The 106,695-nt window shown below is 59.0% G+C and carries 91 protein-coding genes and 5 pseudogenes (1 of these 96 only partly in view); 43 read left to right on the plus strand and 53 right to left on the minus strand.

From position 1 onward, the window contains the following. The 6 genes in view from traN to ACGHP5_RS15875 are tightly spaced (at most 13 nt apart) and all read right to left on the minus strand, a layout consistent with a single transcriptional unit that may run on beyond the window. Nucleotides 1-98: the beginning of a conjugative transposon protein TraN gene (gene traN / locus ACGHP5_RS15850; RefSeq protein ID WP_390567664.1), read on the minus strand. It extends 808 nt beyond the left edge of the window; only the first 98 of its 906 coding nucleotides appear in the window; it begins with the start codon at nt 96-98; its stop codon lies off the left edge, out of view. Between the two features lies 1 nt (nt 99). Then, a complete protein-coding gene (gene traM, locus ACGHP5_RS15855; RefSeq protein WP_390567666.1) occupies nt 100-1,329 on the minus strand; it encodes a conjugative transposon protein TraM in 1,230 nt (409 codons plus the stop codon). Beyond that, on the minus strand, nt 1,310-1,567 hold the full coding sequence (locus ACGHP5_RS15860) for a hypothetical protein (protein ID WP_117506983.1): 258 nt from the start codon (nt 1,565-1,567) through the stop codon (nt 1,310-1,312). The genes traM and ACGHP5_RS15860 overlap by 20 nt, the downstream gene beginning before the upstream one ends. Continuing rightward, complete coding sequence (gene traK, locus ACGHP5_RS15865; RefSeq protein WP_018696888.1) at nt 1,557-2,180, minus strand: conjugative transposon protein TraK; 624 nt, start codon at nt 2,178-2,180, stop codon at nt 1,557-1,559. Before traK ends, ACGHP5_RS15860 begins: the two co-directional genes overlap by 11 nt. Before the next feature lie 13 nt (nt 2,181-2,193). Further along, entirely contained in the window at nt 2,194-3,213 is a 1,020-nt protein-coding gene (gene traJ, locus ACGHP5_RS15870) for a conjugative transposon protein TraJ (protein ID WP_390568455.1), read from the minus strand. A 9-nt stretch (nt 3,214-3,222) separates the two neighbouring features. Beyond that, nucleotides 3,223-3,855 carry a DUF4141 domain-containing protein gene (locus ACGHP5_RS15875; protein ID WP_055203594.1) on the minus strand — a complete coding sequence of 211 codons (633 nt, stop codon included), beginning with the start codon at nt 3,853-3,855 and terminating at the stop codon, nt 3,223-3,225. Nucleotides 3,856-3,935: 80 nt separating this feature from the next. On the opposite strand from ACGHP5_RS15875, the gene ACGHP5_RS15880 reads away from it, so the two are divergent. Beyond that, nucleotides 3,936-4,280: a hypothetical protein gene (locus ACGHP5_RS15880; protein WP_390567669.1), complete on the plus strand. Its 345-nt coding sequence runs from the start codon at nt 3,936-3,938 to the stop codon at nt 4,278-4,280. Here the strand turns inward: ACGHP5_RS15880 and ACGHP5_RS15885 are convergent. The 6 genes and pseudogenes from ACGHP5_RS15885 to ACGHP5_RS15910 all read right to left on the minus strand — a co-directional run bounded on the left by ACGHP5_RS15885 (nt 4,277) and on the right by ACGHP5_RS15910 (nt 9,451). After that, nucleotides 4,277-6,781, minus strand: a pseudogene (locus ACGHP5_RS15885) (TraG family conjugative transposon ATPase). The gene ACGHP5_RS15880 and the pseudogene ACGHP5_RS15885 overlap by 4 nt on opposite strands. A gap of 4 nt (nt 6,782-6,785) precedes the next feature. Further along, nucleotides 6,786-7,100, minus strand: coding sequence for a DUF4133 domain-containing protein (locus ACGHP5_RS15890; protein WP_018697353.1), 315 nt, complete (start codon nt 7,098-7,100; stop codon nt 6,786-6,788). A gap of 3 nt (nt 7,101-7,103) precedes the next feature. Beyond that, nucleotides 7,104-7,361: a DUF4134 domain-containing protein gene (locus tag ACGHP5_RS15895; RefSeq protein WP_019150812.1), complete on the minus strand. Its 258-nt coding sequence runs from the start codon at nt 7,359-7,361 to the stop codon at nt 7,104-7,106. Between the two features lie 200 nt (nt 7,362-7,561). Beyond that, a complete protein-coding gene (locus ACGHP5_RS15900; RefSeq protein ID WP_253092724.1) occupies nt 7,562-8,287 on the minus strand; it encodes a hypothetical protein in 726 nt (241 codons plus the stop codon). Between the two features lie 14 nt (nt 8,288-8,301). Continuing rightward, nucleotides 8,302-8,685 carry a DUF3408 domain-containing protein gene (locus tag ACGHP5_RS15905; RefSeq protein ID WP_015546610.1) on the minus strand — a complete coding sequence of 128 codons (384 nt, stop codon included), beginning with the start codon at nt 8,683-8,685 and terminating at the stop codon, nt 8,302-8,304. Continuing rightward, a complete protein-coding gene (locus ACGHP5_RS15910) occupies nt 8,678-9,451 on the minus strand; it encodes an AAA family ATPase (protein ID WP_117506980.1) in 774 nt (257 codons plus the stop codon). Before ACGHP5_RS15910 ends, ACGHP5_RS15905 begins: the two co-directional genes overlap by 8 nt. A gap of 581 nt (nt 9,452-10,032) precedes the next feature. On the opposite strand from ACGHP5_RS15910, the pseudogene mobA reads away from it, so the two are divergent. From mobA to ACGHP5_RS15970, 12 genes and pseudogenes are all read left to right on the plus strand, one after another. Then, nucleotides 10,033-10,458, plus strand: a pseudogene (gene mobA / locus ACGHP5_RS15915) (conjugal transfer protein MobA). After that, on the plus strand, nt 10,443-11,735 hold the full coding sequence (mobB, locus tag ACGHP5_RS15920; protein WP_390567671.1) for a conjugal transfer protein MobB: 1,293 nt from the start codon (nt 10,443-10,445) through the stop codon (nt 11,733-11,735). The pseudogene mobA and the gene mobB overlap by 16 nt, the downstream one beginning before the upstream one ends. Before the next feature lie 21 nt (nt 11,736-11,756). After that, nucleotides 11,757-13,772: pseudogene (gene mobC / locus ACGHP5_RS15925) on the plus strand (conjugal transfer protein MobC). 179 nt (nt 13,773-13,951) lie between these two features. Further along, nucleotides 13,952-15,091 (plus strand): ATP-binding protein, encoded by a 1,140-nt coding sequence (locus ACGHP5_RS15930; RefSeq protein WP_288540499.1) that lies wholly within the window; start codon nt 13,952-13,954, stop codon nt 15,089-15,091. Nucleotides 15,092-15,109: 18 nt separating this feature from the next. Next, nucleotides 15,110-16,009, plus strand: coding sequence for a DUF1837 domain-containing protein (locus tag ACGHP5_RS15935; protein WP_015546603.1), 900 nt, complete (start codon nt 15,110-15,112; stop codon nt 16,007-16,009). 7 nt (nt 16,010-16,016) lie between these two features. After that, a complete protein-coding gene (locus ACGHP5_RS15940; RefSeq protein ID WP_044054139.1) occupies nt 16,017-18,557 on the plus strand; it encodes a DEAD/DEAH box helicase in 2,541 nt (846 codons plus the stop codon). Between the two features lie 214 nt (nt 18,558-18,771). Beyond that, nucleotides 18,772-19,002 (plus strand): hypothetical protein, encoded by a 231-nt coding sequence (locus ACGHP5_RS15945; RefSeq protein WP_147326490.1) that lies wholly within the window; start codon nt 18,772-18,774, stop codon nt 19,000-19,002. Between the two features lie 132 nt (nt 19,003-19,134). Continuing rightward, entirely contained in the window at nt 19,135-20,037 is a 903-nt protein-coding gene (locus ACGHP5_RS15950) for a DUF3945 domain-containing protein (RefSeq protein WP_259295431.1), read from the plus strand. Between the two features lie 5 nt (nt 20,038-20,042). Continuing rightward, nucleotides 20,043-20,483: a DUF1896 domain-containing protein gene (locus ACGHP5_RS15955; RefSeq protein WP_117506975.1), complete on the plus strand. Its 441-nt coding sequence runs from the start codon at nt 20,043-20,045 to the stop codon at nt 20,481-20,483. Further along, nucleotides 20,470-20,646: a hypothetical protein gene (locus tag ACGHP5_RS15960; protein WP_018697339.1), complete on the plus strand. Its 177-nt coding sequence runs from the start codon at nt 20,470-20,472 to the stop codon at nt 20,644-20,646. The genes ACGHP5_RS15955 and ACGHP5_RS15960 overlap by 14 nt, the downstream gene beginning before the upstream one ends. Before the next feature lie 27 nt (nt 20,647-20,673). Next, on the plus strand, nt 20,674-22,590 hold the full coding sequence (locus ACGHP5_RS15965) for an N-6 DNA methylase (RefSeq protein ID WP_259295428.1): 1,917 nt from the start codon (nt 20,674-20,676) through the stop codon (nt 22,588-22,590). Nucleotides 22,591-22,761: 171 nt separating this feature from the next. Then, nucleotides 22,762-25,929: a helicase-related protein gene (locus ACGHP5_RS15970; RefSeq protein WP_390567676.1), complete on the plus strand. Its 3,168-nt coding sequence runs from the start codon at nt 22,762-22,764 to the stop codon at nt 25,927-25,929. A 51-nt stretch (nt 25,930-25,980) separates the two neighbouring features. Here ACGHP5_RS15970 and ACGHP5_RS15975 read toward each other — a convergent pair whose 3' ends face one another. The 12 genes and pseudogenes from ACGHP5_RS15975 to ACGHP5_RS16030 all read right to left on the minus strand — a co-directional run bounded on the left by ACGHP5_RS15975 (nt 25,981) and on the right by ACGHP5_RS16030 (nt 37,012). Further along, nucleotides 25,981-26,328: a hypothetical protein gene (locus ACGHP5_RS15975; RefSeq protein WP_015546599.1), complete on the minus strand. Its 348-nt coding sequence runs from the start codon at nt 26,326-26,328 to the stop codon at nt 25,981-25,983. Continuing rightward, complete coding sequence (locus ACGHP5_RS15980) at nt 26,325-26,624, minus strand: helix-turn-helix domain-containing protein (protein WP_138265195.1); 300 nt, start codon at nt 26,622-26,624, stop codon at nt 26,325-26,327. Before ACGHP5_RS15980 ends, ACGHP5_RS15975 begins: the two co-directional genes overlap by 4 nt. A gap of 351 nt (nt 26,625-26,975) precedes the next feature. Next, the gene (locus ACGHP5_RS15985) at nt 26,976-28,358 is read right to left on the minus strand and encodes an aldo/keto reductase (RefSeq protein WP_390567678.1); all 1,383 of its coding nucleotides are present in this window, start codon (nt 28,356-28,358) and stop codon (nt 26,976-26,978) included. 13 nt (nt 28,359-28,371) lie between these two features. Beyond that, a pseudogene (locus ACGHP5_RS15990) lies at nt 28,372-28,959 on the minus strand (4Fe-4S dicluster domain-containing protein); the annotation flags it as partial. A gap of 107 nt (nt 28,960-29,066) precedes the next feature. Further along, nucleotides 29,067-29,874: pseudogene (locus ACGHP5_RS15995) on the minus strand (4Fe-4S binding protein); the annotation flags it as partial. Nucleotides 29,875-29,958: 84 nt separating this feature from the next. Next, a complete protein-coding gene (locus ACGHP5_RS16000) occupies nt 29,959-30,498 on the minus strand; it encodes a flavodoxin family protein (RefSeq protein ID WP_337657919.1) in 540 nt (179 codons plus the stop codon). Nucleotides 30,499-30,641: 143 nt separating this feature from the next. Beyond that, the gene (locus ACGHP5_RS16005) at nt 30,642-31,484 is read right to left on the minus strand and encodes an aldo/keto reductase (protein WP_295900724.1); all 843 of its coding nucleotides are present in this window, start codon (nt 31,482-31,484) and stop codon (nt 30,642-30,644) included. A gap of 15 nt (nt 31,485-31,499) precedes the next feature. Further along, nucleotides 31,500-32,768 (minus strand): carboxymuconolactone decarboxylase family protein, encoded by a 1,269-nt coding sequence (locus ACGHP5_RS16010; protein WP_337772193.1) that lies wholly within the window; start codon nt 32,766-32,768, stop codon nt 31,500-31,502. Nucleotides 32,769-32,994: 226 nt separating this feature from the next. Continuing rightward, nucleotides 32,995-33,741 (minus strand): 2,3-diphosphoglycerate-dependent phosphoglycerate mutase, encoded by a 747-nt coding sequence (gene gpmA, locus ACGHP5_RS16015; protein ID WP_295900730.1) that lies wholly within the window; start codon nt 33,739-33,741, stop codon nt 32,995-32,997. Then, the gene (locus ACGHP5_RS16020) at nt 33,738-34,760 is read right to left on the minus strand and encodes a 2-hydroxyacid dehydrogenase (protein ID WP_390567681.1); all 1,023 of its coding nucleotides are present in this window, start codon (nt 34,758-34,760) and stop codon (nt 33,738-33,740) included. Before ACGHP5_RS16020 ends, gpmA begins: the two co-directional genes overlap by 4 nt. A 47-nt stretch (nt 34,761-34,807) precedes the next feature. After that, nucleotides 34,808-35,860, minus strand: a complete 1,053-nt coding sequence (locus ACGHP5_RS16025; RefSeq protein WP_337657916.1) for a class I fructose-bisphosphate aldolase — start codon at nt 35,858-35,860, stop codon at nt 34,808-34,810. 303 nt (nt 35,861-36,163) lie between these two features. Further along, entirely contained in the window at nt 36,164-37,012 is an 849-nt protein-coding gene (locus tag ACGHP5_RS16030; protein WP_337756271.1) for a helix-turn-helix domain-containing protein, read from the minus strand. Between the two features lie 163 nt (nt 37,013-37,175). Here ACGHP5_RS16030 and ACGHP5_RS16035 point away from each other — a divergent pair, with 163 nt between their 5' ends. The 4 genes from ACGHP5_RS16035 to ACGHP5_RS16050 are packed head-to-tail and all read left to right on the plus strand — an operon-like array spanning nt 37,176 to nt 43,501. Then, a complete protein-coding gene (locus ACGHP5_RS16035; protein ID WP_290531949.1) occupies nt 37,176-38,351 on the plus strand; it encodes an efflux RND transporter periplasmic adaptor subunit in 1,176 nt (391 codons plus the stop codon). A 3-nt stretch (nt 38,352-38,354) separates the two neighbouring features. Further along, nucleotides 38,355-41,540 (plus strand): efflux RND transporter permease subunit, encoded by a 3,186-nt coding sequence (locus ACGHP5_RS16040; protein WP_390567684.1) that lies wholly within the window; start codon nt 38,355-38,357, stop codon nt 41,538-41,540. Between the two features lie 3 nt (nt 41,541-41,543). Further along, complete coding sequence (locus ACGHP5_RS16045; RefSeq protein WP_295900750.1) at nt 41,544-42,920, plus strand: TolC family protein; 1,377 nt, start codon at nt 41,544-41,546, stop codon at nt 42,918-42,920. Further along, on the plus strand, nt 42,920-43,501 hold the full coding sequence (locus tag ACGHP5_RS16050; protein ID WP_290531952.1) for a TetR/AcrR family transcriptional regulator: 582 nt from the start codon (nt 42,920-42,922) through the stop codon (nt 43,499-43,501). The genes ACGHP5_RS16045 and ACGHP5_RS16050 overlap by 1 nt, the downstream gene beginning before the upstream one ends. Before the next feature lie 164 nt (nt 43,502-43,665). Here ACGHP5_RS16050 and ACGHP5_RS16055 read toward each other — a convergent pair whose 3' ends face one another. Then, nucleotides 43,666-46,038, minus strand: coding sequence for an LruC domain-containing protein (locus ACGHP5_RS16055; protein ID WP_337772201.1), 2,373 nt, complete (start codon nt 46,036-46,038; stop codon nt 43,666-43,668). 375 nt (nt 46,039-46,413) lie between these two features. Between ACGHP5_RS16055 and ACGHP5_RS16060 the strand changes: the two genes are divergently transcribed. From ACGHP5_RS16060 to ACGHP5_RS16070, 3 genes are read left to right on the plus strand one after another with little or no spacing between them, the layout of a single operon-like run. Next, nucleotides 46,414-47,700: an O-acetylhomoserine aminocarboxypropyltransferase/cysteine synthase family protein gene (locus tag ACGHP5_RS16060; protein WP_295900756.1), complete on the plus strand. Its 1,287-nt coding sequence runs from the start codon at nt 46,414-46,416 to the stop codon at nt 47,698-47,700. Then, nucleotides 47,700-48,713, plus strand: coding sequence for a homoserine O-acetyltransferase (metX, locus tag ACGHP5_RS16065; protein WP_290531956.1), 1,014 nt, complete (start codon nt 47,700-47,702; stop codon nt 48,711-48,713). Before ACGHP5_RS16060 ends, metX begins: the two co-directional genes overlap by 1 nt. A 14-nt stretch (nt 48,714-48,727) precedes the next feature. Further along, nucleotides 48,728-49,936, plus strand: a complete 1,209-nt coding sequence (locus tag ACGHP5_RS16070) for a homoserine dehydrogenase (protein ID WP_290531957.1) — start codon at nt 48,728-48,730, stop codon at nt 49,934-49,936. 38 nt (nt 49,937-49,974) lie between these two features. On the opposite strand, the gene ACGHP5_RS16075 is transcribed toward ACGHP5_RS16070, so the two are convergent. The 4 genes from ACGHP5_RS16075 to ACGHP5_RS16090 form a co-directional block, all read right to left on the minus strand. Then, nucleotides 49,975-51,312, minus strand: a complete 1,338-nt coding sequence (locus ACGHP5_RS16075) for a fimbrillin family protein (protein WP_390567688.1) — start codon at nt 51,310-51,312, stop codon at nt 49,975-49,977. A 67-nt stretch (nt 51,313-51,379) separates the two neighbouring features. After that, the gene (locus ACGHP5_RS16080; RefSeq protein WP_290531959.1) at nt 51,380-52,582 is read right to left on the minus strand and encodes an MFS transporter; all 1,203 of its coding nucleotides are present in this window, start codon (nt 52,580-52,582) and stop codon (nt 51,380-51,382) included. Between the two features lie 272 nt (nt 52,583-52,854). Further along, nucleotides 52,855-53,901 (minus strand): endonuclease/exonuclease/phosphatase family protein, encoded by a 1,047-nt coding sequence (locus ACGHP5_RS16085; RefSeq protein WP_390567690.1) that lies wholly within the window; start codon nt 53,899-53,901, stop codon nt 52,855-52,857. Nucleotides 53,902-54,005: 104 nt separating this feature from the next. Then, the gene (locus ACGHP5_RS16090) at nt 54,006-55,436 is read right to left on the minus strand and encodes a hypothetical protein (RefSeq protein WP_390567692.1); all 1,431 of its coding nucleotides are present in this window, start codon (nt 55,434-55,436) and stop codon (nt 54,006-54,008) included. Nucleotides 55,437-55,668: 232 nt separating this feature from the next. On the opposite strand from ACGHP5_RS16090, the gene ACGHP5_RS16095 reads away from it, so the two are divergent. After that, entirely contained in the window at nt 55,669-56,436 is a 768-nt protein-coding gene (locus ACGHP5_RS16095) for a CDGSH iron-sulfur domain-containing protein (protein ID WP_290531962.1), read from the plus strand. Nucleotides 56,437-56,483: 47 nt separating this feature from the next. Here the strand turns inward: ACGHP5_RS16095 and ACGHP5_RS16100 are convergent, their stop codons facing one another. The 7 genes from ACGHP5_RS16100 to mtaB form a co-directional block, all read right to left on the minus strand. Further along, nucleotides 56,484-58,034 (minus strand): alpha/beta hydrolase-fold protein, encoded by a 1,551-nt coding sequence (locus ACGHP5_RS16100; RefSeq protein WP_390567694.1) that lies wholly within the window; start codon nt 58,032-58,034, stop codon nt 56,484-56,486. A 68-nt stretch (nt 58,035-58,102) separates the two neighbouring features. Then, nucleotides 58,103-59,074, minus strand: a complete 972-nt coding sequence (gene floA / locus ACGHP5_RS16105; protein ID WP_168949954.1) for a flotillin-like protein FloA — start codon at nt 59,072-59,074, stop codon at nt 58,103-58,105. Between the two features lie 8 nt (nt 59,075-59,082). Continuing rightward, nucleotides 59,083-59,553 carry an NfeD family protein gene (locus ACGHP5_RS16110; protein WP_290531964.1) on the minus strand — a complete coding sequence of 157 codons (471 nt, stop codon included), beginning with the start codon at nt 59,551-59,553 and terminating at the stop codon, nt 59,083-59,085. Between the two features lie 86 nt (nt 59,554-59,639). Continuing rightward, entirely contained in the window at nt 59,640-61,187 is a 1,548-nt protein-coding gene (locus tag ACGHP5_RS16115; protein ID WP_295900776.1) for an SPOR domain-containing protein, read from the minus strand. Nucleotides 61,188-61,195: 8 nt separating this feature from the next. Beyond that, nucleotides 61,196-62,641, minus strand: a complete 1,446-nt coding sequence (locus ACGHP5_RS16120; RefSeq protein WP_290531966.1) for a TrkH family potassium uptake protein — start codon at nt 62,639-62,641, stop codon at nt 61,196-61,198. A gap of 7 nt (nt 62,642-62,648) precedes the next feature. Beyond that, entirely contained in the window at nt 62,649-63,446 is a 798-nt protein-coding gene (locus ACGHP5_RS16125) for a hypothetical protein (RefSeq protein WP_290531967.1), read from the minus strand. A gap of 35 nt (nt 63,447-63,481) precedes the next feature. Then, on the minus strand, nt 63,482-64,780 hold the full coding sequence (gene mtaB, locus ACGHP5_RS16130) for a tRNA (N(6)-L-threonylcarbamoyladenosine(37)-C(2))-methylthiotransferase MtaB (protein ID WP_337772213.1): 1,299 nt from the start codon (nt 64,778-64,780) through the stop codon (nt 63,482-63,484). A 169-nt stretch (nt 64,781-64,949) separates the two neighbouring features. Here mtaB and ACGHP5_RS16135 point away from each other — a divergent pair, with 169 nt between their 5' ends. From ACGHP5_RS16135 to fmt, 5 genes are read left to right on the plus strand one after another with little or no spacing between them, the layout of a single operon-like run. Beyond that, nucleotides 64,950-65,783: a metal ABC transporter permease gene (locus tag ACGHP5_RS16135; RefSeq protein WP_290531969.1), complete on the plus strand. Its 834-nt coding sequence runs from the start codon at nt 64,950-64,952 to the stop codon at nt 65,781-65,783. Beyond that, nucleotides 65,780-67,282 (plus strand): LptF/LptG family permease, encoded by a 1,503-nt coding sequence (locus ACGHP5_RS16140; protein ID WP_290531970.1) that lies wholly within the window; start codon nt 65,780-65,782, stop codon nt 67,280-67,282. The genes ACGHP5_RS16135 and ACGHP5_RS16140 overlap by 4 nt, the downstream gene beginning before the upstream one ends. Then, nucleotides 67,257-68,480 carry a bifunctional 3,4-dihydroxy-2-butanone-4-phosphate synthase/GTP cyclohydrolase II gene (locus ACGHP5_RS16145; RefSeq protein WP_337658020.1) on the plus strand — a complete coding sequence of 408 codons (1,224 nt, stop codon included), beginning with the start codon at nt 67,257-67,259 and terminating at the stop codon, nt 68,478-68,480. Before ACGHP5_RS16140 ends, ACGHP5_RS16145 begins: the two co-directional genes overlap by 26 nt. Before the next feature lie 4 nt (nt 68,481-68,484). After that, complete coding sequence (locus ACGHP5_RS16150) at nt 68,485-68,877, plus strand: VOC family protein (RefSeq protein ID WP_295900789.1); 393 nt, start codon at nt 68,485-68,487, stop codon at nt 68,875-68,877. Continuing rightward, nucleotides 68,874-69,845 (plus strand): methionyl-tRNA formyltransferase, encoded by a 972-nt coding sequence (fmt, locus tag ACGHP5_RS16155; protein WP_337772219.1) that lies wholly within the window; start codon nt 68,874-68,876, stop codon nt 69,843-69,845. Before ACGHP5_RS16150 ends, fmt begins: the two co-directional genes overlap by 4 nt. A 115-nt stretch (nt 69,846-69,960) precedes the next feature. Here the strand turns inward: fmt and ACGHP5_RS16160 are convergent, their stop codons facing one another. Further along, on the minus strand, nt 69,961-70,653 hold the full coding sequence (locus ACGHP5_RS16160; RefSeq protein WP_290531974.1) for a peroxiredoxin: 693 nt from the start codon (nt 70,651-70,653) through the stop codon (nt 69,961-69,963). A 527-nt stretch (nt 70,654-71,180) separates the two neighbouring features. Here ACGHP5_RS16160 and ACGHP5_RS16165 point away from each other — a divergent pair. Continuing rightward, complete coding sequence (locus tag ACGHP5_RS16165) at nt 71,181-72,104, plus strand: hypothetical protein (RefSeq protein WP_290531975.1); 924 nt, start codon at nt 71,181-71,183, stop codon at nt 72,102-72,104. Between the two features lie 67 nt (nt 72,105-72,171). Here the strand turns inward: ACGHP5_RS16165 and ACGHP5_RS16170 are convergent, their stop codons facing one another. From ACGHP5_RS16170 to serC, 7 genes are all read right to left on the minus strand, one after another. Beyond that, nucleotides 72,172-72,714 (minus strand): 2-oxoacid:acceptor oxidoreductase family protein, encoded by a 543-nt coding sequence (locus tag ACGHP5_RS16170; protein ID WP_015546220.1) that lies wholly within the window; start codon nt 72,712-72,714, stop codon nt 72,172-72,174. Between the two features lie 4 nt (nt 72,715-72,718). Beyond that, on the minus strand, nt 72,719-73,486 hold the full coding sequence (locus ACGHP5_RS16175) for a thiamine pyrophosphate-dependent enzyme (protein WP_290531976.1): 768 nt from the start codon (nt 73,484-73,486) through the stop codon (nt 72,719-72,721). A gap of 6 nt (nt 73,487-73,492) precedes the next feature. After that, a complete protein-coding gene (locus ACGHP5_RS16180) occupies nt 73,493-74,587 on the minus strand; it encodes a 3-methyl-2-oxobutanoate dehydrogenase subunit VorB (protein WP_290531977.1) in 1,095 nt (364 codons plus the stop codon). A gap of 3 nt (nt 74,588-74,590) precedes the next feature. Beyond that, nucleotides 74,591-74,818, minus strand: coding sequence for a 4Fe-4S binding protein (locus ACGHP5_RS16185; protein WP_290531978.1), 228 nt, complete (start codon nt 74,816-74,818; stop codon nt 74,591-74,593). Between the two features lie 302 nt (nt 74,819-75,120). Next, nucleotides 75,121-76,368, minus strand: coding sequence for a DUF1015 domain-containing protein (locus ACGHP5_RS16190; RefSeq protein ID WP_390567700.1), 1,248 nt, complete (start codon nt 76,366-76,368; stop codon nt 75,121-75,123). Between the two features lie 79 nt (nt 76,369-76,447). Next, nucleotides 76,448-77,371, minus strand: a complete 924-nt coding sequence (locus ACGHP5_RS16195; protein WP_295900818.1) for a 3-phosphoglycerate dehydrogenase — start codon at nt 77,369-77,371, stop codon at nt 76,448-76,450. 83 nt (nt 77,372-77,454) lie between these two features. Continuing rightward, the gene (gene serC / locus ACGHP5_RS16200; RefSeq protein ID WP_290531981.1) at nt 77,455-78,528 is read right to left on the minus strand and encodes a 3-phosphoserine/phosphohydroxythreonine transaminase; all 1,074 of its coding nucleotides are present in this window, start codon (nt 78,526-78,528) and stop codon (nt 77,455-77,457) included. A gap of 272 nt (nt 78,529-78,800) precedes the next feature. Between serC and ACGHP5_RS16205 the strand changes: the two genes are divergently transcribed. The 6 genes from ACGHP5_RS16205 (at nt 78,801) to ACGHP5_RS16230 (ending at nt 83,960) form a co-directional block, all read left to right on the plus strand. After that, nucleotides 78,801-79,661 (plus strand): YicC/YloC family endoribonuclease, encoded by an 861-nt coding sequence (locus ACGHP5_RS16205; RefSeq protein WP_290532070.1) that lies wholly within the window; start codon nt 78,801-78,803, stop codon nt 79,659-79,661. Nucleotides 79,662-79,822: 161 nt separating this feature from the next. Beyond that, nucleotides 79,823-80,386, plus strand: a complete 564-nt coding sequence (gene gmk, locus ACGHP5_RS16210) for a guanylate kinase (RefSeq protein ID WP_290531982.1) — start codon at nt 79,823-79,825, stop codon at nt 80,384-80,386. Between the two features lies 1 nt (nt 80,387). Continuing rightward, nucleotides 80,388-81,197, plus strand: coding sequence for an adenylyltransferase/cytidyltransferase family protein (locus ACGHP5_RS16215; RefSeq protein WP_390567703.1), 810 nt, complete (start codon nt 80,388-80,390; stop codon nt 81,195-81,197). Between the two features lies 1 nt (nt 81,198). Continuing rightward, nucleotides 81,199-82,182 (plus strand): D-alanine--D-alanine ligase family protein, encoded by a 984-nt coding sequence (locus ACGHP5_RS16220; protein WP_290531984.1) that lies wholly within the window; start codon nt 81,199-81,201, stop codon nt 82,180-82,182. Then, nucleotides 82,179-82,751, plus strand: a complete 573-nt coding sequence (locus ACGHP5_RS16225; protein WP_390567705.1) for a DUF3109 family protein — start codon at nt 82,179-82,181, stop codon at nt 82,749-82,751. Before ACGHP5_RS16220 ends, ACGHP5_RS16225 begins: the two co-directional genes overlap by 4 nt. A 15-nt stretch (nt 82,752-82,766) precedes the next feature. Next, a complete protein-coding gene (locus ACGHP5_RS16230; protein ID WP_390567707.1) occupies nt 82,767-83,960 on the plus strand; it encodes a peptidoglycan DD-metalloendopeptidase family protein in 1,194 nt (397 codons plus the stop codon). Nucleotides 83,961-84,197: 237 nt separating this feature from the next. Here the strand turns inward: ACGHP5_RS16230 and proC are convergent, their stop codons facing one another. The 3 genes from proC to ACGHP5_RS16245 form a co-directional block, all read right to left on the minus strand. Further along, complete coding sequence (proC, locus tag ACGHP5_RS16235; protein ID WP_390567709.1) at nt 84,198-84,986, minus strand: pyrroline-5-carboxylate reductase; 789 nt, start codon at nt 84,984-84,986, stop codon at nt 84,198-84,200. Between the two features lie 38 nt (nt 84,987-85,024). Then, nucleotides 85,025-85,702 (minus strand): YggS family pyridoxal phosphate-dependent enzyme, encoded by a 678-nt coding sequence (locus tag ACGHP5_RS16240; protein WP_390567711.1) that lies wholly within the window; start codon nt 85,700-85,702, stop codon nt 85,025-85,027. A 102-nt stretch (nt 85,703-85,804) separates the two neighbouring features. Continuing rightward, entirely contained in the window at nt 85,805-87,031 is a 1,227-nt protein-coding gene (locus ACGHP5_RS16245; protein ID WP_390567713.1) for a WD40-like domain containing protein, read from the minus strand. 286 nt (nt 87,032-87,317) lie between these two features. Between ACGHP5_RS16245 and ACGHP5_RS16250 the strand changes: the two genes are divergently transcribed. Together ACGHP5_RS16250 and lpdA are read left to right on the plus strand one after the other, a co-directional pair. Next, entirely contained in the window at nt 87,318-89,012 is a 1,695-nt protein-coding gene (locus ACGHP5_RS16250) for a C69 family dipeptidase (RefSeq protein WP_337757509.1), read from the plus strand. Further along, entirely contained in the window at nt 89,012-90,388 is a 1,377-nt protein-coding gene (gene lpdA / locus ACGHP5_RS16255; RefSeq protein ID WP_390567716.1) for a dihydrolipoyl dehydrogenase, read from the plus strand. The genes ACGHP5_RS16250 and lpdA overlap by 1 nt, the downstream gene beginning before the upstream one ends. 91 nt (nt 90,389-90,479) lie before the next feature. On the opposite strand, the gene ACGHP5_RS16260 is transcribed toward lpdA, so the two are convergent. From ACGHP5_RS16260 to truA, 3 genes are all read right to left on the minus strand, one after another. Further along, the gene (locus ACGHP5_RS16260) at nt 90,480-92,510 is read right to left on the minus strand and encodes a sensor histidine kinase (protein WP_390567718.1); all 2,031 of its coding nucleotides are present in this window, start codon (nt 92,508-92,510) and stop codon (nt 90,480-90,482) included. Nucleotides 92,511-92,670: 160 nt separating this feature from the next. After that, nucleotides 92,671-92,859, minus strand: coding sequence for a PLDc N-terminal domain-containing protein (locus tag ACGHP5_RS16265; protein ID WP_290531993.1), 189 nt, complete (start codon nt 92,857-92,859; stop codon nt 92,671-92,673). Beyond that, entirely contained in the window at nt 92,856-93,635 is a 780-nt protein-coding gene (gene truA, locus ACGHP5_RS16270) for a tRNA pseudouridine(38-40) synthase TruA (protein WP_290531994.1), read from the minus strand. The genes ACGHP5_RS16265 and truA overlap by 4 nt, the downstream gene beginning before the upstream one ends. A 114-nt stretch (nt 93,636-93,749) precedes the next feature. On the opposite strand from truA, the gene dapB reads away from it, so the two are divergent. The 8 genes from dapB (at nt 93,750) to ACGHP5_RS16310 (ending at nt 102,330) form a co-directional block, all read left to right on the plus strand. Beyond that, complete coding sequence (gene dapB / locus ACGHP5_RS16275) at nt 93,750-94,505, plus strand: 4-hydroxy-tetrahydrodipicolinate reductase (RefSeq protein ID WP_290531995.1); 756 nt, start codon at nt 93,750-93,752, stop codon at nt 94,503-94,505. A gap of 19 nt (nt 94,506-94,524) precedes the next feature. Next, nucleotides 94,525-95,877 (plus strand): signal peptidase I, encoded by a 1,353-nt coding sequence (lepB, locus tag ACGHP5_RS16280; RefSeq protein WP_390567721.1) that lies wholly within the window; start codon nt 94,525-94,527, stop codon nt 95,875-95,877. A 2-nt stretch (nt 95,878-95,879) separates the two neighbouring features. Then, nucleotides 95,880-96,491 carry an IMPACT family protein gene (locus ACGHP5_RS16285; RefSeq protein WP_390568457.1) on the plus strand — a complete coding sequence of 204 codons (612 nt, stop codon included), beginning with the start codon at nt 95,880-95,882 and terminating at the stop codon, nt 96,489-96,491. 168 nt (nt 96,492-96,659) lie between these two features. Beyond that, the gene (gene uvrA / locus ACGHP5_RS16290) at nt 96,660-99,464 is read left to right on the plus strand and encodes an excinuclease ABC subunit UvrA (RefSeq protein ID WP_390567722.1); all 2,805 of its coding nucleotides are present in this window, start codon (nt 96,660-96,662) and stop codon (nt 99,462-99,464) included. A gap of 81 nt (nt 99,465-99,545) precedes the next feature. Then, entirely contained in the window at nt 99,546-100,760 is a 1,215-nt protein-coding gene (locus tag ACGHP5_RS16295; RefSeq protein WP_390567724.1) for a M16 family metallopeptidase, read from the plus strand. 1 nt (nt 100,761) lies between these two features. Next, on the plus strand, nt 100,762-101,361 hold the full coding sequence (locus ACGHP5_RS16300) for a type 1 glutamine amidotransferase family protein (RefSeq protein ID WP_337658045.1): 600 nt from the start codon (nt 100,762-100,764) through the stop codon (nt 101,359-101,361). Then, nucleotides 101,361-102,008 (plus strand): O-methyltransferase, encoded by a 648-nt coding sequence (locus ACGHP5_RS16305; protein ID WP_390567726.1) that lies wholly within the window; start codon nt 101,361-101,363, stop codon nt 102,006-102,008. Before ACGHP5_RS16300 ends, ACGHP5_RS16305 begins: the two co-directional genes overlap by 1 nt. Before the next feature lies 1 nt (nt 102,009). Continuing rightward, nucleotides 102,010-102,330: a nucleotide pyrophosphohydrolase gene (locus tag ACGHP5_RS16310; RefSeq protein ID WP_290532001.1), complete on the plus strand. Its 321-nt coding sequence runs from the start codon at nt 102,010-102,012 to the stop codon at nt 102,328-102,330. A gap of 101 nt (nt 102,331-102,431) precedes the next feature. On the opposite strand, the gene ACGHP5_RS16315 is transcribed toward ACGHP5_RS16310, so the two are convergent. The 3 genes from ACGHP5_RS16315 to ACGHP5_RS16325 form a co-directional block, all read right to left on the minus strand. Then, nucleotides 102,432-104,135 carry a M56 family metallopeptidase gene (locus ACGHP5_RS16315; protein ID WP_390567729.1) on the minus strand — a complete coding sequence of 568 codons (1,704 nt, stop codon included), beginning with the start codon at nt 104,133-104,135 and terminating at the stop codon, nt 102,432-102,434. Nucleotides 104,136-104,143: 8 nt separating this feature from the next. Then, the gene (locus ACGHP5_RS16320; RefSeq protein ID WP_290532003.1) at nt 104,144-104,527 is read right to left on the minus strand and encodes a BlaI/MecI/CopY family transcriptional regulator; all 384 of its coding nucleotides are present in this window, start codon (nt 104,525-104,527) and stop codon (nt 104,144-104,146) included. Nucleotides 104,528-104,825: 298 nt separating this feature from the next. Then, nucleotides 104,826-106,568, minus strand: coding sequence for a phospho-sugar mutase (locus ACGHP5_RS16325; protein WP_290532004.1), 1,743 nt, complete (start codon nt 106,566-106,568; stop codon nt 104,826-104,828). Between the last annotated feature and the right edge of the window lie 127 nt (nt 106,569-106,695).

Below are 106,695 nucleotides of genomic sequence, written 5' to 3' on the forward strand. Positions count from 1 at the left end.
TCGATCTGTTGCGGCCCGTCCTGCATGGCCTTCGCCGTAGCGTGTGCTGCCCAGATTGCGGAGACGATCAGGGGCAGATAAATAAGGTCTCTTTTCATTTTACTGCTGTTTTGAAATCAATAATAGCTGATGGTTGGCTTTGAGGGTTATCTTCACCTCGCGGAGCTTCCCGGCGACATACTGCGACGAAGCCTGCAATCCTCCGCGGGCCAGCTCGGACAACACCTGCTGCCCGGCCGAACGGGTGACGTTTACACTCGTCCCGGCAGTCTGTCCTACGGACGCCAGCGCCTCTTTGAGGGCCGTCCGTTCGCGGGAGTTCGGGACGTTCAGCCCCGGCTGGCCGTCGAGGTCGTAAGCCACGGCTTCGATGGCGAAGATCCGTCCGCCGTATTCGACGGACGACACCGTGACTTGCAGCCGCATCCCGGAGATCGTCGCAAGACCGTATAGCGGCGTATTACGGGGAATGGTCACTCCGTCGATACGCACGGCTTCCAGCAACCGCAGTTGCACGGTGCTTCCGGCACGTATGACCTGCGTCGAGGCGACGCAGGCTCTGACGGTCGGAGTATCGGCATGCGCGACGCCACCTGCCGCCGTGAGAAATCCCAAGTTGCGTTCGACGGCGAAATCCGCCCGCGGATCGAGCGTCGAGGCTTCGACCTCACCTTCCCGAACGGGCCGCATGACCGACAGGCGCGAATCCTTCCGCTGCTTCGTCGGCTCAACAGCTTCTTCATCTACGGCCACTCCGCCGCCGAGATACTTCCGTGCGAGCTTGTACTGCTCCTCGGCCAGCTCCAGCGGGTCGGGCTGCTGCCGCTCGGCGTCGAGTTGGGATTGCAGGGCCGCGACCTGCTCTTTCAGTGCTTCGACCTCGGTATTGCCGCAAGAAGGGGCCGGGGTGTAGAAAGCCGCCATTTCACCCGATATCCTCCGGTAGGCAGCATCCGATTCGTCGATCGCCGTCGGTGCTGCCGGAACTGTAGCATCCGCCATTTCCCCGGTCACAGGCAAGCGGTCGTCCATAACATCACCCAACGATTGTAGCTTTTCGCGCCGCTGCTGCTCGTACTGCTCCTGTTCGTAGACCTTGCGTTTGTCCGTTTCCGTCGGCTTTACCGTCGCTTCCGGAATCGTAACATTGTATCCGCCCGTTCCCGCCTGCTGCGGAGCCGGTTTCGGGGCGAACAGGTACCATAGGAAAATGCCGCACAGCAGTGTCATCACCGTCACGACGCCGGCGAACTTAAGTTGCCGGAGGTGCTGCGGTGTGAGAAATTGCGACAGTTTTTCAACTGCTCCGTTATCGCTCCTGCGTGTCATCTTCACTCGTGTTTAGAGGTAACAGGCTCCTTTCCGGCAGTAGTGGCTGCCGGAGGTGTTCGACGGCGGGAATCGACGTCTCCCGACTCCGCATTCCACCGAACAGAATCATCAGGGAGACCGCCGCATAGACGAGCAGCAGCACAGTAACCAGCCCGAGCCGCTGGCGCGGCGTAAGACGTTTCATGCGGGCCTTCAGCCACGCTTCGGCCCGCGTCTGTAAATCCTTAGCGCTCATAACTTCCGAGGTCTTTGTTTTCGAGAATGCGCAGATCTTCGATCAGGAATCCCTGCGGGTTGTTGTCCGAGCGTACGGCATTTCGCAGGCGGCATGTCGTGACGAGCGTCCGCTCCGTGACGTTGCTTTCACGGACGATCTTCTGCCGTGCGAAGGTCTCCACGGCATAGGGATAGCAGTCGAAATCGCAGCGGATACTGTCCACGACGACATTCTGCGATACGTTCGAGGCGATGATGCGGTTGAAATATCCCTTCTCTGCGAGGCTCTGGTAATAGGCGATGGCGCTTCCGTCCGCAAGGTACAGCGCCCTGCGGACATTGCCTTCGATGGCCTCGCGGTCGGGAGAGAGGGTGAAGAAGAGCTCGTGGAAGCGCCGCACGTGTTCGCGGGCTTCGACGGGACGGTTCTGGGCCATATCCTGCGAGAGGGCCAATATCAGCGACTTGCCCTGATCGAGTACGTAGATCTTCTGCCGCTGGGCTTCCGCGAAGCGGTAGGATGTCCACACTGCCGCCACCGAGATCAGCGTGCAGGCTCCCAGAAAGAGCATGCTGAAGAGCCGCAGGTGGCGAAAGGACGATTCTATATTCTTCAATGTTTTGAATTCCATATTTTATTACGTTTTATCGTTTCTTCAAAGCCCCTTTTATACGGCCTCCGACATTTCCGACCGCCGCTCCGGCGACTCCGGCAGCGCCCATCGCCACGGCACGTCCTGCGCCTGCGACTTTATCGCCGTAACTTCCGGCACCTCCGGCCTGAATGACCCACGACGCAACGGTCGGCACGCAGAAATATCCGACGATTCCGATAATCATAAAAATGCAATAGACCGTATTGCTTCCGTCGGGTATGAACGTCGGGTCTTGCAGTCGTTCGATGTCCTGCTGGAGCATCAGAATCTGGATGCGCGAAAGGATCGCACCGAACAGGTCGCTGACGGGCAGCCACAAATAGATGCAGATATAGCGTGCCAACCAAGACGCCAGCGTATTGTGAAAGCCGTCGTACACGGAGAAGGCGAAGGCCACGGGCCCCAGCAACGCCAGGACAATCAAGAAAAACGTCCGCACGGTGTCGATGGTCAGCGATGCCGCCTGGAAGAGCGTTTCCAGAAACGTCCGGAATGCCTCACGGACTTTCTGACCGAATTGATACCCGGCTCGCTCGGCATACATCCCGGCAATCGCCATGAGGTCTTTAGGCTTCCAGCCCAATTCGTCAAGCCGTTTGTCGAACTCTTCATTACTGATAAGATAGGCTTTTTCCGGATCGCGGAGCATCGCCTGACGCTGCAATTCATCCTTCTGTGTCTGGTATTTTTCCAGATCGAACGCCTGTCGATCGACCAAATGCGATGTGGCCTTGCTGATGGGCGACAATAGGCCGTTCAAAGGCCCCAGCACGAGGGTCGGGAAAGCCATGATGCACAGCCCCAGCACAAAAGGCCGCAGCAGCGGGAATACCTCGATCGGCTCCGCGGCGGCGAGGGATTTCCAGACCCGGTATGCGATGAAAAACAAGGCGCCCAATCCGGCGAGTCCTTTGGCAATGCCCATCATATCGCTGCACAACGGCAACATATCGGCGTACAACGAGCGGAGAATCTGATGCAGGTTCGTCCACTCTACGGCTAACGGCATCGTCATAGGTTACCAATATCTGTCGTTATGGCCGCCGTACAAGGCCCGCACACGCTCCGAATCCCCGCGCTGGCGGCTGCGCAGGAACGACACGGAGATATTCTTGCGCGTATAGTATTCCGTAAGATTGCGGTATTCGAGCATCTCGTAATAGATCCTGTCGATAATATCCAGCCGCTCCTTGTCGGTCATCGAAAGCCCCGACGGAGTGATGATCTGCTTCAGGTCGTTCAGCAGGTCGGCACTCGCCGACAGCAGCTTCGTATAGCCTGCGGCCATTGCCGTGAGTTCCTCGGCCGAGTAGTTCGTATCGTCGAGCATCGACCGGAAGTTCGAGATGTATATATCGGAGATGTCGCCCACGAGCAGCATCGTCTGCTGCACACGACGGGCGCTTTTGACGAGGTTATGCACCGACCGCAGCGCGTCGTAATATTTTTTCGACTGCTCGTAAATCTTTACCGTCTGCTGAAAACTCTGAAGCAGCGTACTTCCGTTCCGGGACGCTTCGACGACCTGCTTGGTGGAATTCACGATACCCTGCGCCAGATTCGAGGGGTCGCTCACGACCCACTGCGCCCGAAGCGGATGGCCTGCCAGCAGCATCGCTGCCAGCAGGCCGAAGCCTATTCGCCGTCCCATCGCACCGGAGCCTGAAGGATTACTTCCGTCCCTATACGCTGCGGCCGGTCGTCGCGGACGAAAAGTCCGAAACATCCGATATGCAGAATATCGTTGGTCGTGTGATGAACGACGCATCCGCCGGTTTGCCCGTACAAGACATGGAGTCACAGACTGTCATCGCGTTTGAGAATGACCATGTCCCGCACGGGACGCTCGCCGCAGAAAAGCGTCGCGGCATATCCCGGAGCCGTTTTGCGGATCGTGATCCGCTCTCCGTATTCGTTCTTTCAGCAGCCGCAGATACGGTCGTCGGCAACCTCGGATTGCAACTCCCGGATGGTCTGTTTCAGCGACTCGATCTCTTCCTGCGCCCGGCGCAGCCGTTCGTCTCGCGCGGCGAGTTCTTTTTTGGATACGAACATGATTTTCGGTTTTTAGGTTAATGATCTTCATTGCGTTTTTGCTCGGCCAACTGGCGTATGGCCAGCTCGATATTGCCGCCGAGCTTCTCCGTGAGACGTTGCAACTCCAGTTTTTCAGTCTCTTCGGTGGTATAGCAGAGGTATTCCTCAAGACTCGTTTCGGTAGCATAGACAGCAGAGTGTACGCCTCCGAGTCCGATCCACACCTCTTTGTAGCGGCGCTTGGGGTCATTGGCCCGATTGATCGACAACACCTGATTGCGTTCCTTATCACTCAATCCCAACAACTCCTGAATCTCGTCGAACTTGTTAGCATACTTACGCATGTCCAAAAGGATGCGGCAGTCGCAGTTGGCGATGACGCTCTCCTTGAGGACGGGCGACGACAGCAGGTCGTCCAACTCCTGCGTTACGCACATACACTCGCCGAAATACTTGCGGCAGGTTTTATACAAATACTTGATAAATCCCGCCATGCCCGCCTTGGCGATAGCTTTCCATGCTTCTTCGAGCAGTAAAACTTTGCGAATACCCTTCAGCCGCCGCATCTTTGTAAGGAAGGTCTCCATGATAATCAGTGTAATGACAGGATAAAGGACTTTGTTTTCGCTGATATTATCCAGTTCGAAGACGATGAATCGCTTATCCAACAAGTCCAACTGCTTGTCAGAGTTCAAGAGGTAGTCGTACTCCCCGCCACGATAGTAGGGTTCGAGAACGTTCAGAAAATTTTCAATATCGAAATCCTTTTCCCGGACGCGCTTTTTTTCCAACAGACGGCGGTAATCCGTTGCGACGAACTCGTAGAAGGTGTTGAACGAAGGTGTGACCGCAGTGCCGGTCTTGAGTTGCGAGAGGTATAGGTTCACGGCATTCGACAAGGCCACCTCTTCCGCACGTGTCGGTTCCTCGGATTCGCGCTTCCACAAAGTCAGCAACAGCGCCTTGAGCGATTCGCGCTTCTCGACGTCGTACACTCCGTCTTCGACAAAGAAGGGGTTGAAGGCAACGGGGGCATCCTCCTGATAGGTGAAATATATCCCATCCCGACCTTTGGTTTTCTGCCGGATAAGCGAGCACAATCCTTGATAGGAGTTTCCCGTATCGACAATCACGATATGTGCGCCCTGTTCATAATATTGCCTGCATATATGATTGAGGATAAAACTTTTGCCTCCCCCTGAAGGCCCGATGACCACACGGTTCCGGTTGCTTATCCATCCTTTTTTCATCGGGTAGTCGGAGATATCGAGGTGAATGGGGATACCGCTCACCCGATCCGCCATCTTAATGCCGAAAGGCGACAAAGATGAGCGATAGTTCGTCTCTTCGTTAAACAGACACAAGCCCTGTTCGAGAAACGTATAGAAACTTTCTTCGGTGGGAAAATCCCCTTCGTTGCCGGGGATCGCCGCCCAGAAAAGCGTCGGAACATCCACAGTATTATGACGCGGCGTGCACCCCATAAGCGCCAGCTGCGCCCCGACATCGTTACGGATCTGCTTCAGCTCCTCGCTCCCTTCGCCCCATGCCATGACATTGAAATGGGCGCGTATCGAGGTCAGAGAGAAGGAGTGCGCCTCATTGAGGTAATCGTCGATCCATTCCTTGTTGATCTGGTTCGAACGGCTGTACTGCGCGAGCGACTGCATGTTACGGGCCGTACGTTCGAACTGCCTGAGGTTTTCGTCGCTGTTATCCAAAAACAGATATTGATTGTAGATGTGATTGCATGAGAGCAGCAATCCTACGGGAGCGGCGAATGAAAGCCGACAATCGGAACGCTCCGTCGAGAGGCGTTCGTAGCGGTCATCCGTACGAACGCTGCCGGGGAGGTCGTCCAGATCGGAAAGCGTATGCAGGCACAACGCCTTGTCGCCGATCCACATCCGGTCGGGATCGAGACGCATGTCCTGTAACGGAGTCTTCCCGGACGGTGACAGCGTGAGATAACGTTCGAGGATTCCCGAAGATTCGGGAGTCCCGGCAATCTCGTCCGCTCCGAGACGCCGCAGCCGGATATGGCCGCTCTCGCGGACGATGCTGGAGAACTGCTCCACAGCTTCCAGAAAGCGCGTCGTCGCATCTTTGTCCTGCAACTCCTTCGGGACGAGCGTACCCCGGCACAGCACACTGCAATCGCTCTGACGGCGGCTTTGCGCACGGGTTGTCTTCGTAATGAACAGGTAGCAGGTATGATGCAGAAAAGGTCGTTCGTTGAAATGCCGCTCGAACGACCGGCTCAAGAAACTCAAATCATCTTTCCCGATGTCGGAACGATATTGCTCCTGAACGAAAATATCCTGCTTGTGCACCACGGTATAGTCCGGAAGCACCTTCACCGCTTTGAGCCATACGCCGTGCAGCGCTTCATATTCCTGCGAAGAGACGGTAAACAACTCCGGAAGCGTAACCTCGAACGCCACCGTGATGTTGGCGTCTTTGGAGAGGATACAATCGTGTTCGACCTTTCAGATCGGAAATTTCCGTTCGAGGGTTTCGGTTTTCAGGGTGTTATTCATGTTTCTAATGTCGGTTTAGAATTCTTGCCACACTTTTTCGGGAGACGATACGTCGCGGATGCCGCCGTGCGGCGAGGAGCTTCATCAGTCCGTAAGCCCCGTACTTGCGGTTCAGACGGAAGGTCAGCGCCACAAGCGCACCGCCCAGCCCCACGCCCGCGACAAGGCATGCCACCTGATCGACTCCGCCCATATAAAGTACGACTACGAGAATGAAAACGGCGAGCAGGCCGCCGGCGAAGAGGAAGAGGTACTGCGCCCGCAGCCCCTTGAACTCCACCTGGCGGCCCACGCCTTTATTGATCGGATATTCGGCCATCGTCTAAAGGAAAAACGAACGCAGAATCGTGGCGGCGACGATCAGGAAGATACAGGCTCCGAACCAGCTCGCAGCGGTTTTAGACGTATCCGGATCGCCCGAACTGAACTTCTGATAGACCCGCACTCCGCCGATCAGGCCGATGACGGCGCCGATGGCGTAGATCAGCTTGGTCGCCGGGTCGAAATACGACGTGACCATCTGCGTAGCCTCCTGAATGCCGGCCATGCCGTTGCCTTGCTGCGCTGCGGCGTGCTGCACCGTGGCGAGCAGTCATACGGCGATTCATGCCGAACTGAAAATGAGTTTTCTTTTCATGGATGATTGTGTTTTTTAATTCGACTTCAGATTTTCTCTCCGGGCGCTGGGCCCGTGATTCATGCGTGCTGCTCATCCTGCCGTCAGCCTGAATCGTAGTATCCGGGAGCTTTCATAGCTTCGCATTTTTTAAGTTGAACAATCTATTTCGGAGCGGCAGCCATACGCTGCGCCGCTTCCTTCTCGGCATCGTCCAGATAACGGGCGATGATCGGGCTGGCGCCGGAGATGGCGTCCATGAGTGTACGCTGCACTTCCGTATGGCGGATGTCACGCAGCACTCCGGCCAGGGTTTGCCGCTGCTCTTCAGGCACGGCCTGCCCCTTGCACAAGGCGAGGATGCAATCCAACTGTTGCGGAGAGAAACTCTGCGTCCCGGCAGGCGGGGCCGTCGTTTCGCATCCTATGTCCATCACCTCTTCGGTCGCAGCTTCGCGCATCAGGGTGTTCTCTTCCTCCGCGGTGAGCGCCGTAGGTTCCTTATGTATCCACCCCTGAACGGTCGCTTGCACAGCGCGATGTTCCTTATCGCTGTCGCTTGCCGGTACAAATGTATGGTCGCTCTTGTCTGAATTGTTCCCCTTGCGCCGGGAGTGGCGTGACGCGGCGCGTGCTGGCGTCCGCTGACCGGCGCCGTAGTCCCGGGTGACGACCAGCGCATCGTCTTTAGGGGTAACGGCTGCCGTCCGACGCCTGCGGCGGCGTGGCGGGTCGAGACGGTCGGCTTGCCGTCGATGCCAACGCGCCAGCGCCCGGCACGTCGGCCCGAAGCAAATCTCGCCCAACTCGCCCCGGAAGAGGAACTTATCCAGAAACAGGTAGCAGAACAGCACGAGGAACAGCACGACGAGGGCTTCCGTGATTTTCATAACGGGTGTCATCCTTATAGAATTTTATTGAGTCCTTTGGAGCAGAGCGACCGTATTTCCGTCCGGTGCCGCTCGAAGTGCTGTTCCAATACGTTGTCGATGAAGTTCCCGACCGTAAAACGCCGGTTGCCCGCAACGCCCACGAGGGTCGTGATCTTGCGGTGCAGCCGCCGGTCGATATAGACGCATTGCCGCGCTTCGGAAGGAGTATTCTTCAGAAACCGCGACGCATAGTCTTCCGCATCCGAACGCCTGACGCGCGGCTCCGAAGCCGGGGTTTCCGCCTGTTCCGACACTTCGGTATCCGACGAAGAAGCCGCCGGCTCCGGGGCCGCCATCAGGCTGCGCAGGTACTCTTCGTCGATCTCCTGTTGGGCGGGAGCCTTCCTGCTACTCATGGCTCGGAAGTTTCAGAACGGCGCAGATCTCCGTCATCAGGCGGTCGAAACCGCACTCGGCGACGAAAGCCCGGTCGGGCGGCAGCAGCGTACACCGGTACACCGGGCCGCCCGCTTCCTGAATATCCTTGTTGAAGTTGCTCCGCACGGGAATATGCGTGCGCAGATGCCGCAGCCCCAACTGATCGAGGACTTTCTCGTACTGTTCATAGAGCGGCGTCCGCTCGCGGCGATCCACCAAGTTCCAGAACAGGAACAGCTCCCGAAGATGCGCCCGTCCCGTCTTGATCAGGCGGTCGTTGAGAACAGAGGCGAAATTGAGCGTGCTTTCCAGTACAATGCGGTCGGCCTTCATCGGAATAAAGAGGTAGTCCAACTCGACGATCGTGGAGAGGACGCCTTCATTGCCCACCGTTCCCGGAAGGTCGAACAGCACGACATCGTATCGTTCTTCGGCGACGGCGGCCCATTTCCGCCATTCGAGCATCGCTTCGGAAGGTTTGCAGCAGAGAATACGATAAGGCTTCACCCCTTTGTTCTCGGCGAGCGAAACGAGGAGTCTACCGTAGATCGCCGAAGATTGCACGACGGCCTTGTCGCGGTTCGAAAGTTTGAGGATGGAGTGTTGCGGGTAGTCGCAGTCCACCACCGCGACGCGGATGCCGTGCAGGTAGTGCAGCCACGAGGCGGCCAGCACCGTGAGGGTCGATTTGCCGACGCCACCTTTCTGGGAGGCGAAAGCGATGCATAACGGGTTCTGTTCCATACGAGAATAATTAAGCGATTAATATTTAACTTGTTCCGATACGCGGATACGTACTTGCGTATTCACGTATCTTCGGCGATTCATACGCCTTTGCGGATTCACATACTTTTGTCGGCAGATACGGATGTAAGCTGTTACATACAAACCACGGCATCTATGCAGACATCTACATCCGTATCCGCATAGCCGCGCAATGACGGATGTACGGGAGTAAGAGACTACGCGGGCAGGTAGATTCGTAAGTACTGATCCGCACACAAAGAAAATGAGAAAACGCCCCCGTTCGACGGCTCCGAAAACGGGTGGCGCCCAAAGGCGCGTATCGGCGTCCGTTGGCAGGTATATATCTGATACAACATAAAATAAAACGCTCTACCTTTGCCTCCGAAAGGAGTAATCCCGCTGCGACGCCGAAGGCGCGCACCTTCATCCGGCCCCTGGCCGGATTTCTATATGCGCCCGCATATAGCAAGGGGTACTTTCAGCCGCTCGGAATATTCCGAGCCGCCGAAAGTGCCGCCGCGACCTGCGGCGCGGCGGACGGTTACTCCCGAGTCGTAACCTCAAAACACCGATGCCCTATGGATGCTGCCGATAAACCGACCTCCGCTGCGGGCCGCAAAGCCCTCGACGATCCGCGCATACACCGCTATTACGTTCGCCTGACAAGCGAGCAGAACGAGCGTTTCCTGCGCATGTACGAACACTCCGGAATGAAAAATAAAGCCGATTTCATCTGCCACCGCATCTTCGGATGACCTTTTACGGTCGTCGTTCGAGACAAGAACACCTACGATTTCTATGTCCGGCTGACGGGATTTTACGCCCAGTTCCGGGCTATCGGGGTGAACTACAACCAGTGCGTCAAAGCCATACACACGACCTTCGGCGATAAGAAAGCGTTGGCCTATCTCTACCGTCTGACGCTCGAAACGCAACGGCTGGAACAACTCGTGAAGACGGTCGTCGAACTTACGAAGGAGCTGCTGCAATGGTGCCGAAAGTAAACTCCGGGGCCAACGTCTACGGCGTACTTCAGTACAATCGCATCAAGGTCGAAGCCGGCGAAGGCCGGATATTATACATGCAGGGAATACCCGAACGCAGCGACGGCAGATTCAGCATCGAGGAGTGTGCGGAAGCCTTCGGGTACTACACGGCGCTCAATCCCCGTGTCCGAAAACCGGTCGTGCATTTCTCGCTCAACCCCTCGCCCGAAGACCGGCTTTCGGAAGCACAGCTCACGCAACTTGCCGCCGAGTTCATGGAACGTATGGGATATGGCCGCCAGCCCTACGTCGTCTTTCTGCACGAAGACATCGCACGGCGACACATGCACGTCGTCTCGGTGAGGGTGGACGAGCAGGGCCGGAAGATCGACCACAACAACGAACTGCGGCGCGCCATGGCGGTTTGCAGGGCGTTGGAACACGAGTACGACCTGCATGTGCCCAAAGACGGCAGCGTGCAAACAGAACCGGAAGAATTGCGCCGGGTCGATTACCATCGGAGCGATCTGAAGCATCAGTTGCGCAACGTCGTGATGACGCTCAAACAGCAGTACGGATTCCAGTCCCTCGCGGAGTTCAATACGCTACTCGAATGCTATGGCGTCGCAGCCGAAGAGATCCGAGGCAACGTGCGAGGCAGACCATATCGGGGGCTCGTTTACCACGTGCTTGATGACGACGGGCAGCGCACGGGAGCGGCGGTCAAAGCGTCCCGGCTGAGCGATTTTTTCGGATGGAAGGCGCTGGAAGAAAAATTCGACGCCTCGAAACAACGGCTTCGGCAACATCCCGAAACGCTCGACCGCACACGCCGCGAGATCGACCGCGCCCGGAGCGGAGGCCGCAACCGCAAGGAGTTCACGGCCGAACTTCGGGAGAACGGTATCGACGCTGTTTTCCGGGAGAACGACGCCGGGCGGATTTACGGCGTCACCTTCATCGACCGCACGACACATCAGGTGTTCAACGGCTCCCGGCTCGGAAAGGAGTATGCGGCCAACGCTTTCGAGGCGTGGTTCAACGCTCGGGAGCAAGAGTCGTCCACACCCATGCCGGAAGAGTTACGGCCGTTGCCGCCCCTCGAACCGCCCCAGCCGGGACCATCTTCGGTCGAAGAGTTCGAGGAGTACATCGAGACCCATTACGTTTCGATGCCCGACGTAATAGGCGAACTCATGGAATATACGCCCGAAAAGGAGTGGGAAACAGCTCCCGAATACCGGCTCTTCCCCCGCAGGAAGAAGCGGCGGCGGAAAATCCGGAAAAGAATTTAACCACCTCAATACGTTACGATCATGCAAGAAGAAGACGATCTGCGCGGCTTGGCCAAAGTCGCGGATTTCATGCGGGCGATCAGCTTTCTGTTTCTCGCCATTCACATCTACTGGTTCTGTTACGAATGGTTTGCGCAGACAGGATGAACGATTTCCGTCGCAGACCGCATCCTGCAAAATTTCCAGCGGACGGCTGCCTTGTTCTCATCGCCGCTCTGCACCAAACTCTTCTGCACGGTATTTCTCGCATTGTCGTGCATGGGAAACCGTGGTGTGAAGGACGAGAAAATATCGTGGAAACATATCACCGCGGCAGGCGGCATCGGCATACTGCTATTCTATGGCAACGGCTGGCTACTCTGAATGAATGTCACTACGACCCTGCGGGCGGCACTTTATACGGCGACGCTGCTGGCGGGATTCCTCGGCATGCTGGCGGCCGGACTATGGAGCAGCCGTCTGCTGAAAAACCGTATGACGGATGATCCGTTCAATGCCGAAAACGAGAGTTTCATGCAGGAAACACGCCTGCTGAAAAACGACGATTCGTTCAACTTCCCGACCGAGTTCGTCTTCCGGAGACGCAGGCACAGCGGATGGATCAACGTCGTGAATCCCTTTCGGGCGAGTATCGTTTTAGGAACGCCCGGCTCGGGAAAATCCTATGCCCTCATCAACAACTACATCAAGCAGGCCATCGAAAAGGGATATGCGCTCTACGTCTACGACTTCAAGTTCGACGACCTGTCGGTTATCGCTTACAACCATTTGCGCAAGAACCTCAAGGCTTACGGAGCGACGCCGCCGAGATTCTATGTCATAAATTTCGACGACCCGCGCCGTTCGCACCGATGCAATCCGCTCGCGCCGAATCTCATGTCCGACATCACCGACGCATACGAGGCCAGCTATGTCATCATGCTCAATCTCAACCGTTCGTGGATACAGAAGCAGGGAGATTTCTTCGTCGAATCGCCGATCGTGCTGCTCGCGGCGATCATCTGGTTCCTGAAGATTTACGACGGCGGAAAATACTGTACCTTTCCCCATGCCATCGAGCTGCTGAACAAACCCTACGAAGATCTGTTCACCGTATTGATGGCTCACGAGGAGTTGGAGAACTATCTTTCGCCCTTCGTGGATGCATGGAAAGGTGGAGCCGCAGAGCAGCTGATGGGGCAGATCGCCTCTGCAAAGATTCCCCTCTCGCGCATGATCTCACCGCAGCTCTATTGGGTCATGTCGGGAGATGACTTTACACTCGACATCAACAACCCCGAGGAACCGAAGATTCTTTGCGTGGGAAACAATCCCGACAGGCAGAACATATACGGCGCGGCGCTCGGATTGTATAATTCGCGCATCGTCAAGCTGATAAACCGCAAGAAGCAGCTCAAAAGCTGCGTGGTGATCGACGAGTTGCCGACGATCTATTTCCGGGGGCTGGATAACCTGATCGCCACGGCGCGTTCCAACAAGGTCGCCGTGTGCCTGGGTTTTCAGGATTTCAGCCAGCTAAAGCGCGACTACGGAGACAAGGAAGCCGCCGTGATTCAGAATACCGTAGGCAATATCTTCAGCGGGCAGGTCGTAGGAGAAACAGCCCGGACACTCTCCGAACGATTCGGAAAGATCGTGCAGAAACGACAGTCCGTGAGCATCAACCGCAGCGATACCTCGACGTCGATAAACACCCAGCTCGACAGTCTTATTCCTGCGTCGAAAATCTCGACGCTCTCGCAGGGCGTGTTCGTCGGAGCCGTGAGCGACAACTTCGGAGAGGAGATCGAGCAGAAGATTTTCCATGCCCGGATCGTCGTGGACAACGAGGCCGTGAAAAAAGAAATGGCGGAGTACAAACCCATACCCGAAATATCGTCGTTCCTCGACACCGACGGACGGGACATCATGCAGGAGAAGATCAAGGAGAATTACCGCCGCATCAAGCAGGATGCGCTCGACATCATTGAAGCCGAGATGAAACGCATAGAGAAGGATAAAAAACTGGCGGAAAAGTTATTAGAGAAATCCGAATAGATGGTGGTTTGGTAAAATCTCCATTTCGCATAGCGATTTTTTTTGAAAAAATCGCTATGCTCTATTTTACAAATTTAGATACGCTCATACTTATACAACCCTGTACAAGATCTATTTCCGCCCACAGTATATTTGCAAATTTATTTTTTAATCGTAAATTTGCAAAAAAAGGATTGAGTATGATTGAACGAACACTGCATAAAAAGCTCTCAAAACTTACGCAAAAATATCCAATAGTGACCTTGACCGGCCCCAGGCAGTCAGGTAAATCGACTTTGCTGCGTCATTCTTTTCCCAATTATAAATATGTTTCGCTTGAAGACCCCGATATACGTTTGTTCGCAACGGATGATCCGAGAGGTTTTCTCGCGACTTATCCGGACAAAACGATTATCGACGAAGCCCAACGGGTTCCGGCTCTGTTCTCCTATATCCAGACGCATACGGATAAAGAGGGACGCGAGGGAATGTATTTGCTGGCCGGTTCGCACAATTTCCTGTTGATGGAAAATATCAACCAGTCGTTGGCTGGAAGAACCGCCATACTGAAACTTCTACCGTTTTCTCATGCGGAAATGAAAGAGAGCGAAATACTTCCACGGACAGTCGATCACGAGATTTTCAACGGAGGTTATCCTCGTCTTTATGATAAGGATATAGCACCGTCGGATTACTACCCGTTTTATATTCAAACCTATGTAGAACGGGATGTGCGTTTGATGAAAAATATCGGCGATCTGAGCAAGTTCATTCGCTTCATTAAACTGTGTGCAGGGCGTATCGGACAGCTGCTCAACCTTTCGTCGCTGGCCAATGAGTGCGGCGTTGCCGTTTCGACTATCTCGACTTGGATTTCCGTATTGGAGGCAAGCTACATTTGTTACCTGTTGAAACCCGATCATAACAATTACGCCAAACGATTGGTCAAGACCCCAAAGCTCTACTTTTACGATACGGGCTTGGCGTGTTCGCTGCTGGACATACGGACAGCCGAGCAGGTATCGACACACTTTTTACGAGGCGGTTTGTTCGAGAATCTTGTAATTAACGAGTTCGTGAAACAAGCCTATAACAAGGGGGAAGAACCCAATCTAACATTCTGGCGCGACAGCACCGGCAACGAAGTGGATTTGCTGCAATATATCGACGGCAAGTCGTACGCTTACGAAATCAAATCGGGAGCAACCTATTCGCCGGATTTCTTCAAGGGCATCGCCAAATGGGCTAAGCTATCGGGAGCAAACCCAGAACAATGCTTTGCGATCTATAATGGAGAGAAGAATATGAAAACTTCGGCCGGAGAAATCATAAAGTGGTAAAATATAAATAGATGCGTTATGCCGTTAAGAATTGATGTTCCTGAAAAATTCTTGAACCTCTTCCATAAAATCTTTGAAAACGAACCAATCGAGAATGGGAATAAATTGAACTTGTTCTCATTGAAAATATCGAATAATGCGTTTTCATATGCTACTTTGGTAGAGGAGCTTGGAGATATTCTAACGGCATATGCTCTTTCCCGAAGCGCATATGATGAATTGTGCAGCCAAAAGAAATACACTACTCTTGTATCCAAAGCGAAAGAACGTTTAAGAAAGGCAGAGAGCAATGATGGAGAATTGGGTGAGATTTTGTTATATACCATGTTAGAGGCTCACTTGAAAGCACCTAAACTGTTAACAAAACTTGAATTGAAGACCGATCCAAACCATTATGTAAATGGGGCGGACGGTGTTCATCTATTAAAAATAGATGACAATACATTCCAATTCATATTCGGTGAATCCAAACTATATTCCGACTTAAAAAAAGGCGTAAAGAAGGCTTTTGAATCTTTGAAAAATCTTTTGAAAGAGGATTTGAATAAGTTGCGCTATGAAATTCAACTCGTCAATTCAAATTTCTTAAAAGAGGCGCATGATGAACATTCTGTAGACCTGCTGAAAAAATTGCTGATCCCAAGAGAAAATGATGAGGATCTAAATATCGACCACTCATTTGGGATATTTCTGGGATTCGATGTCGAGATTACGGATGATGAACGGAAGTTAAATAATGCAGATTTCAGAGAAACTATCTATGAGAAAGTTGAGAACGCAGTGCGGGCCATTCTTCCGACGATAAATGATCATATTAAACAAGACGATTTCAGAGGATATAGTTTCTACATATACATCGTTCCATTCTCCGAGCTTAAGAAACAGAGAAAAAAGATGATTGCTGAATTAAAAAAATAGATGGAAGATGACAGCTGCAAATCAGATAGCCCAAACGATTATTTCGGATTCATATTTTCTAAAATTATACAGAGTGTGCGTTGAACGTTCTGTTTTGCGCACATTGAATATTGACACCGAAGAAAAATATACCGAAAAAGAAATTCGCGACTTATTGCGATTTGCAGACTTATTATCGACCTCTTCTATCTCGGATGCGCGTAATTACGCATATAAAATCATTACCTATCTAAATCCTTACTACAAGGATAATGTGTACTATCACACCGTTGCAAAAGCTGTTTATAGTAACTTGGGCAATTTCCCCGCTATATCTTATTTAGAAGCCGACAATAATAACACCTCTAATTTGCCGTTCGATCGCTCGGTTCAGAATGAAGCAAAAAAACTTATACAGGAAGTTCCCGATGGCGTAGGGCACGTTTTTACGGATATTCAATACGATTTGTTTTCGAAATTGATTTCATCACGCGAATTCAGTTTTTCCGGGCCGACTTCTATGGGAAAGTCTTTTGTCATCAAAGCGTTCCTGCGATGTGCAATTCAAAATACACCGCAGGAAAACTTTATCATATTGGTTCCAAGTCGTGCATTGATAAATCAATACGCCATTGAACTGAAATCTGAAATGGGAGCATTGTTGGAAACCAATAATTATAAAATAGTCACCAACTCAAATATCGCGGAGCTGCCAATAAATGAACAATGCAATTATGTTCTGATTCTTACGCCCGAGCGTTTGATCAGTTACATATCGCAGGAAAAGAATCCTTCGATAGGTTTCCTTTTCGTGGATGAAGCGCACAAATTAGCACAAACGGAAGACGCCCGCAGTATAACTACCTATACGTCTATTGAAAAAACGCTGAAAAAATATCCGGATATAAAACTTTATTTTGCCTCGCCCAATGTCTCCAATCCTGAGATCTTATTATCCATGTTTCGGAATGGAAAGGCAGAAAATACTTTTAAGACGCAAGAAACTCCAGTTGCACAAAACTTATATTTCATAGATTTATTAGAGAAGGAATTATCCTATTGTTTGAATGATGAATTCATACCGATAAATCATCCGGTATTGGCAGATATTTCGTCCATCAATGATGTATTGCTTCGCTTCGGACAACGTAGCAATTTGATATATTGTAATGCGAAATCAAAAGCAATTAGTTATGCGAAAGAACTTGCGGCGACCATAGAATGCTCCGACAATAAAGCGTTGAAGCGAGCGGCGTCTATTATCAGAGCTTATATACACCCCGATTACTACCTTGCAGACTTGGTTCAAAAAGAAATCGCATACCATTTCGGAAATATGCCGCAATTGATCCGTAATTTGATAGAAGATTTATATCGAGACGGTCATCTGAAATATATTTTCTGCACTTCAACTTTGCTGGAAGGTGTAAATATGCCCACGCAAAATCTATTTATTTTAGATGATAAAAAAGCGAAGAAGATTTTAAGACCTATTGACTTTTGGAACTTGGCAGGTAGAGCAGGACGTCTTGCGAAAGAGCTTCAAGGAAATGTGTTTTGTGTTAAACATGGAGATGTAAGTTGGGATAAGCCATCATTTTTCAAGGAAAAAGATATACAACTCGTACCAACAATATACGAAAGAATCGACCATAATCTGAAAAAGATTGAGAAGATTATTCAAGAACAAGAGATTTCTGGAACAGATATAGAACAGAACATATTGAGATATATAGCCAATATCATTTGTATAGATACACTTGAACCTAAGAATGGGTATAAAAGCCCTATAATAACAGCTTTAATAGAACGAAACAAAACGAAGATTATTGAATTGGCCAAATCTAAATCGGCTCAAAATGAAACGCCATATTTGATATTGTCTGCGAATGAATCAATAGAACTGAAGACCCAAAATAGTGCATATAAACAGTTGAAATATTTACATGCTCAAAAGCGTAATATATTATTGCCGGCACAAATCAACTATCCCAATATTTTAGAAACATTAACAAAACTATATAAACTATATAGTTGGAATGACAAATATCTCGGGAAAGAAAATTCGCTGAAATACTTTGCCATGTTAATGAATAAATGGATCAACAATAGTAGTTTGAACCAAATTATCTCGGAATCTATTGACTATTTCCATGACCACAATCGGAAACTTCGAATAAATAATGGTGATTTGGTTGATTTTGATAAAAATGACAAAACACATATAAATGCTTTAATTGGGAATATTATAGATGAAATAGAGATTGTTCTTCGATTTCAGCTTGAAAAATATTTCAATCATTATCATATGATGGTTAAAAATATTTTGGGAGAAGATAATGCCGGAGAAAATTGGGCGATGCTTTTAGAGTATGGAACTCAGAACAGAGAAATAATCGCTTTGCAAAATATGGGATTGTCGAGATATTCTGCGCAAAAAATTTTCAAGGAGTGCAGAGGTGCATTTATTTCAGAAAATGGACAACTTAAAAAAGTAGATAAACACAAAGTATTATCCAAGCTCCAAAAGGATTCAATAGAATATATCGAAGCACAAAAGTTGTTGTGACTAATATTGATGAAAAATTTATCAAGGAGTAAATTTCAAGAGATTAGTATCTCTATTCGATAAAGATATTTTTACATTAAAGTATGCCATTTTCTGCCACCTCGCGCCTCTTCTCGCCAGAAGGGACGCCTTTGGTGTTATGAACTGAAAAAGGCTTTATCTTGCCGGCGGATTTTCACCATTCATTCGATTTATTCATTTAATTATCTGCATTATGGCAAGAGAACAGGAAAAGCTATCGAAGGACGTGCTGGCCGTCCTCGACAAAAAGACGAACGATCTGCGTCTGGTCAGCGAGATGGACGAGCAGACGGGAGAGTTCAACACCGTGAGCACGGCTCCGGGCGATCGGCGCAGAGCCCTTTCGTTCGACAGCCGAACGGTTTTAGGAACCTTTTTCGAAAATCTTCGCAACCAATACGGACGCCCGTCCGACCTGGGCTGAAGTTTCTTCCGGATCGGAATCGAAAAACTCGACCGTATCCTCGATTCCATCATCCAAGTCCGCGAAGGCAAGGATCAGGACGGCTCCCTGGCCAAAGAGGTCTCCGACTACGAACTCAACAACGAGGGGCGTATCGCCAAGTTCGCCGACCGCTATAAGTTCGAGGAACGGGAACTTCCGTGGGATCAGATTCAGGCGTTGGGCCTGAACAAAGAAATCCTGCTGGAGAATCAAAGCATGGGTGACATCCTCAAGGGACGTATCCCCAACAAACTGGTACCGCTCAAACACAAGGTGGACGGCCGCTGGGTCGATCTGGGCCTCGGCACGATTTCGCCGATCCGCGACGATGCGGGCAATGTCCAACTCCGTATCTTCACACGTCTGGACGAGCCGCAGTACAAAATATCGCCGTATAAGGAGCTCTTCACGGACAAGGAAATCGAGCGCCTCGAAACCGACGGACATCTGGGTTCCACCAAGAAAATGAAAGATTTTACCTCGGGCCGCGAGTGCGAGTGTTATGTCAGCGTCCATGAGGCGACGAACCGCCTGACGACGCTTCCGGTCGATGCGCTGACGCTCCCCACCCGAATCTACGGCAAAGAGATCGGCGACGACATCAAGGCGCTGCGCTCCGGCAAGGAGATCTTCGTCGAAGACATCCACCTCAAGGACGGTCGGGTCATCTCGGGCCATGCACGCGTGGACGCCAACCGCGGAGACGTGGTGTTCCGCAACGACAATAATCCGCATCTGCGCATCCACGATACGGTTTTCGGAGTCAAGGTAAGTGCGGACATTCAGGCGAAACTGGCCAACCACGAGGTCGTCTTCATCCCCGGCATGAAAGTCGGCGGCAAGACGATCAGCACCGACCTTCGTTACAGCGACACGGGCCGGCCCCTGTTCGGCAACAACGCCCGCAATTACCGTTCGCGTCTGGGCGAGGAGAACCCGCGTCCGCGCCAGCGCGTCCGCCGGCGTCTTCCGTCGCTTCCCGGCGCACAACCCAAAGGCATGAAAATCGGTTAGCCATTATGAAACGACATGTAGAAGAGAAAGAGTTGCCGTACTTCGCGGCAACTCTTACCGCTTATTTGCGCGAAAGCCATCCCGAACTGCTCTCCGACAAACACTTCATCGCCGAACGGAGCGACCATGCGGCCCAAACCTATGAACGTGCCGTTCGCAACGGCAACAGCGTCTACGAAGCCCTGGAACTCTCGAACGCCGTTCTGTACCAAGACCTGCGTTTTTCGAAATACGATGCGATCTTCGAGGTCGTATCGGAATGGTTCCCGGAGGTCGCAGCCCGGCAGCGCACCGCTTTCTGTCTGAAACTGCTTCCCGTCTGCGAAGAGGTGTTCGAGATGTACGACCTGACCGACGACTTCGAGAGCAGCCCGTCCTATAAAAATCTTCTATTGGAACTCACCGGACTCATCCAAACCCACATCGAACTGCATGGCATACAATAAAAGAAAACATCTGGAGGCGAATATCGCCGCCCTGCGCATCGCTTTCGCTCCATCGACGGTACTTACCCCGCAGCAGCGAGATGCCCTGGCTGCGTACAGCGGCTTCGGAGCGTTGAAATGCGTCTTGCAGCCGGCCGCTGCGGACGACGACCTCGCGCAATGAAAGACAGACCGGGAACTCTTTCCGCAGGTGAGGGAGCTGCACGAACTGCTGCGCCATTATGCCGGCAGCGAACAGCGGTATAAAGACTTCGTGCAGAGCATGCGCAATTCTACGCTGACGGCATTCTACACACCGCCGGCCATCGTGCGTGCGCTCGCCGAGACGCTCCGGAATGCAGGAGTCGTTCCCCGCAGGCTGCTCGACCCCAGCGCCGGGGCCGGGATTTTCCCTTCGTCGTTCCGGGAAGCCGCCGACGGCGAAGTCGAAATCCTCTCTTTCGAGAAAGACCTGCTGACCGGACAAGTGCTCTCTGCACTGGCCCGGGAACGAGAGCAGGTCGTCATCGACGGTTTCCCAACCATCGAATCGGCCTATGACAGTTATTTCGACGTGGTAACGTCCAATATTCCCTTCGGTGATACCCGGATTTTCGACGCATCCTTTCGGAAGAGCGACGACCCGGTTCGAGGACAAGCGCTCAAGGCCGTTCACAACTATTTCTTCATCAAGGGACTGGATACGCTCCGCGAGGGCGGCATTCTGGCGTTCGTCACCTCGGCGGGCGTCATGGACGCTCCCGGCAACGAACCCGTCCGCCGCTATCTGATGGAGCATGCGCGGCTGGTTTCGGCCGTGCGGCTACCGAACAATCTCTTTACGGAGTATGCCGGCACGGAAGTGGCCAGCGATCTTGTCGTCCTACAGAAACAGAGCGAAAAGCGGAAACTTACCCCCGACGAGCAACGCTTCGTCAATTCGTCCGAGATCGGCAACGGAATTTACCTGAACGACTACCATCGGGATTTCAAGCACGCGATCCATACGACGTTTTCGCATGAAAAAGGTCTCTATGGACAATCCGCTCTCGTCCTGCACTACGACGGAGGCCCGGAACGGATCGCCGAGCGGCTGCGCGGAATCCTCGCAAATGATTTCGCAGCCCGCCTCGACACCGAACGATATACGCAATATCTTCGTCCGCTCCATATTCCGCAGGCGCAAACCGTGCCGCCGATCGCCCGGAGACAAAATCGGGTCGCGGCTCCGCAATCCGTACCGCCACCGGAGCCGGCATCCGTTGCACCGACTCCGGAAATATCGGCTCCGGCCGCATCGCTTTTCGGCAGCGCTGCCGCCGTTCCGATCGCCCGCCGTCCGCTGGGACAGCGGCGGCGAGCGGGGCGCAATACGGATACGACCGGCATGTCCGATCTCTTCACACAGGGAAATCTGTTCGCACAACCGGCGGAGGCCGCGGATGCAGCGGATGCCCCGGCAGCAGTCGCTACGCCGGCTTCGGAGAATAAAGATCCGCGGCCCTTTACCGGCACGATGCTTCCGCACTACAAAGAGCGGTCGTTGGTTCTGTTCGAAGGGCAAGTCGGGCGTCTGGGCGGCCTGACACGACAGGGCTGCACGTTCCATCCCGAAGAGCTGGGAACCTTGTCCCGATACCGGGCCGAACGCTATATCCCGTTGCGGGATACCTACCAGCTGCTCTACCGGCTCGAAATGCAGAACGAGATCGAATACAAGGGCCTGCGGCGCAAACTCAACGGATGTTACGAGAACTTCACGGCTCTGTTGGGCGATCTGAACAAGAAAGAGAATGCCGCTTTCATCCTGAATGATCCCGGCGGGCGGGAGGTGCTGGGGCTCGAACGCTTCGTAGAAGGCCGAAAACAGCTCTCCGACATCCTCCGACGCCCCGTATCGTTCGACCCTTACGAGCTCAAGCACGTCGATACGGCGGCCGAAGCGCTGGCCGCCTCGCTCAACAAGTTCGGACGGGTGGAGTTTTCCTATATGGAGTCGCTCGCATCGCGCTCCCGGCAAGAGCTGATCGACGAGCTGGGCGATCTCATTTTCTATAATCCGATGGTCAAGGGGTATGAAATCCGCGAACGGCTCGCGGCAGGGAATGTCGTCGCCAAAGCCGAATGAATCGAAAATTACCTCAAGGAGAATCCCGACGACGATGCCAGCTGCCGCTCGCTCGCGCTGCTTCGTGAGGCCGCACCCAAACGCATCGAGTTCGAGGAGCTGGATTTCAACCTCGGCGAGCGATGGATACCGACCGATATTTACGAAGGCTTCTGCGAGCATTTCTTTCAGGTGCCCGTATCGGTAAGCTATTCGGCGAAGATGGATGCCTTCGGCATCGAGAACCACGGGTACAGCCCTCTGATCTCCCAAAAATACGTCGTCAAAGGAGACTTCGAGGTCTACGACGGTATGGATCTGCTGCATCATGCCATGCTCAACACGCTGCCCAACATCAACAAGGACGGCGGCAAGGACGAACACGGCAAGACCATCCGGATTCCCGACTTCGAGGCCCGGCAGAAGGCCGACACGCTCATCACCGAAATCCGGCAGGTGTTCGTCGAATGGCTGCATGCGCAGCCCGACGATTTCAAGGAGCGGCTGACCGATCTCTACAACCGCAAATTCAACTGCTATGTCCGTCCACGCTACGACGGCAGCCACCAGCAGTTTCCGGGGCTCGACCTGCGGGGGCTGGGCATCGACGACCTGTATCCCAGCCAGAAGGATGCGATCTGGATGATCAAGCAGAACGGCGGCGGCATCTGCGACCACGAGGTCGGTACGGGCAAGACGCTCATCATGTGCGTCGCAGCGTATGAGATGCACCGTCTGGGACTGGCCCGCAAGCCGATGATCATCGGTATCAAAGCCAACATCCACGAGATCGCCCGAACCTTCCGCACGGCCTATCCCAATGCCCGTCTGCTCTATCCCGGCAAGGAGGACTTCACGCCGGAGAACCGCCTGCGGATCTTCAGCGACATCAAGAACAACAACTGGGACTGCATCATCCTTACGCACGAACAGTTCGGCAAGATACCCCAGTCGGCCGAGGTGCAGCAGCAGATTCTTCGGCAGGAGATGGACGACATAGATGAAAATCTGGCGTCCTACGAAAAGCAGGGCGGACATGTGGACGGCTGGATTCTGCGCGGTCTGGAGAAGCGCAAGGAGAATCTGGATGCCAAGCTCCACGAGTTGCAGGAGACAATCGACGCGCAAAAGGACGATACGGTAGATTTTCAGCAGATGGGAATAGATCATCTGTTCGTCGATGAGTCGCACAACTTCAAGAATCTGATGTTCAACACCCGCCACAGCCGCGTGTCGGGACTGGGAAATACCGACGGCAGTAAGAAAGCCATGAATTTGCTGTACGCCATCCGCACCATTCAGCAGCGCACGGGGCGCGATCTCGGCGCGACGTTCCTTTCGGGAACGACCATCGCCAACTCCCTGACGGAGCTGTATCTGCTGTTCAAGTATCTGCGTCCCAAAGAACTGGAGCGACAGGACATTCCCTGCTTCGATGCGTGGGCCGCGGTATTCGCGCAGAAAACATCGGAGTTCGAGTTTTCGGTGACCAACGAAGTGATCTCCAAAGAGCGTTTCCGCTATTTCATCAAGGTTCCGGAGCTGGCCATGTTCTACAACGAGATTACCGACTACCGCACGGCCGCAGACGTGGGAATAGACCGTCCCGAGCTGGACGAGGAGCTATGCCAGATACCTATGACCGACGATCAGCAGGCGTTTTTGGACAAGCTGGTGCTCTTCGCCAAGACGGGCGATCCCGAACATATCGGACGCACCGACCTGAGCGACGGAGAGGTCAAAGCCCTGATGCTGTTGGTGACGATGTACTCTAACAAACTCTCGCTCGACATGCGGCTGGTAAGTCCCGCGTATGCGGATTCGCCGGGCAACAAGGCCAGCCGCAGTGCCGCCAACATCGCAGAATACTACCGGCGATACGAAGATCAGAAAGGTACGCAGATGGTCTTTTGCGATCTCTCGACCTATAAGCCCGGCATCTGGAACGTCTATTCGGAGATCAAACGCAAACTGGTCGAAGACCACGGTATTCCGGCGCAGGAGATCCGCTTCGTACAGGAAGCCGCGAGCGACAAGGTGCGGCAGGCGATGTTCGATGCCATGAACGAAGGGAAAATCCGGGTACTCTTCGGCTCGACGCAGAAACTCGGAACGGGAGTCAATGCCCAGAAACGAATCGTCTGCATGCACCACCTCGACATTCCGTGGCGGCCGATGGATCTGGAACAGCGCAATGGCCGCGGCGCACGGAAAGGCAACATAGTCGCCAAGGAGTATGCCGGCAATAAGGTCAAAGCCTATGTCTATGCCGTTCTGCGCACGCTCGATGCCTACAAATTGAATCTGCTGCACAACAAACAGCAGTTCATCGATCAGCTCAAGCGCAACCGGTTAGGTGCGCGGCGGCTGGACGAGGGGGCCATCAGCGAGGATTCGGGGATGAACTTCGCGGAGTGGATGGCCGTGGTGTCGGGAAATACCGACCTGCTGCAAAAAGCCAAGCTCGAAGGCCGGATCGCAGCGCTGGAAAGCGAGCAGACAATCTTCATGCGCACCCGGCATGAGGCGCAGAGCCAACTGCAACGCTACACGGCGGAGATCGGACGACGGGATGCGATGCTCGAACGTCTGAAATGCGATTGGGACTATATCAACGAGGTGGCGCCGCCGGACGCCAAAGGCAAGCGGGCCAATCCCCTGCGGATCGACGGCGTGGAATCCACGGATATTGTCGCCCATGGCAAGCGCCTCGTGGAGATCGACCGCACGGTAAATACCGGTGACGATTACCAGAAAATCGGCACGCTGTTCGATTTCCGCATTCTTGTCCGCACCGAGCGAATGCAGAAAGACGGGCTGGCACTTACGGTCAATAAATTCATGGTCGAAGGGTTGGACGGCATCAAGTACACGTTCAACAACGGGCATCTGGCTGCGGAGCCGAAAACCGCGGCGACGAACTTCATCCGGGCGCTCGACACGATACCGTCACTGATGGCGACCTACGAGAAAGAGAAAAAGCAATTTACCCGCGACATTCCGACCTTCGAACAACAGATCGCAGCCGTATGGCCCAAAGAGGAGGAGCTGAAGCGGCTCAAGGCCGAGGCAGAGTCACTGACTCGGAAGATTCAACTCGACATCGCACAGAAGCAGCAGGAGATGCAGGCGAAAATAACTGATAACGGCAGTGAGTCGAAGATCGAAAACGCGGAGATTGTGGACGAGACAGCCAGACCGTCGAAGGCAGAGCTGCTTTCTGCGGCATCCGGGAGCCAAGAAGAACCGCCGGAAGAACGGGAACACGTCGTGTCTCCGCCCGAATCGGACTTTATTCGCAATCATATTCTTCTCGTGCGACCCGCGACAAACGTGAAGGCCAAAGGGCCGAAGTTATAAAAAAACGAGGCTGTCTAAAATTTGTTAGGCAGCCTCGTTGAATTTGATTGGTTATTCCCGATCAATCGTAATCGCCGTATCCGGCACTGCTTGTTCCATCGTCTGATAGAAAATACGCTTACTCTCCTGCATGTCTTTCAGATTGATGAAATCCAGTACATTATAGTATTGTTTGCCATCCTGATCCTCGACGGGACAGAGTTTCCCGCGACGTTTGTATTTCTCGACGAAATCCGGATCGAGTCGGATGAGCTGGCAGACTTCCTCCTGCGTCATCGAAAGAGAAATACGACGCTCCCGGCAGACATGCTGCAATACGAGGAGCATGTTCGAGGCTTTCATGTGGCTACGAACGAGCAGAGCGAATTTGCTTCGCTCGATAAGAATCATCTTTTTCATGACTTCTTTACTTTATTGGTTGATGTGGTGTTGGGTTCATTCCGGAGGGCTTCGAGAACGCGCGATCTGCTGTAATAGATTTTGCCGCCGTGCTTGACATAAGGGATCGTGCCGTCGCTCCGACGACGGGAGAGGGTACGATCGGACATCCGGGTAAGCATGCGGACTGCCGGAGTGTCGATCAGGTCATCGGGTAAAGGTCGAGAATTGTTTTGGATGAGTAGTTCGAGACGATTGAATCGTCGCAATACCAGACGTAATAAACGCAGAGTCGGATTACCTTTCAATGGCTTCATTGCAATGATCGTTGGTTAGACGATGCAATGATAGGAAACATTCCGATAGTAATAATTTAGTTAAAACAGGCAACTAAATAATCAACCCGCTCGTAGCACAAAAAAGCATATCCGAGTTGGATATGCTTAAATAGTATTTAATGCTTTTCTATTCGTTAATTTGCTTATGTATAATATTTTAACTATATTTGTCGTGAGTTCTTGGATATATTGTATAAGGGTGCAACAAAATGTAAGACTTCCGTCACCAATTCGTAACCCTTGCTCTTTTCAATAAAAATACCGTTCTGATTTACAGAACGGTATCTCAAAAACAGTCAGCCCCGACGGGAGGGGCCTTGCATGTCGGAATCAGAGCGTTCCCTGCTTGAGCTGCTCGACGAAACGGTCGATGCGCCGAAGCTGCTGGGGAATCTTGATCGACTGCGGGCAGTGCGACACGCACTGGTTGCAGCCGATGCAATGGCTCGCCTGCCGGAGTTTGGGAACCGAGCGGTCGTAACCGACGAGGAACGCCCGGCGAGCCTCCCGGTAGCCGGGATCCTGCCGGTCCTTGGGCACGTTGCCTTCGTTCACGCAGCGGTTGTAATGGGCGAAGATCGCCGGGATGTCCAGCCCGTAGGGGCAGGGCATGCAGTACTGGCACTCGGTGCAGGGCACGGTGGGGTATTTGAGCATCAGCTGCGCGGTATCTTCGAGCAGTGCCAGTTCCCCGTCAGTGCAGGGTTCGAGCAGCGAGTAGGTGCGGATGTTGTCCTGCAGGTGCTCCATGTAGGTCATGCCGCTCAGCACGGTCAGCACCCCGGGCCAGGAACCCGCGTAGCGGAAGGCCCACGAAGCGGTGCTCTGCGCCGGGCGGCGCTCCTTGAGCCGTTCGACCAGATGGTCGTTGAGCCGCGAAAGACGCCCGCCGAGCAGCGGTTCCATGATCACGGCCGGGATGCCGCGCTTCTCCAGCTCGCCGTAAAGGTATTCGGCGTTGACGTTGCGGCCCGAAGCGTGCTTCCAGTCGACGTAGTTCATCTGGATCTGGACGAAATCCCACCGCGCCTCACCGTTGTCGTGCATCGCCAGCAGGTGGTCGAAGACCTTCTGGTCGCCGTGGAACGACCACCCGAGGTTGCGGATGCGCCCCGCCTCGCGCTCGCGCAGCAGGAAGTCGAGAACGCCGTTGTCGACGAAGCGCTCGTTGAAGGTCTCGACGCCTTTGCCGCCGCCCACCGAGTGAAGCAGGTAGTAGTCGAGGTAATCGACTTGCAGGTCGGCCAGCGACTGGCGGTACATGGCCAGCGAATTCTCGCGCGTGGGGTTCGAGAAGTTGGACATCTTCGTGGCGATGAAGAACCGGTCGCGCGGATGGCGTTTGAGGGCAATGCCCGTCGACTTCTCGGAAAAGCCCTGTATGTAGACGGGCGACGTGTCGAAATAATTGACCCCGTGGGCGATAGCATAGTCGACCAGTTCGTTGACAGCCTCCTGGTCGATCGGATTGCCGTCGGCCGCGGGGCTTTCCAGCAGGGGCCAGCGCATGCAGCCGTAGCCCAGCAGCGACACCCGGTCGCCCGTCGCGGGGCACTCCCGGAAGGTCATCGCACCGGTCGGGACCTCCCCGACGGCGGCGGTCTTCTCCGACGCACCCTTCGTCCTGCAACCGTAAAGCCCGGCGGTCGCAGCAGCTGCGCCGACACCGAACGTTTTGAGGAATTTCCGGCGGTCTATCTTTTTCTTCTCCATGTTTTTCTTGCGTTTAGACGGTTCTGTGGCGCGAATGGCCTTCGACATAAATGGCGCTGAACGGACGCGCCGGGCAGAGATTCTCGCAGGCCCCGCAGCCGATGCAGCGTTCTTCGTTCACGGCGGGGATGCGCGGCGACTTGGGGTCGTCGGGGTCCCGGTGCACCATGCTGATCGCCCCGGCGGGACAATGGCGCGCGCAGTTGTTGCAGGTGACGCCGTCGGTGTTGACCACGCAATTCTCCGCAATCCACACGGCATGACCGATCTGAATCGACGATTTCTCGGCGAGGCCGGTCAGGCGGATGGCGTCCGTGGGGCACACCTCGGCGCACTTCGCACACTCCGGGCGGCAGTATCCGCGCTCGAACGACATTTCGGGCTGCATGAGGGTCATCAGCTTGCCCGACGGCCGCAGCACCTGGTTGGGGCACACCGAGACGCAGAGCTGGCATCCCGTGCAATGGGCATTGAAGTGACGCAGGCTCCGCGCTCCGGGCGGTACGACGGGCGTGGTGCGGTTCGGAACCTTCTTGTCGGCGATCACCGCCAGGCCGCCGTCGACCTTTTTCTCCTGCGCCCGGAGCGCGGAGTAGGCCGCGACGCCCGCCAGGCCGAGAAACCGGCGGCGCGAAGCGTCGGAAGGCGCCTTTGCGGCGTCGGCGGCCGGTTTCCGCGACGCGGAAGCCGGGACCGGATTACGCCGCCGCAGCGTATAGGTGATAGCCCCCTGGCGGCAGTTTTCGAGGCAGTCCATGCAGGCCACGCAGCGGCTGTAATCGATCTTATGGGCCACAGGGTCGATGCACGAGGCCTTGCAGTTACGGGCGCAGAGCTTGCAGCCGTTGCACTTCGAGACGTCGAAGCGCGGCTTGAACAGCGAGTAGCGGGCGAGTAATCCCAGCACCGTACCCACCGGACAGACCGTATTGCAGTACGTGCGCCCGTTGCGCCACGCGAGGATAAAGAGTACGACGAACGTTACGACGGCGACGAGGAACGTGGAGAGGCCCTTCATCCAGACATCGACCGAATAGAAGGCGTAGCTGTCCATGCGCTCGGCGATGTATGCCAGCAGGTTGTTGCCCCACGCATAAACCGGAGCCAGCAGGTTCGAGGCGATGCGGCCGTAGGCGCTGTAAGGCGCGAGCAGCGAACCGATGCCCGCCAGCATCGCGGCGACGAACACGACGAGCATTCCCCGGCGCAGCCAGGTGAGGGCGGGGGAGTACGCGAAGCGGTTCCGGTGTTTCCTGCGCTTGCCGGAAGCCCACGAAATGACGTCCTGCATCACGCCCAGCGGACAGATGACCGAACAGTACACGCGGCCGAAAAGAAGCGTCAGGATCACCAGGAACGCCACGACGCCGACATTCAGGGCCAGCAGGGCGGGCAGGAACTGGATTTTCGCCATCCAGCCCAGCCACGCGTGGAGCGTTCCGGTAAAATCGAGGAACAGCAGCGTCGTCAGCACGAAGAAAAAGGCCGCGGCCGCAATTCGGATTTTTCGTAACATAGATTTAAGTCTGAATCAAGTAAGTTTATATCGGAACTCATGCTATACCGGACCGTCGCCATCCGGCCGCCGGGTTATGCCTCATCAAGCCCGCAAGCCTAATTCATACGCCTCCTGCATCGCGGGCGAGGACTTGATCTCCCCGGCGTGCCAGGCCCCGACGCCATAGACGACGCCCTTCTCCGTCGGCCCTTCGAGGCAGTCGAGGAAGCCCCGAAAACACTCCACCGTGCGCTGCATCATCCCGATGCTCTGCTCGGCGGCCGTCAGGATGAAGTAGAATTCCTTGTCGTTCATCTCGGTATAGCGGGCGCAGGCGCGGTCGATCAGGGTCTTCATCTGGCCGCACACCGTGTAGAAATAGACCGGCGAGGCCATCACGATCACGTCCGCGTCGACCATCTTCCCGACCACTTCGGCCGCATCGTCCTGCTGCGGGCAGGGGTGCTCGCCGTTGTAACAACGGTTGCAGCCCATGCAGTAGTTGATTTTTTTGTCTTTGAGAAATATCTTCTCAACCTCAAGGCCCGCCTTGCGGGCGCCCTCCAGAAAACGGTCGCACAGCAGGTCGGAATTTCCGCCGCGGCGCGGGCTGGAGGAGAGGATCAAAACTTTCTTTGCCATATTTTTAGTTTACTGTTTCTGCCACGGTCATCGGCCCTGATTCGTGCCGCTTCAGCGGCACGAATTCCCTGCCCGGGGCGGGTTTGGGGCGGGTCGGATTGGTAAACGACGCCATCGGCGGCGAATGCGACCAGCGGATTGATTCAATGCAAATTACTCAACCATTCAACCGTTTCGGGATCGCGGTGATCCAGAAAACTGCTCTCCGGGCGGTCCAGCGAGGCGATCACGGCCATGTCCTCGGCGTCGAGCGCGAAGCCGAACACGTCGAAATTCTCCGCGATGCGCTCCGCGTGCACCGACTTGGGAATGCAGACCACACCGCGCTGGATCAGCCAGCGCAACACCACCTGCGCCACCGTCTTTTTGTACCTGGCGGCAATCGCCAGCAGGATTTCGTTCGAGAACAGCCCGTTTTTGCCCTCGGCGAAGGGTGCCCACGACTCGATCTGCACGCCTTTCGTGCGCATGAACTCCGCGGCGGCGGTCTGCTGGTGGAACGGATGGGTCTCGACCTGGTTGACCGCCGGCACGATCTCGTTGTGCAGGATCAGGTCCTGAAGGCGGTCGGGGTAGAAGTTCGACACGCCGATGGCGCGGATGCGGCCCTCGCGGTAAAGCTCCTCCATGGCGCGCCACGAACCGTAGACATCGCCGTAAGGCTGGTGGATCAGGTAGAGGTCGAGATACTCCAGTCCCAACTTCCGCATCGACTCCTCAAACGCCTTTCTGGCAGGCTCATAACCCGCGTCGCTGATCCACAGTTTCGTGGTGATGAACAGCTCCTCGCGGGGAATGCCGCTGCGGCGGACGGCGCGTCCCACGGCCTCCTCGTTGTCGTAGGCCGCGGCGGTGTCGATCGAGCGGTAACCGGTCTTCAGGGCGTCGCCGACCGCCTGCTCGCAGACCTCCGGGTCCGCAATCTGATAAACGCCGAAGCCGAGGAGCGGCATTTCGACGCCGTTGTTCAATTTTACGTATTCCATATTTTCACTCTTTTTCTATTTTTCCGGCAAAACTTCGTTCAGGCACGCGATGCCGTTCAGCGTGCGGGGATAACCGATATAGGGCAGCAGCTGCGTCACGACGGCCAGCAAGGTGGCCTTGTCGTTGCCGACGTTCGCATTCCCGGCGATGTGGCCCTTCACCTGCGATTCGCAGCCCCCGAGCGAGACGAGCATCGAGAAGGTCAGCAGCTCGCGCATCTTCACGTCCAGTCCCCCGCGGGTCAGGAAATCGCCGAAGCAGTTGTCCGACAGATAACGCTGGATGTGCTTCTGGTTCGCGGGGGCCGCCTCGCGCATCCCGTCGATGCGCTCCGCGCCGAAAATCGACCGCTGCACCGCCAGTCCCTTTTCGAAACGGTCCGCGGGCGAGGTCGTCGACTGGCCCGCGAGCGGCAGCGTCACGCCGCGCGCCTCCAGCACCTCGTTGGTAATCCCCACGAAGTCGGCGACCTTCGCCATGCCGACGTAAGGTACGGCCTGATAAAGCGCCTCTTTCACCTCGACGGGCGTCACCCCGGCGTTCAGCGCGCCTTCGAGCGTCGTCCGGTAGGCGGTCCGGCCCTGCGAGGCGATGTTCGAAGCCAGGATGCACAGCATGCGCGTCCGCGTGTCGAGCTGGCCGTAGGCGGTCACTTCGCCGAGCGCAAAGTTACCAAAAATTTCAAATAATTCGGGATCCGCATCCCCGACTTCAGGGATTCCGTCCGGAAACAGCTCCGAAAGGCTGCGCCGGGCATCCCCGCCCAAACGGGATTCAGGACCGGCGGAAGCCGTGGCGGCGGCGTACTGCGCATCGTCGACGGGGTCCAGCCACCGATTCACGTTGGTCGCGGGGTTGCACTCGACGGCCAGGTGCGAGAACCAGCTGTCGGGAGCCGCGCCGTGCCAGTGCACCGCGTCGGGCGCGATCTCCACGATGTCGCCCGGAAGCAGCACCCGGGCCGGACGGCCCTTCTCCTGATAATAACCCCGGCCCCCGACGGCGATCAGGAGCTGGCCGCCCGTATGGCTGTGCCAGTTGTTGCGGCATCCGGGCGAAAAAGTGACGTTCGACACGGGCACGTTCATCCGCTTGTCGGCCGTCAGCGGGGCCAGCCAGGCCTGCCCGATAAAGTACTTCGAAAATTGTTCCGGCAGTTTGTCGCCCACGGGAAACGGGCTGACTTTTTTCGGTATTTCCATATTTTGTGCATTTAAGGATTGCAGGATTCCGCCCGAAAAGAGGGCTGCGGCGGCCAGGGCCGCGAAGAGGATTCGTTTCATCGGTTCAAAGGAATGGTTTCACGATACAAAAATAGGGTGTTTCGCGCAACGATTCCGTACCCCGATTACGGTTCGGCATACCATTATTACGGAGCGGCGCCATTTTCAGGCGGGCGAAGACGGTCTGCATGTAAAACCGGTTCTGCGCGCCCAGGCACAGAACCGGATCAAAAACGGATCGGCAGGCGACTGCCCCTAAAACCGGCGTCTTACGCCGGCAAAGGTTTTAGCTCCGCCGCCCCTGATTGGCAACCGCCTCCATCAGTTTGGCGATTTCGGCGGGGTCGCCCAGAAAATAGTCCTTCACACAGCCCAGCCCCTCGTCGAATTCGAAGACGTAGGGCACGGCCGTCGGGAGGTTGAACTCCGAGATGGCCTCGTCCGAAATCCCTTTCAGGTTCTTGATGATGCCCCGCAGGCTGTTGCCGTGGGCCACCACCAGCAGTTCGTCGTGGCGGGCCAGCGCCGGGAGGATTTCGCACTCCCAGTAGGGCATCGTGCGGGCCACGGTGTCTTTCAACGACTCGGTGCGGGGCAGCGAGGCGTCGGGAATCCCGGCGTAGCGGGGATCGAGGCGCGGATTGCGTGGGTCGTCCTCGGCCAGGGGCGCGGGGGCCACATCGTAGCTGCGGCGCCAGACGTGCACCTGCTCGTCGCCGTATTTCTCGGCCGTCTCGCGCTTGTTCAGCCCCTGGAGCATGCCGTAGTGCTTCTCGTTGAGCCGCCATGTCTTCGTCACCGGAATCCAGTCCCGGTCCATCCTGTCGAGCACGGCGTCGAGGGTCTTCACGGCCCGTTTCAGATAGGAGGTATAGGCGCGGCCGAAATGAAACCCCTCCCTGCGGAGCGTTTCGCCGGCTTTGACGGCCTCGGCGACGCCCTTCTCGCTCAAGTCCACGTCGGTCCATCCCGTGAACCGGTTTTCCCTGTTCCAAACGCTCTCGCCGTGGCGGAGCAATACGATCTTTTTCATAACTGTCCGACTGCGTTTTCGGGTTCGGCACGCACTTCGTTCTCCAAATGGCGATGCTCGTCGAAATCACTGATATTCTGCATGGTAGTGTGCGCTATATTATCCACTGCTTCACGTGTGAAGAAGCCCTGGTGCGAGGTGACGATCACGTTGTTGAACGACAGCAGGCGCGCCAGCACGTCGTCGTCCATGATGCGGTCCGAGGTGTCCTCGTAGAAGTACCCGGCCTCCTCCTCGTAAACGTCCAGTCCGGCAGCTCCGATCTTCTTCTCCTTCAGTCCGTCGATCAGCGCCTCGGTGTGGATCAGCTGGCCGCGGCCCGTGTTGATGAGGATCACGCCCGGTTTCATGTGCGAAATGGCCACGTCGCCGATCATGTAGCGCGTCTGGTCGGTCAGCGGGCAGTGGAGCGAAATGATGTCCGCACGACTGTACAGTTCGTCGAGCGGCACATAGGCGATGCCCGCTTCCGCGGCATACTGCGGGTCGGGGAAAAGATCGTTGGCCACGACCTCCATGCCGAATCCCTTGAGAATGCGGATCAGCTCGCGGGCGATCTTGCCCGTGCCGACGATGCCCGCGGTCTTGCCGTACATGTCGAAGCCCATCAGCCCGTGAAGCGAGAAGTTGCCGTCGCGCGTGCGCCAGTAGGCGCGGTGTATCTTGCGGTTGAGCGCCAGCATCAGCGCCACGGCGTGTTCCGCCACGGCGTGCGGCGAATAGGCCGGAACCCGCACCACGGGAATCCCGTAACGGGCGGCGGCGTTCAGATCGACGTTGTTGAAGCCCGCGCAGCGCAGCGCGATCAGCTTCACACCCATCCCGGCCAGCTGGCGGATGGTCTCGGCGTCGGCCGTGTCGTTGACGAAGATGCAGACCGCATCGGAACCCTGCGCAAGGGCTACATTATTGGCGTTCAGGTGGCTGCGGTGGTAGCAGATGTCAAACCCGTAGGCGTCGCGGATGCGGTCGAACGACTCCCGGTCGTAGGGCTGCGTGCCGAATAGCGTTATTTTCATAGTTGCACTTTTTACTCCATATATAAAACGTTTTCGGGACGCGGATATTATGCGATGGTCACTTCATCGTCGAGGTAAACGTCCTGAATGGCGTGCAGCAGGGCGATGCCGTCCTTCATCGGACGCTGGAAGGCCTTGCGGCCGCTGATGAGTCCCATGCCCCCGGCGCGCTTGTTGATCACGGCCGTCGTGACGGCCTCCTTCAGATCGGACTCCCCGCGCGACTCGCCGCCCGAGTTGATCAGCCCCACGCGGCCCATGTAGCCGTTGGCCACCTGATAGCGGCAGAGGTCGATGGGGTGGTCCGAAGTCAGCTCCGTGTAGACCTTGTCGCTGGTCTTGCCGAAGCCGACAGCCCGGAAGCCGCCGTTGTTCGACGGAAGTTTCTGCTTCACGATGTCGGCCTTGATCGTCACGCCCAGGTGGTCGGCCTGCCCCGTGAGGTCGGCCGAAGCGTGGTAGTCGACGCCGTCCTTCCTGAAACCCTCGTTGCGCAGGTAGCACCACAGGATCGTCGCCATGCCCAGTTCGTGCGCCAGGTCGAACGCCTGCGCGATCTCGACCAGTTGGCGGCGGCTCTCCGGCGAACCGAAATAGATCGTGGCCCCGACGGCCTGGGCGCCCATGTTCCAGGCGTCGCGCACCGTGCCGAACAGCACCTGGTCGTAGGTGTTGGGGTAAGACAACAGCTCGTTGTGGTTGATCTTGACGATGAAGGGGATTTTGTGCGCGTATCTGCGCGCCACGGCGCCCAGCACGCCGAAGGTCGAGGCGACGGCGTTGCAGCCGCCTTCGAGGGCGAGTTTCAGAATGTTTTCCGGATCGAAATAGGCGGGGTTCGGGGCGAACGAAGCGCCCGCGGCGTGCTCGATGCCCTGGTCCACGGGCAGAATCGAGACATAGCCCGTGCGGCCCAGCCGTCCGTTCGAGAGAATCCATTGCAGGCTGCCCAGCGTACGGACGTTACGGTCGGATTCGGTCCAGATGCGGTCCACGGTGTCGGGTCCCGGCAGGTACAACGACTTCTTGTCGATGGTGCGGCATACGTGGGAGAGGTAGTAGCCGGCCTGCTCCCCTAAAATTTCAACTGTCTTGCTCATAATCGCTGTGTTTTGGTCATTTTACGAATCCTTTGCAATTCCGGGTCCAATCGGGTCCCGTTCTCGGTCTAAAAGTTACCAAAAATCCGGGACGTTATTCCCGGCGCGGAAGGCGGAGAACGAATTCGGGCCGAATGGGGTAGAGGTAGGACAAAAATGGTAAACGGGTGCGCCCGTTCGGGGTATGCGGCACAGCCTGTTCAAAACGTTCCGGTTGCCGCAGAGCGGACACCGCCGGAACACAATCCGGTCCGGACGGAGAGTTTCCCGCCCGGACCGGATAAAGGACCTGAAATCGGATGTCTATTTTTTGGTGTTGCGATATTCGGTGGGCGATTCTCCCGTGTGTTTTTTAAAAAAGCGCCCGAGATAGGACTGGTCGGGGAACCGGAGGCGGTAGGCGATCTCCTGCACCGAGAGGTCGGTCGACTGAAGCATCATCTTGATCTCCAGCATCACCGAGCGGTCGATGAACTCCTTGGCCGAACTGTGCGCCACGCTGCGCACGATGGTCGACAGATAGCGGGTCGAAATGCAGAGTTTGTCGGCGTAAAACGACACCTCGCGCTCCTGGGCGCAATGCTCGTGCACGAGGGCGACGAAACGATGGAACAGTTCCGACTGCCGCGTGGTCGTCTCCGGCACGCGGTGCTGCCGGGCGGCGAAGCGCTGCATCTTGTCGTAACTCTCCAGCAGCACGTTCTGCAGGCGGTTCTTGATGATCGTATTGCGGAACACGTTGCTGCGGTCACGGTAGGTGTAGGCCGCCATCTGAAACCAGATCGAAGCCCCCTCGACGATCCGCTGGGGCGGGTGGGAGATCGGCCGCTCGCGCAGAGCGTGGAAAAACGAAGGGTCCATCCGGAAGGCCGCCTCGGAAAAGAGGTCCCGCGAAAAAGCGCAGTAGGTCGCCCGAAAATCCTCCGTGCGGTCGGTGAGCATGAAGATAGATCCGGGCAGCAGCAACACCATCGTATTGCGACGCACCTGCCCCTGGTACTGGTTGACGGTGGCGTCGGCGCTGCCGCTGCGGCAGAAGAGAATCGCACCTCCTTCCACACGGCAGGCGTAATTGCCGAAAAAGGCGAAATCGGATTCGCCCACAACAAATTGCTCCTCGGGAGTGGTGATTAGCGGATTGACCTGTGGCATACAATTCTTTTTTCGAACAAAAATAATGAAATTTTCGATAAATGTTCCATTTTTATTCCGAAAAGTACCAATTCTGTTCGCAATAAAGGGTACATTGATACCGTTTTTAAAATACTTTTGCACCTGAAAAAGTTTTTTAGTCCAATTAGTTAAAGGAATTGTTATGAAGCAAACATTTGTGAAAGCTGCCGTTTTGGCATGCTGCATGGCGGCCGTCGGATGCAAACAGGCTCCGATGACAATGGGCCCCGGCGAATACGCCGTAATGACCATCGCCACCACCGACCGGGAAATCCCGAGCAACTACTCGGCGACGATCCGCGGCCGTCAGGACATCGCAATCTATCCGCAGGTTTCGGGAACGATCTCACAGCTCTGCGTCAACGAAGGTCAGAAAGTCGCCAAGGGACAGACCCTTTTCATCATCGACCAGGTTCCCTACAAAGCCGCCTTGCAGACCGCCGAAGCCAACGTCGAGGCCGCCAAAGCCGGCGTGGCCACCGCACAGCTCACCTACGACAGCAAGAAGGAGCTTTTCGCCCGCAACGTCGTTTCGCAGTTCGACCTCTCGACGGCCAACAACAACCTGCTCACGGCCAAGGCGCAGCTCGCGCAGGCCGAAGCGCAGCGCGTGAACGCCGCCAACAACCTCTCCTATACGGTCGTGAAGGCTCCGACCGACGGCGTGGTGGGAACGCTGCCGTACCGCGTCGGCGCGCTGGTGAGCGCTTCGATCCCGCAGCCGCTGACCACCGTGTCGGACAACTCGGAGATGTACGTCTACTTCTCGATGACCGAGAACCAGCTCCTGGCCCTGACGCGCCAGTACGGCTCGATCGCCGAGACGCTCAAGAGCATGCCGGGCGTGCAGTTGCAGCTCAGCGACGGTTCGACCTACGACCAGACGGGCCGCGTGGAATCGATCAGCGGCGTCATCGACACCTCGACGGGCAGCGTGTCGCTGCGCGCGGCATTCCCCAACCCGAACGGACTGCTGCACAGCGGCGGCGCGGGCAACGTCATCCTGCCGAGCATCTACAAGGATTGCATCGCCGTTCCGCAGGCCGCGACGTTCGAACTCCAGGACAAAGTATACGTATATAAAGTAGTGGACGGCAAGGCCACTTCGGCGATGATCGACGTCGAGAAAATCTCGAACGGCCGCGAGTACATCGCCCGCACGGGACTCGTACCGGGCGACGTGATCGTAGCCGAAGGCGTGGGTCTGCTGCGCGAAGGCACGCCCATCGTTCCGAAGGGCCAGGCCGCAGCAGCCGCTGCCGCAGCTCCCGCAACCGACGAGGCCGCCGCTCAAACCCAAACCGAGAAGGAGGAATAACCTATGACACTCAAGCATTTCATAGAACGACCCGTATTGGCGTCGGTCATATCGATCGTAATCGTAATCGCCGGTCTGATCGGTCTGGCGACGCTGCCCATCGAGCAGTATCCCGACATCGCGCCCCCGACGGTCATGGTGCGCGCCTCCTACCCGGGAGCCAGCGCCGAGACGATTCAGAAGTCGGTCATCGTACCGCTCGAACAGGCCATCAACGGTGTGGAGGACATGACCTACATGACCTCCAGCGCAGCCGTCGGCAGCGCCTCCGTGACGATCTATTTCCGCCAGGGAACCAACGCCGACATGGCGGCCGTCAACGTACAGAACAAAGTGTCGCGCGCCACCGGCCAGCTGCCCTCCGAGGTCACGCAGATCGGTGTGACGACCATGAAACGCCAGACCTCGATGGTCAAGATCTTCTCGCTTTACAGCCCCGACGACTCCTACGACGAGTTCTTCCTGGCGAACTACTCGAAGATCAACATCGAACCGCGCATCCAGCGTATCCACGGTGTCGGCGAGGTGTTCACCCTCGGCGCCGACTACTCGATGCGCATCTGGATGAAGCCCGACATAATGGCCCAGTACAAACTCATCCCGTCGGACGTGACGGCGGCGCTGGCCGAGCAGAACATCGAGTCGGCGACCGGTACGCTGGGCGAGAACTCCCAGAACACGTTCCAGTACACGATGAAATACCGCGGACGCCACCAGACGCCCGAGGAGTTCGGTGAGATCGTGATCCGGGCCAACTCCGACGGCACGCTCCTGCGCCTGAAGGACATCGCCGACATCGAACTGGGCAGCGAATCCTACGCTTACAAGGGCTACACCAACGGCCACCCGGGCGTCAGCACCATGATCTTCCAGACCGCCGGCTCGAACGCCACGCAGGTCGTGAACGACGTCAACGCCCTGCTCGACGAAGTGCAGGCCGAACTGCCGAAAGGCATTGCCGTCGCACACCTCCAGAGCGTGAACGACTTCCTCTACGCCTCGATGAAAGAGGTGGTCAAGACCCTGTTCGAGGCTATCCTTCTCGTGATCCTTGTGGTGTACGTCTTCCTGCAGGACATCCGTTCGACGCTCATCCCCACGGTATCGATCCTCGTGGCGCTGATCGGAACCTTCGGCTTCCTCGCATTCGCCGGATTCTCGATCAACCTGCTGACCCTCTTCGCGCTGGTTCTTGCGATCGGTACGGTCGTCGACGACGCCATCATCGTCGTCGAAGCCGTGCAGGCGCGCTTCGACGCGGGCTACAAATCCTCGTACATGGCGACCATCGACGCCATGTCGGGTATCACGTCGGCTATCGTAACGTCGACGCTGGTCTTCATGGCCGTGTTCATCCCCGTAGCCATGATGGGCGGAACGTCGGGCGTCTTCTACACGCAGTTCGGTATCACGATGGCCGTGGCCGTGGGTCTTTCGGCCGTCAACGCCCTTACGCTGTCGCCGGCGCTCTGCGCCATGATCCTGAAGCCGTACCTCGACGAGAACGGCGAGATGCGCGACAACTTCGCGGCACGTTTCCGCAAGGCCTTCAACACGGCATTCGGAGCCATGGTCAACAAATACAAGCACGGCGTGATGCTCTTCATCAAGCACAAGTGGCTGATGTGGTCGACGCTCGGCCTGACCATTGCGGCGCTGGTCCTGCTGATGAACACCACCAAGACGGGTCTGGTTCCCGACGAGGACCAGGGTACGATCATGGTCAACGTCACCACAGCCCCGGGTTCCTCGCTCGCCGAGACCCACAAGGTCATGGAGCAGGTTTCGCAGCGCATCAACGGCATTCCGCAGATCCGCGACTACATGCAGGTGGCCGGTTACGGCATGATCGCCGGACAGGGTTCGTCGTACGGTATGGCCATCATCAAGCTCAAGGACTGGGACGAGCGTCCGAACAAGGAGGATGACGTGAACGCCGTCATCGGCCAGATCTACGGCCGCACCGCCGACATCAAGGACGCACAGATCTTCGCCGTGGCTCCGCCGATGATCTCGGGTTACGGAACCTCGACGGGTTTCTCCATGAACCTGCAGGACAAGACCGGCGGCGACCTGACCGAATTCTACAATATTTATCTGCAATTCATCGGCGCGCTGAACCAGCGTCCGGAGATCGCCCGCGCATACTCGACCTTCAACATCAACTTCCCGCAGTACATGGTGGACATCGACGCGGCGAAGGCCAAGCGTGCCGGCGTGTCGCCGAACGCGATCCTCTCGACCCTGGCGGGCTACTACGGCGGCCAGTACGTTTCGAACATCAACCGATTCTCGAAAATGTACTACGTGACGCTGCAGGCCGACCCGAAATACCGTCTCGACACCGAGTCGCTCAACAACGTCTACGTGCGTTCGAACAGCGGCGAGATGGCTCCCCTGGGCCAGTTCGTGAACCTGACGAGGGTTTACAGTTCCGAGGTGCTGAACCGCTTCAACATGTACAGCTCGATCGCCGTGAACGGTACGGCCGCCGACGGCTATTCGTCGGGCGACGCCATCCGGGCCATCGAGGAGGTCGCCGCACAGGTCCTGCCGAAGGGCTACGGTTACGAATTCGACGGCATCACGCGCGAGGAGGCCCAGACGGGCAGCAACACGGTCGTCATCTTCGGCATCTGCATCCTGCTGATCTACCTCATCCTGAGCGCTCTGTACGAAAGTTTCCTCGTTCCGTTCGCCGTCATTCTGTCGGTTCCGTGCGGTCTGATGGGTTCGTTCCTGCTGGCCAAGATGATGGGACTGGAGAACAACATCTACCTCCAGACGGGTATCATCATGCTGATCGGTCTGTTGTCGAAGACGGCCATCCTGATCACGGAGTACGCCGCCGACCGCCGCGCCGCGGGCATGAGCCTCTCGCAGGCCGCCGTGTCGGCCGCCAAAGCCCGTCTGCGTCCTATTCTGATGACCGTCCTCACCTGCGTGTTCGGTATGATCCCGCTGGTGCTCTCGCACGGCGTAGGCGCAAACGGCAACTCGACCCTCGGTGCGGGTGTCATCGGCGGTATGATCGTAGGTACGCTGGCGCTGCTGTTCCTCGTGCCGACGCTGTTCATCGTCTTCCAGACGTTGCAGGAGAAGGTCAAGCCCCTGGAATTCGATCCCGATCCGCAGTGGGCCGTACGCGCCGAACTGGAAGAGTGTAAAAACGAGAAAGAGGAGGAGTAACACATGAAAAAGATCCTGATTATATGCGCCGCGGCGGCGCTGACCGGCTGCGGCATCTACAAACCCTATACCCGTCCCGAAGTGACGACCGCAGGACTGTACGGATCGGCGGAGACCGCCGACACGACGACCCTGGGCGACATCCGCTGGCAGGAAATGTTCACCGATCCCCAGCTGCAGGCGCTTATCGCGCTTGCGCTGGAGAACAACACCGACCTGCAGTCGGCAGGCTGGCGCGTCAAGGAGGCCGAGGCTACGCTCCAGTCGGCACGCCTGGCTTACCTGCCGTCGTTCAACTTCGCACCGCAGGGCAGTTTGAGCAGCTTCGACGGAGCTACGCCGTCGAAAATCTACTCGATTCCCGTGACAGCCAGCTGGCAGATCGACATCTTCAACGGCCTGACCAACGCCAAACGCAAGTCCAAGGCACTCTATCTCCAGAGCAGGGAGTACGAGCAGGCCGTGAAGACACAGCTGATTTCGGGCGTGGCCAATCTCTATTACACGCTGCTGATGCTCGACAGCCAGTACGAGGTGACGGAAGAGACGGCCGCCAAGTGGCGCCAGAGCGTCGAGGCGATGCGCGCCCTGAAAGAGGCGGGCTACGCCAACGAGGCCGGAGTGGCCCAGTACGAGGCCAACACGCTGGCCATCGAGGCATCGCTGCACGACCTGGGCTACCAGCGTACGCAGGCCGAGAACTCGCTCTGCTCGCTGCTGGGAGAGGTCCCGCACACCATCGCGCGCGGACGTCTCGAAAACCAGCAGCTGCCCGACGACCTGACGGTCGGCGTGCCCCTGCTGATGCTTTCGAACCGTCCCGATGTACGTTCGGCCGAGTATTCGCTCATGCAGTCGTACTACGCCACGGCAAGCGCCCGTTCGTCGCTCTATCCCTCGATCACGCTGAGCGGCACGCTGGGCTGGACCAATAACAGCGGCGGTGCGCAGGGTATCGTCAATCCGGGCAAACTGATCTGGAATGCTGCTGGATCGCTGCTGCAACCGATCTTCAACGCCAACGCCAACCGCGCCCGCGTGAAGATCGCCAAGGCACAACAGGAGGAGTCGAAGCTGGCCTTCCAGCAGACGCTGCTCAACGCAGGCGCCGAGGTCAACAACGCCCTCACGCAGTGCCAGTCGGCCCGTGCCAAGGCAGACCTCCGCGTGCGGCAGATCGAAGCGCTGGAGCGCGCCGTGGAGTCGACCGAACTGCTGATGCAGCACGGTTCGACCACCTACCTCGAAGTGCTGACCGCACAGCAGTCGCTGCTTTCGGCGCAGCTGTCGCAGATCGCAGACCGTTTCGACGAAATCCAGGGAACCGTGAATCTCTATCAGGCTCTCGGAGGCGGACGTGACATTACGGAGGAAAAATAATGAAACGGGGAGTGACCAAAGAAGAGATCATCCACGCTACGCAGGAGCTTATCGCCCGGAACGGCATCCGTGCCGTCCGGGTCGATGAGATCGCGCAGACGCTGGGAATCTCGAAACGCACCCTGTACGAAATGTTCACCGACAAGAACGACCTCGTAGGCGCATGCCTCGACGCCATGAGCCATCAGCAGCAGGAACGCATCGTCGCCTGCCGCAAACGGCGCGGCGGCAATCCGCTGCAAAAAGTGCTCCGGCTGGCGAACGAGTACATCGACAACCTCTATACGGTAGAACACAGTTTTCTGTCGGACATCCGCCGCAAGATCATCTTCGCGGAGCACTACGACGAGCACCGGGAATTCTGGCGCAGGGAACTGACCGACTATCTCGAAACCTGCCGTGAAGAGCAGCTCCTGCTGCCCGAAATCGACGCCCCGGCGTTTGCCGAGCAGCTGATGAGCACGATCCTCGACCTGCGCCTGAACGGCACGGTCCGCGAAGAACTCCGGCTCTTCTGCCGGACGATACTCCGCGGCGCGGCAACCCGGAAGGGCATCGAACTGATCGACCGCAAACCGTGAGGTTTACAACCCGCATGAAAAGCCCTGCAGATTTACTGCGGGGCTTTTTTACGCCCGGAAACGGCATTGCCACCGGACACCGCAAGGCGTCTCCGCCCGGTATCTTCCGGATACGGAAAAGGCTGCGAATGATTCGCAGCCTTTTTCCATGACAGATCGTCTTCTCAATAGATCTTGTCGGCATCGGCGCTTTCCTGATACCACTCCGTGTGCTCCGCTCCGTTGGACGAGGCCCATGTCATGAAGTATTCGTAGACGCCGCGGATGTCGTTCGTCTCGGCAGGGTAGCGGAACTCTCCCGGAATCACCAGTGCCCACATCATGTAGTTGTTCTTGAGCTGGTCACCCTCCGTCACGAAGAACTTGTAAGGGTCCGAAGGCAGGAACGAACCCTTGCCGATGATCCCCGAAGCGGTCGGCGCATAGCCCGGCATGTGAATCTCGCTGGTGCGCTGCTTCGGCGTGATGAAGAAGTTCATCTCCGAATCCAGCACCGAAGCGATGTCCACCGGCTGCGAGAAAGTCACCGTCGTGATGTGTTTCCGGGTTGCGGCGGCCGGGTGTCCCTTCCAGGTGTTCGAGGCACTCAACAGCTCCTCCGTCTTGTTGAAGAACGGAATCACGGCATACGGGCTGTCGGCGTCGAGTCCCTGCGAAGCGAACATGCCGCTGCCGAAACCCTTGTGCGACGACTCGACGTTGGCCACGTCCGACGTCTGCACCTTGTCCATCTGCACGGCTCCGGCGATGTCGTAGGTGGTTCCCGCAGCACACAGCTCCCAGTTGATCGTAAGGGCCGAGACCTTGCTGCCGTCTTTCGACGTCATGCGGTCGATACGGCTCACGATGACCACGTCGTTCATGTCGTAATCGCCCAAATACGGCCAGTTGTCCTCGAAGCAATAGGTATAGGTACGTCCGGGAACGTTCTCATACTCGTCGGGTTCCGGCTCCGGATCGGGATTTACAGGGTCCTTTCCTCCGTTGCAGCCATTTTCGGTGATGACCGTCGTCTGCGATGCCGACATCACGGCGCCGTCGAGAAGATAATTCTTCCGGATCGTGTAATCCTCATCCCGATCATTGTCGTAAACGACTTCGATCGCTCCCGAGAAATAGGTTTCATGCCCTTTGCGGGTATACGCCTTCTCCGAAATCAGGACCACGGCCCTGGGGTCGGCGTCGCCGGTGAACGTAAAATTGTTCTTGCCGCCCTTCTCGTCGATGTTGTATTCCTCCATCGTGAAGATCGCACCGCTGGCCATCGACACGTTCGTATTGTTGAATTCGACCCTTCCGGCGTCGAGTCCGGCATTCGCGCTGAAATTGAACTCCGCCCCCTGGGCTTCCAGTTCGTTCACCGAGGTATGGCAGTTCACCCAGATCGTACCGCGGGCGGTCATCTCTTCGATCGAAGCCCGGCCGCGCTGGTAAATGGTCGTATTGCGCTCGAACTCGCACTCGTCATTCACGACGAGCAGGGCGTTCTCGCAGTTGTGGAACTCGCCGTCGGAATTGATCTTCAGATCGTCGACCGTAACGGCTCCGTCGTTGTAGATCCGCGCGGAGTTCGAAACCTTCATCTCGTCGGTCACGGTCAGCACGGCTGTCGCCGTGTTGTAGATGATCAGCCCGTTATTCATGTCGAGTTTGCCATCGACCGTCAATACACCGTTGTTCACGATACACTTGCCGCTGACATTGGGTTTTTCGACGGACAGCTTACCATCGCTAAAGACATAGACCGCGGCCTCGTCGGCGGCGGAAGGCTGGATATTCATGGTTCCGATCTTCACCTCGCCGCCCGGCAGCACAGCCAGTTTCGCCCGTCCGATATTGAGCGACGAAAGCGTCAGTTTGCCGGCCACATAAAGAACCGGGGTCTGATAGGGGCTGAACCCGCCGTTGAGATCGATCTCGCCCGCAACTTCCGCTCCGGCGGGGATCAGGTATTCGGGAGCGGCGTAAAATGCCCAACTGGCTCCCAGCTGGTAGTTCTTGCCGCTCTCGATCGCGGTAATCACGGCTTTGGGATCGAACGACGCCACATCGGGTGCGTCCATCGTCGGATAAGCGGGCATCGAACTTTCGACCCGGGTATTGGCCGCCAGACGGATCTTCGGCGCAGCGGCAGCCTTCATCGAAGCGCCCGTCACGGCGACCGTGCCGTGCACTCCGGCCATCTTCACCGACTTCGTGCCGTCGGGCAGGGTGGTCTGGACATAGAGGTTTTCAGTCCCGGCGGGCAGCGTAAACGCCGACCGGAAAGGCGCCGCGGATTTCGCCACGCCCCGGGCCACCAGATTCTCCTCCGAAAGGATCGGCGAGGAGTAAATGCGGATCACGGCATACGAAGGCGTCGTTCCTTCCACGACGGGAGCCGAGACCGAAACGTTCACGTCCCGGGTCGTTTTCCAGTTGAAACCGGCGGGAATAGCCCCCGGTGCATCCGGAGTGTCGGGGCTTCCGCCAGGATCTTTCTGACAGGAGGAAGCGACAATAGCCACCGCCATCAAAGCCGTGTAAAGTCTTTTCATATCGTTAAATTTTCAAAATGTGATACATAGTCTTCGCAACAAATATAGGTATTATTTTCTCAACTGCAAAATTTCGCCCATTTATATAACAAAAAAGTTCAATTTTGCTGAAAAACAAAATTCCGGCCGGAAAAGAGGATTTCCGAAAAATTTTCCTATATTTGCACCGAAAGAGCAACAGAAGCGAATGACCAGCCCTGCAACATACGACTGCCGGCGCCGCGGAGAACACCGCGGCACGATGATGATGTCCATGTGCATGTGCAACCGTTTTCGCCGGGTGTAGCTTCTTCATGCACTGAAAATGACACAATCCGGCTTCGTAGAGGTCGGATTTTTTTATCGGATTTTCAACGACAGTATAAACAGCATACCATGGATTCAAAAAAGTACCGTTTCGAAACCCTTCAGATTCACGCGGGCCTGCAACCCGACGAACCCACCGGCGCCCGGGGCGTGGCGATCTATCCCACGGCGGCCTACCGGTTCAAAAACTGCGACCACGCCGCCCGGCTCTTCGAGTTGAGCGAGGGCGGCAACATCTATACGCGCCTGCAAAACCCCACCACGACGGCCTACGAACAGCGCATCGCCGCCCTGTACGGGGCCGTGGGGGCGCTCGCCGTCTCCTCGGGCATGTCGGCCATCCTGATCGCCGTGCTTTCGCTGGCGGCCGAGGGCGACAACATCGTCGCCTCGCCCTTCCTCTACGGCGGCACGTACAACCAGTTCCGCACGTCGCTGCGAAGGCTCGGCATCGACTGCCGCATCGCTCCGAGCGAGCGTCCCGAGGATTTCGAGGCGCTGATCGACAGCCGCACCAAGGCCCTCTACGCCGAGAGCATGGGCAATCCCACCTGCGCGGTCCCCGACCTGGAGGCGCTGGGCAGCCTGGCCCGACGGCGCGACGTTCCGCTGATCGTCGACAACACGTTCGGCGCGGCGGGCTACCTCTGCAACCCGTTCGAGTGGGGCGCCAGCATCGTCGTGGACTCCGCGACGAAGTGGATCAACGGCCACGGTACGGCCATGGGCGGCGTGATCGTCGACGGCGGCAGCTACAACTGGGCGAACGGCAAATTCCCGCAGATCGACGGGCCTTCGGAAGGGTATCACGGGCTGAATTTCCACGAGGCGTTCGGCCCCGCGGCCTTCATCGTCAAATGCCGCGTCGACGGGCTGCGCGACCTGGGGTGCTGCCCCTCGCCGTTCGACTCCTACCTGATGATGATCGGGCTGGAAACCCTCTCGCTGCGCGTGAAGCACCAGGTGGAATCGACCTGGAAACTGGCCGAGTACTGCCGCAGCCACCCGAAGGTCGAGCGGGTCAGCTTCGTGGGATTCGACACGCACCCGAGCCATGAAAACGCCCGCAAATACTACCGCTACGGCTCGTCGGCGGTCTTCACCGTCGAACTCAAGGGCACGCTCGAAAGCACCGTGCGCTTCGTCGAATCGCTCCGCCTGGCGGCCAACATGACCATGATCGGCGACTCGATCACCGTGGTCACCCACCCGGCGTCGACGACCCACAAACAGTTGAGCGACGCCGACCTGGCGGCGGCAGGCGTCACGCCCACGCTGCTGCGCATCTCGCTGGGACTGGAGAACGCCGACGACCTTATCGAGGATTTCGAACAGGCTTTTTCACAAATAGGCTGATGGAACCCCGAATCTACACAGCCCCCGGACCGTTCGAACTCGAAACGGGCCACACGCTGCCCGAACTGCGGATCGCCTACCACACCTACGGCACGCTGAACGCCGCCAAGGACAACGTGGCATGGGTGTGCCACGCACTGACGGCCAATTCGGACGTCGCCGACTGGTGGCCCCACACGGTCGAGGCGGGGCGGTTCCTCGACCCTGCGCGCCATTTCGTCGTCTGCGCCAACATCATCGGGTCGCACTACGGCACGACGGGCCCCCTGCACGTGAATCCCGCCACGGGACGGCCCTGGTACAAGGATTTTCCACCCTTCACGATCCGCGACATCGTGCGGGCGCACCGGCTGCTGGCCGACGCGCTCGGCATCGGGCGCATCGGAACGCTGGTGGGCAGTTCGGTGGGCGGATTCCAGGCCGTGGAGTGGGCCGTCGCGGAACCGGAGCGGATCGAACGGCTCGTGCTGATCGCCACCGCGGCCAAGGCTTCGCCCTGGGCCATCGCCATCGACGAGACGCAGCGCATGGCCATCGAGGCCGATACGACCTTCGGCCAGCCGCGCGACGACGCCGGGATGAAAGGGCTGGCCGCGGCACGGGCCATCGGCCTGCTGAGCTACCGCGGTCCCGAGGGCTACAACCTCACCCAGCAGGACCGCGAGGAGCGTCCCGCGGTGCACCGGGCGTGCACCTACCAGCAGTATCAGGGCGAAAAACTTTGCCGCCGCTACAATGCCTACTCCTATTACGCGATCCTCGACGCCTTCGACACGCACGACGCGGGACGCGGGCGGGGCGGGCTGGAGCAGGCGCTCCGCAGCATCACGGCCCGGACGCTGGTGGTCGGCATCACCACCGACATCATCTTCACCCCGGGGGAGATGCGCACCCTGCACGCGATGATCCCCGGCAGCACATACCACGAAATCGACTCGCCGTTCGGCCACGACGGATTCCTCGTCGAATACGAACAGCTGAACGACATACTGCTACCTTTTATGAACAATTAAAAACCGGATACCCCATGACCAAAATCAAAATCGGACTGTTCGGATTCGGCGTCGTCGGACAGGGCATCTACGAAGTGGTGCGCAAATCGAAGAACGCCCACGCCGAAATCGTGAAAATCTGCGTCCGCGACCCCAAAAAGCCGCGCAAGGTCGAAGTCGACCCTTCGCTGTTCACCACCTCGGTCGACGACATCCTCGACAACCAGAACATCAACCTCGTGGTGGAGGTCATCGACGACGCCGATGCCGCCTACAACATCGTCAAACGGGCCATGCTGCGCGGCATCCCGGTCGTGTCGGGCAGCAAGACGATGCTCGCCAAGCACCTTCCCGAGCTGATCGAGATTCAGAAAACCCGCAACGTGGCGCTGCTCTACGACGCTTCGTCGTGCGGCTCGATCCCCGTGATCCGCAACCTCGAAGAGTACTACGACAATGACCTGCTGCTGGAGGTCAAGGGCATCCTGAACGGTTCGTCGAACTACATCCTCTCGCGCGTCTTCGACCACGAGGACACCTATGCCAACGCCCTCGCCCAGGCGCAGGCGCTGGGTTTCGCCGAAAGCGACCCCTCGTTCGACATCGAAGGCTACGACTCGCTGTTCAAACTGGTGATCATCACCGTGCATGCGCTGGGAACCTACGTCGCCCCGGAGCGCATCTTCACCTACGGCATCTCGACGATCCACGATTCGGACATCCGGTATGCCCGTGAGAAAAACGTGAAAATCAAGCTGGTGGCGCAGGTGGTCAAGGTGAGCGACGAGCACTTCACGATGTTCGTCATGCCGGAGTTCGTGACGCCCGCCAAGTACATTTACAGCGTCGACGACGAATACAACGGCGTGGTGATCCGCGGCGAGTGCTACGACCGGCAGTTCATGTTCGGCAAGGGTGCGGGCAGCCTGCCCACGGCGTCGTCGATCCTGAGCGACATCATGGCGCGGCTGAACAACTACCGCTACGAATACAAGAAGATGAACTACATCGAGAAACCCGACTACACGACCGACATCACGCTGAAAATCTACGCCCGCTACAAGGAGACCGACGTGCAGGGCATTCTGAACTTCTCGAAGATCCACGAACAGTTCATCAGCGAGGAGAGCAACTACGTGATCGGCGAAATTCCGCTGCGCGAACTGCTCGAAAAAAGGGCGCAGCTTTCGGGCAGGGACGTCTTCCTGGCGAACATCCCGATCTTCTTCCTGAACCGCGATTAAACAGAAAAAGGTCCCTTGCCAGGGACCTTTTCCATTTCCTACCGCGCGGCGGCGTCTTTCACGCAGCGGACCGACAGGCCGTATCCGAGGGGAACCTCATCGGTCACCGGATCGGTCGTGGTGCTGTAAGCCAGGCAACCGCTCCGTTCGGCCGTGGCCTCGCTGCTTATCAGATAGCCTTTGTCGGCGTCTCCGTACCGGGTTGTCGTGCCGTTCACGATCCAGTACCCGGCACACCTGAAAAATCCGGCCGCAGGCCCGACGGCAAGGAGCGCTTCGAGTTCGGCCAGCGCCGGAATGTGCCAGCCCTCGGGGCAGATGCCCCGCAGCGGCGTTCCGGACCGGACAGACACGCCGCCCGTCGCCGTCGCATAATCGTACAGCAGTCCCTTTTCCGCCACCGCGGAAAGCCCCTCCTCGGGATACCATACGCCCTCGCCGATCTCCGTACCCGCAGGCCGGTAACGCAGGTTCTCGGCCATCCATACCTGCCCGCCGATCTTCGCCGTGCGGTAGGTCTCGCCGCCGTATTCCAGTTCGGAAGACTCTCCGCCGTTGCCCTCGTCGAGCGAACCTCCGTCGTCCCAGTCGCTGACCTCGCCGCTCAGCTTCAGTTCGATGTCGATGTTGGTGACGAGCACCGACATGTCGTACCTTCGGCCGCTTTCGAGCGTCGCCGAAGAGAGAGTCTTGCTGCGGCTTTTGCCGTCGCGCGTGGAGACCGTGACGGTCAGCGCCCCCTGCTGCGGCACGAGAATCACACGGTAGGAGGCGTCGGGCGTCGCCTCGAAGGTTTTGATTTCAGCGACCGCCGCGCCGGCTTTCGCCGCAACCGTCGGCACGGAAAGATCGACCGAGGCCGTCGGGACGAATCCGCCCACGGTGACGCCCGAAACCGCGGCATCGGAATTATTGGTAATGACGATGGTCAGCTGTGACATCAGGTGATAGAACAGCATCCCGACGGGCGCACCTGTGGGTGTCACGTTCTTCGCCACGGCTCCCAGCAGGTCCGAGGAGGCGCAGCCCGCGGTCTGGTCCTGCGCCACGGAGAACTCGTCGGGAACGCCCGACGCCGAATAGGGGAAATAGGCCGTGAGCGTCGAGGTTTCGTTCAGGTCGTTGTACCACAGCAGGCCGGAAGCCGTGAACGCCGAGCCGTCGTAGGTCATCGGATGGTTCCGGACGTAATCCGAGCCGTTCTTCGTGACGGTCAGGCCGATGCAGTCGCCCGTATCGAAATGGAGTCCCGTGACGCGGGTTTTGATCGAAGGCGTGATCCGGATACCGGGAACCGCATCCCGTTTATCGGCACAGCCGGACGCAGCGGCGAGGCCCGCCGCCAGGAGGGCAAAAAGGAGTTGTCTTTTCATCATTCAAGTTTATTTTCGTGACTTTTAAGCACAAAAATAAAACTTTTTATGTTATTCACAAGACCTTCGGTCAGTTTTTGTAGTACGATTCGTCGAGTCCGAGCGTGAAATTCCCGCGCCGGAACCAGGTGACGACGGCCAGCGCGAACACCAGCGCGGCATTGAAGAAGAAGGGGAAACGGTCACTGTGGGTGTGGAACAGATGGCGGAACATGTCCATGATGAAGGGGCAGATCATCACCGCAAGGTAGTTCATCGCCATGACGAACGACAGCGCGAGCGTCGCGGCACGGGGCGGGGCGATGGTCGCCGCCTTGTCGTAGATGACAGGCTGGATCACCCCGTAGCCGAAGCCCGTGAGCAGCGCCCCGACGACGAGCATCGTCTTGTCGCGGAAGATGCCCACGCACAGCAGCCCCGCGCAGATCAGCCCCAGCGACACGAGGTTGACGTTCTGCTTCAGCGCACGGATGATCCGGTCGATAAACAGCCCGGGAAGCATGATCGCCAGGAAGAACAGCGAGATCAGCACGCCCGAGAACGAACTGCGGATCTTGTAGTCGTCGACCAGGAACGAAGCGTAGAAGGCGATGGCCAGCACGGCGTAAGTGGCGAAGAAGTAAAAGAGCATCAGCCCGACGAGTTTGCCCCGGTCGATCCGCTTGTGGCGCATCTGGATGCTCTGCTCCGGCTCGGGCGTGGAGCGGCTGCGCCGGAGGAAGAACGACAGCGCGAGCGAGATGCCCGGCAGGGTATAGACCAGGAAGGGCAGATGCCAGTTGACATCGGCCAGGTAGCCCGTCACGGCGGTCGCCACGACGAGCGTGAGGTTGTTGATCGCCGAACTGTAGCCCAGCTGCCGGACGCGGCGGTCGCCCGTGAAATAGTCGACGATCAGACCCGTCGAGAGGGGGATGACCATGCCGGCGCCGACGCCGAGGATGCAGCTGATGACGATGAGCCATGCCATGCTGCGGGCGAACAGGCAGGCCACGCCGCTCAAAAAGAAAATCGAAAGCCCGACGATCAGGATTTTGAGTTTGTCCCTCCCCTCGGAGAGTTTTCCGGAGAGCAGCACGAAGGGGATGATCAGCAGCGACGGCAGCGAGGTGAGCATCTGGATTTCGAGGTCCGTGACCTTGGGAAACACCTTGTTCAGATCGCCCAGAATAGGGGAGACTGCCAGTCCGGGCAGCGACGCAATGGCCGACACGGACCAGATCGCCAGCAGCACGACGAGCGTAATGGAGCCTTTTCCTGTTTTGATTTTCATGTCCGGAATTTTAGTACCGCTATCCCCGCAACTGTTATACCAAACGAAAACGGGCCGGCATCGAGGCCGGCCCGCCGTTCGGTTTCTTCCGCAGTATCCTTTGCCAGCACGAAAGGGAACGGTATCATTCGATCAAGTCCGCTGTGCGACTCGATCAAGAATTGAAAGGACCGCGCCGTTGTCAGAATGCGCATTGTTTTATATTTATATTTAGAGGTGTTCGAAATAAAAAGCCCGCACTTTCGATGCGGGCTTTTAGCATATGAAAAATCTTAATTTTTCCGAACCGGTTTGAATGTCACCAAAACGCCCTTGTGATCCGAGGGCCATACGCCGAGCGGTTCGATGAACGTATCTTCGCCCGTCTCGCGGACCCGCTCGCTGCGCACGACCGACGACGACGGCCCCACGACCTCGACCCGCTGCGGCTCGAAAGCTCCGCCCGGCAGGTAATAGATGAAGTCGATGCGGTCCCGTTCGTCGGCCTCGGGGGCCCACGTCAGTTCCCGGACCGCCTTGGCCGGATTGTCGGACGGATAGGTGAAGCCCGGATGCGTTGCCGGATCGGGATGAATCACCCGGTATACGTCGCGGAGTCCGGCTCCGTAGAGCATCACGGAGCAGTCCCAGGGAACGACGCAACCGTCATGATCCCACATTGCGCGCGTCGCATCGGTCCAGTCCAGGTGCGAAGGCTCGTTGAAATCCCCGGCCAGCAGAATCAGGTCGGCCCGTTCTCGGGAGACCTCTTCGAGGAACGCCGCAATGGCCTCGTCGCGCGTCGACGCACGGTTCATGCGCAGGACGGCCTGCGGATCGCTGTCCGGGGCCGGCAGTTTCCGCCACGTCACGCCGTCGTATCCTCGCGGCAGGTAGCAGGCGTAATGCGTATAATCCAGATGGGCCGGATAGAGCAGGACATCGTACCCGTTGACGTCGAGGCGCACTTTCATATCGACACCGCCCGGAACGGTTGAAAGTCCCGTCACGGCCTCTTCGATCGGATATTTCGACAGCACGCAGACATCGGTTCCCTGCACGCCGGTGCAGCGTCCCGAAGCTCCGTACCACGTCTGTCCGCGCTGCTTCAGCGCCTCGACCAGCCGTTCGGAGGTCACGCCGTCGTGGTTGTTGACTTCGCACAGGGCGACGACATGCGCATCGAGACGGGCGATCTCGTCGGCCAGAGCGTCGAAAGCCCCCGGCACTACCGTGGCGTCGCCCCAGATATTGAGTTGCAGAACACGCAGTTCTCCGGTGTTCCCGACACTGCATCCGGCGCAGCAAAGCAACAGAAAGGCAAAAAGATTCCGTAGCATGGAGCGATTTTATTTCGTGATTCCGGGCCAGTCGTCGGTGCTGAAAGGCGATGCCAACAGGCCCGGGGCGTCCGTCAGATCGTCGTCCTGCGGGTGTCGGCTCATCATTTCACCCTCACGCAACGCACCGACATACCGTTGGCACGGGCGTAGGGGACGTTGTTTTCGAGTCCTCCGGTAGTGGTCTTCTTCTCGAACCAGAAGTGGAAGGCCGGGGATTTCGTGCCCGACAGCGTCCCTGCGGTCCAATAAAGTCCCTCCCAGGGCTGCGCCTCCTCGGCCACGCTGCGCACGGGCGGAACCGGGTTATAGACGTTCAGGATCGTGCTGTTGTCGTAGCGGCGGCGTCCTGCGCCGATAAACAGCGACGAGGTTCCCTGCTCCGGATCGATCAGCCCCCAGCCGTATTTGTCGGCATCGGCCGCCGTAGGGGTCCCGACAAGCTCCAGATTCTTGAAAACGTCCGACGGAGCCACCTGCCAGCCGTAGGGGCAGGGATCGTAGGCGCTCTTCTCCGATGCGGACCACAAATCGCCGGAATGCGCGCTCCACAGCCAGTCGTTCTCCGAACCGGAGACGCCCGTGATGAAGGTCAGCGGGTGCTGCACGGCGTAAGCCACCGTACCCGTCTCGGCGCTCGAAGCGGCCGTCTGCAGGTAGACGCGGCTGCCGGCGCCGTTGTACATGCTGGCCGACGCCCCGTTGCTGGCGTTGTAGGAGGCCGGGCCGATGAAGGGGTCCTTACGGCCCCACTGGTAATAAAGTCCGTACGAGGCGAGGATGTCCTCCACCGTCGAATTGTCGTCGGCCAGCGCCCCGAGGTTGCGGGTCATCATCGTATAGCCGTTGAAATCGACCGCACCGCCCTCGGCATCGGGATCGTAGTCCGCAGCCCATACGTGCCAGCTCCAGATCAGCGTGCCGCCGGCGTCGTAGGCCCCGATCACGGCGTTGCCCTCCTTGATCCTGTCCCCGTTGTCGCTGTCGGCGGCCACGTAGAACGACGCCTTGCCGCCCTTCAACTCCAGGTACTGGATCAGATTCGACTGGCTCTGCCAGATGACATCGACCGAAGAGGTCGCCAGCTCGGTCAGATCACCCTTGTACATGGCGTCGATCAGGTAATTGGTCTCCTTCTTGTTGACCAGGTAGCTGTTGGCCGACTTACCGCTCATATCCTCGGTGTCGACCACGCCCACGAAAAGCGTCGCCGAGGCCGTCGATCCGCCGTGCACCTTGCCCGTCAGGGTCACCGAACCCGACTTGACCGCGTCGTCGTCGAACGTCACGGGAGAGACGACCGTAATGGTGCGGTTCGCCTCGTCGATAATGGGATCGTTCCAGCCCGTGGGTTTGCCGGTTATCGAGAAACTCTCGATGTTGGCGGCCGAAAAGCCCACCGTCGCTTCGTCGCCCGCCTTGAGGAAAACGGCCGGAGAATCGAACGCGATCGTTCCCGATTCCTTGTCCTTGCTGCACGAAGCGAAAAAAACTACGGCCGCAACCGCGCAAACCAACCCTGCAAATCTTTTCATATAGTTCATTTTATTCTATTTCTGTTTCAAAATCAACGGCAAAGATAATAAAAAGTCGGACGGGTGCAAAACCGAATTGCGCACGGTTCGACAAAACTTCCCCTCCGGAAAGTGCCGTAACGGCACCAAAGATACCAAAAAGCGGAATAATTTACACATGCCCGTCCCAAATAATTGCATTTGGGAACAATTATTGCCGCCTATTCCCTAACGAATCAGAAACGCATATAGTATGTCGAAATTGAAAATCGAAACGGGAAGTTCTCCCGCCGAGGAGCGCTTCAGCATCACCGTGACCGAAAAAGGCCCCTTCCTGGTCTACGGACGCCCGCCGCTGGCCGAGCAGTTCATCATGCCCAACGAGCGGAACGAAAGCTGGTATTTCCAGGAAGGACGGCACTTCTCGACCGAGGCGGAACCTACGGCGCTCTGCCGCTGCGGAGCCTCGAAACGCAAGCCCTACTGCGACGGAAGCCACGAAACGGCTGCCTGGGACCCGACGCTCACCGCACCCGACGAGTCGCTGCTCGACAAGGCCGAGACCGTCGAGGGCGGGACCCTCACGATGACCGACAATCCGAAATACTGCGTCTTCGCGCGCTTCTGCCACCCCGGGGGCGACGCGTGGACGCTCACCGAACAGTCGGAGGACCCCGAGGCACGGCGGCTGGCCATCCGCGAAGCGTCGATGTGCCCCAGCGGACGTCTGACGGCATGGGACCGGGAGACGGCCAAACCCTACGAATTCAGGTTCCGACCGAGCCTCGGGCTGATCGAGGACGTCACCATCGGCAGCAGCGGCGGCCTGTGGATCCGCGGAGGCATTCCCCTGCGGCGCGAGAACGGGCACACCTACGAAATCCGCAACCGCGTGGTCGCATGCCGCTGCGGCCAGTCGGCCAACAAGCCCTATTGCGACGGCACACACGCGGCGATCAAGTGGCGCGACAACCTCGAAGGCGAACCGGTCGGCGAGACGCTGCCCGAAGAGGTCTACTGACCCTGCACCGGCCAAAGAAAACGGAGCCTCAATAAGGCTCCGTTTTCCTATTCCATCGCGCCGCTGCGGGCCACGGTCCCGATCCAGCAGTCGGCCATCCGGCGCTGGCCGGCAGGCGTGGGGTGGATGCCGTCCCACACCCAGTAGGTAGCATCGCCGTTCGGCAGCCGGGACTCCAGTCCGGCGATGAGCCGGTGAAACGGAACGAGCGTCGCGCCGTAGTCGGCGGCGATCCGCTCCACGACCTCACAGCACTGCGCCAGCATCCGCTGCCGCAGGGGGTAATAGGCGCCCAGCGCCCCTTCGACGATCTTTCCGCAGGGTGCGGCGAAGGGTGTGCAGAGCACGATTTCCAGCGCCGGATTCGCCTCCCGGGCCTTGTCGAGCAGGCCGCGGTAGGTCTTCTCCCAGGCGGCGAAGTCGAAATCGGGGACAGCCTGCGGATCGTCGGCGCGCAGCAGCTTCCGGAGGTGGCGTTCCACGTCGTTCGTCCCGATGAACACCGACAGCACGTCGGGCCGCAGGTCGAGGACATCCTCCTGCCAGCGGGCCGCAAGGTCACTCAACGCATGACCGCCCACGCCGCGGTTGAAGAAACGGTAGTCGCGGTCGGGGAAACTGCTCTGGTAATAGGTGGCGCACAGGTACATGTACCCGCTGCCGTAGAGGTGGTTGCGGTCCCAGAGGTTACGCTCCGACGAGGGCTTCCCGTCGGCCTTGCCCCAGTTGCCGTCGGTGATCGAATCGCCCATGAAAACCACGCGCAGCCCTTTGGCCGGGGCTGCGGCCTGCGGCGCATTCCGGGCGAACCAGCGCTGGAAGAAAAGCATCTGGTAGGGGAGCGACACGGACCAGTAGGCCGCGTTGTGCGCACCGGGACGCACCAGAAAATCGTGCCCCACGCCCTGCCGCATCAGCTGTTCGTGGAGATTCAGGTTCACCCGGTAGAAGAAATCCTGATAACCGCAGTCGAAAATGAGCGCCAGCTCGCCGTCCCGGAGCGAAGCGGCCTGGCGGATCACCGTATGCGCGTCCCAGCGTTCCGGATTGTCTTTCAGCTCGCCCAGCTGTCTCTTCATCTCCCACGAGTCGGGGAAAGGACGGATGTCCACGCCTCCCGAGGTCGACCCCGCGGCCCCGAAGCGGTCTTTGTGGCGCAGCGCCACCCACAGCGCGCCGTGACCGCCCATGCTCAATCCCGTGACGGCGCGTCCCTCGCGCGAAGGAATCGTCAGGTAGCGGGCATCGATCCAGTCGGGCAGTTCCTGCGCCACGAAGGTCTCGAACTGCGACGCCGGATCGAGGGGACTGTCCCAATACCAGCTGTTGGCACCGTCGGGGCAGACGACGATCATCCCGCAGGCATCGGCCAGCGGGCGCAGGTCGGTGATGTTCTGCCACGTCGTGTACGAACCGCCGAAACCATGCAGCAGGTAGAGCACGGGCATGCGCCGCCCGACGCCCCCGTCGGGAACCACGACCAGCGCCGGGATGTCGCGCCGCATCTTCGCACTGAAGACCGCCACCGTGTCGATCCGTGCGGCGGAGACTTCCGCTGCGGCAAAAACGAAAAGCAGAATAAAAAGGTACTTTCTCATAGCTTTCGGAATCTTTTACAAAAAAGGGCACGCACAAAGCGCACCCCCTGATAACAAACCCCGCAGGGTTATTTTTTCTCCGGCTTGGCAATGGTCTCGCGCATCTGCGTATCGGCCATGATGTTCTTCATCTTGTAGTAGTCCATGATGCCCAGATTGCCGTTGCGGAACGCCTCGGCCATGGCCAGCGGCACTTCGGCCTCGGCGAGGATCACCTTGGCGCGGGCGTCCTGCGCCTTGGCCTTGTTCTCCTGTTCGAGCGCCACGGCCATCGCACGCCGCTCCTCGGCTTTCGCCTGGGCGATGTTCTTGTCGGCCTGCGCCTGATCCATTTGCAGCTGAGCGCCGATGTTCTTGCCCACGTCGATGTCGGCGATGTCGATCGAGAGGATTTCGAAAGCCGTTCCGGCGTCGAGACCCTTTTCGAGCACTACGCGCGAAATGGAATCGGGATTTTCGAGCACGATCTTATGCGACGCTGCCGAACCGATCGACGAGACGATACCCTCGCCGACACGTGCCAGCACGGTCTCCTCGCCGGCACCGCCGACCAGCTGCTTGATGTTGGCGCGCACCGTGACGCGGGCCTTTGCGATCAGCTGGATGCCGTCCTTGGCCACGGCGGCCACGGGAGGCGTGTTGATCACCTTGGGGTTCACCGACATCTGCACGGCCTCGAACACGTCGCGGCCCGCCAGGTCGATGGCCGTCGCCATCTTGAAATCCAGCATGATGTTGGCCTTCTGGGCCGAAACCAGCGCGTGCACCACGTTCGTGACGTTGCCGCCCGCAAGGTAGTGGGCCTCCAGCTCGTTGGGATTGAGGGTCAGTCCGGCTTTCGTGCTCTCGATCATCGACGAAACGATGGTCGAGGGCGGGACCTTGCGCCAGCGCATCAGCACCAGTTGCAGCAGGCTGATACGCACGCCCGACACCAAGGCCGAGAACCACAGTCCCACCGGAATAAAATAGAAGAGGAGCCAGATCGCAAAAAGGCTCACGAAGACGATCAATACGATCATTCCACCCTGAAAATCCATAATTTAGCTTATTTGATTGTTTTTACGATAACGCTGAAATTCTCGAATCCCACGACCTCGACATCGCGCTGCGGGTCGACATAGGCCCCCTGCGACTTGGCTTCGTAGGTGCGGCCTCCGATCTCGACCTTACCCATCGGAGAGAGGCGCGAGAGGGTCACGCCCCGGTCGCCGACCTGCAACTCCTCGGCCGGGGTGACGGGCATCGACGACGAGCGGATCTCCTGCTTGAGCGAGAATCGCTGCCAGGTCTTGGCCCGCAGGGACACGACGGTGGCGATCAGCGACAGAATGAGGATGACGACGATGACGACAGAACCCGTTACGGGGCCGAAATCACGGAAGGCGAGGTAAACCGAACTGCCGTAGCAGACCAGCGCCAGCACGGCCCCGATCGACACCCCGGGCAGCAGGACCAATTCGGCCACCAGGAACAGCAGGCCAAAAAAAACGAGCAGTACAATATAGAACATCTCCATAGGGCTTGTAGAATATTGCAATAAAGATAGGTAAAAAAATTCAGAACCCGGACGAATTCTGCGATAAATTTCATCCGGGTTCCGATTTATTCTGCGATTTCGGCGACTTTCACCTCCAGCGCGGCATCCGTCTGCCGTATCGACTCGGCCAGACGGTCGGCGACGGCCTTGTCGTCGAAAGCCCCCACGACGAAAAGCTGGCTGCCCACGCGCGAAAGTTCGTAACCTTCGCCCGTCGCGGCGATCACCCCCTTCACTTCGTCCGACAGGGCGTCGGTCCCGGTGATCTCGACACGGTAGGTGACTTTCGCCGCCTCGGGGTCGAGCGAGAGGTTGCGGGCCGTGCCGTCGGTCCACACCACGATTTCGGGCCGCACGAACCCGCGCTTTTTCAACAGCGCCTGCGCCGCCTCGGCCTCGGCCAGCGTGGCGAAGCCGCCCGCATAGTAGCACCACTTGCCCTCGTCGTTGATCAGGTAGAAAAGCGGATAGGCGCCCCGGAAAGTAGCGGCGGCGCGCTTGGTGTTGAACGTTCCGAGCAGGATGCGGTAGATCGTGCCGTTGGCGTAGACCCGGCACTCGGGAATGGGGTTCTGGTAGGTGTACACCGGCTTCGACGAAAAGGCCACGCTGTCGTAGTCGAGGAAATAACGCTCGGCGACCTCGATCCTCGGCAGGCGGTAGTCGATGGATTCGAGCTGCGCCGCAACGCCGCGCAGCGAATCGCGTGCGGCGTCCAGCGCCAACACCCCGGCCACGGCGGCCTCGTAGTCGACGACGACCCGCTTGCGCAGGAAATAGTCCGCCACAGCGTCCGAAGCCGTCTCGCCCTGCAACGCCGACAGCTGGCGCGAAGCCTCCGAAAGCGCCTCCTCCTCACGAGCGAGCACCTTCTCCTCGCCCATCTTGTCGAGCAGGTAACCGTAGGCGTAGCTCTTGTTGTCGAAAATGGAATTCCACGTCGCGGCGAGCGAGTCGGCCAGCGCACGGTTCACGCCCTGCAAGGCGTTGTAACGCTCGAAAATCGCCATCGCCTCGGCCTCGGTCTGCACGGCGGCGTAGGTTTCGGCCAGCTCGGTCAGCGTGCCGTGGTTGGCGAAATAGCGGTTGACATAGTCCACGGCCCGCATCTCCTGCCGCTGCGCCTTGCGCAGGGCCGCATAGTCCTCCGCCGGGAGGTGTTCGCGGAAATAGAGGTTGTCCACCAGGTTGCGGACCTTCAGCGAGTCGGGAACCGCCTCGGCAGGGCTTTTTTCAGCGGGTTCCGCAGGCTGCGGCGCCGCGCCGTTCAGACTGGCCAGCACCCACTCCTGCTCGATGGTGTTGATGCGGTCGATCAGGCGGCCCTTGGCATTGCGGATTTCGAAAATTTTGCTTTCGAGCAGCAGAATCTCCTGCGAATACTGCTGCCGCTTGCCCGGGTCCTCGCGCAGCTGCCGGCGCATACGCTCCACGGCATTGACGATCGAATCCTCGCGTATCTGCAGCTGCGCATCCTCGCGGAGCAGCGACATGTATTCGGCATTTCCTTCCAGCCCCGCGATGCGGGCCTCGACCTCGGGCTGCTGCGCCCGCACTCCGCCGGCGGTCAGGAAAACCGCACCCAGCGCGTATATGAGAATCCTGCGAAACATAGTTTGGGTTACCTCCACCATTTAATGAAAAAAATCTGTATGAGTCCGAAAATCTCCAGACGCCCCAGCAGCATCAGCAGCGAATTGGACACCTTGAACGCCGCGGGCATCGCCGAGAAGTTATCCATCGAGCCGACCTCCCCGAACCCGGGGCCGACGTTGCCCATCGAGGCCACCGCCCCGGTGAAACTGGTCGTCAGGTCGATGCCGAGCATCGTGCCGAAGACCGTGCCGGCGAGTATGAACATCAGGTAGGTGACGATGAAGATCATCACCGCGTGCAGCGCCTCGTTCTCCTGGATGACGCCGTCGAGGCGGATGCGGATGATGGCGTTGGGGTGCTGCTGCTGGCGCAGGCGCGTGCGCATCATCTTCCCGGCCAGCACCAGGCGGTTGACCTTGATGCCGCCGGCCGTGGACCCGGCGCAGGCGCAGACGATCGAGCCGAAAATCAGCAGGATGGCGGCGAACGAAGTCCACGTGTTGGAGTCGGCCGTGGCGAAACCCGTCGTGGTCACCACCGACACGAACTGGAACATCGCATAGCGGAACGACGCGGTCAGCGTGGGGTAGATGTCCGCGGCGAAGAGGCTGACGGCGATCAGCACGCCGCCCGCGAGCAGCATGCCGAAATACCAGCGCGTCACCTCCGAGCGGAAGATGTTGTTGCGCTTGCCGGTCACCGTGGCGTAGATCAGCCCGAAGTGGACACCCGCCGTGGCCATCACAAAGATCAGGATCGTATCGATCGCCGGGCTGTTGAAATAGGCGATGCTGGCGTTCTTGGTCGAGAATCCGCTCGTGGCGCAGGCCGACATGGCGTGGCACAGGGCGTCGAACCAGTTCATGCCCGCCATCTTGAGCAGCACGGTCGACAGCACGGTAAGCCCCACGTAGACCACCAGCAGGATCTGCACGATGATCTGCGAACGGTAGCGGTAGTTGTCCTTGGCCATCGTCGAAAGCTCCACGTTGGAGAGCATCATCTTGCTGCGCCCCATCGACGGCAGGACCACCAGCGCGAACATCACCACGCCCATTCCGCCGATCCACGTCGACGACATGCGCCAGAACTGCAATCCGCGGGGCAGGGCTTCGACGTCGTTCAGAATGGTCGATCCGGTGGTCGTGAGGCCCGAGACGCTCTCGAACCAGGCGTTGACCAGCGAGAACTCCCCGCCCCAGATCAGATAGGGGAACATCGACACGACGCAGGCCACGAGCCACGCCCCGACGACGATGCAGAAACCCTCCTTGTTGGTGATCTGCTCGCGTTTGCCCACGAAGATCAGCGGGAAGGCCCCCAGCAGGGCCGTGAGCAGCGAGGAGAGCAGCAGGGGATAGAACGCCGAATCCATGCCGCTCAGGTAGGAGATTCCCGCCGACAGCAGCATGAACATCGCGATGAAGAGCATCACGACCCCGATATACCGTAAAACCACGTCTACCCGCATCGCCGCATCAGGATTTGGTCTGTTTGGAAATGTTGATCAGCGCCTCGATTTTCTCCTTGAGTTCGAGCACCTCGTCCTTGAGGTCGCCCTTCACGGCGAAGGGCACGCGGAACGAAAGCCAGTCGCCCAGCCCCTTGTTCATCCGCTCGATGGGCGTCACGCAGTAGATCGACATGAAGTAGAAGAGCATCAGCACGATGGCGATCATCACGGCCAGCGAGATCAGCACGGGCGTCACGGCGCGGTAGGCGTTTTTCTTCATCTGCTCGGCACGCGGGACCAGCGAACTCTGCGTCGAGGTCATATAACTCTTGATGGCGGCCGTAAGGCGGCCGTAGAGGGCCTGGTATTCGTCGCTGTACCACCTGCCGCCCAGCGAATCGGGCCGCAGGGCCGCCAGCGAGTCGGCACGTGAGGCACGGGCGGCGCCCCCGAAGGCGAGGTAGTTGTCCGTCACGAGGCGCAGTTCGGTCGTGGCGAAGGCCAGCGAGTCGAGAAACGACTTTTCGAGCGCCTCGCTCTGGGCCACGAGCAACGTGTTTTCGAGCCGCTCCATGCTCTTGCGGCAAAGGCTGTCGCACGACCTGTCGCCGAAAACCGAAAGGCGGATCAGCGCGATGTTCTGCTCATGCGCAGCATCGAGCATCTCCTTGGCCAGCTCGATATTCCGTTTGTTGGCCTTGAGAATCTCGCCCGTATCCCGGCTCAAATGGCTCAATTCGAGAAACGAGACCATACCCGAAAAAAACAGCAGGCACACGATGCTCAAGAAACCGACCGTCACCCGTTTGCGCAAACCCGTCATAGCGTTTTAAATTTCCATTCCTGCAAATATAGTGATTAATCCAGAATTTCCCCCAACAAATCGTGAGTTTCGTCCATTGCGCCGAGTTTCACGCGGCAGAGGGCATTGACCTTCGAACGGTCGTAGGGGACTTTCACCCGGCGGTAGTTGCCCGTGAAGCCGAACATCATGCCGTCGCGGCGCGTGCTTTCGAAGAGCACCGTATCCTCCGTGCCTTCGGCGCGGGCGCAGAACGCGCCGTGCAGGCGTTCGCAGAGGGCCTCCAGTTCGGCGGCGCGCTGGGTGGCGACCGACGGCCGCACCTTGCCGGGCAGGTCGACGGCCGGGGTCCCGGGACGCTCCGAGAAGGGAAAGATATGCAGGAAAGCGGGTTCGAGACCCGCCAGAAAATCGTACGTCGTGCGGAAATCCGCATCGGTCTCGCCCGGGAAACCGACGATGACGTCGATGCCGATGAAGGCGTCGGGCATCAGCCGCCTCACGGCCGCGATCCGCCCGGCGAAGCGCGCCGTGGTGTAACGGCGGCGCATCAGGCCCAGAATCCGGTCCGAACCGCTCTGGAGCGGAATGTGGAAGTGGTGCATGAATTTAGGCGACGCGGCGCAAAAGGCGATGATCTCGTCGGTCAGAAGGTTCGGCTCGATCGACGAAATGCGGTAGCGTTCGATCCCTTCGACCTCGTCGAGCGCCCGCAGCAGGTCGATGAACCGCTCGCCCGTCGTGCGGCCGAAATCCCCCGTGTTGACGCCCGTCAGGACGATCTCCTTCTGCCCCCCGGCTGCGATCTGCCGCGCCTCGGCCGCCAGATCGGCAACGGGCATGTTGCGGCTTGAACCGCGGGCGTAGTGGATCGTGCAGTACGAGCAGCAGTAGTCGCACCCGTCCTGCACCTTGAGGAAGGCGCGCGTGCGGTCGCCGCTCGAAAAGGCCGCGAAGAACGACGTGAGCGACGCGGTGTCGCAGCTGTACACCTGCGCCCGGCCCTTGCCCGACAGTTCAACCACCCGTTTAAATAATTCCCCTTTATCGTTGTTGCTCAACACAATGTCGACACCATCTATCGCGGCGATCTCCTGCGGTTTGAGCTGCGCGTAGCACCCCGTCACGGCGATGATCGCCGCAGGGTTGCGGCGGTGGAGTTTGCGGATCAGGTTGCGGCATTTCTTGTCGGCATGCTCCGTGACGGAACAGCTGTTGACGACGCAAATATCGGCTTCGGCCGTGGGCGCGACGCGCACGAAACCGCCGCGTTCGAACTCACGGGCGAGGGTCGAGGACTCCGAAAAATTGAGCTTGCAGCCCAAGGTATGAAAATTGACTCTGCGAGGTTGCATGGATTCGTGTTTTTCCGGCACGAAAATACGAAAACTGCGCGAAAGGAGGAGGCTTTTCCGATAAAAAAGCGTAAATTTGCGCGCAATTAAACGACTCAAAAGAACCACGGCGACATTTGTCCACGGTATATCGTTGATATACAACCGACAACTTTGCCCTTGAAAACACATGGGATTTTTCAGCGACCTGATCCACTACGGCTACCTTTCGAACGCACTCGCGGCGTGTGTGCTGTCGGGCATAACGTGCGGGGTGATCGGAACCTATGTCGTCTGCCGCCGCATGGTGTTCCTCGCGGGAGGCATCACGCACGCCTCGTTCGGCGGACTGGGAATCGCATTTTACCTGGGAGCCAACCCGATCGCCGGAGCGATGCTTTTCGCCGTGCTCTCGGCACTGGGCATCGAATGGGCCGGCAGCCGGGGACGCATCCGCGAGGATTCGGCCATCGGCATCATCTGGTCCGTGGGCATGGCCGTCGGCGCGCTCTTCATGAGCCTCCGCCCGGGCTACACCTCGGGCGACCTGTCGGCCTACCTCTTCGGCAGCATCGTGACCGTGACCGACGGCGACGTCGCGGCCCTCGCCGCGCTGACGGCGGCGGTCATCGCCGGGGCGCTGCTGTGGCTCCGCCCGGTGATGTACGTGGCCTTCGACCGCGATTTCGCCCGCAGCCGGGGCATCCCCACGCGCGTGATCTCCTACCTGATGGCCGCGCTGGCGGCGGTGACCATCGTGCTCTCGATCCGCATCATGGGCATCGTGCTGCTGATCTCGCTCGTGACGATGCCCGTGGTGATCGTCAACACGCTCTCGCGGTCGTACCGCACCATCGCCCTCGCCGCACCCCTCGTGGCTGTAGCGGGCAACGTCGCGGGGCTTGTCGCCAGCTACAATTTCGAGGTTCCGCCCGGCGCCGCCATAATATTTACCCTCACACTTACGCTTATAATGGTAAAACTGTTATCTTTGCGTAGCAAAAAACTGCGATCCGCCGCATGAAAACCATTCACAGACTCGTTCTGAAGTCCTATCTCGGCCCGATGGTCCTCACGTTCTTCATCGTCATGTTCGTGCTGATGATGAACATCGTGTGGCGCTACATCGACGAGCTGGTGGGCAAGGGACTGAGCGCCGGCATCATCATCGAGCTGATGACCTATTTCATGGCCAACATGATCCCGATGGGGCTGCCGCTCTCGATGCTGCTGGCGGCGATCATGACCATGGGCAACCTGGGCGAGAACTACGAACTGCTGGCCATGAAGTCGGCGGGCATGTCGCTGGTCCAGATCACCAAGCCGCTGATCGTCCTGGTGAGCCTGGTCTCCGTCGGCAGTTTCTTCATCGGCAACAACCTCGTGCCGAACGCCAACAAGAAGCTCTTCAGCACGCTCTACGACATCCGGCAGCAGAAACAGGCCCTCGAATTCCAGGACGGGCTGTTCTTCAACGGCATCGACAACATGTCGATCCGCGTGAGCCACCAGGAACCCGACACCCACCTGCTGCACGATGTGCTGATCTACGACAACCGCGCCGCCAACGGCAACATGAACACCATCGTGGCCGACTCGGGCTACATCCGCCTGTCGGACGACAAGAAATACCTGCTGGTGACGCTCTTCCACGGCGAGACCTACGAGCAGACCCGCAACAGCCAATGGTTCACGAAAAGCGCCCTGCGCCACCACACGTTCGATCTCCAGAAGCAGGTGATCCCCATGTCGGGATTCGCCATGGGACGCACCGACGCCGACCTGTTCACGAGCAGCCAGACCAAGAACATCAGCGAATTGCAGCACGACATCGACTCGCTGGAGATCAAGGTCAACGCCGCCACGACGAGCTCCTACGAACCGCTGCTGAAAGAGCAGATTTTCGCCCGCGACAACACCGTGCTGCCGCTGCCCGACAGCCTGCAGGTGGACAAACGGGACTTCCGCGACCTGCTGGCGACGGATTCGGTCACCACGCTGTCCACGCGCGAACGCGAACGCGTCTGGAACCAGGCACGGACGCTGGCCAAGAACTCGCGCAACATGTTCGCGTTCGACGAATCGACGGCCAAGGAGGCACTCAACCAGCTCTACCGTTCGAAGGTCGAGTGGCACAAGAAAATGTCGCTTCCGGTGTCGATCCTGATCTTCTTCCTGATCGGCGCTCCGCTGGGCGCCATCATCCGCAAGGGCGGCCTGGGACTTCCGGTGGTGGTGTCGGTGATCTTCTTCGTGATTTACTACATGATCAGCCTCTCGGGCGAAAAACTGGCCAAGGAGGGTAACTGGGACGCCGTCTACGGCATGTGGCTCTCGACCTTCATCCTCACGCCGATAGCCATATACCTCACCTACAAGGCCACCAACGATTCGGCGCTGCTCGACACGGACTGGTACGCCGGGAAGTTCAAGGCGCTGAAAGAGAAACTGGTTCCGCAATTCAAGAAACTGACGAAAGCAATAAAACTCAAACGAAATGGCAAAAGAGACTGTGCTCAATAGCGTGGAGGAGGTCATCGAAGACTTCCGCATCGGCAAACCCGTGATCGTCGTGGACGACGAGGACCGCGAGAACGAAGGCGACTTCATCGTCGCGGCAGAGAAGATCACGCCCGAAATCGTGAACTTCATGCTCAAGGAGGGCCGCGGGGTACTCTGCGCCCCGCTGTCGGAGAAACGCTGCGACGAGCTGGGACTCAACATGATGGAGGAGAACAACACCTCGCTGCTGGGCACGCCCTTCACCGTGACGGTCGACCTGCTGGGCAACGACTGCACCACGGGCGTCTCGATCCACGACCGTGCCGCGACGATCCGCGCGCTGGCCGATCCCGCGACACTGCCCACCGACCTGGGCCGCCCGGGACATATCAATCCCCTGCGCGCGCGCGACAAGGGCGTGCTGCGCCGCCCGGGACACACCGAGGCCGCCATCGACCTGGCCCGCCTGGCCGGGTTGCAGCCCGCCGGCGCGCTGATCGAGATCATGAACGAGGACGGCACGATGGCCCGCCTGCCGCAACTGCTGGAGACCGCCCGGAAATTCGACCTGAAAATCATCTCGATCGCCTCGCTGATCGCCTACCGCCTCCAGCAGGAGTCGATCATCGAAAAGGGCGTGACGGTGCCCCTGCCCACGGAGTGGGGCGAATTCCAGATCACGCCGTTCCGCCAGAAATCCAACGGCGTGGAGCATGTGGCCCTGACGAAAGGGGAGTGGACCGAAGACGATCCGGTGCTGGTGCGCGTGCATTCGTCGTGCGCCACGGGCGACATCTTCGGCTCGTACCGCTGCGACTGCGGCGAGCAGTTGCACAAGGCGATGGAGATGATCGACCGCGAGGGCCGGGGCGCCGTCGTCTACCTCAACCAGGAGGGGCGCGGCATCGGGCTGTGCAACAAGATCCACGCCTACAAATTGCAGGACGAGGGCCTCGACACGGTGGACGCCAACCTCAAACTGGGCTTCAAGGCCGACGAACGCGACTACGGCGTGGGCGCCAGCATCATCCGCGAACTGGGCATCCGCCACATGCGCCTGATGACCAACAACCCGCTCAAACGGGCCGGACTGGAGGGCTACGGGCTTTGCATCGACGAGATCGTGCCCATCGTCATCGCCCCGAACCCCTACAACGCACACTATCTGGAGACCAAGCAGGAGCGCATGCACCACACGCTGGGACTGGAGAAAAAATAGCAAAATGGAGATCGCACACATAGCCATCTGGACCGAACGACTGGAGGAGTTGCGGGATTTCTATGTCCGCTACTTCGGAGGTGTCAGCAACGGCAAATACACGAATCCGGACAAAGGGTTCGAATCCTATTTCGTGGCGTTCGGCGGAGGGTGCCGGCTGGAACTGATGCGCCGAACGGACATCCAGGGCCGCAACTCGGCCACGCAGCTGGGACTGTGCCACCTGGCTTTCGAACTCGGCAGCCGCGAAGAGGTGCTCACGCTGACCGAGCGGCTCCGCAGCGACAATCACCCGATTCTCGGCGAGCCCCGCATCACAGGCGACGGCTATTTCGAGAGTGTCGCGGCCGATCCGGACGGAAACCAGATCGAACTTACCTGCAAACAGACACCATGAACGCCAGAGACCTTCGCATCGTATTCATGGGCACGCCCGAATTCGCCGTGCCGTCGCTGCGGGCGCTCGTCGCCGGCGGCTACAATGTCGTGGGGGTGGTGACTTCGCCCGACAAACCCGCCGGACGCGGGCAGAAACTCCACCAGAGCGAGGTTAAGACCGCAGCTCTGGAGCTGGGTCTGCCGGTCTTGCAGCCCGAAAAGCTGAAAGCCCCGGAGTTCGTCGGGGCCTTCGAGGCGCTGCGGCCCGACCTGGGCATCGTGATCGCCTTCCGCATGCTTCCCAAAGTCGTCTGGGCCATGCCGCGGCTGGGAACCTTCAACCTCCACGCCTCGCTGCTGCCCCAGTACCGCGGGGCCGCGCCGATCAACTGGGCGATCATCAACGGCGAGACCGAAACGGGCGTCACGACGTTTCTCCTCAACCACGAGATCGACAAGGGCGGCATCATCGGGCAGGTCCGGGTCCCGATCCTTCCGGAAGACAACGTCGGCACGCTTTACGAAAAGCTGATGACCACCGGAACGTCGCTGGTGACCGAGACCGTCGACCGCATCGCCGCCGGGGACATCCAGCCCGTCGAACAACAGCACATCGACGAGGCGACGCTGCGGCCTGCACCGAAGATTTTCAAGGAGGACTGCCGGATCGACTGGGAGAAGCCGGGCCGCGAGATCGTGAATTTCGTCCGCGGGCTGTCGCCCTATCCGGCGGCGTGGACCGAGATGTACCGCGAGGGCGACGACGAGGCGTCGAGCGCCAAGATTTTCTCGGCGTCGTTCGAACCCTCGGCCCACGGCGAAGCGAGCGGCACGCTCCAGAGCGACGGAAGGACCTTTATCCGCGTGGCGTGCGCCGACGGATGGATCGTCCTCGGGGAATTACAGATAGCAGGCAAAAAACGGCTCGCAGTGCGCGAACTGCTCCTGGGATGGCGCGACGTACAGCAATGCCGTTTCCGGAAATAGGACGGAGCGCCGGCTTTACGGACCGTCCCGGATCGCAGGGAAAACGAATATACATGTCCCGATAAAAAAGGCTTCCCCACAGGGAAGCCTTTTTTTGTTTTACGCTCCGAAGGCGTCAGACCTTCTCGCCGAGCTTCTGTTCGATCTCCTCTTTCGGGAGCGGCTTGGTGCAGAAGAACCAGTCGTAGCACTTCGCCCCTTCGGGAGTCTTCTCCTGGTCGTCGCCTTTCATCGGCACGATCACCTCGTCGCCCGGATGCCAGTCGGCGGGCAGCGCGATGCCGAAGGCGTCGATGGTCTGCAAACCCACCAGAACCCGCCTGATCTCGTCGAAATTGCGGCCCAGAGCCAGCGGATAGTAAATCATCGCCCGCAGCACACCCTTCGGGTCGACGAAAAACACGGCACGCACGGCGGCGGTCTGGCTCTCTCCGGGCTGGATCATGCCGTAGAGCGACGCTACCTTCATCGAAACGTCGTCGATGATCGGAAACCCGACCTTCACATCCTTCATGCCCTTGTACTCGATCTTCTCGCGAATGGTCTTGAGCCATGCGATATGACTGTTGCGGCTGTCGATGGACAAACCCACCAGTTCGCAGTTCAGCGCCCGGAACTCTTCGGTACGCGCCCCGAAGGTGAGTATTTCGGTGGTGCAGATCGGGGTGAAATCGGCAGGGTGGCTGAAAAGAATCACCCATTTGCCTTTGTAATCGGCCGGGAAAGAGATCTTCCCCCGCGTCGTCATGGCCTCGAATGCCGGAACCGGCTCGCCGAGCCGCGGCAGTTGCTGTTCGTTCTTTTCCATAAATCGGAGTTTTTAAAAGTTTATACCCGGACATGCAAAGTCGATGCCCTGTCGGAATTCACTTTCCAAGATACGGAATTTGCCGGTAACATTACACACCGATTTCCCGCCGCACACGAAAGCGTATACACAAACGGCGGTTTCGGATAGGCGGGCAGCATTTCCGGACTTCCGAATAAAATAAAAAGACATCCGATTTCATTCCTCCGAAAAGATTCGTATATTTGTACGAAGAACCCTAAACCCGTAGCCTATGGTCAGATAACAAACCGAACACCATCCCGATCCAACCGCGCCGCGGCATTCCCGGCGCATACATATAAAAAGCGTTAGCTTTATTTCTTGCTATTGAAACTTCGACAATTTCACAGCTGACAAGAGTAAAGTGTAAACGCTCACGTTTCTACGTGGGCTTTACTCATTTATTTGTCAGCAAGGTAGTCGAAGACCTCAATAGCAAATAACGGTTTAGCCTGCGTTTTTTATATGCCTGTTCCAAAAGTCTATCATCAAATCAACGACACACCATGAAAACAAAATTCTTTTTACTCATAGGCATATTCACCCTTGCGCTGACCGCCTGCGGAGGCGACGACAACGGCGACGACCCGACGAAACCGCTGGACAATGCTACAATTTCCTTTACGAAAATGGCGAACTGCCCCGACGCGGAGGTAGACCAGGCAATCGTTTGGAAGGGCGCAATTTATTATGTGAATCGCACCTCTTTTCTGCGCTATACTCCGGCAAAAAACGAGTGGCAAAGCCTCGCACCCGCTCCCTCCACCAACCTGTTCGTATGGCAGGATAAACTATATTGCTTCTATAACAGCAGCGATAAACAGATTTATGTTTATGCCGATACAACTGACTCTTGGGAAATAGCCGACGATATTCCAATATTTAACGAAGACGGCAACAGAACAAATGGAATATACAAAGCCGGGAACAAATTATTTGCCGACATCTCCTGCGGAAGCTATTATACCTATCATGTCTATCTACCCGAGAGCAAACAATGGAAAAATCTCAAACAAAACTTAAATTTTGATTTCCTACAATATGCATGTCAGATTGGTGATAAAGTTTATTATAACACAAGCTTGGCCATTTTCCAGTTCGATCCAGAAAGCTGTATTACAACACAAAAATTATCCATTTCAAGACCAAGTTACAGTACAGGAGGCAAACTCGCCGTCTGTTCATATAATCCACAGCAAATGCTTTATACTCTCTCCGGAGGAAAAAACGGAGATTACAGAGTAACAACAGGCATTTATACACCTTCGACGAATGAATATAGCGAAAAGGTTTTCGGCAACAATCCCCATGGATTGACCGAAGTAACGATAGCAGATATTCCAATGGCGATCAACCTACTCACTTATTTCGACGGCCGGTTTTTCGTCGGGCCGAACAACGCGGCATTCTATGAATTAAAAATCAAATAAGCCCCCGCCACAAAACAAAGAAAGCGCCCCTGGGGCGCTTCTTTGTTCTTCATATCGTGTCGCCGGATTACCGCTTGCGGATAATCTCGCCGCCGTGACGGATAGCCTCCTCGTTGGCCGGGAGCATCTTCCACGCACGCTCGGGAAGCGACTTTTTCAGGCCCACCATCACGTTCTCCATCGCGACCACGGGGCGCACCTTGAGGTAACCGCCCAGGATCATCGTGTTGAACAGCTTGGCCTGGCCCATCTTCGCGCACTCGGCCGTGGCGTCGATCGCATAGACTTCGATGTCCTTGCGCACGGGGTGCCGCGTGATGCCGTTCGTGTCGTAGATCAGCACGCCGCCTGGCTTGACCATCGGCTCGAACTTCTCCATCGACTGCTGGTTCAGGATGATCGCCGTGTCGAACTCGTGCGCGATGGGCGACGAAATCTTCCGGTCGGAGAGAATCACCGTCACGTTGGCCGTACCGCCGCGCATCTCGGGACCGTAGGAGGGCATCCACGTCACCTCGAAGTCCTGCATCACCCCCGAGTAAGCCAGAATCTTACCCATCGAGAGGACGCCCTGTCCTCCGAACCCTGCAATTATCAACGTCTCTTTCATAGCGTTACTCTTTTTTAACATCTTTAATGTCGCCCAGCGGATAGAAGGGCAGCATGTTCTCGGCCAGCCAGTCGTTCGAAGCCACGGGTGAGAGTTTCCACCCGCTGTTGCAGGTCGAGACGACCTCCACGAGCGAAAAGCCGTTGCCGGCCATCGAATTCTCGAACGCCTTGCGGATCGCCTTCTTGCACTTGCGCACGTTGGCCGCCGTATGCACGCTCTGCCGCGTGATGTAGGTCGTGCCGTCGAGGTGGGCCATCATCTCGGCGATCTTGTAGGGATAGCCGTTCAGCCGCGGATCGCGCCCATAGGGAGTCGTCGCGGTCTTCATGCCCACGAGGGTCGTCGGGGCCATCTGGCCGCCGGTCATGCCGTAGATCGCATTGTTGATGTAGATGGCCACGACGTTCTCGCCGCGCGCCGCCGCATGAATCGACTCCGCCGTGCCGATGGCCGACAGGTCGCCGTCGCCCTGGTAGGTGAAGACCAGATTCTGCGGCCAGAGTCGCTTCACAGCCGTAGCGACGGCCAGAGCGCGTCCGTGGGCCGCCTCGATCCAGTCGATGTCGATGTAATTGTAGGCGAACACCGAGCAGCCCACGGGCGAAACGCCCACGGTCTTCTCCGCGAGTCCCATCTCCTCGACGACCTCGGCGATGAGTTTGTGCACCGTGCCGTGGCTGCAGCCCGGGCAGTAGTGCATGACGTTATCGGTGATGAGTTTCGGTTTCGCGTAAACCAGATTCTCCGTTTTCTTTTCAACCTCTGCCATCGTCTTCTACTTTTTAATCAGTTTTTCCTTGAGCGCCTCGAGCACTTCGTCCGGGTTGAACAGCATGCCGCCCTGACGCCCGTAATGCTCGACGGGGGCCTTGCCGTTGACGGCCAGCCGCACGTCCTCGACCATCTGCCCGGCATTGAGTTCCGCCGAGAGGAATCCCTTGACGCCCCGCGCGGCCATCTCGGCAAGCTGCTTCTTGGGGAAAGGGTAGAGGGTGATCGGACGCAGCAGGCCGACCTTCAGCCCCTCGGCGCGGGCCATTTCGACCGTCGCCGAGCAGATGCGGGCCGACGAGCCGAAGGCCACGATGACGTAGTCAGCGTCGTCGCACTCGATGGCTTCGTAACGCACCTCGTTCTCTTCCAGCGCCTTGTATTTCTCCTGCAACCGCTTGTTGATGACTTCCATCTTCTCCGACTGCAATTCGAGCGAGGTCACGATGTTGCGCGGCCGGCCGGCGGGTTTGCCCTGCGCGGCCCACGTGCCGCACTCGGCCCGCAGCTCCTCGTCGGTCTTGCGCGGACGCTGGGGTGCGAGCACCACCTTCTCCATCATCTGACCGATGGCACCGTCGGCAAGGATCAGCGCCGGATTGCGGTATTTGAACGCGAGGTCGAACGCCTCGAACACATGGTCGTGCATCTCCTGCACGGAGTTGGGAGCCAGCACGATCAGGTGGAAATCGCCGTGGCCGCCGCCCTTGCAGGCCTGGAAATAGTCGCCCTGCGAAGGCTGGATCGTACCCAGGCCCGGACCGCCGCGCTGAACGTTGACGATCAGGCAGGGCAGTTCGGCGCCCGCCAGGTAGCTCAGCCCCTCGGACATCAGGCTGATGCCGGGGCTGGACGAGGAGGTCATCACCCGTTTTCCGGTCGAGGCTCCGCCGTAAACCATGTTGATCGAAGAGATCTCCGACTCGGCCTGCAAAACGACCATGCCCGTGGTCTCCCACGGCTTGAGTTCCATGAGGGTTTCCATCACCTCCGACTGCGGGGTGATGGGATATCCGAAATATCCGTCGCAACCGTAGCGAATGGCCGCATGGGCGATCACTTCGTTGCCTTTCATCAGTTTCACTTCCTTCTCTGCCATAGCTTACTCGAATTTTTGACGATAAACCGTAATGCAGCTATCCGGACAAATCACCGCGCAGGAGGCACAGCCCGTGCAGGCATCGGGATTGACCATCCGCGCAACGGGATAACCTTTGCTGTTGACCTCCGCCGACAGCGCGAGCACGTCGCACGGGCAGGCGGACGCACAGACCCCGCACCCCTTGCAGCGCTCCTTGTCGACAACGATTGTTCCTTTGATTTTTGCCATAACGTCCTTGTTATTGTTAAGTTGCTTACAAATATACGAAATAATCGGATAAAAACGATCCGGATTGCAACATTTCTTTCGGCATAAACGACAAACGAAAAGCAGAAAATCCGCATGCTCCCGCGCGAACTCCCTGCATACAAAACCGTTCGGACGTCATTCGGCCTTCGGGTCGGGACCGTATTTGCACCCCGGACGGACAGAACCGGACGGAAAGCAGTTTGCAATCCAGTCCAAAGGCGGTTCAGGATTCCGCAAGTTTCCCGCAAAAAAGGGCCGCCTCAACGGGCGGCCCTTGTCGATTATTTTTCGTCGAACGAGTGAATCACCACCCCCGAGCGCAGTTTGGGCTCGAACCACGTGGTCTTCGGCGGCATGATGTTGCCCGTATCGGCAATGTTGATCAGCTGCTGCATCGAAACGGGGTAGAGGGCGAACGCCGCCTTCATCTCCCCGCTGTCCACGCGGCGCTTCAACTCGCCCAGCCCGCGGATTCCGCCCACGAAGTCGATCCGCTTCGAAGTCCGCAGATCCTTGATGTCCAGAATCCGGTCCAGCACCAGGTTCGACAGCACCGTGACATCCAGCACGCCGATCGGGTCGTTGTCGTCGTACGTGCCCGGCTTGGCCGTCAGGCTGTACCAGCGGCCTTCGAGATACATCGAGAAGTTGTGCAGCGCCGCGGGGCGGTACTCCTCCGTACCCTTGTCCTCGACCGTGAACGACTCCTCCAGCTTCTCGAGCAGCTCCGCGGGCGTCAGGCCGTTGAGGTCCTTCACCACGCGGTTGTAGTCGATGATGCGGAGCTGGCCCGCCGGAAAGGTCACGGCCAGGAAATAGCAGTACTCCTCGCAGCCCGTATGGCCCGGGTTATTGGCGCGGCACTCCTGTCCCACGCGCGCCGCGGCGGCCGTGCGGTGGTGTCCGTCGGCGACGTACAGCGCCGGGATGCCTGCGAAAATCTCCGTGATGCGGTCGTTGGTCTTCCGGTCGCGGATCACCCACAGCCGGTGTCCGAAGCCGTCGGCGGCCGTGAAATCGTACTCCGGGGCGTTGTTCTTCACCACGTCGGCGACGATGGCGTCGATCTCGGCGTCGTCGGGGTAGGCGAAGAACACCGGCTCGATGTTGGCCTTCTGGTTGCGGACGTGGATCATGCGGTCCTCCTCCTTGTCGGGACGCGTCAGTTCGTGCTTCTTGATCGCCCCCGAGAGGTAGTCCTCGAAATGGCAGCACATCGCAAGGCCGTACTGCGTGCGGCCCTCCATCGTCTGCGCATATATATAGTAGTACTCTTCGGGGTCCTGCCGCAGCCAGCCCTCGGACTGCCAGCGGCGGAAATTCTCGACCGCCTTGTCGTAAACGGGTTGCGAATGCTCGTCGGCGATAGGCTCGAAGTCGATCTCGGGTTTGATGATGTGCAACAGCGAGCGCTCGGTGGCTTCGGACTTCGCCTCGGCGGAGTTGAGTACATCGTAGGGACGCGAAGCCACCTCGGAGGCATGCTCCTTCGGGGGACGGACTGCGCGGAAAGGTTTTATTCTAACCATAATGCATCGGTTGTTTTAAGGCGAAAAAGCGGGTCCGTCATATGAGATATGCGCACCCGCCTTTTCGCACGGTTGGTTTCTATTTGTTGACCTGGAAACGGGTGTTGCCGTTTTTCAGGAAGTCCACGATCTGGTTGGCGGCCGCGAGTCCCGCGTTGACATTGGCCTCGGCGGTCTCGGCGCCCATCTTCTTCGCCGTGGCGAAAACCCGCTTGCCGAACTTCTCGTCCAGCTCGGCCTGGTTGCCGGCGGCGATGTCGGTGATGTATTTCAGGTCCTCGCGCTCGGTCATGGCACGCACTACGCCCTCCTCGTCGATCACCTCCTTGCGGGCGGTGTTGACCAGCGTGGCGCCCTTGGGCATCGACATCATCAGGTCGTAGCCGATCGAGCCTTTCGTCTCCGTCGTGGCGGGAATGTGCAGCGACAGGAAGTCGGAAACGCGGTACAGTTCCTCGACCGTCGCCACCTTCTTCACGCCGTCGGCCTCGAAGACCGCCCCGTCGGTGATGAACGGATCGTACGCAACAACATGCATGCCCAACGCCTTGCCCTTGCGGCCCACCAGCCTGCCGACGTTGCCGTAGGCATGGATGCCGAGGGTCTTGCCCTGGATTTCCGTGCCCGTGCCCGGCGTGAACCGGTTGCGCGACATGAAGACCATCATGGCCAGCGCCAGTTCGGCCACGGCGTTGGAGTTCTGGCCCGGGGTGTTCATCACCACGATGCCCCGCGCCGAAGCCGCCGCGAGGTCCACGTTGTCGTAACCCGCGCCGGCACGGACCACGATCTTCAGGTTCTTCGCCGCGGCGATGACCTCGGCGGTCACCTTGTCGCTGCGGACGATCAGCGCGTCGACGTCGGCCACGGCCTCGAGCAGCTGGCTCTTGTCAGTGTATTTTTCGAGCAGCGCCAGTTCGTATCCGGCGTCCTCGACGATCTTACGGATTCCGTCCACGGCCTTTTTGGCGAAGGGCTTTTCCGTTGCAACCAGTATTTTCATAGTTTCGATCAATGACGTGAAATAAATATCCTGTTCTCTTTTTGTCTCCCGCATCAGCGGGACGATGGTCGGACACATCGGGGTTATTTCTTATGCGCCTCGGCGAACTCCCGCATGCAGGCCACCAGAGCCTCGACGCTCTCCTTCGGCAGGGCGTTGTAGCACGACGCGCGGAAGCCGCCCACCAGGCGGTGGCCCTTGATGCCGACCATGCCGCGGCTCTTGGCGAACTCCATAAACTCGGGAGCCAGCTCCTCGCAGCCCTCGGCCATCACGAAGCAGATGTTCATCAGCGAACGGTCCTCCTTTTCGACCGTTCCGCGGAAGAGCGGGTTGCGGTCGATCTCGTCGTAGAGCAGCGCGGCCTTCTCTTTGTTGCGGCGGTAGATTTCGTCGACGCCGCCGATCGACTTGAGCCACTTCAGGGTCTCCTTCAGGACGTAGATCGGGAACACGGGAGGGGTGTTGAACATCGAGTTGTTCTCGACGTGAGTGCGGAACGACATCATCGTCGGCAGGTCGCGGACGATCCTGTCCAGCATGTCCTCGCGGATGATGGCGAACGCCACGCCCGCGGGAGCCAGGTTCTTCTGCGCGCCGCCGTAGATCATGGCGTATTTCGAAACGTCCACCGGGCGCGAGAGGATGTCCGAAGACATGTCGGCGATCAGGGGCACGGGCGACGAGAGGTCCTCGTGGTACTCCGTGCCGTAGATCGTATTATTAGAGGTGATATGCACATAGTCCAGGTCGGCGGGAATGGCGAAACCCTTGGGGATATAGGTGAAGTTCCTGTCCTCGGACGAAGCCAGCACTTCCACTTCGCCGTAACGTTTCGCCTCCTTGATGGCCTTCTTGGCCCAGACACCCGTATTCACATAACCGGCCTTCTTACCCAGGAAGTTGGCGGGGATTTCGAAGAAGTAGGTACTTGCACCGCCCCCCAGATAGATGATCTTGTAGTTGTCGGGAATGTGGAGCAACTCGCGGAAAAGAGCGTCGGCCTCGGCCATCACGTCGTCGAAATCCTTCGTCCGGTGCGAGATCGAGAGCAGCGAAAGACCCGATCCGTTGAAGTCGAGAATTGCCTTGGCTGCATTTTCGATGACCTCGTCCGCCAGAATGGAAGGTCCCGCATTGAAATTGTGCTTTTTCATAATAATTCGTATGTGATTTGAATGATCTGACTCCTAACTGTTAGTTTACTAACACAAATATAAATAAAAAAATTTCATAAATACAAATATAGCCAAATAAATTTCAATCCGCAGGAAGAATGCGTCTCTTTTTGGATTGTTTTTATTAATTTTGCCGGGAATAAACCCCGGTCCCGGACAGGGCGGCCCGGCGGAACGGACAAATCCGGCTCCGCCACCGGTTTGCGTTGTCCCGGCCGGAAACACAAGTTCCCATACACATGGTAAAATCAATGACCGGCTTCGGCAAAGGCGAGGCCACACTCCGAAATAAGAAAATCACGGTCGAGATCCGCTCGCTGAACTCCAAGCAGCTGGACCTCTCGCTGCGGCTACCGGCAGTCTACCGGCAGTCGGAATACGAAATCCGCAACCTGATCGCCCGCACGATCCAGCGAGGCAAGGTCGACGTCTTCGTCTCGGTCGAGTCGCAGTCCGTCGAGACACCGGCGCGCATCAACCGCGAGGTGTTCCGCGAATACCTCCGCCAGATGAACGACACGCTTTCGTTCTCGGGCATCGACGCCGGCTACGACGCCATCCTGCCGGTGATCATGCGCCTTCCGGACGTCGTGGCGACCGAGGCCGAAGCCATCTCCGAGGAGGAGCACGCCGGGCTGATCGCAGCCGTGGAGGCCGCCGCCGCGCAACTCGACGCCTTCCGGGCGCAGGAAGGCGCCATCCTGATCGCCGACCTGCTACGCCGCGTGGAGCTGATCGAACAGTACCGGGAGGAGGTCGTGCCCTTCGAGAAAGCCCGCACCGAGACCGTCAAGGCCCGCATTCTGGACAACCTCTCGAAACTGGCCGTCGACGTGGACCGCAACCGCCTGGAGCAGGAGATGATCTTCTACCTCGAAAAACTCGACATCACCGAGGAGAAGGTGCGCCTCACGAACCACTGCAACTACTTCCGCGAAGTGGCCTCTTCGGAGGAGGGCGCAGGGCGCAAGCTGGGCTTCATCGCGCAGGAGATGGGCCGCGAAATCAACACGATGGGTTCGAAGGCCAATGAGCCGAACATCCAGATTCTCGTGGTCAAGATGAAGGACGAGCTGGAGAAGATCAAGGAACAGGTGTTGAACATATTGTAGAAATATCCGGACGGATTCCGGCTGACAACCCGGTCGCATGCGATAAGCCCCTCCCGAGGGAGGGTTTTGGAGCGGGGTCAGACTTGTAAACGACGCCAACGGCGGCGACAACAACAGGAGACCGGGTTGCTAACCGACATAAAATCAATCGCCATCTGATTATGGGTAAGGTAATCATATTCTCGGCCCCGAGCGGCTCGGGCAAAACCACTATCGTCCACCGGTTGCTGGAACGCTATCCGCAGTTCGAATTTTCCATCTCGGCGACCAGCCGCGCCCCCCGCGGCCAGGAACGCGACGGGGTGGACTACTACTTCCTCTCGCACGGGGAGTTCATGCAGGCCGTGGCCGAAAACCGCTTCGTGGAGTGGGAGGAGGTCTACAAGGGAACCTGCTACGGCACGCTGCGCTCGGAGGTGGAGCGCATCTGGGCCAAGGGCCATGTGATCGTCTTCGACGTCGACGTGGTCGGCGGCATCAACCTCAAGCGCATCTTCGGCGACGAGGCCTGCTCGGTGTTCATCATGCCGCCTTCGGTCGAGGAGCTGCGCCGACGGCTCGAAGGCCGCGGCACGGACGCCCCGGAGGTGATCGACCGCCGCGTGGCCAAGGCCGAATTCGAACTGACGAAAGCCCCCGAGTTCGACCACGTGGTGGTCAACGACTGCCTCGACGAGGCCGTGTGCGGCACGTGCAGCATCCTCGACCAATTCATCGCACGGTAGGATGAAACGGGTCATGCTCTATTTCGGGTCGTTCAACCCCGTGCACAAAGGCCACATCGCGCTGGCGGAATACGTCGTCGGGCAGGGTCTCTGCGACGAAGCCGTGCTGGTCGTTTCGCCCCAAAGCCCCTATAAACAAGCCGCGGAACTGGCTCCCGAGATGGACCGTTTCGAAATGGCCGAAATCGCCTGCGCGGCTTCGGCATATCCGGATAGAATCAAACCTTCGGTCGTGGAGTTTCTGCTACCGAAGCCCTCATACACAATAGATACCCTGCGTTACCTAAAGGAAAACTTCGGATCGGAGATGCAGTTCTCGATCCTGATGGGCAGCGACCAGATCGCACGCCTCCCGGGGTGGAAGGAGTATGAACGGATCCTCGAATACCCGGTTTACGTCTACCCGCGGCGCGGCGAACCGGCGGAAGGATTCGAAGGACGCATCACGCCGCTGACGGACGCCCCGTTGCAGGACTTCGCCTCGACCGACGTGCGCGACCGCATCGGGCGGGGCGAGGACGTCGCCGCCATGCTCGACGAAGGCGTCGCCGCCTACATCCGCCGCAAAGGACTGTGGAGTCCCGCGACGCGCATCGCGGCCCTCGGGGCGCAGATCGCCGCCGAACCCGAAAACACGGCGCTCTACGTCGAGCGCGGAAAACTCCACTACCGGATGGGCGAGTGGGGTCCGGCGCTCAACGACTTCAACGCCGCACTGCGCATCGACGCGGAGCACGTCGAAGCCAAGGAGTTCGCCCGGATGGTGCAGGAGATACTGGAATTCCGATACAAAGACATATACAACCCCTGAAATGACACGTTTGAAGATAGCCCTCCTGGCGGGCGGAGACTCGCCCGAACGGGGAATCGCCCTTCAGAGCGCCGCCCAGATCGAGGCGGCCCTCGACCACTCGAAATACGACATCACGGTCGTAGACCTCCACCGCCGCGACTGGCACTACACGGCCCCCGACGGGCGGCAGTGGCAGGTCGACAAGAACGACTTCTCGATCACCGTCGACGGCGTTCGCAAGCTCTTCGATTATGCCCTCATCATCATTCACGGCACACCGGGAGAGGACGGCAAACTGCAAGGCTACCTCGACATGATGGGCGTTCCCTATTCGTCGTGCTCGATGACCTCGTCAGTCATCACCTTCGACAAGATCACCACCAAACGCACGCTCGCGGGCCGTGTCAACCTGGCCCGCGAGGTGTTCCTGCGCCGCGGCGAAGCATTCGACCCGGCGCAGATCATCGCCGAACTGGGAATACCCCTGTTCGTGAAACCCAACGCCAACGGCTCGTCGTTCGGCGTGACGAAGGTGCACGCCCCGGAGGAGCTTCCGGCGGCCGTCGAAGCGGCATTCGCCCAGGGTGACGAGATTCTGATCGAGGAGTGCGTCACGGGCCGCGAAATGGGCTGCGGAATGCTCGTCGCCGGCGGGAGGGAGTATGTTTTCCCGATCACGGAGATCGTTTCCAAAAAAGATTTCTTCGACTACCAGGCCAAGTACACCGAAGGCTATTCGGACGAGATCACCCCGGCGGACATCACCCCGGAGGTGAAGGCCGAGCTGAACCGCATGACCCGCGAGGCGTACCGCACCTGCCGCTGCTCGGGCGTAGTAAGGGTGGACTTCATCGTCACCCCCGAGGGCGTGCCCTATTTCATCGAGCTGAACTCGATTCCCGGCATGAGCGCCGGAAGCATCGTCCCCAAGCAGGCCCGCGAAATGGGTATGTCGCTCGGGGAACTCTACGACATCATCATCGCCGACACCTGCCGCAAATGATCGAGATAGACGACAAAATCGTAAGCGCCGACCTGCTGCGCGAATGTTTCGCCTGCGACATCGCGCAGTGCAAAGGGATCTGCTGCGTCGAAGGCAACGCCGGGGCGCCGCTCGAAGCCGACGAGGTGGAGATCCTCGAACGCGAATACCCCAATTACAGGCCCTACATGACGGCGGAAGGCATCGGGGCCGTCGAACGGCAGGGATTCATGGTCGTCGACGAGGACGGCGACCTGACGACACCGCTGGTCAACGGAGCCGAGTGCGCCTATACCTACACGGAGAACGGCGTGACGCTCTGCGCCATCGAAAAGGCGTGGGCCGAAGGCAGGACCCCGTTCCGCAAGCCGATTTCGTGCCACCTCTATCCGATCCGCGTGATGCGTTTTTCGAACGGCACGGTGGGGCTCAACTACCACCGCTGGTCGGTGTGCGCCCCGGCCCGCCGGTGCGGCGCCAGGCTGGGCATCCCGGTCTACAAAGCCCTCCGGGAACCGATCGTCCGCCGTTTCGGCGAGGAATTCTACAAGGCGCTGGAAGCCGCCGAAGAACTGATCAGACAACAATAAGAGAAATAAGAGACTATGAAAAAATACATCCTTACCTGCATCGCCCTCTCGATGGTCTTCACCGCGACGGCCCGCAAGCCCAAAAACTCACGGACGGCCGACGCAGCGGCCCGCGAAATTGCCGCGGCCGATTCGCTCCGTTCGGTGGCGTTGCGGCAGGCCGCGCTGATCGACTCGCTGCAAAGCATCGTCCTCGTCGCAGACCGCACGGCCGGAGAGACAGAGGCCCCGGAACCCGCACCGGTCATCGACCCGGAGCAGGCCGCAGCGGATTCGGTGGCGGCGCTGCGCCTGCGCCTCCGTCCCACGAAAATCGAGTCCATCTTCGACACCAACGGCCTGACCGTGCTCGACACCCTGGCCACGGAAAACGACGCCGTGCAGGTGATACTGTACAGCAACAACAGCTGGAAATACATCCTCAACCGCGAGGTGGCCAAAGACAGCACGATTTTCGAGAAATACTGGGACACGACGACGCTCTTTCCCTACAAGGAGGTCGACATGTCGGGAATGCCCAAATCGGTGGTGATCGACCTCGTCGACTCGCTGACCAGCTACCATTGCCCCTATCAGGGTTCGGTACACCCGCGCGGCAAATACGGCCCGCGGCGCCGGCGCCAGCACCAGGGCGTGGACCTGCCGCTGAAGATGGGCGATCCGGTATACGCCACCTTCTGCGGCCGCGTGCGCATCTCGCAGTACAACAAGGGCGGCTACGGCAATCTGGTGATCATCCGCCACGACAACGGGCTGGAGACCTATTACGGCCACCTGTCGGAACGTCTGGTGGAACCCGACCAGTGGGTCGAGGCGGGGCAGATCATCGGTCTGGGCGGTTCGACGGGCCGTTCGACGGGTCCCCATCTCCATTTCGAAACCCGTTACTACGGGCAGTCGTTCGACCCCGAACGCCTGATCGACTTCAAGAACGGAACGCTGAACCGCGAGACCTTCCTCCTGAAGAAGTCGTTCTTCAGCATCTACTCCAACGCCGGGCAGGATTTCGAAGACGAGATCGCCAACGAGGAGCAGGACAAGAAGGAAGCCGCCGAGAAGGCCGCCATGAAATACTACAAGATCCGTTCGGGCGACACGCTGGGCGGCATCGCCCGCCGCTACGGAACGACCGTGACGAACCTCTGCCGCCTGAACGGCATCAAGTCGACCACCGTGCTGCGCATCGGACGCTCGCTGCGGGTGCGATAGGGCAGTCCCCGATACAGAAACCGCCGGAACTTTCGAAAAAGTCCGGCGGTTTTCCATTCGGACGCAAACGGCGTCGCTTCGTCCCGAAGCCCCAAAAAACGATTCCCGGCCCCGGGCGCAGAACCGGATGACAAGCGTCCCGAAGCCACCGTCCGCCCCTAAAACCCGCCTTTTAGGCGGGCGCAGAACCGGACAGGAAGCCGGAAGACTTGCCCATCGCTCCCTAAAACCCGTCTTTTAGACGGGTTTCTTGCGCTGAACGGCGTCGATGGCATCGATCACCGCACCGCGGAAGCCCTTGCGCTCCAGTTCGGCGACGCCCGCGATCGTCGTTCCGCCGGGCGAGCAGACGGCGTCCTTCATCGCACCGGGATGCTGCCCCGTGGCGAGCTGCAATTTCCCGGTCCCGACGATCATCTGGCCCGCCATGCAGTAGGCGTCGGCGCGCGCAACGCCGTGCTTGACGGCAGCGTCCCCGAGCGCCTCGATGAACATGGCGACGAACGCCGGACCGCAGCCGCAGACGGCACTCGATATGCCGAGCAGGGCGGTGTCCATCGGCAGGACGAGGCCGATCTTCGAAAAGAGCGCCTCCACCTGCCGCCACTCCCCGTCCGAAAGCGAATGGCGGCGTTCGCAGACGACGATGCCTTCGCAGACCGAAACGGGCGTGTTGGGAACGGTACTCAAATGGTGCGTGCCGGGGGCGAGCATCCGCTCGTAATCGTCGAACGTGACGCCCGCGGCCACCGAAACGACGATCTTACCCGCCAGTTGTTCCCGTACGGGCGTAAGCACCGCTTCGACCTGGTAGGGCTTCACGGCGACGACCACCAGATCGGCGAACGCGACGAGTGCCGCCGCATCGTCGAAAGCCCGGAAGCCCTGCGGCTCCGTATTGCGCTGCAATTTCACACGGTCGCGCGCGCACGCGCCGATGTCGCCGGGCCGCACGGCCCCCGAGCGGACAAACCCGCCCGCCATGGCCTGCGCCATATTTCCGAATCCGATAAAACCGATTTTCATATAAGTCTGGTATAATTTATCATTCGTGCAGCAACCACTCATAAAACGGGCTTCTTAAGCCCGCGCCGGCCGAATATCAACGAACCGACGCGCACCATCGTCGAACCGCACTCGACAGCCAGCGGATAGTCGTGCGACATGCCCATCGACAGCGTGTTGAACCGCGGCCCGAAGTAGGGTTGCAGCAGCTCGAAACAGCGTTTCAGCTCCATGAAATCACGGCGTATCGCCCCGCCGTCGTCGGTATTGGTGGCAATGCCCATCACGCCCCGCACGCAGACGTTCGGCATGCGGGCAAACGGGGCCGTGCGGACGTACTCCATCAGCCCGGCCATGTCCCAGCCCGTCTTGGTCTCCTCCTCGGCGACGCGGATCTCCAGAAGGATTTCGAGCGTCCGCCCGCACTTGGCCGCCTCGCGCTGGATCGCCTCGGCCAGCCGCGCGCTGTCGACCGAATGGATCAGCGCGACGAACGGGGCGATGTATTTGATCTTGTTGGTCTGCAGGTGGCCGATCATGTGCCACTCGATGTCCTTGGGCAGGGCTTCGTGTTTTTCGCGCAGTTCCTGCGGGCGGCTCTCGCCGAAAACGCGGTGGCCGGCGTCGTAGGCCTCGCGGATCGCCTCCGCAGGATGAGTTTTCGACACGGCCACCAGCGTGACGCCCCCGGGAAGCATCGAGCGCACGAACGACAGTTGACAAGCTATATCCGACATTGGTCTTTCAGTTTTACCCGGTAAAAATACGCAAAATTCGTACAACGTGAAACAGACCCGGGAAAAATCCGGACCTGCGACTCGTTTTTCTGCCCGAAAACCCTATTTCGCCACGACGATCTCCGAGCAGCCGAACTCCCCGGGAAGCGTCCGCTGCGTCTTCTTCAGCGCATCGTAGACGTGAATGCGGCGCGTGCCGTCCGCCTCGCACAGCAGGTAGATTTCCAGCGAATCCTTATCGGGAGCGTACTCCGTGACCGAAAGCGCCGTGCCCGGAACTTCAGCCAGCGTCTCGCCGAAAGCGCCGTCACCGGCAGCGTTGAACAGCCGCAGCTGCGTTTTGCCTCCGACCGAAACGGCATAGCCGCCCACCTGGTACAGTTTTTCCGGCTCGTCGGCCGGGGCTGCCACAGTCCGGAAGGGAATCATCGCATCGGCCCCGACGGCTTCGCCCGACCCCGATCCGCCGTAGACCCTCAACACCAGCGGAGCGCACGTCCCGTCGGCGTTGCGCTGCGCCAGCAGCAGTTCGGAACCGACCCGCACGAACGGCTGCACGGCCAGCGTCTGCACGACCTCCCCGGGTATCTGCCAGGAGACCGGGGAGACGGGCGAAGTGCGGGTCACGGTTTGCGTGGTCAGCGTCAGCCGCCCGGAATCGTAGTTCAGGAATCCCACGGAAGAGTCGGAAACCAGCCCGGCAAACAGATAATCGCCGAACCCGAAGTCGTTCCAGTACTTCATCGTCAGATCGACACCCACCGCCGAACCGGAGTACAGGCCGTAAATCCAGCCCGAGCCGGGAACGCCCACCGGGCAGGCGATTCCCCGACCGACGCCGAGCGTTTTGACCGGCGTTACGCCGCCCGTCGCCGGGTCGATCCGGTCGACGCGGGTTTCGTCCGTATCGAAAACCGAAAGGCCGTAGAGCGCCGCCTCCCCGGGCTGCCCGTCGGCGACCCGGATCTTACCCAGCGGCATCATCCTGCCCCGGCGGAACAACAGCACCCGGACCGTGGAAGCGGGGTAGTGCCCCGGGGCCAGGAAGGTGATACCCGTGGCCGTACGCGACGAGACGATCCCCCGCACGCCCTTGGCGTAGCCCTCCGGAGCGAACGCCCCGGAACCGTCCGTCCAGTAGATTTCGAGCATGATTTCATCGTCGGACTCGAACCCTTCGGCCGAGACGGTCACCTCGTCGCCGGGCGTAAAGACCCACGAATCGGGCGGCATGACGACGTTCTTCACGAAAACGGGAACCCGGTTCTTATCCGAAGAACAGGCCCCGAAAATCGCCCCGGAAAGGAGCAGGAACAGAATCCTTTTCATTCAAGCATTTGAATTTCATATTTTTACCTCCGCTCCGGGGGGGGGCATTTCCGGGATATGCAGTACGCGCATCCGATTACAAAGATAGCGTTTTTCTACCGTTTCCGCATCGTTTCCCATCTTTGGGACCGGTGCCGCAACGACGCTTTCAGTAAATCGGAAGGTTTTGCCGGGCCGGACGCGCTTCCGTTTGCACCTGTCCGACTTTTTTTTGCCCGACCGCATGCAATTCGGTTTTGCATCTGTCCGACTTTTTACTATCTTTGGTGTCAAAACCCGAAAAACAATGAAAAAACTCCGATTGATTCTTGCAGCGACAGCCGTATGCGCATACGGCGCGGCGTCGGCCTGCACCAATTTCATCGTCACCCGAGGAGCTTCGACCGACGGTTCGGTGATGGTCACCTATGCGGCGGACTCCCACGCGCTCTACGGCGCGCTGTACCACACCCCCGGCGGCAAGCACAAGTCCGGGGCGATGCTGCCCGTCTACGAATGGGACACGGGCCGTTACCTGACGGACATCCCGCAGGTCAAAGAGACCTGGTCGACCATCGGCAACATGAACGAGCATTCGCTCATCATCGGCGAAACGACCTACGGAGGCCGTCCCGAACTGGAGGACTCGACGGGCCGCATGGACTACGGATCGCTGATATACATTACGTTGCAGCGGGCCAGGACCGCCCGCGAGGCCATCGGCGTGATCGCCGAGCTGGCCGACACCTACGGCTATGCGTCGAGCGGCGAGTCGTTCTCGATCGCCGACCCGAACGAGGCGTGGATCATGGAGCTGATCGGCAAGGGCTGCAAGCTCGACAAAAAGGGCCGGAACACCCGCAAAGGCATCGTCTGGGTGGCGCGCCGCATTCCCGACGGCTATGTCTCGGCCCACGCCAACCAGGCCCGCATCACCACCTTCCCGAAGGACGATCCCGAGAACTGCCTCTACTCCCCGGACGTGATCTCGTTCGCCCGTGAGATGGGTTACTACGACGGCCCGGACGCCGATTTCAGCTTCTGCGACGCCTATGCGCCGCTCGACTTCGGCGCCATGCGCGCCTGCGAAGCCCGCGTGTGGGCCTTCTTCCGCACCGTGGCCGACGACATGGACCGATACACCGACTACGCGATGGGCCACAACAAGGACAACCGCATGCCGCTGTGGGTGAAGCCCCGCGCGAAGGTGTCGCCCAAAACGGTCTTCGACTGCATGCGCGACCACTACGAAGGAACTCCGATGGACATGACCGCCGACATCGGCGCCGGAGGCCACAACTGTCCCTACCGCTGGCGCCCGATGGAGTTCGAGGTCGACGGCGTGAAGTACGTCAACGAGCGCGCCACGGCCACCCAGCAGACCGGATTCTGGTTCGTGGCGCAGGCCCGGCCTGGCGTGACAGACGACATGGGCATCCTCTGGTTCGGCGTGGACGACGCGGCCACCTCGTGCCTGACGCCGATCTTCTGCTCGGCACAGGAGGTTCCCGAGTGCTTCCGCGAGGGCAACGGCTCGATGCTCGAATATTCGCCCACGTCGGCGTTCTGGCTCTTCAACCGCACGACCAATTTCGCCTACATGCGGTATGACATGATCTCGGCGGACATCCGCAAGGTCGCGGACAAGTGGGAGAACGACATGCTCCGCAACGTGCAGGCGCTCAACGCCAAAGTCGGCAAAATGTCGCCCGGGGCACGGCGCGGCTACCTCACGGAGCTGAGCGTTTCGACGGCACAGCAGCTTTTCGACCGCTGGCAGAAACTCAATGGCTACCTGCTGGTGAAATACATGGACGGCAATGTGAAGAGCGAGCACGGCGACGTGCTGTCGTTCCTCGACGGCGACGGCGGCCCGGCGCATTTCGTCGACAACGGCAACGGCAAACAGATCCCCGGCAAAATTCAGTTCCCGGGCTACAACGAGAAGTGGAAACGCGCCGTGGCGGCCGATAACGGAGAAGTCTTAAAAGCAGTAAAATAATGCAGTACGACATCATCATCGTGGGCAGCGGCCCCGGAGGTTATGTGGCGGCGATCCGTGCCGCGCAATTAGGCAAAAAGGTGGCGCTCGTGGAGCGCGCCGAACCGGGAGGCGTCTGCCTCAACTGGGGCTGCATCCCGACCAAGGCGCTGCTCAAGAGCGCGCAGGTCTACGGATACTGCAAAAATGCGGAGCATTACGGACTGGAAGCGTCCGGAGAGATCCGGCCGAATCTGGAAAAGATCGTGGCGCGTTCACGCGGCGTGGCCGAGACCATGTCGAAGGGCGTGCAGTTCCTGCTGAACAAGAACAACATCGACCTGATCCCCGGATTCGGGCGCCTCACGGCCCCGGGACGACTCGACGTGGACGGCACGGAGTACGAGGCCGACCACATCGTCCTCGCCACGGGAGCCAGGCCGCGCGAAATGCCCTTCATGCCCGTAGACGGCGAGCATGTGATCTCCTCGCGGCAGGCGCTGACGCTCACGCGCCTGCCCGAATCGATGATCGTCGTAGGCTCGGGAGCCATCGGCAGCGAATTCGCGTGGTTTTACGCCGCGCTGGGCGTGCGGGTCACCATCGTCGAATACATGCCCCGCATGATGCCGCTCGAAGACGAGGAGGTGTCGAAGACCATGGAGCGCACGTTCCGCAAACTGCGCGCGACGGTGCTCACGGCAACCACGGTAAAAGCCGTGAAGGTCAATGCCGAAGGGCTTTGCGAAGTGGAGGTCGAAGGCAAAAAGGGCGCGGAAACGCTCACGGCGGAGATCGTGCTGTCGGCCGTGGGCATCAAGTCCAACATCGAAGGCATCGGACTCGAAGAGCTGGGCGTCGCCACGGAGCGCGACAAGATCGTCGTGGACGCGTTCTACCGCACCAACGTCCCGGGCATCTACGCCATCGGCGACATCGTGCCGGGTCCGGCGCTGGCGCACGTGGCTTCGGCCGAGGCCGTCTGCTGCGTGGAGTCCATCTGCGGACTCGACCCCGCGCCGGTGGACTACACGACCATTCCGTCGTGCATCTTCACACAGCCCGAGGTGGCGTCGGTCGGCATGACCGAGCGGCAGGCCGAGGAGCGCGGCATCGCCTATAAGGCAGGGCGTTTCCCCTTCACCGCATCGGGCAAGGCCACGGCGGCGGGCGACCGCGACGGATTCGTCAAACTGCTCTTCGACGCGGAGGACCGCCTGCTGGGGGCGCACATGGTCGGGGCTTCGGTGACCGAGATGCTGGCCGAGCCGACGCTGGCGCGCACGCTGGGCGCCACGGCCCACCGGATAGCCCGCACGATCCACGCCCATCCGACGATGAACGAGGGCATCATGGAGGCCGCCGAAGCGGCGATGGGCGCGGCGATCCATCTCTGACAGCCGAACCGTCCCGATAAGCCGAACCGCCCCTGCCGCACAACATAGCGGCAGGGGCGGTTCGATTCAAGGCACGGTCCTTTCAAATCTTTCAGACCCGCAGCGTCACGACAAAGCGCGCGCCCTGCGTATAGGAAGTGTCGAGGCGTATCTCCCCGCCCGACTTCCGGGCGATCAGCCGACAGAGGCTCAACCCCAGCCCGAGGCCCTGCGCAAAGGGATCGGCCTTGTAGAACCGCTCGAAAACCCGTTCCGCATCCGCAGGGTCGATGCCGCAGCCCGTATCGGTCACCGAGAGGGTCAACAGGCCGTTCCCGGCACAGCCGCAGGCGACCGTGACCGAACCCTTCGGGGTGAATTTGACGGCGTTCTTGAGCAGTTCGCGGATCAGTTCCGTCACATAGCCGCGGTGGAGCGGCACGACGATCTCCGGCCCGGCGAAATCCATCCGGTATTCGACCCCGTCCTTCGGCGGCAGGCGCTCGATCTCGGTGCGGATGAGCTGGCAGATGTCCACCGGCATCTTGGGCAGCTCCGCAACCGTATTGTCCAGCTGCGAGACTTCGAGCATGTCGTTGATCAGAGCCGTAAACAACTGCGTGTTGTCGCGGATGATCTGCGCGAATTCGACGCTCTCCTCCTTCGAAAGCCCGCCTTCGGCGATCAGTTCGGCAAAACCGTTGATGGCGTTCAGCGGCGTACGGATCTCGTGGCTCATCGAACCCATGAAATCGCGTTTGAGGCGGTCGCTCTCCAGCGCCCGCTGGGATTCGATGCGCAGGTTGTGCTCCAAATGCTTGATGCGCGTGAGGTTACGCCACAGATAGACCACCGCGACGATGGCGATGGCCAGGATGACTGCAATGAACCACAGCAGGTTACGGCGTTTCTGGGCCAGCAGCAGCGCCCGGTCGCGCTCGACCTTGTCCAGCCCGTACTGCACTTCCAGTTCGCCCACGCGCTGCGCATATTGCAGCGACGCAAGGGAGTCGCGCACGGCGATCACCTCCCTATACGCGCCGCCGGCCTCCTTGTAGCGCCCCATGCGTTCGTAGAGATTCGCCCGCCGGGCATACATGTCCGCCAGCTGCGCCGACATGCCTGCGGGGCGCGAAACCAGGATCAGCGAATCGTTGTAAACCATCGCATTGGCGTAATCGCCCCAGTGTTCGTAATAGGAAACGCTGATATTGTAGAACCAGTGCCGGTCCAGCAGCATGTTGTCCTGCGACGAGGAGCTCTCCACGAAACGGCGGTAGCGGTCGTAATAGGCGCCGGCCCGCTGGCGGTCGATCAGCGGCGAGGTGCACATCGTATAGTAGCAGACCAGGTAGGACATCTCCTTGGGAATGTAGGGGCGGCGGCGCACGACCTCCGGATCGAGGTAATAGGCGTCGAGCATCGCCAGGTAGTCGTCGGCGGTGCGCACCAGAGCGTCGCGGTCCCTCGTGGTGCCGTACACCGAGATCAGGCAGGTAATCAGGTTGGCGTGGAAATTCCGCCGCGCGGTGGGCCGCATCTTCGGCAGCAGGGCGGCTTCGTCGGTCCAGTAGGGGAGTCCGCGCTCCATGTGCATCCGGCCCTCGGCCGAACCGAGTTTATAGGCGGCGATGCCCTTCAGAAAGAGCTGGGAAGCCTCGTCGCAGACCGTATGCGGCGGGCTGGTGCGGACCGAGTCGACGTAGTCCTGGCACAGCCGCACGGACTCCTCCGTCCCGGCGACCTGAATCCGGCGCGCCATGTCCACCATGCGGTAATAGGCCGGAAGTCCCTCCATGCTGCTGCCTTCCAGCAGCGGCTCCACGGCGCGGAGCAGTTTTCCGAGCGAGTCGGCCGATCCGGGACGGGCGATGTAATAGGAAGCCAGCGAACCGAGCGACGACCCGACGGCGAAGGCGTCGCCTGCGGCAAAGGCCTCGTCGAAGAGTTTGCGCGCATAGAACATTTCGTCCTCCGACGAATCGGTCAGGTCCTTGAGGTTGAGCAGGATGTCCACCCGCCTCCGCGCATCGCCCTCGGCGGCGTACGCGCCTTTGAGCGAATCGATCAGACGGTCTTTGGGAAATGCGGACGCCGAGGCGGTGAAGCCTACGCAAAGCAGCATCCACAGCAATTTAGTCATAAGCCGGGTATTGTTCATCAAATGTAGGCAAAAAAAACGAGGATTCAAACCGCCGCGTTAAAATGTGGAGTTTATGTGCCGCTTCCGAATGCGGACCACGGGAAAAACAGGCGGCGGACCCGATGGGGTCCGCCGCCTGGCATTTCGGTGCACGGGATCGTCACTTGAACCACTCCTGCAAATGGTCGCGGCCGTAGAAGTAGTAAACCGCAAACCCCACCCAGCTGGTGAGCAGCACCACGACCGACGCGATGACCTTTCCCGCCGTGGAGATGTTCTTTTTGAAGATGTCCAGCACGCACCAGATCGCGCACACGAGGCCGATCAGCCAAATAATCGTTCCAATCATAACAATTTGAATTTAGAAAAACATTGATGTTCGAATATGTCCGCCGGGTAAACCACGTCCGAGAGGAACAGCCCCTGGGCCGGGGCGCCGGCGCTCGACCGCGACAGGTCGCGGCTCGCGACGATCTCGCGGAACTCGCCGGGCGTGTACCGTCCGCGGCCCACGTCGACCAGCGTGCCGGCCAGCGACCGCACCATGTTGCGCAAAAACCGGTCCGCACGGATCGTGAAACACATCGTGCCGCGGGGACTGACGGTCCAGACGGCCTCCTTCACATGACAGATATTGGTCTTGTTGTTCGAATTGAGCTTGGCGAAAGAGGTGAAATCGTCGAACTCCGGCAGCATCGCCGCCGCCTCGTTCATCCGCCCGACGTCGAGCGGAACGTAATACTGCCACGTCAGATGCCGCGTGAAGGGATTCTTGCGCGGCTCGATGAAATAACGGTACTCCCGTTCGCGGGCGTGGAAGCGGGCGTGGGCATCCTCCGCGACGGGCGTCATGCTGCCCACGGAGATATCCCCGGGAAGCAGGAAATTGAGCTTGTAGACCGTCTGCGCAGGATCGTCGACGGGCCGTTCGCAGTCGAAGTGCGCCACGTAGTAGGCCGCATTGACCCCCGTGTCGGTACGCCCGGCGCCCGTCACGGAGACCGGTTCGCGCAACAGGGTAGCGAGCGCACGTTCGAGCGTCTGCTGCACGGAAGGCTGGTCGGGCTGCCGCTGCCAGCCGCAGTAGGCGGCCCCGTTGTACCGGAGTTCGAGAAAATAGCGCATGCCGGAAATGATTTGTTCGGCAAATATACGAAATTCCGGAATACTATTGTACGCTCTCCTGCGTTTAGATTCACAAATAATTCGTATCTTTGTACGAATATCTCGACAAAACAAATGAAAGCAGCGATCATAGGATACGGTAAAATGGGACGCGAGATCGAACGGATACTCGCCGAAAGGGGCCACGAAACGGCCCTCGTCATCGACACGGACAATGCGCACGAACTCGACGCCGCACATCTGGCGGGCATCGACGCGGCGCTGGAGTTCACGATGCCCGAAACGGCCTACCGCAACATCCGCACCTGCATCGAATGCGGCGTGGCGGTGGTGAGCGGCACGACGGGCTGGACCGACCGCCTCGGCGAATTGCAGGAGCTGTGCCGCGAGCGGGGCGGGGCGTTGTTCTACGCCTCGAACTACTGCCTGGGCGTGAACCTGATGTTCCGCCTCAACCGGCAGCTGGCGGCGATGATCGGCCGCGTGGGCGGCTACGACGTACGTATCGAGGAGGTGCACCACACCCAGAAGAGGGACGCGCCGAGCGGCACGGCCATCACGCTGGCCGAGGGCATCGTCGAAAACCTCGCCGGCAAGCAGGGCTGGGTCAACCTGGCCCCGGGCATCGAGAACGCCGCGAACCGCATCGAGCGCAGCGGGGAGGCGCCCGCCGACCGGATCGAAATCCGCTCCGTGCGCGAAGGCGCCGTCCCGGGCATCCACACCGTGACCTACGAATCGGAGGACGACGTGCTGGAAATCAGGCACACGATCAAAAACCGCCGCACGCTGGCCCTGGGAGCCGTCGTGGCTGCCGAATTCCTCTGCGGAAAACAAGGCGTCTACTCGATGGACGACCTGCTGAAATAATTGAAACAACCGATATAAAATGGGTAAAATCAAGAACTTATTACACAACAAATGGGTCGGTTTCACGCTGGCCGCATTGCTTTATACGCTCTGGTTCGTGGTCTGGACGGGCAACCTCTGGATGCTGCTGGGACTGCCGGTCATCTTCGACCTCTACATCACGAAGTTCTTCTACCGCTACGTGTGGAGCCACAACGTGAAGATGTGCCAGCGCAGCACAACCTACAAGACGGTTTACGAATGGGTCAACGCCATCATCTTCGCGACGGTCGTGGCGACGCTGGTGCACATCTTCGTCTTCCAGATGTACGTCATCCCCACCTCGTCGATGGAGCGGACGCTGCTCATCGGCGACTACCTCTACGTGAGCAAGGTGGCTTACGGACCGCAGATGCCCAACACGCCGCTGTCGTTCCCCTTCGTACATCACACGATGCCCTTCTCGCAGACCAAGAAATCGTTCTCCGAGGCGATCAAATGGCCCTACCACCGTCTCAAGGGGCTCAAGCCGATCCGCCGCAACGACGTGGTGGTGTTCAACTTCCCGGCAGGCGACACGGTGCTGCTCGAAAACCAGAACGTGACCTATTACGACACGCTGCGCGGCTTCGAGGAGTCGTTCGGCAAGGAGGAGGGACGCAAGCGCCTCAACGAGAAATACACGGTGATCAGCCGTCCGGTGGACAAACGCGAGAACTACATCAAGCGCTGCGTGGGGCTTCCGGGCGACTCGCTCGAAGTCCGCAACGGAAAGGTGTGGGTCAACGGCGAACCGCAGGAGGCGATCCCCGGCCTGCAATACAACTACGTGGTGCAGACCTCGGCGCCCTTCACGCAGTATGCCATCGACAACCTCGGCATCCGGGAGTACAGCGGTTACGGCTCGGGCTACTACATGAACCTCACGGACGAACTCGTCGAGAAGGTCAAGGGCCTGAGCAACGTCATTTCGGTCAACCGCTACATCTACACCCCCAACGACGAGGTGTTCCCGCAGTGGGGCACGCCCCGCTGGAGCCAGGACAACTACGGCCCGATCTGGATTCCGAAGAAGGGAGACACGGTGCAGCTCACGGCGGAGAACCTGCCGCTTTTCCGCCGCATCATCGAGGCGTATGAGAATCACACGCTCGAAGAACGCGACGGCAAAATCATCATCGACGGGAAGGAAACCGCGGAATACACCTTCGCGATGAATTATTACTGGATGATGGGCGACAACCGCCACAACTCGGCCGACTCGCGTTTCTGGGGCTTCGTGCCCGAGGACCACATCGTGGGCAAGGCGTCGTTCGTATGGCTGTCGCTCGATGCGGAAAAGAGTTTCCCCGCGAACATCCGCTGGGAGCGGCTCTTCAGAAAGGTGCGATAGACGTGGCCGGCGACAGTTACAGGACCGTCGCGGGCCCCGCCGAAGCCGCCTGCCGGGAGCGGAGCAGCAAGTTCCTCTCCTGGATCTATCCCGTACGTACGGAGGAGGAGATCCGCGAACGGCTCGACGCGCTGCGCAAACGGTATTACGACGCCACGCACCACTGCTACGCCTGGCGGCTGGGTCCCCGCGGCGAGGCGTTCCGCTCCAACGACGACGGGGAACCGTCGGGAACGGCCGGAAAACCGATCCTCGGACAACTGCTTTCGAACGACATCACGGACTGCCTGGTGGTCGTGGTCCGTTATTTCGGCGGCACGAAACTGGGGGTTCCGGGGCTGATCGCCGCCTACCGGGAATCGGCGGCCGAGGCCATCGCGGCGGCCGAAATCGTGGAGCTGACGGTGGACCGCACGGTGCGGGTCGATTTCCCCTACGTGGCGATGAACGCCATCATGCGGGTCGTCAAGGAGGAGCAGCCGCGCATCGAGGAGCAGACCTTCGACAACCTCTGCACGATGCGGCTCACGATCCGCGAAAGCCGCGCGGAAACACTCGTCGGGAAACTCCGGAAAGCCGGAGGCAGCATCGCCGAAGACAGAAATGAAAAATGAAGAATTAAAAATTATCTTTGGCCGAAAGGCGTCCGCATTCCGGATGCGTCGCGACAAGCCCCTCCCGAGGGAGGGATTTGGGGTGGGGTCAGGCTTGTAAACGACACCAAAGGCGGCGACAACGACCGACCGATATGTAACTCCGGGATAAGTTGTCAAACAAGATACATGAAACACGAAAACTGCATTTATATAAAAGGAGCGCGGGTCCACAACCTCCGCAACATCGAGGTCGAAATTCCGCACAACAAACTCGTCGTCGTGACGGGACTCTCCGGTTCGGGCAAATCGACGCTGGCCTTCGACACGATTTTCGCCGAGGGGCAGCGCCGCTACGTCGAGAGCCTCTCGGCCTACGCCCGGCAGTTCCTCGGGAAGATCAACAAACCCGACGTGGACATCATCACGGGCATCGCGCCGGCCATCGCCATCGAGCAGAAGGTCAACACGCGCAACCCCCGTTCGACCGTGGGCACGACGACCGAAATCTACGACTACCTCAAACTGCTGTTCGCACGCACGGGGCACACCTTTTCACCCGTCTCGGGGCAGGAGGTGCGCTGTTTCAGCGTGGACGACGTGGCCGCCTACATCCTTGCGCACGACGGACAGCGCGTGGCGATCGGCGCACCGCTGGTATTGGGCGAAGGGCAGGGGATCATCGAAAAACTGACGCTGCTGCTCTCGGAGGGCCTTATGCGGGTTTACATGGGCGGCGAGGTGAAACTCATCGAGGAGATTCTGCCCGGAATCGGGCCGGAGACCGGAGCCGAAGACATCCGGATCGTCGTCGACCGCATGCGCGTCACGACGGACGAGGACACGCAGACCCGCATCCGCGACTCGGTGGCCCGCGCCTTCTCCTACGGCGGGGGCATCTGCGAAATCGTCACGGACGAGGGCGTACGGGAGTTCTCGTCGCGCTTCGAGGCCGACGGCATCGAGTTCGAACGCCCCTCGGAACACCTCTTCAGCTTCAACAACCCGCTGGGGGCCTGCCCCCGGTGCGAGGGCTACGGCAAGGTGATCGGCATCGACGAGGACCTGGTGATCCCCGACAAGAGCAAGACCATTTACGAGGACGCCGTAGCCTGCTGGAGGGGCGAGACGATGCGCAAATGGAAGCAGCAGCTCGTGGAGAACGCCTCGAAGTTCGGATTCCCGATCCACACGCCGTTCCACGAACTGACGCCCGAGCAGAAACGGCTGCTGTGGCGCGGCAACGAATATTTCCACGGACTCGACGAATTTTTCGAATACATCGACTCGGAGCGGCGCAAAATCCAGTTCCGCGTGATGAAGGCCCGCTACACGGGCAAGACCGCCTGTCCCGAATGCGGCGGCTCGCGCCTGCGCAAAGAGGCGTTGTACGTACGCGTCGGCGGCAAGACGATCGCCGATCTGGTGGCGATGCCCGTGGACTCCCTGATCGCCTTCTTCGCAGGGCTGGAACTCGACGAACACGACACGAAAACGGCGTCGCGCATCCTCGTCGAAATCCGCAACCGCCTGCAATACCTCGCCGACGTGGGGCTGGGCTACCTGACGCTCGACCGCCTGTCGTCGACCCTCTCGGGCGGCGAGAGCCAGCGCATCAACCTCTCGACCTCGCTGGGCAGCAACCTCACCGGTTCGCTCTACATCCTCGACGAACCGTCGATCGGGCTTCATCCGCGCGACACGAACCGCCTGATCGGCGTATTGAAACAGCTGCGCGACCTGGGCAACACGGTGATCGTCGTGGAGCACGAGGAGGAGGTGATCCGCGCCGCGGACTGGATCGTCGACATCGGCCCCAAGGCCGGGTACAACGGCGGCGAAGTGGTCTTCAGCGGCACGCTGCCCCAACTGCTGAAAAGCAAAAAGAGCCTCACGGCCGACTACCTCACGGGGCGGCGCGAGATCGCCGTTCCGGCAACCGCCCGCGGTTGGAGCAACTCGATAACCGTCAAAGGCGCGCGGGAGAACAACCTGCGCAATGTCGACGTGCGGATTCCGTTGGGGGTGATGACCTGCATCACGGGCGTCAGCGGCTCGGGAAAATCGTCGCTGGCGAAGGGAATCCTCTACCCGGCGCTGCGGCGCCTGCTCTACGACACGGGCGTGAAACCCGGCGATTTCGACGGCCTGACGGGCGACGTGCAGCTGCTCAAATCGGTCGAGATGGTCGACCAGAACCCCATCGGCAAGTCGTCGCGTTCGAACCCCGTGACCTACATCAAGGCCTACGACGAAATCCGGAAACTCTTCTCGGACCAGCCCTATGCCCAGCACAACGGGCTGGGCGCTTCGGCCTTCTCGTTCAACATCGCCGGAGGCCGTTGCGAGGAGTGCCAGGGCGAGGGCATGATCAAGGTCTCGATGCAGTTCATGGCCGACGTGGAACTGGTCTGCGAGGCGTGCGGCGGGCGGCGTTTCCGCGACGAGGTGCTCGAAGTGAAATACCGCGGCAAGTCGATCTACGACGTACTGGAGATGACCGTGGACGACGCCATCGCCTTCTTCGGCGAGGAAAGCAAGAAGAACGCCACCTGCCGGCGCATCGTCGAGCGGCTGCAACCGTTGCAGGACGTGGGTCTGGGATACATCAAGTTAGGACAGTCGTCGTCGACCCTCTCGGGCGGCGAGAGCCAGCGCGTGAAGCTGGCTTCGTTCCTGACGAAGGATTCGGCGCAGGGAGGCGTCATGTTCATCTTCGACGAGCCGACGACGGGGCTGCACTTCCACGACATCTCGAAACTGCTCGCGGCGTTCAACGCCCTGATCCAGCGCGGACACACGATCGTCGTCGTCGAGCACAACATGGACATCATCAAATGCGCCGACTGGATCGTGGACCTCGGCCCCGAGGCGGGCACGGCGGGCGGACGGGTCGTGTTCGAAGGCACGCCGCGCGAACTGGAAAAGTGCACCGAAAGCCATACGGGCAAATTTTTGCGCATGCGCGCAAAAATAATGAAGAATGAAAAATGAAAAATTAAGAATTGTCGTACACATGTGCAAAAATAGCCGCGCAGCCCAATTTTTCATTTTTAATCTTTAATTTTCAATTGAATGGAATTCTCTACCTATACACTCCCCAACGGCATCCGCGGCATTCACCGTCAGGTGCGAAACACCGTGGCGCACTGCGCGCTGGTGATCGGCGCCGGGAGCCGCGACGAGCATCCCGCGGAGTACGGACTGGCGCACCTGACGGAGCACGCCTTTTTCAAGGGGACCGAGCGACGCAAGGCATGGCAGGTCAACTGCCGCCTGGAAAACCTCGGCGGGGAGCTGAACGCCTTCACCACCAAGGAGGACACGACGATTCACGCCACGACGCTGAAGGGCGACTTCGCGAAGGCCGCGGAGCTGATCGCCGACATCGCTTTCCGCTCGACGTTCCCCGACCGGGAGCTGGAGCGCGAAAAGGAGGTGATCGTCGACGAGATCAACACCTACAAGGATTCGCCCGCCGACCTGATCTACGACACCTTCGAGGACATGCTGTTCGAAGGTTCAGAACTGGGCCACAACATCCTGGGCCGCAAGGCGGCGCTGATGCGCTACGACGGCCAGGCGATCCGCGCCTTCACGGCACGCACGCACACCACCGACCAGATGGTATTCTCGTCGATCGGCAACTTCTCGGCCAAGACCGCCGAAGCCGTCGCGGCACGCTATTTCGCCTCGCAGCCCGCCTCGCAGCGCGGTTTCGTGCGCGCGACGCCCGCGCCTTACCGGGCCTTCGAAAAGACGGTCTCGAAGCACACGCACCAGACCCACTGCATCATCGGCAGCCGGGCATTCGGCATCTCGGAGGATCGGCGGCTGCCGCTGGCCCTCGTGACGAACATTCTCGGAGGTCCGTGCGCCAACTCGCTGCTCAACGTCGTGGTGCGCGAGAAGAACGGACTTTCGTACAACATCGAAGCCAGCTACACGCCCTACGGGGACACGGGCATCGTGGCCATCTATTTCAGTTCGGACCACAGCAACGCGGAGCAGTGCATCGAGCTGATCGAAGGACAGTTGCATAAACTGCGCACCGTGCCGCTGACGACGCGCCAGCTGTCGATGGCCAAAAAACAGTTCATCGCCCAGCTGGCCATATCGAGCGAGAGCAACGAAAGCTACATGCTCGGGGCGGGCAAAAGCCTGCTCGTCCACGACGGCATCGACACCATGGAGCAGGTCTACGCCAAGGTCCGCGCCCTGACGGCCCGGCAGCTCACGGAGGTGGCTGAGGAGATTTTTTCGAATATGTCACGACTTATCTACAAATAAGATGAAAAAAGAAGTTTTATTCCTGTTGCTCGACGATTTCGCCGATTGGGAAGGCGCGTTTCTCGCCACGGGACTCAACACCGGCCTGACCATGGCGGGCGGCGGAACGCCCTACGTGTCACGTACGCTGACACCCACGAAAAAGCAGGTGCGCTCGATCGGCGGGCTGGTCGTCACGGTCGACTACACGGTTGCGACCATGCCCGAAGATTATGCGGCCCTGATCCTCGTGGGAGGCATGCAATGGCAGTCGGAGGAGGCCCGGCGGGTCGTTCCGGTCGTCGAGGCGGCACTTGCGCGCGGCATACTCGTCGGTGCGATCTGCAACGCCGCGTCGTTCCTCGCGGCCCACGGATTCCTGAACGGCGTGCGCCACACGGGGAACACCCTCGAAATGCTCAAGGCGTGGGGCGGCGGCCGCTACACGGCAGAAGCCCTCTACGAGGAGCGGCAGGCCGTGCGCGACGGCAACATCGTAACGGCCAACGGCACGGGCTGCCTCGAATTCACGCGCGAATGCCTGCTGTGGCTGCATGCCGATACAGACGAGGTGATCGAGGCTTCGTACCAGTTCAACAAACACGGAATGTACCGGGAATAATGGACCCGCTCGAACGATACATCCACGATTTCTCGGAACCCGAAGAGGCACTGCTGCACGAACTCGACCGCGAAACCAACCTGCGTGCCGTGGCCCCGCGAATGATCTCGGGGCACATTCAGGGCCGTCTGCTGGAGATGCTCGTGCGGATGCTGCGGCCCCGGCGGGCGCTCGAAATCGGAACCTTCACGGGTTACTCGGCACTCTCGATGGCCGCAGGGCTGGAGGAGGGGGCCGAACTGCACACCGTGGAGGTGGACGACGAACAGAAGGAGTTCATCCGTTCGTACTTCGCCCGCAGCCCCCACGGCCGCAAGATTACGCTCCACATCGGCTCGGCACTCGACATCGTCCCGAAACTGGGCGGAGAGTTCGACCTCGCGTTCATCGACGGCGACAAACGCGAATACCCCGATTACTACCGGATGCTGATGGGCGACGACGGCGGCCGCCCGCTGGTGCACAGCGGGTCGGTGCTGATCGCCGACAACATCCTCTGGTCGGGGAAGGTCGTGCAGCCCGTGGCGCACAACGACCGCCACACGCAGGCGCTCCTCGAATTCAACCGCATGGTCGCCGAAGACCCGCGCACGGAGAACGTCATCCTCCCGCTGCGCGACGGACTGAACCTAATTCGCATCCGATAACATGGAAATCAAGGAATTGCAGGAGCGCGTAGACGCCTGGATCCGGGAATACGGCGTACGCTACTTCTCGGAACTGACCAACATGGCCTGCCTGACCGAAGAGGTGGGGGAGCTGGCCCGCGTGATGGCCCGCCGCTACGGCGACCAGTCGTTCAAGAAGGGCGAAAAGGAAAACCTCGCCGACGAGATGGCCGACGTGCTGTGGGTGCTGGTGTGCCTGGCCAACCAGACGGGCGTGGACCTCACGGCGGCCGTCGAGGCCAATTTCGCCAAAAAGACCGCCCGCGACAAGGACCGTCACCACGACAACCCCAAGCTGTAAAACGCCGCCCGCGGCAAGGCTCCGGCCCGAACCCGTAAAAATGCCCCGTACGACGGCCAAAGCCGCCGCACGGGATATCGCCCGCTTATGGTATCAGTGGGTTATTCATACAGTCTCGGTTCGGTCAGCTTCAGCGGCACGGCGCGTGTGACCACCTGCCGTTCGGGTTCGGCCAGAGACGCATAATCGGCGCCGAACTGCCGCTGCGACACGTCGTTGCGGATCGATCCGAACGACTGGGCGATCAGCCGCTGCACCTCCAGATACCTGCCGAACGAGGCGCCGGGAGCCGTATCCAGCAACACGATGCCTTCGCTGACCGGGCAATTCATCACGCCGCCACCGGGCAGATCGAACTCCTTGACCTGTTTTTCGGACATCGCGGGATCATCGTCCGCATTCAGGATAAAAGCACGGATCAACGCGGGAAGCTCCTCCGGCGAGACACTTTTCTCGCGGAAAGCCTGCCCCGCCATAACGGCGCCCGAACCGTCGATGTGCACCAGAAACAGGTTCCGTTCCTCGATCTTATAAGTCCCTTCGAATCCGCCCACGCGGGGCACGATCACCTTCACCTTGCCGTCGGCAGGCAGGCGCGAAAGATCGGGCGGCAGCATCCGATCGACGCCGGGATCGGACGCATCCGTACGGAACTGCAGACGGAGGGCATTCGCGCGGCGGGACGCCTCCATCGCATCGGCCAGATCATCCACAGGAGTATCCTTATCGGCCTGAATGACCACCACCATCTTCGCCCGGTCCGCCTCGGAGAGTTTTTCGCGTTCGGCGGCGATAAACCGCTCCAGTTCCCCGGCCGTCACGGGGCGGCCGTTGAAGGCGATCGTTCCGCCGGAACCGATATGAACGGTCGCAACGTGCCGGTCCGCGGAGTGGGACGATACCGGAACTTCGGCGGGTCTGACGGTAAAGCTGCAAAACAGCATCATCGAGGCCACCACGGGGAGGGCTGCACCGAGCCGCACCAGGGCGAAACGGCGCTTTTTGAATTGGGTCATCATGGCAAATCGTTTTTTGGTGAGTGAATGATTCAGCCCGCAGACTATATCCGGATTATAGCCGAAGAGCTGATGAAAAATAACGGTCCGGTATTCGGTAAGGCCGTAACCGGCGTCGAGCACGTCGCGGTCGGCCTCCCATTCGTGCACCTCCCGCAGCCACCGCCCGGCAATCCAGACGAACGGATTGAACCAGAAGAGACTGCGGACCAGCTCGACGGCGATGCGCTCCGCCGAATGGCGGTGACGGACATGGCTCGCCTCGTGGCAGAGGACGATCATGCGCCGGCGGCCTTCGTATCCTCCGCCCAGAAAAACCGTATGCAGGAACGAAAAGGGAGTGGCGATCTGCGGATGTTCGGCAAGGGTATAAGCCCCGCAGTCGGTCAGATGCGACCGTCGCCGCAAACGGCGAATCCCGACCATGCGGACCGCAAGAAACCCCAGCGACAGAAACACCGCCGTCAGATAGCCGCCAACAGCCACTGTCCGCGATATGCGCCGCCAGCCGGATGTCACGGCCGGACCGGCAGCGGGGACCTCCCCGGTCGCCTGCACGAGGTTTTCGGCCGGGGGCGCGCCGATCAGCGGCAGCGGATAGACCACCGTCCGGGCAGGGTAGAGCGGAATGTCGAGTGCCGGGATGACCGCCGAGAGAAATACGGCAGCGACCAGATAACGGCGGCAGGCTCTGAATGAAACCTTGCGGACCAGCAGCAGGCGGTAGAACGCCAGGAGCAGTCCGCTGCAAAAGAGCACTTCGAGAAGGTAAAGCAGCGGGGATTTCATGACCGGGATTATTTGCGTTCGCGCAGCATTTCGAGGATGGCATCGGTCTCCTCGACCGAAATCGCCTTGTTCTCCGAGAAAAACGATACCAGGCGGCTCACGGAACCTCCGAAAAAATTATTCAGCACCGTATCCATATAACGGCGCGCATAGGCGTCCTTCGAAATCAGGGGGTAATATTCATGGGTCTTGCCATAGGCCTTGTGGCCGACGAATCCCTTCTTTTCCAGAATACGGACAATCGTCGACACGGTGTTGTAGGCGGGTTTCGGCTCCTCCATTTCATCGAGGATGCCGTGTACGACCGCAGCCCCCCGGGTCCACAATACCTGCATGATTTCCAGTTCGGCCCGGGTCAGCTCCTGCGGGCGGTTCTTCACGATCTCTACCATAACTATAAATTTAGTTTATCCGCACACAAACATACAACTAATATTTTAATTATACAACTAAATAATTAGTTGTTTTTGATAAAAAACGAAAATCGCCTCCGCAGGAGTATGGAAGCGGGGTATCAGCCGATCCGGATTGCCGGGCGTTGCACGAGGCCAAGACCAATGTCCCCATTCGTCCCGCCGCGGAGGCGGACCGTTTCGAGGCCGCACGAACGACCCGAAACAAAAAATACCTCCGAACGTGACCGTTCGGAGGTATCGGCGGGGCGGACGGAACCGCCCCGAAAGCAGGGGACTACTCCAGCTTGAGGTCGCGCTTGATGCCCTCGATCTTGGCGTCGAGTTCGGCCAGCGTCTTGTCGAAGCCGGCGACCGAGGCCAGCGGCGCCTTCACGCCGAAGTAGAACTTGATTTTAGGCTCCGTGCCCGAGGGACGCACCGAAACGGTCGTGCCGTCGGCCGTGAACCATTGCAGCACGTTGCTCCGGTCCTGCTCGATAGGGGTCTTGGCACCCGTCTCGACATTGAGGGTTTCCAGCGTCTGGAAATCGTTGATCTTCACCACCGGAGAACCGAGGATCGCCTTGGGCGGATCGGCGCGGAAATCGACCATCATCTTCTGAATCAGCTCGGCACCCTCCTTGCCCTTGCGGACCACCGAAACGAGACCCTCGCGGTAGAAACCGTATTTCACGTAGAGTTCCTGCAACCACTCGTAGAGCGTCAGGCCCATCGTGTCCATCGCCCATGCGGCGGCCTCGGCGGCCAGCGAGCAGGCCGAAACAGCATCCTTGTCACGCACGTAGTCGCCCGCCAGGTAACCGAACGACTCTTCGCCGCCACCGATGTACTTGGCCTTGCCCTCGTTTTCGCGGATGATCTTGGCGATATACTTGAAGCCTGTGAGGCAGTCGTAGCACTTCACCTTGAAATGCTCGGCCACAGCGTTGGCCATCTGCGAGGTGACGATGGTCTTCACGACATACTGGTTGCCGTCCAGCTCGCCGCGCTCGGCCCAGCGGGTCAGCTGGTAGCTCATCAGCAGCACGAGGGTCTGGTTGCCGTTCAGCAGCACGTATTCGCCCTTCTTGTTGCGCAGCGCCACGCCGATGCGGTCCGAATCGGGGTCGGTGGCCAGCACCAGGTCGGCGCCCTCCTTCGCGGCCAGATCGATGGCCATCGCCATCGTCTTACGCTCCTCGGGGTTGGGGGATTCGACGGTGGGGAAGTTGCCGTCGATGACGGCCTGCTCCTTCACCATGATCACGTTCGTGAAGCCGAATTTCTTCAGCGACGCCGGAACCAGCCGCACGCCCGCACCGTGCATCGGCGAATAGACGATCTTCATGTCGTGGTGCTTCTTCACGCTTTCGGGCGAGAGCGAGAGTTCGTGCACCTTATTCAAATAGATTTCGTCGAATTTCTCGTCGAGGATGGTGATATTTTCGGGATTCTTGCCCGTCTCGATCATATTCACGTCGGTGATCTTCGCAACCTCGGCGATGATGTTCCTGTCGTGGGGTGCGGTGACCTGCGAACCGTCGGTCCAGTAGGCCTTGTAACCGTTGTACTCCTTGGGGTTGTGCGAGGCCGTGACGACCACGCCCGAATGGCACTTCAGCTCGCGGATGGCGAAGCTCAATTCCGGCGTCGGACGCAGGGCGTCGAACAGGAAAACGGTGAAGCCGTTCGAGGCGAAAATATCGGCCACACGCTCGGCGAACATGCGCGAATTGTTGCGGCTGTCGTGGGCCACGGCCACACGTACCCGCTCGCCCGCGAAGTTCTTCTTCAGGTAGTTCGAAAGGCCCTGCGTGGCGGCGCCCACCGTATAGACGTTCATGCGGTTGGAACCCACGCCCATGATGCCGCGCAGGCCGCCCGTGCCGAATTCGAGGTCTTTGTAAAAGCTCTCGACAAGCTCTTTCATATCGTTGTCCATCAGGTATTTGACCTGCTTCTTCGTCGCCTCGTCATAGTGGCCGTCGAGCCAACTCTGGGCTTTTTTCAGAACCAATTGTTCCAATTCGTTTGCCATAAGTTTTATTAGTTTTATTTATAGTTTGACTTCGGGAGTCCCAAAAATTTTATATGCAAATATACGAAATAAAATTCGATAATTCACTATCAGGAAGTTAAAATTGAGACCTCGGAAACCGTTGTTT

Source organism: Alistipes sp. i18-0019-D1, assembly GCF_042852885.1.
In the GTDB taxonomy this organism is placed as follows: Bacteria; Bacteroidota; Bacteroidia; order Bacteroidales; family Rikenellaceae; genus Alistipes.

Excerpts from the sequence above, each read along its gene's own strand:
- ACGHP5_RS16090 (WP_390567692.1), bottom strand. The coding sequence starts at position 55,436 with ATGAAAAGATTTGCAGGGTTGGTTTGCGCGGTTGCGGCCGTAGTTTTT.
- dapB (WP_290531995.1), top strand. The coding sequence starts at position 93,750 with ATGAAAGCAGCGATCATAGGATACGGTAAAATGGGACGCGAGATCGAA.
- ACGHP5_RS16220 (WP_290531984.1), top strand. The coding sequence starts at position 81,199 with ATGACACGTTTGAAGATAGCCCTCCTGGCGGGCGGAGACTCGCCCGAA.
- gpmA (WP_295900730.1), bottom strand. The coding sequence starts at position 33,741 with ATGAAAAAGATCGTATTGCTCCGCCACGGCGAGAGCGTTTGGAACAGG.
- ACGHP5_RS15910 (WP_117506980.1), bottom strand. The coding sequence starts at position 9,451 with ATGGAACAGAACCCGTTATGCATCGCTTTCGCCTCCCAGAAAGGTGGC.
- ACGHP5_RS16195 (WP_295900818.1), bottom strand. The coding sequence starts at position 77,371 with ATGAAAATACTGGTTGCAACGGAAAAGCCCTTCGCCAAAAAGGCCGTG.
- truA (WP_290531994.1), bottom strand. The coding sequence starts at position 93,635 with ATGCGCTATTTTCTCGAACTCCGGTACAACGGGGCCGCCTACTGCGGC.
- ACGHP5_RS16205 (WP_290532070.1), top strand. The coding sequence starts at position 78,801 with ATGACCGGCTTCGGCAAAGGCGAGGCCACACTCCGAAATAAGAAAATC.
- ACGHP5_RS15880 (WP_390567669.1), top strand. The coding sequence starts at position 3,936 with ATGCAGAATATCGTTGGTCGTGTGATGAACGACGCATCCGCCGGTTTG.
- metX (WP_290531956.1), top strand. The coding sequence starts at position 47,700 with ATGGAACCCCGAATCTACACAGCCCCCGGACCGTTCGAACTCGAAACG.
- proC (WP_390567709.1), bottom strand. The coding sequence starts at position 84,986 with ATGAAAATCGGTTTTATCGGATTCGGAAATATGGCGCAGGCCATGGCG.
- traM (WP_390567666.1), bottom strand. The coding sequence starts at position 1,329 with ATGACACGCAGGAGCGATAACGGAGCAGTTGAAAAACTGTCGCAATTT.
- lpdA (WP_390567716.1), top strand. The coding sequence starts at position 89,012 with ATGCAGTACGACATCATCATCGTGGGCAGCGGCCCCGGAGGTTATGTG.
- ACGHP5_RS16120 (WP_290531966.1), bottom strand. The coding sequence starts at position 62,641 with ATGCGGGTAGACGTGGTTTTACGGTATATCGGGGTCGTGATGCTCTTC.
- ACGHP5_RS16135 (WP_290531969.1), top strand. The coding sequence starts at position 64,950 with ATGGGATTTTTCAGCGACCTGATCCACTACGGCTACCTTTCGAACGCA.
- ACGHP5_RS16100 (WP_390567694.1), bottom strand. The coding sequence starts at position 58,034 with ATGAGAAAGTACCTTTTTATTCTGCTTTTCGTTTTTGCCGCAGCGGAA.
- ACGHP5_RS16150 (WP_295900789.1), top strand. The coding sequence starts at position 68,485 with ATGGAGATCGCACACATAGCCATCTGGACCGAACGACTGGAGGAGTTG.
- ACGHP5_RS15905 (WP_015546610.1), bottom strand. The coding sequence starts at position 8,685 with ATGAGTAGCAGGAAGGCTCCCGCCCAACAGGAGATCGACGAAGAGTAC.
- ACGHP5_RS15860 (WP_117506983.1), bottom strand. The coding sequence starts at position 1,567 with ATGAGCGCTAAGGATTTACAGACGCGGGCCGAAGCGTGGCTGAAGGCC.
- ACGHP5_RS15955 (WP_117506975.1), top strand. The coding sequence starts at position 20,043 with ATGAAACGACATGTAGAAGAGAAAGAGTTGCCGTACTTCGCGGCAACT.
- ACGHP5_RS16165 (WP_290531975.1), top strand. The coding sequence starts at position 71,181 with ATGAAAACAAAATTCTTTTTACTCATAGGCATATTCACCCTTGCGCTG.
- ACGHP5_RS16075 (WP_390567688.1), bottom strand. The coding sequence starts at position 51,312 with ATGATGAAAAGACAACTCCTTTTTGCCCTCCTGGCGGCGGGCCTCGCC.
- ACGHP5_RS15935 (WP_015546603.1), top strand. The coding sequence starts at position 15,110 with ATGCCGTTAAGAATTGATGTTCCTGAAAAATTCTTGAACCTCTTCCAT.
- ACGHP5_RS16295 (WP_390567724.1), top strand. The coding sequence starts at position 99,546 with ATGGAATTCTCTACCTATACACTCCCCAACGGCATCCGCGGCATTCAC.
- ACGHP5_RS15960 (WP_018697339.1), top strand. The coding sequence starts at position 20,470 with ATGGCATACAATAAAAGAAAACATCTGGAGGCGAATATCGCCGCCCTG.
- gmk (WP_290531982.1), top strand. The coding sequence starts at position 79,823 with ATGGGTAAGGTAATCATATTCTCGGCCCCGAGCGGCTCGGGCAAAACC.
- ACGHP5_RS15975 (WP_015546599.1), bottom strand. The coding sequence starts at position 26,328 with ATGAAAAAGATGATTCTTATCGAGCGAAGCAAATTCGCTCTGCTCGTT.
- ACGHP5_RS16230 (WP_390567707.1), top strand. The coding sequence starts at position 82,767 with ATGAAAAAATACATCCTTACCTGCATCGCCCTCTCGATGGTCTTCACC.
- ACGHP5_RS16250 (WP_337757509.1), top strand. The coding sequence starts at position 87,318 with ATGAAAAAACTCCGATTGATTCTTGCAGCGACAGCCGTATGCGCATAC.
- ACGHP5_RS16160 (WP_290531974.1), bottom strand. The coding sequence starts at position 70,653 with ATGGAAAAGAACGAACAGCAACTGCCGCGGCTCGGCGAGCCGGTTCCG.
- ACGHP5_RS16020 (WP_390567681.1), bottom strand. The coding sequence starts at position 34,760 with ATGAAAATAACGCTATTCGGCACGCAGCCCTACGACCGGGAGTCGTTC.
- ACGHP5_RS16035 (WP_290531949.1), top strand. The coding sequence starts at position 37,176 with ATGAAGCAAACATTTGTGAAAGCTGCCGTTTTGGCATGCTGCATGGCG.
- fmt (WP_337772219.1), top strand. The coding sequence starts at position 68,874 with ATGAACGCCAGAGACCTTCGCATCGTATTCATGGGCACGCCCGAATTC.
- traJ (WP_390568455.1), bottom strand. The coding sequence starts at position 3,213 with ATGCCGTTAGCCGTAGAGTGGACGAACCTGCATCAGATTCTCCGCTCG.
- ACGHP5_RS16190 (WP_390567700.1), bottom strand. The coding sequence starts at position 76,368 with ATGGTTAGAATAAAACCTTTCCGCGCAGTCCGTCCCCCGAAGGAGCAT.
- serC (WP_290531981.1), bottom strand. The coding sequence starts at position 78,528 with ATGAAAAAGCACAATTTCAATGCGGGACCTTCCATTCTGGCGGACGAG.
- ACGHP5_RS16215 (WP_390567703.1), top strand. The coding sequence starts at position 80,388 with ATGAAACGGGTCATGCTCTATTTCGGGTCGTTCAACCCCGTGCACAAA.
- ACGHP5_RS16305 (WP_390567726.1), top strand. The coding sequence starts at position 101,361 with ATGGACCCGCTCGAACGATACATCCACGATTTCTCGGAACCCGAAGAG.
- floA (WP_168949954.1), bottom strand. The coding sequence starts at position 59,074 with ATGGATTTTCAGGGTGGAATGATCGTATTGATCGTCTTCGTGAGCCTT.
- ACGHP5_RS16025 (WP_337657916.1), bottom strand. The coding sequence starts at position 35,860 with ATGAGCAAGACAGTTGAAATTTTAGGGGAGCAGGCCGGCTACTACCTC.
- ACGHP5_RS16170 (WP_015546220.1), bottom strand. The coding sequence starts at position 72,714 with ATGAAAGAGACGTTGATAATTGCAGGGTTCGGAGGACAGGGCGTCCTC.
- ACGHP5_RS16140 (WP_290531970.1), top strand. The coding sequence starts at position 65,780 with ATGAAAACCATTCACAGACTCGTTCTGAAGTCCTATCTCGGCCCGATG.
- ACGHP5_RS15945 (WP_147326490.1), top strand. The coding sequence starts at position 18,772 with ATGGCAAGAGAACAGGAAAAGCTATCGAAGGACGTGCTGGCCGTCCTC.
- ACGHP5_RS16325 (WP_290532004.1), bottom strand. The coding sequence starts at position 106,568 with ATGGCAAACGAATTGGAACAATTGGTTCTGAAAAAAGCCCAGAGTTGG.
- ACGHP5_RS16000 (WP_337657919.1), bottom strand. The coding sequence starts at position 30,498 with ATGGCAAAGAAAGTTTTGATCCTCTCCTCCAGCCCGCGCCGCGGCGGA.
- ACGHP5_RS16010 (WP_337772193.1), bottom strand. The coding sequence starts at position 32,768 with ATGAAACGAATCCTCTTCGCGGCCCTGGCCGCCGCAGCCCTCTTTTCG.
- ACGHP5_RS16110 (WP_290531964.1), bottom strand. The coding sequence starts at position 59,553 with ATGGAGATGTTCTATATTGTACTGCTCGTTTTTTTTGGCCTGCTGTTC.
- ACGHP5_RS16245 (WP_390567713.1), bottom strand. The coding sequence starts at position 87,031 with ATGAAAAGGATTCTGTTCCTGCTCCTTTCCGGGGCGATTTTCGGGGCC.
- ACGHP5_RS16260 (WP_390567718.1), bottom strand. The coding sequence starts at position 92,510 with ATGACTAAATTGCTGTGGATGCTGCTTTGCGTAGGCTTCACCGCCTCG.
- ACGHP5_RS16265 (WP_290531993.1), bottom strand. The coding sequence starts at position 92,859 with ATGATTGGAACGATTATTTGGCTGATCGGCCTCGTGTGCGCGATCTGG.
- ACGHP5_RS16300 (WP_337658045.1), top strand. The coding sequence starts at position 100,762 with ATGAAAAAAGAAGTTTTATTCCTGTTGCTCGACGATTTCGCCGATTGG.
- ACGHP5_RS16095 (WP_290531962.1), top strand. The coding sequence starts at position 55,669 with ATGTCGAAATTGAAAATCGAAACGGGAAGTTCTCCCGCCGAGGAGCGC.
- ACGHP5_RS16060 (WP_295900756.1), top strand. The coding sequence starts at position 46,414 with ATGGATTCAAAAAAGTACCGTTTCGAAACCCTTCAGATTCACGCGGGC.
- ACGHP5_RS15980 (WP_138265195.1), bottom strand. The coding sequence starts at position 26,624 with ATGAAGCCATTGAAAGGTAATCCGACTCTGCGTTTATTACGTCTGGTA.
- ACGHP5_RS16080 (WP_290531959.1), bottom strand. The coding sequence starts at position 52,582 with ATGAAAATCAAAACAGGAAAAGGCTCCATTACGCTCGTCGTGCTGCTG.
- ACGHP5_RS16055 (WP_337772201.1), bottom strand. The coding sequence starts at position 46,038 with ATGAAAAGACTTTACACGGCTTTGATGGCGGTGGCTATTGTCGCTTCC.
- ACGHP5_RS16005 (WP_295900724.1), bottom strand. The coding sequence starts at position 31,484 with ATGGAATACGTAAAATTGAACAACGGCGTCGAAATGCCGCTCCTCGGC.
- ACGHP5_RS15930 (WP_288540499.1), top strand. The coding sequence starts at position 13,952 with ATGATTGAACGAACACTGCATAAAAAGCTCTCAAAACTTACGCAAAAA.
- ACGHP5_RS16030 (WP_337756271.1), bottom strand. The coding sequence starts at position 37,012 with ATGCCACAGGTCAATCCGCTAATCACCACTCCCGAGGAGCAATTTGTT.
- ACGHP5_RS16225 (WP_390567705.1), top strand. The coding sequence starts at position 82,179 with ATGATCGAGATAGACGACAAAATCGTAAGCGCCGACCTGCTGCGCGAA.
- ACGHP5_RS16175 (WP_290531976.1), bottom strand. The coding sequence starts at position 73,486 with ATGGCAGAGGTTGAAAAGAAAACGGAGAATCTGGTTTACGCGAAACCG.
- ACGHP5_RS16045 (WP_295900750.1), top strand. The coding sequence starts at position 41,544 with ATGAAAAAGATCCTGATTATATGCGCCGCGGCGGCGCTGACCGGCTGC.
- ACGHP5_RS16085 (WP_390567690.1), bottom strand. The coding sequence starts at position 53,901 with ATGCTACGGAATCTTTTTGCCTTTCTGTTGCTTTGCTGCGCCGGATGC.
- ACGHP5_RS15890 (WP_018697353.1), bottom strand. The coding sequence starts at position 7,100 with ATGGCCGAATATCCGATCAATAAAGGCGTGGGCCGCCAGGTGGAGTTC.
- ACGHP5_RS16070 (WP_290531957.1), top strand. The coding sequence starts at position 48,728 with ATGACCAAAATCAAAATCGGACTGTTCGGATTCGGCGTCGTCGGACAG.
- ACGHP5_RS16115 (WP_295900776.1), bottom strand. The coding sequence starts at position 61,187 with ATGTTTCGCAGGATTCTCATATACGCGCTGGGTGCGGTTTTCCTGACC.
- ACGHP5_RS16315 (WP_390567729.1), bottom strand. The coding sequence starts at position 104,135 with ATGAAATCCCCGCTGCTTTACCTTCTCGAAGTGCTCTTTTGCAGCGGA.
- ACGHP5_RS15900 (WP_253092724.1), bottom strand. The coding sequence starts at position 8,287 with ATGAAAATCACGGAAGCCCTCGTCGTGCTGTTCCTCGTGCTGTTCTGC.
- ACGHP5_RS16310 (WP_290532001.1), top strand. The coding sequence starts at position 102,010 with ATGGAAATCAAGGAATTGCAGGAGCGCGTAGACGCCTGGATCCGGGAA.
- ACGHP5_RS16240 (WP_390567711.1), bottom strand. The coding sequence starts at position 85,702 with ATGTCGGATATAGCTTGTCAACTGTCGTTCGTGCGCTCGATGCTTCCC.
- lepB (WP_390567721.1), top strand. The coding sequence starts at position 94,525 with ATGGGTAAAATCAAGAACTTATTACACAACAAATGGGTCGGTTTCACG.
- uvrA (WP_390567722.1), top strand. The coding sequence starts at position 96,660 with ATGAAACACGAAAACTGCATTTATATAAAAGGAGCGCGGGTCCACAAC.
- ACGHP5_RS16050 (WP_290531952.1), top strand. The coding sequence starts at position 42,920 with ATGAAACGGGGAGTGACCAAAGAAGAGATCATCCACGCTACGCAGGAG.
- ACGHP5_RS15875 (WP_055203594.1), bottom strand. The coding sequence starts at position 3,855 with ATGGGACGGCGAATAGGCTTCGGCCTGCTGGCAGCGATGCTGCTGGCA.
- mtaB (WP_337772213.1), bottom strand. The coding sequence starts at position 64,780 with ATGCAACCTCGCAGAGTCAATTTTCATACCTTGGGCTGCAAGCTCAAT.
- ACGHP5_RS16040 (WP_390567684.1), top strand. The coding sequence starts at position 38,355 with ATGACACTCAAGCATTTCATAGAACGACCCGTATTGGCGTCGGTCATA.
- ACGHP5_RS16320 (WP_290532003.1), bottom strand. The coding sequence starts at position 104,527 with ATGGTAGAGATCGTGAAGAACCGCCCGCAGGAGCTGACCCGGGCCGAA.
- ACGHP5_RS16125 (WP_290531967.1), bottom strand. The coding sequence starts at position 63,446 with ATGACGGGTTTGCGCAAACGGGTGACGGTCGGTTTCTTGAGCATCGTG.
- ACGHP5_RS16145 (WP_337658020.1), top strand. The coding sequence starts at position 67,257 with ATGGCAAAAGAGACTGTGCTCAATAGCGTGGAGGAGGTCATCGAAGAC.
- ACGHP5_RS16185 (WP_290531978.1), bottom strand. The coding sequence starts at position 74,818 with ATGGCAAAAATCAAAGGAACAATCGTTGTCGACAAGGAGCGCTGCAAG.
- traK (WP_018696888.1), bottom strand. The coding sequence starts at position 2,180 with ATGGAATTCAAAACATTGAAGAATATAGAATCGTCCTTTCGCCACCTG.
- ACGHP5_RS16180 (WP_290531977.1), bottom strand. The coding sequence starts at position 74,587 with ATGGCAGAGAAGGAAGTGAAACTGATGAAAGGCAACGAAGTGATCGCC.
- mobB (WP_390567671.1), top strand. The coding sequence starts at position 10,443 with ATGGTGCCGAAAGTAAACTCCGGGGCCAACGTCTACGGCGTACTTCAG.
- ACGHP5_RS15985 (WP_390567678.1), bottom strand. The coding sequence starts at position 28,358 with ATGGAGAAGAAAAAGATAGACCGCCGGAAATTCCTCAAAACGTTCGGT.
- ACGHP5_RS15940 (WP_044054139.1), top strand. The coding sequence starts at position 16,017 with ATGACAGCTGCAAATCAGATAGCCCAAACGATTATTTCGGATTCATAT.